The following is an 88,024-nucleotide window of genomic DNA, read 5'->3' on the forward strand; positions in this document are numbered from 1 at the left end:
AAGTTACCGAAACACCTCGCCGACACCTGTTTGCGTCACCTAGAACCCGGCTAGCTGACCGAATCACCTCGCCGTTACCTGTTTGCGTCACCTAGAATCCGGCTAGCTGACCGAATCAGCCCTCATGCTCAAAATAGCGTTACTTAGGTACGGATTTTACCCTGATGGTTTGTCAACGAATTCATCCAATCATGGATTTCATCGAAAAGATTCGTTTTATTATGTTTGACATCATAAAAAAAATCCACAGCAACGGGTTACTATGGAATGACGTAAATTTAATACTCACTTATCTTTCAAAAAACAAGGCGGAAAAATCCGCCTTGTCCTCAGTCTATCAAGCCTTCCTCTTTAAGATACTCTTTGGCAACCTTCTCCGGAGACTGCTTCAAGCTGTCCACTTTATAGTTCAGCTCGCGCATTGTTTCATCGGTCAGTTTGCCGGCGAGTATATTGATGGCTTTTTCAAGCTCTGGATATTCTTTTAATGTCTCTTCTTTTACCAATGGAACCGCATAGTACGGAGGGAAGAAGCCTTTGTCATCTTCCAGCACCTTGAGGTCGAATTCCTCGAGCAAGCCGTCCGTGGAGAAGGCATCAATCACGTCACTCTCTCCACTTTTTATAGCTTTGTACCTCAAACCGCCATCGACGGCCTTCACATCACCGAACTGCATATTATACTTGTCGGCCAGTCCGACCAAACCATCGTCCCTGTTCGTGAACTCCATGGTCGCGCCTACGCTTAGTTCGTTACTTACTGCCGCCAGGTCCGAGAAAGTTTCCAGGCCGTACTGCGCTGCGGTTTCCTGCGTCACAGCCAGTGTATAGGTGTTATTGAACCCGAGCGGCTTCAATGCTTTAATATTGTACCTGTTGGCAAATTCCTTTGCGACAGTGTTATAGACTTGATCGGGATCATTCGAAACTTGTTGTTTTAAAATACTGACAAGCCCTGTGCCGGTATATTCCACATACATATCGATATCGCCGCGCTGGATGGCATTGAAGACGACCTGCGTCCCGCCTAGGTTCAGTTTTCTTTCTACCTGGATATCGGTTTTATCCTCGACCACATCCGCAACCATATTCGCTAAAACCATTGCCTCACTGAAGTTTTTCGACCCGATGACAATTTTATCCTTGGCATTGACGATCGGATAAGCCATAGCCGCACCTAAAATCATCACAGATGCAGTTGCGGGGATCAGGATCTTCTTGGAAGGGAACCGGCGGCCCGCATTCTTATTGGCCGCTGAGGCGCTCGTTTTATTCGTATATGAAATCTTTGATTCAAGCTTGCCGACAACAAAGTCGATCAGCAGGGCCAGAATACAGGCTGGGATCGCCCCGGCAAGAATCATGTTATTATCAACGGTTGAAACTCCTGAGAATACAAGGTAGCCAAGCCCGCCTGCACCAACGAAGGCGGCAATGGTCATCAAACCGACAGCGGTTACCGCAGAAATCCTGATTCCCGCCATGATCACCGGGAATGCCAGTGGAAGCTGGATTTTCCGCATCGTCTGGCTTCTGGTCAACCCGATTCCTTTTGCAGCCTCTAAAATATCCGCATCAATATTCGTCAAGCCAGTATAAGTGTTTTTTATGATCGGAAGTAATGAATAAAGGACAACCATGACAATGGCGGGTGTGCTTCCAATCCCGATGAACGGAATCAGGAAACCAAGCAGCGCCAGGCTGGGTACTGCCTGCAGGACATTGGCGGTGCCAATGACCGGTTTAGAAAGCTGTTCACTTCTTGAAACCAGGATTCCCAAAGGGACACCAATAATAATTGCGGCAAGGACAGAAACGACACTCAGGTAAATATGCTGTCCAAAAAGATTAAAAATCTGGTTATAATTCGCCGTTACGTAATCGAAAAAGGCATTCATTAAAACGCCACCTCCAAGTCAATCAACTGGCTGCTTAATGCGGCCAGTATGCTGCTTCTCGTAATCAGGCCGGTCAATTGCCCGGCACTGTTGACGACTGGCAAATAGCCGATTTTATGCTCATTCATCATTTTCATGACGGAAATCAGGTCTGCATCTTCAGGGACAGAGACGACATTGCTCTCCATCATTTCCCCGATGGATGCATTCCGGTCCTGCATTTTGATATCTTTTAAGGTTACTAGACCTATAAGTTGTTTATTTTGGTCGGTGACCATCAAGCTGTCCACCCTTTTTTCTTTCATAATCTCGATCGCCTGCAGCACATTGCGCTTCGGCGTGACCTTCACAGGGTCGAAAATCATCATGTCATATGCTTTTAAGACCTCGGGGTTATTCCAGACTCGTCTTTTGCCGATAAAGCTTTCAACGAATTCTGACGCCGGATTTTTTAAAATATTTTCCGGTGTATCATACTGCAGGATTTCCCCATCTTTCAGCAGGCAAATTTTATCCGCTATTTTATAGGCTTCGTCCATGTCGTGGGTGACGAAGATGATCGTCTTGTTCAATTCCTTCTGCATATTGAAAAGCTCTTCCTGGAGGGAACTTCGTTTGACGGGATCTAATGCGCTGAAGGGTTCATCCATGAGGATGATATCGGAGTCCGTGGAAAAGGCTCTTGCCACCCCGACCCGCTGCTGCTGTCCACCGCTCAATTCCTTCGGGAACCGGTGCATATATTCCGTTGGATCCAAACCAACGAGTTCAAGCAGCTCTTCTGTTTTCTTTTCAATTGCTTCTGGATCTTCGCCTTTTAATTTTGGAATGAGTTCGAGGTTTTCTTTGATGGTCATATGTGGGAAAAGCCCGGTGTTTTGAATCACATACCCGATATTCCTGCGTAATTCGATTGGGTCAACCGTGGAAATATCCTTGCCATTCACAAAAATTTTCCCGGATGACGGCTGAATCAGCCTGTTGACCATTTTGAGCAAGGTCGTTTTGCCACATCCGCTTGGGCCGATAAAAACGACAAGCTCCCCGGCTTCAATATTCAGGCTGAAATTGTCTATGACTGTTTTTCTATGATACTTTTTAAAGATATTTTCAAACTGAATCATTATATACCCCCATTGTTATTTATTAACCAAGTTAGTTAAAACTGTACCTTTCTATACCCAAAATTTATTTTTCTAATCAAACGAAATTTAACAAACCTACAACTTATTAATTCAACCACAAAAAGTAACAACTTCATTGTAACACAAAAGTTGTTTGTTTGCAGGGATAAATGTCTGCCAAGAAAAAAACTACTGACGCCATCCCCAAATCAGACACGTCCCAATCAATCTTAAAAATAGACAGAGCTCCGATTTCTTCGGATTCATTAAATGCTAAAAGTGTTCTTCGGATTGTCTTACCCTGCTGTGCTCCAATAATTAATCAAACGTTTGATTAAAAAAAAGATAGATTAAGCAAAATCATTTGCCTAACCTATCCTTTGTTGTCCAAACAATTGAAAAAGTGGTTCCTTCATGAGGGGTTTTGTGTGTCAGGTAAATGTCAGAGACGTTCAGGAGTGAGATGAACAGCAATCTCGAGTTCCTATACAAATTTGAATTTGCTTGCATACAGCGGGGATTTTTAACTTGTAAAAACCTTCATGTTTTTAGCCATTCTTTCCGGCAATCTGCTATTCTTACATTGCAAAAAGTAGTAAAATATAACTAATTTATCGTAGGAGATGACATACGAAATGGGTTTGCCTAAAACAATCGCAGAATTGGACCGAATTAAAGCAGAGTGCAGATCAATGGTTACTAAAAGGGCTTCCGCCTCTGGCGCTGCAGCCATTATACCGGCACCTGGAGCTGACATAGCTGCAGACGTAGCAATCATGCTGGAGTTATTGCCAGCAATAAACCGGAAATTCGGCTTGTCGCAGGAACAGATTGATGAGCTTGATCCAGATACAAAGAAAATGATTTTAATTCTGATCACATCCGCTGGAAGTGAATTAATCGGGAAAGTCATTACGAAACAAATAGTAGCTCAATTGTTGAAAAAAGTGGGTGCGCGAGTAGCCGTAAAATCGGTAGTAAAATTTGTTCCTTTTTTAGGACAGGCTGCTGCAGCCGGCATCAGTTTCGGTGCGATGAAATACCTGGGCAATTCGCACATTGATGAATGCTATGCAATCGCCAAGCGCTATATAGAAAATTCCAACTAACATCATGCAGTGATATGTCCAATTCGACTAGGAATTGGACTTTTATTTTTTTGGAGATACAATGTTTTACTGATGTGTCCTATGGGTCAGATGGAAACATTTGTGGCATCAATAATAAACTTATTTTTCCGATATAAAAGATAACTCTATAGGATAAGGGCGTGCATCATGTTATCAAACATCACAATCAGGACAAAATTGATTCTATCTTTTATTGTTGTGTTGCTCGTTCCAAGCGTGACAATTGGATTGACATCATTCAGCAACTCGAAAAATAAGGTTGAAGAACAAATTTCACTTTCTGCTAAAGAATCAGTAGCGTTATTAAATGCGACAATTGACCAATTTATCGAACCCCAAATTAACAATGCAGATTATTTGTCAGACAGCATCACAATGTCGGAATACCAGGATGCAACTAACTTCCGTTCGAACACATTGACTGCTTTTCTTGGAAAACACCCTGAAATTTCAACCATATATATTGGAACGGCTGATGGAACCTTTATCAATGCACCGGACAAGGAAATGCCTGCCGGGTATGATCCACGCCAAAGACCGTGGTATAAAAGCGCCATGAATAAAAAGGGTGAGGTTATTTTAACGAGTCCGTATGTTTCTGCCACTACTGGTGATTTTGTAGTAGCTATAGCAGCGACAGTGAAAGACGGATCAGCTGTTATATCATGGGAACTTAAATTAGATACAATCGAGAAAATTACAAAAGCAGTAACTATTGGTAAACAGGGTTATACATTTATTTTGGATCAAGACAAAAAAATCGTAGCTCACCCTAACGTGAAATCTAACGAGGAACAAACAGCGGATTGGGCAGTGGATATGTTCAGTAGTACTGCCGGGAGCTTTGATTACACTTCTGATAAAGAAGATAAAAAAATGTTTTACGAGACAAATACCTTAACCGGCTGGAAAATCGGGGGCACAATGAACCAGCATGAAGTAGATACTGAAGCACAACCGATTTTAATTGGCACAGTTACAGTTCTGGCTATTGCCACTGTTTTTGGAGCTATCCTGGCGTATTTTATTATCAGGTCAATTGCTCGGCCGCTCAGAAGATTGGTCGCAGTATCCGAGAAGATTGGCGCAGGAGATTTAACTCACAAAGTTGAATTGCAGACAAACGATGAATTGGGCAAATTAGGGGCAAGCTTTGACAAAATGGTGGAATCCTTAAGGTCAATCCTTTCTAGCTTAAGCACTTCAATTGAACAGGTTGCATCATCTTCTGAACAGCTGAAGGCCAGCGCCGACCAAACCACGTCTGCAACGGAGCATGTGGCTTCAGCTATTCAGGAAATCGCCAGCGGCTCTGAAACTTCAAGTGAACTGCTTGAGAAAAACTCCACTTCTATTGATGAAATACTGAAAGGAGTGCTGCGGATTGCGGAGAGTTCGACGATGGTATCGGAATTGTCCAGGGAAACTGCTGCAGATGCTGAGGATGGCGGGGAGTCGGTGGACAATAACTTAGTCCAGATGGAGTCCATCCATACTTCGGTTGGTGAATCGAATAAAGTGATCCAGTCCCTGGCGGAACGTTCACAGGAAATCGGCAAGATCATTGATGTCATCAATGGAATTTCCGAGCAGACCAACCTGCTCGCATTAAATGCGGCTATCGAGGCTGCGCGTGCTGGTGAACATGGGAAGGGATTCGCAGTTGTTGCTGATGAAGTGCGGAAATTGGCTGAGCAATCACAAAGCTCTACTAAACTCATCTCTGAATTAATAGGCACAATACAGAGAGATACCCAGCATTCCGTCAAGATTATGGAAGAAGTAACCGTCAACGCTGAACAAGGGGTAAAGGTCTCTGTAGAAACGTCGCAAAAATTTGCCAAAATCATCGAGAGCACGAAAGCGATAGCACCACAGCTTGAGGAAATTTCAGCAACGGTGCAGCAAATTTCTGCGAGTGTGGAAGAGGTTGCGGCCTCATCAACACATATTACTCAAACAGCAAAAGTAAATTCCTCAAACTCAGAGGAAGTGGCTGCATCTACAGAAGAACAGCTTGCATCAATGGAGGAAATCAACTCTTCGGCACAGTCGCTGGCCTATATGGCAGATGAATTAAAAGATCTGGTTAGTAAGTTTAAAATATAAGCAAGCTTATGTTGTATTGTAAGATTAAAAAAGGCCAAACGCATACAACGACCCGCGCTCACTTTATCTGGTGTATGCGGGTCGTTTTTTACGTTTTTCTCTCAAATGTTGTGGAAGATCGTTCAATCTGCGATGAATTTCCTGATCTCGGACGAGAAGAAGAAATTAAAAGCGTGTGCAGGCGGGGAATGCGGGTGGCTGTTTGTTGATACGAGCAGGAATAAAAGCCGGAGATGGTGTTCAATGGAAGACTGCGGAAATCGGGCTAAAGCGAAAAGACATTACCAAAAAAAGAAGTTGCAATTAAAATAAACACCGGATCCCCTGGATATTAATATAATGTTTAACGCTGATAAAAATCCCAGTCTGCCTGTTCCCACTAACTGACAAGGACAGGCAGCTTAACCGAAATTTCCCCTCCCCTTAGCATTGCAGACCGCAGAAGACTTTCTTTATGTCATATTTATTGAAGGACAAGGGGATCTGCCGTCTCCATAACCATAATTATCGGCATAATCTAAATTAACTTTGTATCTATAAATAAGTGGCCCTTCTCTTGCGAATTGTTTCCTGCGCGCTGAGACCCTGAGAAATTAAATAGAATGAGAAAAGCAACACTAAAAAACACAACAGTGGAAACAGCAGAATCCATTGTGAATGGTAAAGGAATGACCTGAATTGTCCAATCAATCCCGCCCATTCTTTTGTAATTGGAATATACACTTGCGGACCACCCAGTCGCAATATCGTGCCGCCAACAAATAAATTGAATATCCCTAGCTGACCTATTAAATGAAGCACTTGTATGATTTCATTTACGAAAATAATTACCAAATGGTTCCTCAGTGAAGGCAGGATATGTTTTTTGGCAATATGCAGCTTACTTCCCCCAATTGATTGGGACGCTACTACATATAAACTCTTTTTCACTTCCATCGTTTTCCCATAAACCGTGAAAAAGACACTTGGCAGCCCGAAAAGAGTCAGGAGGCTTCCAACAATGAGTGTCAGAGTAATAGGTTTCAGAATGGGGTTTATATTGATTTCGATTAATATAAAATAAATAAAAATGAAAATTGGAAATCCACTGAAGACGTTCATTTTTATTTTTTTAGTTGGAACCTGAATATTTGTCTTGGTTAATGCCATCAGTATTCCTAATAATGCACCTAGCATCACCCTCACCAGGGCAACAATAATCACCGTGAAAATCGTGAATTTAGCACCATGCAACAATAATGTCAATATATCGTAACCCCATTTATCCGTCCCGAACAGATGCTCCTTTGAGGGAGGAAAAGGCGGGGCTCTCATTTCTTCACCATTCTCGGTTTCTATGTATTTTATATCCATTTGTTTATTTACTTCATATGGGGCGACATGAGGACCAATAATAGCAATTACCACAAAGAAAAAAACCAACAGAAGACCAGCTATCAACTTCCAATTCCATTTACGCACGCCAGAAAATCCTCTCCACTGCCAAGATAAATAATTTGATAGATAAAAAAGTAGCCAGGTATAGAACAAAAAACGCAATTAATGTAATTGCAACAAGATTATATTGGTATCCGAATTTAATGGGATATTCGAATAAAATTTCTGTCAGGCCCCGCGTATTATATAGGTACTCGATGATGAAAAGGTTGCTGATCGCTATCCCTACTATTTTATGCAAATCTGCTTTTAAAAAAGGCAGAACATTGCTGGTCACATGGTTAACATAGATATATTTCTTTGACAAACCCTTTGATTTTGCTGTAAGTATATAATCCTGTGTAAGAACCTCATATGTCCGTTCCGCTAATGTTCGGATTAAATAAAACAAAGGCACGATAATTAATGAAACAATCGGCAGAAAAATTGCCGGTTCCTCCATTGAAAGCGACGCTACCTTTACTGTTTTGATTCCTGTCGTTTTGAATATATATGTAACCAGCAACTGAAATAACAGTACTAATATGAAATCAGGAATGAAGCCAACAAAGCCAAGCAATGAATTCAGCCATCTTTCACTCATTTTCCAGAACCAGATTCCCAGAAAAAAAGAGAGAATGACGACAATCAGCAACGAGACAGTTAGATAGGTAAATGATGAAAGAAAAAAACTTGTTAAATCGTTCAATAAAAGGCCTTCGCGGCCTCCCTGCAAATAATAGAATGACTGGCCATTGAACAAACCTGCCACAAATTTTTTCACTTCCTCCAGAATGCCATGTAATTGAACAGCCACCCCAGTGTCAGTGTTCACCAAATATAATGGCAATGCGGCAAGCAGAAGTAGAACAGCTAAACTGATCAATTGATTAACCAAAAATCTTAAATACCACATATGGACGGCTCCTTCCTATGATGTCTGGTTTACGTCAACCTAACAATTTAAATCAGATATACCACCAATCAAAAATATGTACAGAACAATGGACATTTCAATTGTTAACGGTAGAAATCCATTCATCCGGGTAATTGAATAAACTTCTGTTTCTGTTAGATTGTGTGTCGTTTTACTTTGAATGGATTTGTTTATGGAAGGAAGTATATCCCATTGATGACATTACAGGTTGGGTTGACATGAGGGAATCAATGCGAACAAAGATGTTAAGACGGCAATCTTGTCTTGAGGATTTTCCACAGAAGTTGATGATAGCTTGAATCTGTTTTTAGCACTGCGTCAAGCGTTTATCTTGGCACCTGACACTGGTCTGCCGCACCAAAGCAACGATGCGGGCTGTCGTGCACATTAAGTATAAAACTTGTTTTGACGTTAGCATTAGCTGTTCCTGCCTGACATAATACTGTTCTGAATTTTTCGGGATAATTGTCCTAAGATCAATTCAATAAATCGTTATCGCGTTCTTCCAGCGTGAGCAGCTCTTAGGTATAACCACGATATGGACAGGCCAAAAAGGTCTTGTATGATAATACGGTAAAACGTTATCTGTCTCGACTACTTTATTTACTGGAGTATTTCCACTTAACACCTCGCCACAATAATAATCTTCAGTCATTACTAACCCCCTAAATGTTTGAATTTGGTCTGTGGTTCAAGAAAGGCAAACTACAACAAGGGAACCCTTACGATGTGTTTACGCAAAAAATTTTTCATTACAGTATGCACGGGCATATAAAATAAAGTCCCTGCACTCGGCTGCCCTTTTTAACCTGCTACGAAAATGTGATGGACTGTTTGGGTTTTGTCTAATCCGGATTGCCTCCTGTAAAATAAGACGCCGTCTTTCAGGAAAACGTTTCAACAACTTAGATATTGCCTCTTCTTTGGAGAAAATCTTTTTTTCTTCAAGGGCACAGACGATCCTGCTAACTGTAGTTATGGAAAAATCCAGCATATCATCAAATAAAAAAAGAAATTTATTTTTTGATTTTTTATACCAATAATGGTTGATGTTATACTTGATACTTTCAACAATGTTATCCCAGCCTACTTCAAAATCATATGAAGAGATGTCTGGTCCATATAATGTGATTCCATGATGTTTTAATACCCACCACGTAATAGAATTCACATCCCAATAACCCGTTTTAATGACTCCCTTACTGCAGTAGGGGTAAGGTGGCAAGTCACGGTTGTTTTTACCCAGGCTGCTTAACTGAAGGTACATTCCATCCAGTTTTCTGCCCAACTCTTTTTTGTTTAAATGAGAATGTAAATCTTTTAAAGTATTTACCTCTTTTTTATTCAATTCCCTGTTTAATAGGACAACGAAATCAATGTCGCTTTTGTCCAGATTGAATGCATCCAATGCAATAGAGCCATAAATATAAACCCCACAGATCACCTTGTCTGAAAGTGCGTGTGTAAGCTGCCTTACATAATTGTCAACAAATTCATCAATAATCGTAGGTACCATATACACCATCCTAGTAGTCCATCAGTAACTTAGATATATTTCGTCCTGCATAAAGATTAATGTTTTTCCCGTATTCATTTACGCACTCGAACTTTGATGCTTCTGTGTGCTGACGGTCAAGTAGCATGCCCATGAAAATGCTATAGTCATGATGATTCCAGCCACCCAGGAATTGGTTTAAACTGAAGAACTATTGATTAAAAACCCTCCGATAGCTGACCTAAGGCAATGCCTATATGGTTAAAAGAATTATTCAAACCCACCTGTGTACTGGAAGACTCTGGCGCTTTGCTGGCCAGAAGACTCTGTACCGCCGGGCTGATTGACCAACAGCCGATCCCCCATGGAATGATTACAACTAATAGAGCGGACACTGATTGGGTGGCATAAGGTAAAGTGAATAATGACACACAACCAGCAGCAGAGACACTAATATGGTCCTCACACTTCCAAACTTATCGGTTGACCAACCTCCGAGCCACCCGCCGAATACACCTGCTACTCCAAAGAAGATCAATATGATACTATTGAGTCTTTTTGCTAAACCCATTGTTTCATGAAGGAAAGGAATGAGGTAAGTATATAATGTAAACTGTCCAGTATACATCAAGATTGAAATTCCATGTAATGAAATGACAGTTTTACCTCTTAAAGCGGCAAACTGTTTTTGCAATGAAACAGTTCGATCAGTTGGCACTTTGGGCAGAAACTTCATAATCCCTATAATTGAGACAAGGGCCAGCACTGCCACCAACAAAAAAGTCATTCTCCAGCCAAAGTTATTACCAATTAAAGTTCCCAGGGGGACTCCTAATACTATGCCCATGAAAATAATTCCCAAAGCCCTGCCCCTTAGATTATCGGAGACTATATTAGCGGCAGTCGCCAGGGAAACAACGATCACGATAGAGCATGTTGAAGCAAGAATTATCCTCAAACTTTGAGGTTAAGGCACTAAGAAAAATCGCCCCAAACGCAAAAATTAACGAGAAGGCAGACACCAGTTGACCAACTGCTGCCACAGTTATATTAAGATCTGCTGCAATCCTGTCCAATAGCCCCGCAATGATGAATTCGACGGTTCCTGCCACAAAGGTTGCAAGTGCCAACGCAAAAATCCCCTTATTCATTGTTTACTCCTACAAAGATGAATTTATAGAAAAACAATAACTGGCTGCAATACCATTAAACATACCTGCACGCGTTACCAACAGACTGTTAATTTGCCGCTTTTAAACTGGCGATTGTTTCTTCGTTTTTATCCAGATACGGCAAAACCCTGCAGTATAACAGAATTCCAAAAAGTCCGATACTAGTTATAAAAACGGTAGTAGCGAAGCCGGGCATCTCTACACAAGGCCCTTCATTATTAAAAAACATATTACTTTACTATTATGCTGACCTAATAAATTAAAGATTTTTGCAGGTGCACCTCACCGTGCGCTATGTGGGTCACATGATAACCATGTGATTTATACAATTTAATAGGTTTTTCCCACCCCACTGTTGTTTCTATGACAAGCTGTTCAAATCCAAACTCTATTGCTTTCATTTCCAGAAAATCAAGAATTTGTTTTGCCAGTCCTTTTCTACGGTGGGTTTTAGCGACAGACATTCGGCAAATTCGTGCAGTTTTATCTCTCTCTTTGTAAAAGGCACCGGTAGCTACTACTGAATTTCCGATTATCCCAACAACAAATAAGCTTCCTGGTTGTGTATATGTTTGTAATATACCATATAAGTCTGGGTTCATATTTTTGTCTAATTCTGCAAAGTAGTCAAGAAGTCCATTTAATACTAGCTGCCGTGCCTCTGCCACATTATGCACTGTGACAGGTTCGATCTTCATTGTTTCAACAGACATTTGCTAGAGTACCTCCTTATGAAACTTCCAGCTGGAATATAACAATTGCAAACTACTCACAACAGCTCATCAAGGGGAAGCTCTGAAAACATTTTGTACCGGTACGCCTTTTCGTGGAATGTCATGAACTCAGTGACATCATTAGGTACCACCACGCATTTCACTCCCGCTTCAAGTGCGGCAATCGAGCCATTTATAGAATCTTCAATTGCAATCGCTTCATCAGGCTTCACCTTTAGTGCTTCAAGAGCCTTTATGTAAAGAGCTGGATCCGGCTTGACCTTTTCAACATCTTCCTTCGTTTTTATGGATCGGAAATATTTGCGAATACCAAATTTCTCAAGATAGTCTTCCACCCAATCCCGGGCTGAACTTGAGGCAACTCCAAGCAGCAAGCCTCTTTCGCTCATGTCATAAATGAGCTCCTTAATACCCTCCCTTAAAACTAAAATGTCTTTTAACTGGTGGAATTTTTCATGTACTTTTGCCTTTGTTCCCTCGCGATCAACCGGAATGCCTGCATGCCTGTCTATGTAGTCATAAAGAACATCATCCGTCGTCCCGATGCACTTTGCGAATTCCTCAAGCTGCAAGTTGAAGCTATATTCAGTTTCCAGCACTTCTTTAAAAACCTTGAACCATAGGGTTTCTGTATCGACAATGGTTCCATCAAAATCAAAAATTATTGCTTTAATCACCAGTCTCGCCTCCTGTAAACATGCCATGTTAAGCATGGTTTTATTCAAACATAACTTAATCATTGTCACTGAACAGTCCTCAATGGAGGCTCTGCATTCATCATAAATTCTGTTCTGAATTCTCAATTGTATTATTTAACCATTCTGGTAAGATTATTAAAAAAGTAAATCTTTTAAAAAAGGGGCATTATATTCTGGATTATCAGCATTGGGAAACCTTCATGGTTCTATCGGAAACAAATAGTTTCAGCCGCACCGCAGAGCTGCTGAATGTTTCACAAACTACGGTAACTAGCCGAATTAAACAATTAGAAAACCATATAGGCAAAAAATTGTTTATTAGAGATACAAGACACGTGCAGCTATCTGAAGCTGGGACGGTTTTATACCCCTTTGCGAAAAAAGGTGTAAATATGTTAAAGCAAGGGGAATTTACGGCCCGAAGCTATATCAACCATGATGAGAAAATTGAAATTGGCAGCTTAGTATCGTTGTGGCATTATTTTCTTTTGCCATATGTTCATAGTTTCAGGCATCAAAATCCAGACTACATTTGCGGATACACACAGGTACGACAAAAAGTTCATTGAATTCTTTGTTCGATGGAATTATTGATGTTTGTGTGATACCTTTTAAACCCCAGCACCCAGATTTAATATCGATTAAATTGTTTGAAGAGAATTTCCTTTTAATAGGATGTCCGTCCTCATTCACGGAAACAACACAGGCATTAGCACTGGACCAATTTGACAAAAGTTCCTTTCTGCACATACCATGGGAAACGCCATTTATGGAATGGTTCAAAAACGAGATTGGATTCACTTTTTTTCCTTCAATTGAGGTAGATGACACTACAATTTATATGAAACTTTTATTGGAACAAAAAATGATGGGTTTCTTGCCAGAAATCGTGGCACGACCTTACATTGAGACAAACAAACTTCGGTCCATAAAATTTATTTCATCGACTCCCATTCCCAAAAGGTCAGTTTACCTTGTTTACAATAAAAAGATATGTAATTCCCGCTCATTCCAGGCCCTTTCCAGCCTTATTCTCTGATAAGGTGTTTATTGGTGTAAGCAGTTTTTTGTCAAGGGACATCAATACATCCGCCCAATTTTCCAAAACCAACAGCGGTTTCATCAATGGCAGCTAACGCATCTTTGATTTCCCACGGTGGATCTGCGTAAGACATCGTTGGCCCCCTTACTGCTGTTATAGTTAGTTTTGTGCCCGCTTCATCTTTGCTTTTAATCAGGATGCCATCGATCAACGGATGGACAGTCATTTCGTTCCCCCCTCGGCATGCTCTTCCTCAATTCAGATTTCATTATATAGTTAAATATTTTTTTTGAGAAATGAATAAATTACATTGAATCTATTCGTTATTCCAATAAACACATGTTTGGTTTTGCAAGGAATAGGTTCATTTTAAAGGAAATACAAAAAGAGAAAAACCGAAGATTATTTGCTTTGTGATTTCGCCTTTTACCACGGTTTTGGAGTGGATTAAAGTCATTTTCGGCTTGTATCTGTTATATTTAGGTGTCATCACTCTTATTAAAAAGAAAACCACGATTGACACTTTGCAGGGTGGGGTACGGTCAGAAACTGGTTCTGTTTTCCGTTTATTCGCACAGGGTGTGAAATAAAAAGGAGCTGCGGTAACAGCTCCTGCAGTTTCATCTATTATTGCACTTCCATCCGAAGATCCCCAGCTTTAACCCAACCAACAATTTTGATCACCTGATACAGGCTAAGTGTAATCACTATTGGCAGAACCACCCCAACGGCGATATAAATGAGAAAGCTGATGAGGCCCTGATTTGCAAGGATATTTAAAGGGGCGATCAATGAATTAAGCCCCAGGCCTGCAATTTCGTAGGTTGCTGTGAATCCAAACCCCAAAGTAGCGATCGGGGCGCAAATAATTGCGGCCACGAAGGGCGGAATGATTAACAGCGGATTTTTTACCACATTAGGGAATTGTACTTTTGGCGTGACAAAACATTGGGCAAGAAATCCGCCAAGATCGTTCTGGCGCAATGACATTGCCGTAAAACCGGCAAATTGGACTGTGCAGCCAATTAAAGCAGCCGCGCTGGACACCGGGTCCAATTGCAGGGCAATCGCAATTGCTGCAGATGATGCCGGTGACATTAGCAATATGCTCCAGACAAGTGAAATATCAGCGGACTTCCCTGGACGGAGGAAGTGATTTCAGCACTGAGCCATTGCAAAAGTGGCGTAGTGACTGCCGCAAGTCCTACCCCCGCTACTCCGCCGGCCAATACTGCTCCGAAAGGGATTGCCATCATATCGAGCTTTGTCCGGCCCGTGATTCGTTTTCCTACATAGGTTGCGACAATTGCAGCCAGCACCGCGCTGATTGGCTGGCCCGAAACAATGGTAAAGGCGCCCTCAGCAGTCGGGTGGATCGCTGCCCCTCCGACGGCACTGCTGGCCATCGCACTAAAAATGACTAGAGTATTTCCGCCCAGTTGGTACGCGATGCCGGCGCCAATTGCTGGAGCCAAAAGAACCTTTGCTGCCGACCCTATCCCAATAAAAGCTTCCCAGCCGATAAACTTCCCGATCGTCTCAAACAACAAGCCGATTCCTAATGTAACTAAAACTGCGTTTGCAATTCCTGTTGATGCTTTATACATTCTATTAACTACGTACTCTTTCATCCTGCCTGCTCCTTCTTGCTTCATGTTGTCTGTAGTAGTGGCTTACCCGATGGGTGATGTAATATGCTGCAATCTATCAAATCATTCTCAATTTTATTCCTCCAAACAGATTATGGCTGCTCTGATCGCGAGGTTTTTCTCAGAGATATTGCTCCTATTCTGTGGTGTTTTTGTTATCCTATCATAATTTATCTGAATACACAAACTACTTTTTTAATTCTGAATCATTATAAACGCTTACATTTTAATATTATTTAAATTTATCAAAAACTTATTCTGCAAAAATATGAAAGAATGCAGCTTTTTATTTATGTAACTCTGATTAAGAAGGAAATAAAAAACGGGATTGTTCTGCAATAATGCAGTACCAATCCCGCCAGCTTCCTGGATATTTCATTCTGATGCTCACGATTCATATAATTCAATCGGCAATCCATCCGGGTCAGAGAAGAAGGTGAATCGCTTTCCTGTGTATTCATCGGTTCGAACTGGTTCAATGCTTACTCCAAAAGAGGTTACATGGTGGATAGCTTCATCAATATCATCCACCTCGAACGCCAAGTGCCGAAGACCCGCTGCCTCCGGATAGCTGGGCCGTCCAGGTGGATTCGCGAACGAAAACAACTCAATTTGATATTCCCCGTTTACCTGCAGGTCCAGTTTATAAGAATCCCGTTCTTCCCGGTAAATTTCCTGACACGGAGTCAAGCCTAATATACGTACATAAAAATCTTTTGATTTCTCATAGTCTGAGCAAATAATCGCAACGTGATGAATTTTATTTAACTGCATGTGTTCACTCTCCAATAACAAAATGTAATTATTATTATACATTTGCAAGTACGGGTACCCAAGCCTATGAAAAAGACTAAAAAAAATATTGGTTTGTTCATAGTTTGTTAACAATTAGCGTTTAAGATAAACCATATTAGGAAGAATTTTTTCCTCCCCCCCTTTAAATATTTGTTGAATCCGGCATTTTAGCCGGATCTTTTTTTTTATGTATATCGAGGGTTTCCTAATTTAAAGGTGGGTGATGCGAAGAGTATGGGGCAGTTTTTGTGGAATGAGGACAGACGCCGACGATAAAATTCGGCTGCCATCCCCATAGTTGCCCCGCTGCAGATCGATGCATTCCCACTTAAAAATGGAGTTAAAAAAAACATTGAAAAGCCCTTCCCGAGTGGGAAGGGTTTCTTCAATTACCATGACACAACGAGCCAATCATCGTTCATAAAGATTGCGTACCCAGCAGTTTCAGGAGTAACCCCAACTTCAACTTGTTCTCCTGTTTGAGCGACATGCTTAATGCCGTCCGCAATACCGGCAGCATATTCCCCATGGTCAGAAAACAAATCACAGAGCACCTCATGGTTGCCTGGTTTTGCAGCAGCTGCACCTGTACTCATGTGGACAATGGGAACTCCATCTTTTACGATTGCAAAAACATCTGATTCACTTACGGCATAAAGTTTGGCACCATATTTTAATGCTACATGTATTTTATGGGAAAATTTTTCTTCATCCATCAGGCTTTCGTATCTTTGGCCATCCAGAACAACTACATCGGTTAGTGCTTCTTCCGCAGCCTGAGCGGGATGTTCAGTTTGAAGCTGGTCTAATGGATTGGCAATTTTCTCATTTGGAGTTGATTCAGTACTGCCTAGTGATTCTGATGTAATATCCGCAGAAGCAGGTTCGCTTTTCTGTATTTCAGTGCTTAAATTATCGTCACTTCCGTATTCAGGAGTGGTGGTTGCTACAGGATCCATTTCAGCTGTCACAACATTTACCGCGGCTGGCTGAGGAAGGTCTTCTATCGTACTAGCAATCTCTCTATTAACCAGTTTTTTTTCATGGTCAACGACATTTGGAGCTGTATCGCTTTTATGGTTTGCACTGGCGTACGAAAAACCCCCGGCTACAACCACCAAAGCCACGATAATAATTGTTTTAAGCTGTCTTTTCACTTTCCTCACTCCTGTTTGGTTATCTTCACTTATTAGACGTTTGAAAACAAAATAAGTTCCAAAAAAAACTAAAATTATTTCATTAATGTTACAAAAATGTTTCGACATTATTTCACCACAAAAATACAAATCTCAACATATTATGTATTATTTTCGTGCACGGTGTATCTTTCACTTATTCCGTCAATGAAGAAGTTGATTACCCTATTTCATTTTCATTGCGAATGACGGATTGACTCTCCAATCTTCATAAAAGCATCTCAATAATAAAAGCCCTGACCACATGAACTTCAGCGGGTCAGGGCATTACAATTATTAGCAAAGAACATTATTCCACAGAAATGGTCAGGTATGTTTTTAAAGTTTCCCCCGGGCTGACAAAGCTTAATTCTTCCTTCCGATTTAATTCATCCGTCATGGCCATCCAAGGCTCGACGCATACAAAATCCTGGCCTTGCTCAGTCCAAAGATACACGTACTTGAATTCCTCTCCATACTCCAATTTAACCAGCTTTTTCAGTTCTGGCAGGGTAAACGCAATCTGAGGTGTTTCAGCATCCAATAAGACGAGCGATTCCTTCTTGCCGGAAAGGTCGAGGCCTCTGCTGACATCTTGGACATCCATATCGTTATAGTCCAGGTATGTTTTTGCATCTGTTTTATATTCGAGATTATTACTGGCTGTCCTGAAATACGGATGAAACCCGGCATAGATCGGCATCGCAGAAGCTGATTTGTTCGTATATTCCTGCATAATTGTTAAACTATTGTCTTTTAGAACGTATGTAAACCTGACTTCAAAATCAAAAGGATATGCTTTTTTTGTTTCCGCATTGCTTTGCAGGCTCAATGTGATCGATGCTTCACCATCTACATTCGAGCTAATCACTTCCCACGGGTTCGTCCGTGCCACACCATGGTTCCTCATCTTATATACCTTTCCATCCCACTCATATTCCCCATTTTCCAACTGGCCTGAAATCGGGAACAGGATCGGGATGCCGCCCCTTACATTTGCATTTGCATCATAAAAGGTTTCCTTGTTGAGGAACAACAGCTCTTCCCCCTGGATGCCGAACCCAATCACCATGCCGCCTCTTTCGGGTGCTACTTTTACCCACGAATTGGTATCTGGATTCCTCAGCTCATAAATTTTATAATTTTTATCTTCACACTGTTTCACTTCGTGCATCGTTCTTCCATCCTTTCAATTCGCGTCTACTTTGTCCGTCTAAGGGTGTACTTTTTATTAGTCGTTCATTATACAATTGTAAACTTTTACATGCTGATTACAAACAAAAAGCAAAGCCCTTGGACGATTGTCCGGGCTTCGCTCTTACTTTCTTTATTTGTTGCGCAGGGCATCTACAATCCTGTCGTCTGTGACTTCCGGCACAACCCGTATAGATCCTCGTTCCGCTGCGTAACGTACCTCATCTATCAAGCCAAACACAGCCAGTTCCCTGCCAACTATCGATTGCTCTAGAAGATCCTGGTAACTGTCTTCATGTTTTTTGTAAAAATACAATGCGGTTCTCGCCGCATCTGTCATTGTGTACTTTTCCTCACTATTGCCGACCAGACTATTTAGGAAATAACCCGCGCCCAGAAAGTCCTCCAGGCTAAAAGATCCATCCGAGCCCGAACATACAACGACCAGATTTTCTCCCTTATCGATCTTTTTGATGTAGGATGCGACATGCTCTCCATTCAAGAATGAGGAAGTATAGATCTTTTTTGCTTTATGGCATTTATTTATTGCAACCGTCCCATTTGATGTAGACAAAATAAGTGTTTTCCCTGATACATGCTGTTTTAGGGACACAGGCCAGGGTGCCAGAAAACCTTCTATAATTTTACCTTCAAGCTCACCAGCGAGGACAAAGGTTTCAGCAGGCAGTCCTATTTTTCTTTCTGCTGCGTGTGAGCTGTCCCTGACAGGTATGACGGAAGCTGCACCATGTTCGAGGGTGGCTGCAATGGTCGTGGTAGCCAGCAACACGTCTATGATGACAGCAATTTGCCCATCCATGATTTGTTCGTCAATCATTTCTTTTTGCAACACAACATCTACTGCTGGCATCACTGGACTCCCCTTTTTATCTTTTATAGGCTCATTTCAGTTTTTAAACCTCGTTTCCACATCATGTATGGCCTTTTTCAGGATATCCACGGCCAGATCAGCTCCACTGCGCATCAGGTTTATCCTGATGCCTGTTTTGATCAATTCTGGGTTAGCTTCCAGAAATGAACCAGAAACACGGTAGATCATCGGCAGTATTTCAAAGCGGGATTCTGCACCAACAGGATAAACGGCAGCGCCATGCTTTTCACTTTCGGCAATAACCTCTTGGGCAATTGGTTCCTTAAGTGTCACGATAACATTTTTCTCCTGGGCATTGGCGACAATGGCCTGCTCGACCTGCGGTATTCCCCCTGAATTTAATTTGTCAGCCAGCCGTTGAGTCTCTTCATTTTGCACAGCCATCGTTACAGGGGCAATCACGAGAGACCGCAACAGCTCCATGGCCTCGTACCCTTGCACCTGGCCTCCTCCAGAATAATTTCGCTGACGGATTGTGTTGATCGCTTCTTCCTCACCGACGATCATCCCAATCCCTGGAGGTCCCAACAGCTTGAACCCTGAGAAACAGGAGTAGGACGCACCAAGCTCGACACCAATGCGCGGCACCTTGAAAACTGTATAGTTGTCATCCACGACAATCGGAAGTTCAGGTCGCACTTCCTTAACCGATTTGATTAGGCTGGCTAAATCGTAAGTATCATCAGGCATTTGCCTCGAATGCTGTGCATAGAAAACTTTGCAACCTGTATGCTCGGAAAGCACCGATTCCAGTTCGTGCTGATTATTAAAGTCCACAAATACCGGATTTAATCCGAGCATGCGTACCGTTTCTTTTGTTGTCGTATACATGGGACTTTTATGCATAAATAACTTATCGCCAGCATTGAGGAGCGCAGACAGGGTATAACGGATCGATCCTGTACCGGCGCCCCTAATCAAGGCACATGAAGGTACACCAAAAAATTTTGCCAGAACGTTTTCCACTTTCCTCGTATGGCTCGGCCTGCCCAGCCCTGGCACAACCCCCAGGTCCCCCTGGTTGAAAAACTCACTGCCACTGAACTCGTCAGCGATCGACTTTGTCAGCTCAAATTGTTTTTTCATGGCTTCATCAATACTCATTGTTGTCAATAATGCTGGATTCATAGTTTCCACTCCAAAATTCAGTTTTCTGATTATTGAACGATGTACAGGCCTGTCAATGCTAAAATATTCACCAAAATACCAACAATGATTGCCGCAATTGGCCCAGCTGCCAAACGGATGACTGGCTTGCCGGCAATTTCATTCAGGATATAAAGTGCAACCACCATGAACATCCCTGTGCCTGGCCAGATTTGGTTGGCTGCATTAATACCGCCGACTAACAGGGCGATCTCGAGTATTTGCAGCATGGCACTCCTGATATTATCACCAGAAAGTTTCAGCGCAGGGAATTTATTTAAGAATTTCCCGATCCGTCCCATGCTTAATACCTCTGCACCCATTGCACCTGCACCCAGCACCCCTGCCATAACAGGATTTGCAGACACATATCCGAGCCCAATGATCCAGTCACACCATCCATTAGTCGCATACACACCACTCACCAGTGCTGTTGTGATGACTAAAGGCATGAATGCAAGTGCCTGGATGAAGGCTACCAGTGCGGCTGATGTGATTTCCCCGTCTGCAAGCAGAGCTGCGGCGATAGGCTCCCCGGCAATCCAATGATAATTGGCCGCGATTGCAAGAATGGCACCCATCGGCAGCAGGAAGTATATATTTTTTCGAATTCGTTTTACGTTTTCAGCAAATAAGCCGTCACCGATATCTTCTACTCTCGATTTGTCACGGGCCGCATAAGTGATGAGACAAATCATTCCGACAAGCATGGCAATGCCCTGTGTACTTAAAGCCACTTCATTACCAGCAATGTTTACCGGATTAATTCTCTCTGTAATGATCCAGCCAAGTGCTGACAAAAGAAATGTAATAAGGCCTTTTCCTTTGCCGAACTGATACCCGACAGCAATGGCAGGAAACGCAACAAATGCGTAAATAATCGGGTCTCCAACAGATGCCAGTGCATCCAGGAAGTTTACAGGCAAATATTCAAAACCTTTGATGATTGCATCAAGTGTGAGTGGAACGATTGCCCCATAAACTACCCCAATGAAAACGGCAAGTGCTGTATTTTTAACAAACGTCCCGATAATATCTGCGGATAGTAACACAATGTGAATGACTATGATTCCTGTGGCTATTGTAATGGGCATGGCGAAGCCGGTGATAAAACCGATACTGATCGCAAACGTTACACCGCCAAGCTCCCTTCTTGTCATATTCCCATTCAAGAATTCTGGCATGATCGGCCTTAAGCCATCATGATATACTGCTATCGACCGGTTTGTTAAAAAAGTCGCATATCCTCCCATCAAGGAAAAAATCACAATTTTAATAATATCTACCATTTCCACCCCTCTAACCCCCAATATTCGTATTAACTGCCAGTTTTCGCTGAAAATCTATGAAACTTATTTACTCTTTAATAGTTTCAGAAGCATCGGGACAGCAGCACCGGCCTGATCTGCAGTAAATCCGAACGCCTTTGACCCCTTATTTATCGCGTCCAGCACCTGCTGTTCTTTCGGCGCACGCCCTGCCATTGCAATTGTGGCACATTTATCCCTGCCTAGCAGGCCGTAGGCCATCCCTAAAGCACCTCCGGCTCCACTCTGGCATGCGCCAAGGTAATAGTCGTACTCCCCTGTTTTAACTTTTAATGCAGCCTCCATATCAGTGAAAATGTCAGCCGTCATGTCCGGGGCACCTTCTCGTTCCACGAGTTCTTTTATTTCCGTTTTGCTTAATTGCCCGCCGATTGCAAATTTAGTCATGAAAAACCCTCTCCTTTTCGTTTGTTTAGTTAAGATGAATGCGGGGCACTTCTACATCATCCCGTTTCACCCCCTGTATTTACCTGGAATACAAGACTGTAATGAATCATTAAATAGCCCTTTTCCGCATCGGGCAATGCTCTACCCCACTGTTCTTCGATATATGAAACCTCATTGCGTGCCTCATCAGCATAGCCAGCATTGAGTGCTTCTTGCAGTACCTGAGCAGGCGGATTTTCAATGTTTTCGCCTGATGCCAGTCTGCTCAATGCCATAGGAAGATGGGTGAATAGCATTTCTCCTTGTAGGATGTCTTCGCGGCTGAGTGTTGCTGTCAAGTGGCCATAGGCTTTCACGGTTATTTGGGCCGCCTCAGCCGTGATCGTATTAGAAAATTGCAATACTCTTAGTCTCTCATTTAGGTCATCACGATTCATATAGAACCTCCAATATACAGTATTTAGTATTATGGCTCAGAAAAACCCCTCTAAATAGTCAAGGGAACATTGTAATAATGATACCTGCTAATACTGGGGAAATTTCCTGCCGGTCTCGACGAGTCGTTGTGTATTCAGCACAATTTGTGTATCAAGCAGCATAACCTGTTTTTTGACCTCTTCACGGCTGGAGTCGATTACAATCGTTGCTTCTGACGTCTGTTTCGTGAGTTCTTTAGCTTGTTCAGACTGAAAATCCACCGCGTTGAAAGTCTCCATAGATCGAATTTCATCGACATTCCATACTGCCGCATCAATTTTTCTCTCTTGCAGCATTTGAAACAGCAGCATGTAGTTAACATCTACAAAATGAACATCAAGTCCCTCGCATTCCAGTAGGGTAATTTTTGATTGATCCGGTGATGACCTGTCAATTCCCACTTTCATGCCAGATTCAATTTTTGTTTTTCCATGGTCCGACAAAAATATTTTATGCTCGGATACATATGAACCTGCTCCAAATGTTTTAACAATCTCAAGCCCTCTGTGCGGAATGTTCCATTCTTCTGCAGCCAATCTCGACACGATGGCAAAATCATACCGCCTTGCTTTAAGTGCTTCCAATCGGTTGCTGGCACCCCGCATATAAGCCAGGCTTATCCGTTTGTTAAGAGTTTGAAATCCATCCACGATACCTGTGGCCAGTCCCTCATATTTTTTCGAGTAGGGCAGTGGCATTGCACCAACCAAAGGACCTGTTCCAGATACATCTAATAAAACGCTTACATCTTTATTTAATAAAAAAGTGCCTAAATGCCCTCTTGCTTCCAATTCGATGGCGCCGAGCATCTCTAACTGCTTTAGTGCACCTTGCACAGTACCCCTTCCTAGACAGAGCCTGTCACAAAAATCAGACACCGTTGGAATTTTCTGCCCAACTTCCACAGCGAGTAATTCCAGTGCAATATGTTTTGCGGCGATGCCATTTTTCGAAAATAAACTTTCCCACATTTTATTCCTCTGCCTTATAAATATACTATATCCTGTATCTTGAATATATCAGTTCGGCCGGCAGTGGTAAAGAATAATTTATATTAAATTAGGAAAATTGTCATATTTCTAAGCAATTGGTCAGTAGTAAAGATGTATATTCCTAAGCATGCCAAAAAGAAGTCACACCACTACCACGAGGGGACTTCTTTTTGTATAACTCTCCAGCGCCCATTTTGGACTCCGGTATAGATTTACGTCCGGTCTGTCAGCTGACAAGGCCCTTTACTTTTTTTAATTTCGAAACCGCTGCCGAGTCAGCAACGACAATCACATTCGGATGGTTCCGCAGAACTGATGCCGGGCAATCAGTGCTCACGTTGCCCGCAAACATCCTAAAGATTGCTTCAGCCTTGTTTTCTCCTGAGGCGAGAAGCAGGATCTCCTTGCTTTTTAAAATTGTGGAAATCCCCATCGTGATTGCGTAGGCCGGCACTTCTTCCTCATCGCCAAAATAGCGGGCGTTGGCCTTCCGTGTCGACTCTGCCAGTTTGACGATATGGGTTGGTGTATCAAAAGGGGTGCCTGGTTCATTGAAACCGATATGGCCGTTTTCGCCGATGCCCAGCAATTGCAGGTCCACACCGCCAATGCTGTCAATTATTGCCTCATAATTCTTTGCTTCCTGTTCGATGTCATCTGATTGTCCGTTTGGAATATGGACATTTTCCTTCGGGATGTTGATATCGTTAAACAGATGTTTATACATGAAGTAATGGTAGCTGTTTGGGTTTTCGGGAGAAATCCCCACGTACTCATCCAGGTTATAAGTACAGACGTCCACGTATGATGTCTGATTTTTTTTAAAATCATCAACCAATAATTCATATGTCCGCACAGGAGTGCCGCCTGTCGCCAGGCCAAGCGCCGCATCAGGTTTGGACTTTATTTTCGCCAGTATGTGTTTGGCGGCAAAAATGCTCATCTCTTCGTAATTTTTTACTTCAACAAGCCTCATCGTTCCACTCCTCCCTTAAAGGCTGAAATGATTTCACATGATGTCCTTTAGAAAACTTTTTCCATATTCAGGCGGTTCAACACCAGTAAATTCTGCCAATGTTGCCGCGATATCTGCCATTGTCTCCCTCGTGCCAATCGACACCGGCTTCACATTTTTCCCTACCACCAAAATAGGCGTTTGTTCCCTCGTATGGTTGGAATGCCCGATCGTCGGGTCGTTCCCGTGGTCTGCTGTTATAATGAGGACGTCGTCTTCACCTAATTCCGGGATAAATGATGCCAGGAACCGATCTGCGTCCTCCAGCACTTCCTTGTACCAGACACTGTCCTCTTTATGGCCAGCCAGATCCGTCTCCTGGACATTGACAAGGAAGACCGCATTGTCTTCACTATTATGGTAAAACTTCCGGTATGTTTCGAGAACATCCTTTGTATTGACAACTGGATCCTTGAACCCGCGTGCCTGGATCACATCCGCCGTTTTGCCGATCCTATACACAGGGATGTCATTCATTTCTGCAATATGGGCAAATTGTTTTTCAAAATCGACACCGTACCCTAAATGGAGCACCTGGTACCCTTCTCCGTAAACATTGGCTTTTGGGGCATCAACGCCCCATTGCAGCCCGGAATTTTTCTCTTTTACGACAGAAAGGATTGTCTCAATGTCTGATTTTTTATTGCCAAAGACAATGACACGGCTTGTGTCCACATTTTCCCGGACAATTTTCCCTATTTGGGATACTTCCTTAAAGTTGAGCTGTTTCAGGTCCCCCACGACATTGATGATATTGCCGACCTGTGACTCGAGGTTGTCGCCAATGACGACTGCTCCATTCACAAGCAGGACGGTTGCCTCATCAATTGGATAAACCACTTCATACCCATTCGCTTCCAGCGACTTTTTAATCTTTGGCCCCACTTCGCTCATCAACCGTTTTTTGGGCACTCCCGGTTTGCTTCCCATCAATTCCTGGTGCCCCATGAATGTGTCTGCCCCAGGATGGGCGAGGTTACTCTTTCCATAAGCGGCAGTCGGCGTACCTACATCGTCTACTATTTTCCCTAAACCAAGTCCATACAGAGTCGGAATGCTTAGCTGGACGGTTTCCCTGATATGTTTATACGTATGGGCGGTTACGTCTTCAGGCTTTACTTCCCTGCAGTCTGCCATTGCGCCAACACCAAATCCGTCCAAAACGAGCAAGGTTATTTTAGCCATGTTCTACATCCCCCTTCTTTGAAAATGAACGAGCTCAGGCTGGCTGGAATTCACATTTCTAATGAATGCGACATGGGCCCTTGTGACAAAGATTTGCGTCCGGAACGCGTAAATAACTGTATCGCCGGTATTCATCCCGGCTTCACGCCGGAGGCAGCCATAGTAATCGATGTTTTCCGGTGACACACATTCAACACTTGTTCGTTGGTTCACAATATCATTTTCATTGCTTCCAAATAAGGCGCCTTCCATGTTAGAACGGGCATAAAATCCTCCCGCAATCGTATAGGCATGTTTTTCATCCATATGCGAGATTTCAGAAACGTAGACAATGCTCGGAATTTCCGGCAAATCTTCGCGATACGCATGCAAAGGAGTTGTCCCAGTGATAGAGTGTCCTGGCTCGCCATGGGTGACTCCCCATTCCTTCAGCATCGGGATGCTATGGCAGCTTGTGGCGCTAGGAGCGTTCACATGGCTCACCTTAACTCCCTTTCTTTCAAGAATTTCGCGGGCGAGCTTTATCGTTTCGATGTTTGAAGTAAACTTGAAATCATCTTTTTGTTCATTAATCTGCAGTACAGGGAAGCTCGTAATCCCGATGACGCGGATCCCTTTTAGCTTGAGAAGTGTATCAAGGCTTTCTTCAAGCTGTCCGATCAAAAACCCGCCAAATTGCCCCGGGTAGACCATATCATCTGGTTTGATCACACGGAGAATGACGTCTTGCGTCATCCCCAGTTTTTCCGCTGCGGCAGATAATTGCGCTGCCCGCTCAACTGAAAACAGGGTGACAACTTCTGGCTGCAGCTTTGTCAGTACATCTTCCCACTGGGATTTGCCTGGCTGGACTATGTGGCCGATATTCCCGATCTGGCAATTCTCCTTCTTCAGCTCAATTGCTTCGTCAATATCAACGGCGACAGCACGGCCGATGCCGTTTTGCTCGATTATCCGGCCGACGAACCCGCTTCTGCCAATTTGTTTTGTCATATAATACAGGTTAAGTCCATGTTCCTTTGCTGATTCACTAAGTTTCCTGACGTTATGCTCAAGAGAATCGAGATCGATCGCATAAGTATTGGCCGGGATGATTCCCTGTTGATGGAGCTTGGTGGCCGCTCTGATTAATCCTTCATTTCGCTTGAGCGTCATATTTAAAAACACGGCCAGGTCACCTCCTTGAGATTTCTTCCATTACCTGGTGTAATATTCGGATTACAGTGCTTGCAGAAGATTTCATCGGATTCACACGGGCTCCGTGCAGTTTTAAGTCAGGCCTGCTTTCCAAAAAGCTGCCTGAGACCCGATATACCATTGGGACTAATTCGTAGCGGGATTCCGCTCCGACCGGATAGGTCGCTGCCCCGAATTCGGAAGCCAGCTTGATTACTTCTTGTGCAATTGGGTGTTCAAACTCGACTATCACGTTTTTCGATTGTGAGTTTGTGATGTACGCTTCCTTTATGCCCTGGACTTCGCCATTATTCAAACGGTGGCACAGCTCCTGGACCTGCTCGTTTTGGATCGCGATCATGACCGGGGCAAATGCGAGGCTGCGCAGCAGTTCATGTGCTTCAAACCCCTGGACCTGCCCGCCCCCGGAGTAATTCCGCCCGTGCAGCAGTTCGATTGTATCTTTTCGGCCAATGATTACGCCGATTCCCTCCGGGCCTAAAAGCTTAAAGCCGGAGAAGGTTGAAAAATCTGCTCCCATCTGGCTGCCGATTTGTTTCATTTTCATCGCGCAATAATTGTCATCTACAACGACCGGCAAGTCCGGGCGTCTTTCTTTTACTAAAGAAATGATTTCTTTTAAATCGTAAGTATCGTCAGGCTGCTGCCGTGAATGCTGCACGTAGAAGACCTTCGAAACTTTATCATTTTCTAGTGTTTCGACAAGGGCATCATGGTCATTAAAGTCAACATGGTTTTGCTTTAACCCCAGCAGCCGGAACGTTTCCTTTGTTGTTGTATACATTGGCGCAGAATGCACGATACACTGGTCGCCAGCTTCAAGCAGCATGCTTAAAATGTTCCGGATCGCTCCAGTTCCGCTCCCCCGCACCAAGGCACATGCCTCGGCGCCGAATGTCCTTGCCAGCACCTTTTCGACTCGGGCCGTCATTAATGGCCGGTGGTATTCCGGGTGGAGCCCGACGTCACCGATGTGAAAAAACTCGTTATTCTTAAATTCCTTCGTGACCTCATCCAACAACCTGAATTGCAGGTTTTTTGCTTCGTCCAGGGTCATATTTTTTAAAACAGACCGTTCATATTTTAGGCTCATTTCCTGTCCTTCTTTCTAATTTCAGAATAGAGGGCGCGTACGGCCCCCTTTTACTGAACTAAAAGTGAATTGACATTAAAAGGCTAAGAATTTGCGTGGATTGTGAACCAGCATTTTTTCAATGATTTCATCGGTGACGCCATTTTGACTGAGAGCCGGGATGAAATTTTCAAACAGGTGGTTATAACCATATCCCCCGGTCGCCTTTAAATGTGATTTTCTCGTGATGTCACAGGAAAGCATGATCTGGTCTTCATATCCACGCTCAAGCAAGGCAAGCAGGTTATCCACCTTGTCGGAATCTTTCCGGTAGCTGTTCTTGCCGATCGTGTCGAACTGGATATAGGCTCCGCTTTGCAGCAGCTCCAGCTGTTCTTCCATATCTTCATTTAAGTCTTGGTGCCCAAATGATACACGGTTCAGTTTGACATTATATTTCTGGAAAAGTGCCAGCTGCTCTCTGCCCATTGTGCCAATTTCGCAATGGGTGCTGATAGGGGCACCTGTCGTTTTATGGGCCATGATAGATGCTGTGAAAACTTTCTCTTCGGTTTCGGTAATTTCATTCAGGCTGCTGCCGATTTCAGCTATCAGTCCTGCCTTGATTGTTGTGTCATCCATTCCAGTTGTGATATCACGGATCATGATGTCAGCAAGCTCTTCCGCTGATTTTTCAAATACAAACGCCGGATAGACGGACTCCTTATAAAATCCGGTGGAGGCAACAATGACAAGATCATGTTTGTTTGCGATGTCAAGAAGCGCCTGGGCATCTCTTCCCATCCCGATGTTTGAAACCTCGATGATTGTATTGCAGCCGGAATTTTTGAGCTCCTCGATCTCCTTATCCAGTGCAGGAGAGTTCTCCAGTTTTGAGTCCTGGTCCTGTTCCTTCCTGACCCCTGAAAGGTCAAAAACAAGATGCTCATGTATCATCGTTTTCTTAACAGCATTAGGGTCGACAAGGCCAGTTACGGCATGAATCTTCATTATGAAACATCTCCCAAAACGAAAGGCAGGCATAAAACCTACCTTTCAGTGAATTTAGATTAAATGAAGGAAATACAGCAGGTTAAGGACAATACCAGTCAATATGATTGCTACCGGACCTGCGGCCAGCTTCATGATTGGACGTCCCAAGCCTTCATTTGCAGCATATAGCAGGATATAAATCGTTAATGATAACCCGATAGCCTCAGGCGCCATCTTCATGGCCGCAAAAGCACCGCCGATGAACAATGCCAGCTCAATCATGGAATTCATGGATGAGCGGATGTTATCGGATGATTCACGCAATGATGGATAACGCTGCAGGAAGCGTCCAATCCCGCGAAGGGCAACTACTTCAAGGCAAATCCACAATGCACCGACGATACCGGCAACAACTGGGTTTGGCAATAAATATCCAATCGGGAAAACGAACGTTAGACCAACAACTCCGTAAACCCCTGTAGCAAGGGCAGTCGTAACAATCAATGGGATAAAGCTGATACCCCGGATAAAGTCAGCAATCGCGGCACTTTGCAAGAGGTCCCGCTGCTCCTGGCCGGACGCATCCCATGCCTGTTGCAGGATCGGCCCTGAAACCTCTGAACCTGTCATCAGCCCAAGGTTCGCAGCCATCGCCAGAAGGGCGCCAATTCCCGCCAGGATTGGAAGTCCCTTGTAAATCCTTTTCGTACGAGCTTCAAAGATATTTTCTTCCTCTGAATCTACTGAAATATTACCCTTGTTCTTAAGGTCTTTAGCAATCGCAAAGCTTACTAGAAGGATCATCCCGGCAAGCATCAGAACAGCGATCTGCATCGTAAAACCGCCGATGGTCGTGCCCAGGGAAAAATTATTGTTTGCCTGAGCTATTAAATCCTGTACTTGTCCATTCCCCCCGGCTTCTTTCAGCGCATTTATTTTAGCCGCAAAATCAGCGTCTTTTGGAAAGGTCACATCTGTTAATTTTCTTGCTTCTTCGACAGCTGCATTTGCTTTATCTGTGTAAATCCCACCAATAAGAGGGAGCAGCTGGCGTATGACTAAAACGATAAGACCAGAAATAAGTGCTCTCACCCAGCCAAACTGATATAAAATTGCGATAATCGGGAATGCAGTAAAGGCGACAAGAACTGGGGTTGACAGTTCGCCCAGGGCGCCAAGCAAATCTATTGGCAAAGCGGTAAATGCCGCTTGTACTCCAGTCAGGCCAAATAAGGCAACAAGCCCCCACGCACCACCAAGCGCTGCAGCAATCCACCATCGGGCAGCCATAACTCCTAAAATATCAGTCGGAAGGAAAAGCAGCCACGGGTTTAATAGTTCAAAAGATACCGCGAAGGAAATTCCGACAGACACGATAAAACCAATACTTAAACCAAAAGAGATCGAGGCAAGTTCAGTCCTCTTCATCCTGCCTTCAAGGAATTCTGGAAGGATGGGGCGGATTCCATCATGGAATACCGCTTTCCCCCAGTGTGATGCCAATGCAGTAAGCGCTGTCAGCAAAACTACGACAACGATTTCAATTAACGAAGTGTTTTGAAAAATGTCCATATGTTCCTCCTACTGAAGACCGTGTTTTTTTAGCAGGCTGCCGACAATGATTGGCACAGCCTGTTCAATGCTCTCTACAGCCATCCCGAAAGCAATCTTGCCTTCGTTGACCAATTTCTCGATCGCCTCTGCATTTGGTTTTTGGCCATTTTTTGCAACAGTAGAGCAGTTTCCATACCCAAGTATTCCGATTGCAACCGAAAGTGCAGCACCGCCGCCGCTGTTGCAAGCGCCAAGATAATAGTCAGCGTCGCCAGCTTTTACTTTTTTAGCACCTTCAAAATCAGAAGTGACCGTGACCTGGACATGCTCTCCCCCTGCTGCTTTCACAGCTCTTTCAGTTACATCCTTTTTAAGTCCTCCAACAACAATTCGTAACATTATTCATTCCCCTTTCCAGTTAATAAGCAGAAATACAATGTGATAAACGCCGCTTCAGCATCAATATTTGCACCTTTTGGATTGTTAGCCTGCAAAAGATCCTTTGCGTTTTGGTAATACTCCGGGTTTTGCGCGATGACGGTTTCCAGCTCTTCGGAAATCTCTGATACCGGATTGTTTTCGGAAATCCTTTGCAGCGCAACAGATAAATGGCTTGCAAACGAGCCCGCATTTTCCTCGGCAAGTTTTACATCAAGATAAGCCTCGACCTGATCAAACAGGACAGGCAAGCGGCCATAAATTTCGTCACTGATTTGGTTTGTATCATGCAGTAAGTCAAGTCTTTCTTTTAAGCTGGCATCCATGTTGTTACCCCTTTCATTTTTGCACTGATGTATTTTCAGGTAAGCTTAGATTTTGATAGCTATTTGTAATTACACACTTCAAAACTGCTGGTTATATTTAAAGTAACCACCCCCTGAAAGGTTGAAATCAATGTACAGTATTTTGTACTATGACTTAAAAAAATTAATACTTTGGCATAAGGTCGCCATTGACTACCCTTGTCTGTATATCTACTATTTCCCTGCCCGAAAGCAGGCTGATAATATAGGCCATCTTCCTGTTGTCCTTTTTAATGACACATACCGCCTCGTTCATTTGCTTTTCGTACTCGATTGCCAATGGAGACGTCAGCGGCTGGATATTATGGACTTCAAAATCGATTTCGTCCACATTCCAAATCATCGCGTCAATCGTACCGGCTTTCAGATGCTGGAGCAAGTGCATATAGTTAAGCTCCAGATATTCGATGTCCATGCCGTTTGCTTCTGCCTGTGTCAGGATCTTCTGGTCTGTCGAAAAGCTGTCAATCCCGACTTTCATCCCATCCTCAAGCCTTTTCTTTTCTGTATCTGAGAAGATGATCGCATGCTCTGAAACATAGGTTTTCCCGCCGAATTCAAGCGCAATGGTTAAATCGTCATTTTCATTCAATTCTTCCATGGCTGAAAACTTGGACATCAATGCGAAATCGTATCTGCCTTCCTTCACTCCTTCAAGCCGTGGCTTTGAGCCCCGCATAAAAGCTATATTGAGAGACAGCCCGAGAGATTCCCATTGGGATGTAAACCCGGTCGCCAGCCCCTCGTACTTTTTAGAATATGGGAGAGGCATCACTCCTTGGATGCGGTTTGCCCCAGAATATGTTAAAAGGTTGGGCACACTTTTATATCTTAAAAAAGTGCCAAGATGCCCCCTCGGTTCCACCCTGATGCAATTTTCACCTTCCAAAATCTTTAAGGCTGTTTGGATCGTGCCCCGCCCTACTTCAAACTTCTCCGCAAAATCACTGACCTTCGGCAAGCGTTTATTAACCTCTATAAAAAGCAGCTCTTCAGCAAGTTTTTGCAGGACAATGCCTTGTTTGGAATAAAAATTCTCCCACATTTTCAATCACCATTTTATCAATATACAATTTATTGTACTTTACAATTGCAGTTTAACACGAACAGAAACCGTTTACAACAGTTTTATTTTGATTTCTTTTTTGAGCCGGTTTTCCGTCTGCCATGTGCTTGGCAGATATTAAAATGAGGAATGTACAATTTATTGTATTCTAATTGATTATAGTGTAACATTCTAATTAACCGCTTACAATAGTTTTTTATTATTTTAATAATAATGGTAGGTTCCCGTAGTACGTTTCAATGTGCACAATTAGTTTTTCGGCAGCGGAATTTCATCAACCAACTGGACTAATATAGGCGGCATGTACAGAAAATTGTATATTCAGTACTGTTTAAATACTATTTTAGGAACTTAATAGAAAGGGTGATGTTCGATGTATCGAATGGTTTTTCTTGATATCGATGGCACGATTCTAAACACAAGAGAAGAGATGGATGAAAAGCTTATCACCGCCATTGGAGAACTCCAGCAACGAGGGATATTAGTCGGGCTTGCCACTGGACGTTCTTTCGACGCCTCAATTATATACGGCGAGAAATTTGGCTGCTCAATGTATGTCACCTATAATGGTGGTTACGTCATTCACAACAAAAAAGTCATTCACGATGTCAAAATACCTGCGGCGCTGGCATATGAACTTTGCCGCAAAACAGATGAACTGAAAGGGACTTATATACATTTCGCTGATCGCCAGTCAGTTTCCAATCACCCGCCCCGGGGCATCGAGTATCTACTCCCGAACGCAAAAAAAGCAGATATTGATCATACAAACCGGGATGCCCACCGTCTAGTCGTTTATCTCAATGCTGATGACAGGGCGGCTCTTCAAACGGATATTAGCGGGGCTGCCGTCTTTGATGAGGGTGACCGTCTGGAAGTCTTTTCAACGAAGTCAAAATGGTCAGGAATCCTTCCCTTGATCACTGAATTGGGTATCTTACCGGAGGAGGTCGTCACAATCGGCAATGGCACCAATGATATCGGCATGCTGTCATCAGCAGGTCTGGGGATCGCGATGCGGAATTCACCTGACTGTGTAAAGGAAAGCGCCGATTGGGTGACTGAAGATAACGACAATCATGGGGTAGTTTTGGCATTAAATAAGGTATTTAATTTAAACAATGATTTAGTCTCACGATAACGCAGCAGCTGAGATTTCGTAAGAAAAATATGCAAGCGCAACTTCAACAAGTTACGCTTGTTTCGCATAGCAGTGCGATACAACTTCTGGTTTTACCAGTGCAAAGGTAATCAAGATCTATTCGATCAAGCAGTATCGGCGGCAGATGGCGTGCTACACAACATTATTATTTCGGGATCGACATGATTCCCATGGCGACCAGAATATTGGCAATGATGCCGACCGCTATCGCCCCGACAGGCCCGACAGCGATACGGACAATCGGGCGTCCTGCAGCTTCATTCAACAAATACGTACCTGCTATGAAAAAGAACCCGAACCCGGGGGCAATCGCGTTGGCAGCATTGGCACCACCAATCAGAAGTGCCACTTCTAAAAGCTTTGTCATTGCGTTGCGTATATTTTCACCGGAATTGCGCACACCCGGATATTTATCCAGGAACCTCGCAATGGAGCTCAGGAGCATGACTTCGGCAAAAATGATAATGATTCCGCCAATCAAAGCCACCCACACATTGGGCGACAGCAAGCCGACAACGAAAATCAACGTAAAGCCGACCGGGCTGTAGACGCCAGTCGCAATAGCGGTACTGGCAACAAGGGGAATAAAGCCAAGGGCGCGGGCTGCGGCGGCGATGCCGGCATCTGTTCCTTTGTCCTCGGCCAGCAGGTTAAGGGAAATAGGGTCCCCGGCCATGATTGCCAGGTTGGTGGCAGCTGCGATCAGGCCGCCAATGACCATAAAGAAGGCCACATTCTTCTTGATTTTTGTTACTTTGCCACTGAACACTGCTGCTAAATCAATGGATGGGCCATCTTCACGTTTTTCCTTTATGGCGAAAAATAATAAAAAGATCATTCCAGTAATTAGGGCCATGCCTTCCTGGTTCAGGGTAACCGCAGTGTCAGAAAAGGTCAGCGCCTTGCTCTCGTTCAGCCATACAGCCAGTTGGCGGATAAGTGCAGACACGATAAAGGTGAGGATTCCCTTTTTTATACTGAACTGCAGGGCAACAGCCAAGGCCGGAAAAGCCATAAAAGTGACGACGACGGGAGCCCCCACCTGTCCCAAAGCATCCATAAAATTTAACGGAAGCCGTTCAAACAATTTTACAAAACCTTCAAGGCCTACAAGCAACCCGGCTCCATAGGATCCGCCAATCAAGGCTGCCAAAGGTGTGCCCCATTTACTTTTCGGGGTGATCAGCCCAATTATGTCCGTTCCGAGCAGGATACTGTGCACCAGAATGATGCTCGCTGATAAGGTGAAAGGTATCCCGAATCCAATCACGAGCCCGAAGCTCATAGCAAATGCGGTAAACGCCAAGTCCCGCCGGTTCAGCCTGCCCTCTGCATGTTCTGATACAATCGGGCGGAGACCATCATTGAACACCGCGATATTCATATTTGCAAGAACAGCGGCCACAGCCCCAATCAACACAATCAGCGTCATTTCCATCTCTGTTACCCCCTGTTATTTAATGTTTTGATAGCGGTTAAAATCAGCGGGACAGCCACATCTTTATGGTCACCCGTGAATCCGAATGCCTTTTTCCCCTCATTGACAGCGCTTACAATTTTTGATTCAACAGGTTTCTTTCCAGGCATGGACACTGTTTCGCAGTTTTGTTTGCCAAGAATGGCTATGGCCATGGCCAACGCTCCGCCTCCGCCAGTCGAACACGCACCAAAATAATAATCCGCCTGTCCCATTTTAATCGCCATTGCAGCGTCCAAATCTGATTTGATCACCGTGGAAATGCTGCTGTCAAACTGTTTAATTAAGCTTTCAATCTCTTTTTTGTCAACCTGCCCGCCAATCACTATTTTCATATTTTCTTATGTCCTCCTCGATTTTGTTTAAAAACATTTGTGTAATGGATCAGTAAATAACCAATTTCCCCATCCGGCAGTGGATATCCATGCAGACTTTCAATATGTTTAATTTCCTTGAGCACCAGAGGATAATAGTCGGTTTGCGGTATCTCTTTAAGAAGTTCAGGCATTGGCGCTTCGATATCTTCCCCCCTTTCAATCCTGGTGATGGCACATGGCAAATGGGTAAACAGCATTTCCGCGCTTTGGATATCATCGGTTCCCAGTATCAGCTGCATCTGTTGAAAAGCCTTTAACGTAAGGTCAGCCGAGCGGTGTGAAATCACATTTGATTGTGTCAGCAATGATAACCGTTCTCTTAATTCGGTAATGTTCATAAAATCCTCCAGCAGAATACCATATTTAGTATATTAAGAGTGAAGAAAAACTAGAACCTCATTCCTTTTTCCTTCCATGACTAGCTGCGTGGTTCTATTAAGGATGTTTTATGCTATGGCGTGACGCTGCGTCTTGGGATCGCTCAATCACTGCCCGACAATAACATACAAAATTCTTACATTATTAGTTTAACTTTTACAATTTTAGAGTTCAATAGGATGATTGATGTAACTTGATTGTAACTGCGACAGGTATTGTTAGAGGTAATTAATGCATAGGAGGTTGTTTCATGCGGAAGCTGCGCTTTATATTGGCTGTCATGTTTTTGTTTGCGATGCCTGTAAATCTGGTTGCGGCTGAGAACGATGCAGCAGTAAGAGGCTCATTCACAAATGAAGATGGTACACGTCCTTACGAGTTTTTTATCCCGGTGAAAATCAATAAGAAAGCCCCTTTAGTGGTCATGCTGCATGGCTGCACCCAAAATGCACAGGATTTTGCAGCTGGAACAGAGATGAACCAGCTTGCGAAAAAGCATGGCTTTTTTGTACTATACCCGGAACAATCCGCAGATTACAATGCCAACAAGTGCTGGAACTGGTTCGAGGAAATCAGCATGCTGTCGGCCATCAATTCAATTTATCTCGTCTATTCAGCTTTCCTGAATAGTTTTGGGAATGAAAAGAAAGCATGATTACCGCTGCTTTGAGTCAGAAAAGCATTAATCAAAGGTTTGATTAATTGCCGCTTTTAACTGCTGTAACTGGAATTTAAAAAAGCCACCCTCATCTCATGAAATGTAGGGTGGCATTGTTATTTTCTTTTCTAAAATCGAAATATCTTTTGTTATAGCAAGCCGTGTGAGCTTTTAAAAACTGTATTCGAGCAATTGTTTCCTCCTGTTATTCAATTTATCGACAGTTAATTCGTATTCCTCAAGCTGCCGGAGCAGCGTTTGCTTTCTTTCGCCAATCATTCTTTTAACTTCTTTCGGGCTTGGGCCGCCCTGGATGCTCCTGATCTCAACGAAGTATTCTGGTGAGATGATTTTTTTCCATTCTTCTTCTGATAGGGATACCTCGACGAATTCTTTTATCATCGTATTAATCTCGTCTATCTCCCAGTCATATAATTCTTTTTGCTCTTTGATCGTTCTTTTTGAGATGTGGCTGGCAATGGAGTGTGCTTTTCTAAACGAGATTCCATAATCTCTTGACAGGGTATCTGCCAGCTCGGTAATCGTAATACTCGATTTTGCCGCCATTTTCTTTGTGTGCTCATCATTTACATTCAAGGTGGCGATCACAGCATACATAAGCTTCATTACACGGTTTGCATTATTGAAAGCCCGGTATAAATGGGGCTGCAGATCATCCTCCGTATCGACGATGTCACCAAACGGAGTATTGTGAACCATATTCATGGCAGCCAAGGCATCCCCATACGCGCTGCTGGCTATCGAGCGTGAATGTTCGATTGACACCGGATTTCTCTTCTGCGGCATGATGCTGCTGCACTGTACATATGGGTCTGCAACATAAAAAGTTCCGAATTCCCTTGTCACATGCTGCAGGAAATCCTGGATCCATCTTCCTGTATTGACCATACAGGTCATCAGCGCTGTAGAGGTCTCCAGTAAATAATCGGCACCCGCGATAGAGTCATACGAATTCTCAATCAGTTTATCAAAACCCAATAATTCGCATGTCCGGTTGCGGCTGATTGGAAAACCCGTTGTGGTGAGTGCAGCCGCCCCCAGGGATGACTGATTGACAGTTTCATAGGCAGACCATAAGCGCGTGATGTCCCTTTGCAAAACGTCATAAATAGCAAGGAAATAATGCCCCAACGTCGTCGGCTGTGCCGGTTGAGTATGGGTATAACCCGTAATATAGGTTTCCGTGTGCCGCTCTGATTGCATGAGCAACGCTTCGCTTAATTGATATGAACTTTTTAGGAGGCTCAAGAGATGTCCCCTCAGCACCAGCCGGTACATGGCGATGCCCATATCATTCCGGCTGCGGCCGATATGTATTTTCCCAGCCAATTCAGCGCCGATTTCTTCACCAATTTTAGCCTCCATCATGAAAAACAGATCTTCAAATTGAGGCTGATAAGCTAACGAAGCGATTTCCGTTTTCGCAACCTTATTAATGCCCTCCAGCATAACCTTTGCTTCGTCTTCCCGGATGATTTTTTGCTCAGCCAGCATGATCACATGCGCGCGATGGATATCAAACATGACATCGAACAGGTAATCCCGCTGGTCATTAAATACAGGCATTAACAGCTCTTCCACGTAGGTTTTGCCAGGAAAAGCGATTCCTTCATTCTTGATAAAATCCTCTAGCTTGCTCATTTTTTTCAGCTCCGATTTTTCCTTTGATTGGGCGTTGTTCCTGTTCAGACACGCAGTGTGCGGTTAACGATAATTCACCGCATAATTGTTCTATACAGGGACTATTTTTTTGACATTTCGCCATATAATTTCATGGCAAGAACCTTATTTCGATATTTCGGCGCATAATTTCTAGGTAAGTGCATTCTTTTTTTGTGGGAAGTACGATTTATTCCCTGTAAGTGTGAATTTATTCCCGATAAGTGCAATTATAATCCCAGTAAGTGCAATTATAATCCCGGTAAGTCCGATTATATTCCCAGTACGTGTAAAAAATTTCCAACCGGACCCTATCTTTTTTAAAACGAGGGACCAAACCTAACCCAATCGATACGAAACAAAGACCTGGATCCGACCCTGTCCCTTTCCGGTCCTGGCGATACGCAAAACACCTCATTATACTCTAAGATAAAGACTGCTCAGCTTTAACCCCAAAAAACTTATTTGAGATGAACAGGACAACGGCAATCAAGGCGATCTGGATCATCCCGTAGGCAGCTGCCTGGCCCATGTTGAACATCCTGAGCTGGTTCATGATCTCGATCGAAATTGGGCGGTTGGAGATGGTGTACAGTAACACCGAGGTCGGAAATTCCCCGACCGATTCAACGAAAGCAAGCAGTGTTCCCGCTAACACACCAGGCATGATGATTGGCAGGATAACTTTCCTGAACGTATAGAACCATTTGGCCCCCAGGCTTCTCGATGCTTCTTCGATTGAATCATCCAGCTGCTCCAGGACGGCATTTGTCGATCTTACCACTAATGGAATGTGTCGGATAAAGTAAGCCAGGGGCAATATCCAGAATGTCCCGACGAGAATGTTTCCAAAGGAAAAAACGTTAGGCTCATTAAACGCGAAAATAAGGTTCATCCCGATAACTGTGGCAGGCAATGCCCAAGGAATCATGACCAGGATGTCAACGAAATTCTTGCCGATGAATTTCCGTTTCACCAGCACATAAGACGTTAAAACACCGAAAACCAAGTTGCCCGCTGTAGCAATAAAGGACAATAGCAAACTATTTTTTAACGGTTTAAATATATTCGGATCCTCAAACAACAACCGGTAGTTTTCAAAGTTGAAAACGGTCGGATAGGTCTGCCATGTCCATGTCCCGTCCGGCACCAATGACAGCAGCAGTATCGTGAAGTGCGGCAGCAGCAAAATAACTACACCAATGATCCCTGTCAATACCAGTACCCATTTCAAGACAGGGTTTTTCACCTCGCTGCGGTGGGCCCCGATACCTTTTGAAGCCATACGGTAATCCTTCCGGTTTTGATACCAGCGCATAAATAACAGGAATGCGATCGAAACAACCGAAAGGATGACGGATTGCGTCGCGGCAACCTCCATATCCCCATTAATCTTCGAAAAGTAGATTTGCAGGCTTAACACCCGGTACCCGCCGGCGAGCAAAAACGGGGCGCTGAACGAGGCCATCGAGATCATGAACACCAGCAGGGACGCGGCAACAATTGCCGGGGTCAAAAGCGGGAACGTCACTTTCCAGAAGACTTTTGAACGGCTGGCTCCCAAATTGTATGCAGCTTCCTCGAGTGACGGGTCAATTTTGTTAATTGCCGACGACACTGTCATATAAAAATAAACATACATCGTATATGCGTGCACGATCAGGATTCCGGATACCCCGCCAATTTTAAAAGGAACCTTCTCAAGGCCAAATAAATCCTTTATTGCATTTGGTACAAGCCCTGTTTCTCCATATAAAAACATGAACGACATGACTCCGACCAGTGATGGAAGAACAATAGGCATGATCGCCGCTGTTGAAAAAAAGCTTCGTCCCGGAAAATCATACCGGTTAAAAATAAACGCGAGCGGAATGCCGATCAGGGCACTGACGATCACACTTAAAACTGAAATATAAACAGAATTCCATAATGCCTGCAGGTTCGTTTTCGATTCCTGGCTGAAGAAATCCTGATAATTCCCAAAGTTTATCGATCCGTCTTTATGCAGGCTTTCTATAAAGGTCCTCAATGATGGATAAAGCACATAGGCAACCAATACTAAAAGCACAGGTATCAGCAGCAGGATCGTGAATCTGGTGTCACGGTTTTTTATCATGTGATATCACCACTCACTACTGGAATTACACGGATCTGATCTTCAGGCAGCTCGACCCACACCTCGGTTCCTTCTTTCATATTGCTGAACCTGACATTATTTAACAGTCTCACCTGCAGGAGCTGCCCGCTGACAGTAACCGTTACATTGATGACAGAGCCGAAGAATTCGACTTCTTCTATTTTCCCGCTAAAAATGTTTGGCCCTTCCAGAGGCTTTTCCAGAAGCTTGATCGCTTCCGGGCGAATGGAAAGAACAAGGTTGCCTTGATTTTCCGGGTTATAGTTAAACCGGTCATTATGTACAACAATATTTTTTGTTTCAGAGCCAAACTGAGCCGCTGCATGCACGTGATTTTGCTCTGTTTTGCCGATTGTTGCCGGCAATAGGTTAATCTCGCCGATAAAGCCAGCGACAAAGTCGTTGGCCGGTTCATTGTAGATTTCTGAAGGCGTACCGACCTGGTGGCAAACACCGAAATTAAAAACGGCAATTCTGTCACTCATTGACAAAGCTTCTTCTTGGTCATGGGTTACATAAATGGTGGTAATCTTGTATTCCTGCTGGAGCCTTAATATTTCGCTTCTCATCTCATCGCGGAGCTTTGCATCCAGGTTGCTCAACGGTTCATCAAGGAGAAGGATTTCCGGTTCTATTACCAATGCCCTTGCAAGTGCGACACGCTGCTGCTGGCCTCCGCTTAACTGGCTCACCTGACGTTCTGAGTATTTGTCCAGCCTTACCTTGCGAAGCACATCCTGGACCCTGGTTTTCAATTCGCTAGAGGAGATTTTCCTTACCTTTAGTCCGAAGGCTACATTTTCAAATACCGTCATGTGAGGAAAAAGGGCATAGTTTTGAAAAACCATGCCCGTATTTCTTTTTTCCGGAGGTACACGCGTCATATCCTTGTCGCCAAACCGCACAATTCCTTTGGTGGGATAATAAAATCCGGCGATCATCCGGAGGGTTGTGGTCTTGCCGCATCCGCTCGGACCAAGGAAAGTAAAAAATTCTCCATCCTTTATTTCCAGGTCTAAATGATCTACTGCAATTACTTTCCCAAAGGCTTTTTGGACATTTTCAATCTTAATCGACGCCATACCAACTACACTTCCCTATTGTTTAATTTCTTTCTCTCCACTTTTGATGTTCTCGTCCCAATGCTTCATCCAGCCATCGCTTTCCTTCTGGAATACTTTCCAGTCGATGTCCATAGGTTTAATCTCTGTATCTGTAATCCATTTCGGCAGGTCTTTTACATCGGTTCTGGTCGGTATCCGGTAAAATTCTTCGGCTAATTGTTTTGCAGCCTCAGGAGTGTTAACAAATTCATAGAAGGCTTCTGCCGCTTTCGGATGGGGCGCACCCTTCACCACAGCAATACCCTCTGTTAATACTGGTGTACCGCTCTCAGGAATAATAAATTCAAATGGATAGTTTTTATTTTCCTTGAGCATAACAACGTCCGGCATCGCCCAAACAGATAGAATACCTTCCCCTTTGGCAACCTTGTTGTACATCATTTCCGGATTAGCCGAGTATTCTTTTGTGTTGGCATCAAGCTTTTCCAGCCATTCGTATCCCTTGGCCGGATCACCTGAATCTTTGAAATCACGGTAGATCATCGCAGAAAAGATCGTTCTCATCGTTCCAGAAGCAAGCGGATAGCGGATAATGATTTTATCCTTCCATTTTGGATCTAACAGCTCATCCCAGTCTTTAGGTGCATCCTCTTTTTTAAGCTCTTTACTGTTATACATGATGACCTCGGGAGTCTGGCTCGTTCCGGACCAGTTCCAATCCGGATCATGGAAGCCCTCGTCAAGGCTCTTTGAATAGGTTGGTTCATAAGGTTCGAGCAGCCCTTCATCCTTAGCCTGGTCGAAGTTTACGGAAGGTGCTCCCCACCAGACATCTGCCTGAGGATTGTTCTTTTCTGAGCGGATTCGGTCAAGGACTTCCTGCGAACCCATATCGAGCCACTCGACATCAACACCGGGATTTTTCTCTTCAAACTGTGCTTCAAATTTTGACAGGATGTCTTTGCCATGTGGTGAATAAACAACAATTTTCTCTTCAAGTTTTGCTTCTTTCTTTTCTGCCGGTTCCCCTGAAGTTTTAGTAGAGCCTGATCCTTCATCCGAACCGCCGCACGCTGATAGCAGCATGGCAGCGGATAAGGTTAATGCCGTCAGTACTGATACTTTTTTCTTTTTCACAATAAAGCCCCCTCGTTAAGAAAATTTAAAAATACTTTCATGCTCCCTCAAAAACAGTGAAACAGCACCCAGGACCCCTGCGTTTTCTCCTAATTGTGAGATTTTCAATTCTACTGAACTCGGAAGATATTGAGTCACGACTTCTCTCAATTTAGGTAAAATCAGTTCAGAAGACTTTAAAACACCACCTCCCAAAATAATGACCTCCGGATTTAATAAACTGGCTGCATTGATAATTCCGTAAGCTAAATGCTCGATTGCTTCGTCAACCACTTTCAGGGCAATTTTGTCTCCATGTTTCGCGAGCCTGAACGCCATTTCTCCAGGCAGCTCCGAGTCGTGTGCTTGTTTATGATAAGGGTGGTCTGGCTCTTGCTGGATTAATTTTGTCAATTTGCCGCCAATGGCTTTTCCACCGGCGACACTTTCCAAATAACCATATCGGTGAAAGATGGGCTTGAATTCATTTTTGATATCGTTTATGTCTGTAACCATGTACCCCATTTCACCCGCAGCGCTGGAAGATCCTCTGTACAGCTGGTTATGTATGATAATTCCACTGCCAATCCCTGTACCGACCGCAATGAATAAGACATTTTCCTTATTTTTCGCATTGCCCAGCCATTGTTCTCCAAGCGCCGCTACATTGACATCATTATCTACATAGACCGGATAAGGAAAATGCCGTGCTGCCTCAGTAATGAAAGGATAACGGATCCAATTTAAACTTGGCGCTTCCATGACTACTCCGCAAGTTGTGTCTGTAATGCCAGGAACGCCGGCTCCCATCCCAAGGATTTTTCCAGCATCAATCCCAGCCTTTTGCACCATGCAGCCGATTTCTTTTGAGATTTGTTTTAATAAGCCTGATTGTAAATACTGGTTCGTTTTGAAGCTGCTTGAGGCGACAATATTTCCACATAGATCAGATATCACTGTTTTTACTTTAGTACCGCCGATATCAGTGCCTATCAAATAGGCAGCTGTTTCATTAAAATAAAGCTGTATCGGCCTCCGCCCCCCTTGCGACGAGGATTCCCCAATTCCTTTTTCAAAGATCCATTTTTCCGAAATCAGTTCATCAACCAATAACGATACCGTCGGTTTGCTGACACTGATCTTTACAGCAATCTCCGCCCTTGAAATTGGTGAATTTTCCAATACACATTTAAGCACTCTTTTTTTGTTGATTGACTTCATTTGCTTAGCAGTATTTTTAGAATTCATTTCATCACGGCCTTATAGTTTGGTTAGTAAATTTTACTAATTAACTAAACTATAACCCAACAAGTAACCGTTTACAAGAATTATTATTTTAAATTTTATGATAATTTTATAATTGTATTCTCTAGGCTAATAATACCATTTTTAATTTTCTGAATAAATAGATATTTACATTTTTATTTTCTCATGTTATTGATTAGTTGAGAGTTTTTCTGCCGTTAGTTAGGTAGATTAACTAACCTGATGGCAAATGCGGAAAGGAGGGTAAGTACAACGGTTCTTAAACTCAAAAATGAAAGGGGTTACAAATCTTGAAAAAATATTTCAGTGGATTGCTCTCTATTCTATTGATTGTTTCGCTCCTGCCAGTGGCTGGAATGGCCACCGAAGCCCAGGAGCCGGATGTTGATCTTTGGAATGCAGTAAAGCCTCTCGACACCACCGTTACCTTCTTGAATACAGGCGCGCATCCTGATGATGAGCGAAGTGATTTCCTCGCGTATTTATCAAGGGGGCTTGGCGTAAAGACTTCAAGCTTGATCGCCAACCGCGGGGAAGGCGGGCAAAATGAAATTGGGCATGAATTAGATAACGCACTTGGAATCATCCGGTCCAGGGAAATGATTGAGGCTGCCAAGATTACCGGTGTAAAAGCCTATCACTTAAGCGAAACGACCTCAGACCCTATATACGATTTCGGTTTTTCAAAAACCCCTGAAGAAACGTTGCAAAAATGGGGCGAAGATCTGACGTATGAACGGCTGATCCGCTTCATTCGTACTTACCAGCCTGATATTCTGATGCCTTCATTCAGAAATGACCATACCCAGCACGGCCACCACCGCGCAATGGAAATCCTCAGTGAACGGGCATTTAAAGATGCAGGCGACCCGAATGTTTATCCTGAGCAATTGAAACAAGGGCTATCTGTCTGGCAGGTTAAAAAGATATTCCTGCCTGCGGAATCAAAGGATACTGCGACTACCTCTATTGAAATCGGAATGTATGACCCCATCTATAAAATGACCTACCCGCAGCTTGGGGAACAATCCCGTTATATGCACAAAAGCCAGGGAATGGGCGCTGATATCCCTGCCGCCCCAAGACAGGTCCACCTGGAATTGCTGGACAGTGCGGTTGATACAACAGGCAGCTTCGAACTTTTCGCCGGGGTTCCATATGATTTTAACGAGTGGGCCCAAGCACTGCCGAAAAATGAAAATGACTTGAAAAAGCAGTTTAGCAAACTCCAGGCCGATTTAGACTCGATTATTTCATCTTACCCTAACAACGATTCAGTCTTCGAAAAATCCCAGAAGGCATTGAAGGATGTCAGGAACCTGCTGAAGAAAACAAAAAGAGCATCGCTGGATTCTCAATTAAAAGCGGATTTGCTCCATAAGCTTTCCATTAAGGAAGAGCAATTACAAACAGCCAGCACTGAATCTTCAGAACTTGAGGTTTCGGCTGCTATAGCATCTAATATTCTTACAAAAGGTGAAACAACGACAGTTGAAGTACAGCTGAAAAATAATGGGGATGACAGCCTTCGCAACACAGCCGTGGAATTATCCGTTCCGGATGGCTGGAGAGTTGCCACGAAAGATCGTGTAAAAAAACTGGCTCCGGGAGAATCTGCAACTCTGTTATATTTTGTAGAGGTTCCAAAGAATGCTGACTATTACCACGCATACAAAGAACCAGTCATCCAGGCCCAAGTGCAATTTGAATCTCAAGGTGTGAAAACGAGCCTGGTTGAAGAAATTGACGGAACCGTAGCCGTCCTTCCCGATGTTGGCCTGACGTTGTCACCTGAAGACATTGTCGTGAATACGGCAGATGTCCAAAAAGAAATTCCTGTTTCTGTAAAGGTGAAAAACTATCGGAAAGGAAAAACCCAATCGTCCGTTTCGTTAAACATTCCAGATGGATGGGGAGTTTCTCCAGCAAATGCTGTTGTCCAGTTCAACAATCGGCAGGAAGAAAAAGAGGTGTCTTTCACGCTGACGCCGCCTGCCGACATTAAAGCAGGAAACTTTAAAATTGCAGCATTGGCAACAGTGAATGGTAAAACCTATGCCTCAACGATTCAGGAAATCAGTTACCAGCATATCGGAAACTTCTATTATCAGTACCCTGCGGAAGTGAATGGCGTTGCATTTGAACTTCTAAAAGATGAAAACCTGAAGATTGGCTATATTGACAGCGGCTTTGACAAAGTCGCAGATTACCTTGCCAATACAGGCCTGAAAATCACGAAGCTGACTGAAGCCGATTTGGCCACAGGGGATTTGGGCCAATACGATACGATTGTTACAGGGATCCGTGCGTACTTATCCCGTGCAGACTTGTTGAAGCATAACGCCCGCCTCCATCAATATGTTGAAAATGGCGGACATTTGGTCGTCCAGTACCACAAACCGAGTGACGGCTGGAACGCTCAAACAACCGCTCCATACCCGTTGACAATCGGCAATCCGTCCATCCGTTGGAGAGTTACAGACGAAAACGCCAAGGTCACTGTGTTAAAGCCGGAATCCCCTCTGTTCAATTATCCAAATAAAATTACCGATAGCGACTGGGATAACTGGGTGCAGGAAAGAGGGCTGTATTACCCGATGAAGTGGGACAGCAACTATGAAACCTTCGTCAGCATGGCTGACCCGAATGAGGCTCCATTCGATGGGGGCATCCTGATGGCCAAACACGGCAAGGGAACCTACCTCTATACAAACCTTGTATTCTACCGGCAGATTCAAGGACAGGTGCCCGGCGGATACAGGATCTTTACGAACTTAATCAGCTACGGGGCACAGAACTAAACAACCCACAAAAAAACAGGGTCCTCCAAGCACTAGCTTGCCGGGACCCTGTTTTTTGAGAAAAAACTTTAATCTAAACGTTTATTTGTAATCCAAATCGCCAGGCTTTTCGCTGTATTTAATCAAACGTTTGATTAATAATCTCAGGATTTTCGCGGGACAGCTATTCATGAGATTTCTTACCTGCACCCACGAAATGTTCATCACCGTTAAATACTGGCTCACTGCTGTTTGGCAAATACCAAAGTGTGCTGAGTGGTATTCCCTTTTCAGCGAACATTGCTGTCAGTTCTTCAATAAACACGCCGCGGGTGGGATCGCATGATGGACTGCTTTGGATGCCGAGCATCCCTGTAATTTCGAAATTGTGCTTGATATATTCTTCCGCCTGATGCAAAACGGGTTTTAAAATTTCCCTGCAATGGCCGCGGTATTCCGGGGTATTGTATTCTTCGTACGTCATTGGCGGACGGTCCAATCCCAGAAAGGTGAATTCCGGACATGGCAGCTGAAGGATGCCAAAGCCCTGTTTCGTGGCCCAGTCTGTCGCAGACAGCACTGCTCCCTCGGCTCTTGCTTCATTTTCGATAACTGTATTCTGGTTCAAAATGCAATGGGATACGAGGAGGATTCTTTTTTTACGCTGCATGTTTGTGTTCCCTCCGGAATATTTTACCCAGGTTAGGAAGACGGGTAATCAGGAACACCACGAGAAAGCATGTGACAATTTTATCAACAAAATTTCCTGTGATCCTTGAGATGAAGGTTGAGGCAAACACACCTTCCCCGGTGGCTCTTAACCACAGGACGACCAGGTCCATGCCGCTGGCATTTAATCCACCGAAGACTGCGACAGCAATGGGTGTTCCGATTAGCGGGGCGACGATTGACAATATGATTCCAGTTGAAAGGGCAACATACCATTTTGCAAAATTAAACTTTCGGCCCATGAATCCTGCGACCAGCGCAATGGCTATGTTTACGAGCCCGAAGAAAATCGCAGTAGGTCCAGTGGTCGCACCAAGTACAACATTGGTTAGTGCACCTGTCAACGCTCCCCACCAGGGCCCGAATAATACGGCGACTAGCACGGTTCCTATCGTATCAAGAAATAGCAGGGGGATTTTCAAAGAGGAAACAACCGTGCCCAAAATAACATTAAGCGCAATTCCCATCGCCGAATAAGTGAGAATGCTTGTTTTACTCGTTTTCATAAAATTTCTGCCTCCTTTATTATCAAAAGCTAATATGCTTTTAATCCTGTTTTGAAGCCTCTATCAGTTCGGCAAATTCTTTAACGATTGGCCGTTTTTCCGTTCCTTTCAAACTAGTAAAATAAAAGGTTCTCTGAAAAGGCTCAAATTTATCGATGATTTTTATCCGGCCCGCCTTTACTGCGTGATTTGCTGCAAGTTTCGATACACAGCTGATGCCGAGCCCTGCTTCAACAGAAGCAATTAACGCCTCTGTACTCCCGACCGAAGCGACCGTATGTAACTCAGACAAGCGAACCCCGTGCAGGGACAAGTAATCATCCATGACTTTTCTCGTTCCGGAGCCTTCCTCCCGCAATACAAATTCGTATTGTTTTACTTCACTGAAATCAAGGTGGTCCGCATTAGCTAAAGGATGGCCATCTGGTGCAATCAGGACGAGGGAATCTGAAGCAACCGGATAGTGTTTGATTTTCTCTGAATCCGGCTGTAAACCGATAAAGCCAACATCAATCTGGTGATCCAGCAGTTTAGCAAGAATTTCTTTGGAATCACCGATTTCTACTTTTACTTCAACTTTTGGGTAGAGGCGGCGGAATTGCCTCATCCAGTGCGGGACGATGTATGTACCGGGAATGGTGCTGGCGCCGATTGTAAGTGTTCCTGTCAGATTGTCATGGAAACCGTGCAGTTCCTCCGCCAATCTGTTCCATCTTTTGATCATTTCTTTAGCCGCTTGATAAACAGAAATTCCCGCAGGAGTAGGCTGGATTCCCGACAACGATCTATCCAGAAGCTCCAGGCCCAGATCCTCTTCCAGGCTCTTTATCTGCAGGCTTATCGCCGGCTGGGAACATTTTAATTTAGCAGCGGCTTCCGAAAAGCTTTTCTTTTCCACCACGAATATGAAAGCTTCAAGTTTCTTTAGATTCATAGAGCAAGCCTCGCTTGTATTTTATGTATTAAAAAATGTTATAGACCAAATAAGTTTTACTTATAACGTGATCAAAATAAAAATCACGATCCCCATAACCGTGATTATATAGAACAATTATAATTTAACTGGATTATTTTGTAAATGGTTTTTCAAAACAATTTACGGTTCTATATACAATAGGAAACATAAGGTTGTCGGCCGATGTGGAGGTAATTCTTACTAATACTTCCCTCAATATTAAGCTAAAAGGGAGCAATGGTAGCATGGAGTTTTTGGATCATAGGTCAATGTGCTACTATTGTTATCATATTAGAAGAGTAAGGCCACGCTTCGCCATTTTCAGTATAGAACCGAAATGAAAAGCACCTTATTAATTGAAGGTGCTTACGCAATGCTTAATATTCTTGGTGTCCCCCTGAGTATAAGTTATGAGCGAAGTCACTATCCAGTGTCGCAAAATAATCGTATGAATTGCAAAAGGTAGTAGCTAAATGCATAGCATCAAATATTTCTAGTTGAAATAATGCCATATATGATACGGCTACATCTTTAGTAGATTGATTGGTGTCCAAAATGTCTACATTAAAACCGAAATCATCTGTCAATGTGGCGATATAATCATTAAATATTTTTATTGAATGTTGGTACATGGGAGTTAACTGCGCTCTTTCAGCTGGAAATGTCTTTTTGAAATCCTTTACCAGATCTGACACTGGAAGGGAATACCTTTTCCCATTCGCGATTTCCAATACCACTTTGCTCGGTGCAAAACGTAGTAATTTTTTGACAAAACCCTGTTCACCAATTAATTTGTCTTCTTCAGTAAGTGGGTACTTCCTACCTCTTAAAGCATTTAATTGGATTTTCGTTGCAGATACTACTGCCCTTAAAACAAAATTTTTGAACAAGTTATGTACTACTTCACTAACAACTTGAACAGGGATACCTATTCTGCAGATCCCATCTTTATGCCATTTAGCCAAAACATTTCCAACCGCATCGCCACGAGGATCATTACTATCGAGAAAAGCCAAAATAAAACAAGCATCGATGCAAATAGATGCTTGTCCAAAATTAACATCCAAAACGTCATCATATGTGAGGACACTATCCACTTTTTATTTTCCCTCTTTGTAAAGATCAACTAGAGAATTTCCTGGCAATGTGGTTACGGAGAGCTTGTTACGGATAGCGGTCACATTAACTTTCTTGGCATTATCATGTTGAGGTTCAGCAAGTTTGTCTAGGACAGCTTGCAATTGTGACATATCAATCACCCCAATATTTATTTTCCTTTTATTATAATGCCAGTTGTTTAATCTGTCCATATTTTCCCACCTATTTTTTCTACTTTCTACCATCTTTACCCTTATCTTATCCAAGTAAACGGGAAAATGTTCCTGTTATTCCGGTCTAGATAAACTGAATAAGCTCTCCACCACTGAGTATGACAGTCACACACATTGACTCTAAATATGAATTTTTTGTCACAGAATGCACAATAGTTTGACACATAGACATGTGAAATACATCACAAATTAATCTTATACTGAGATTGTCGATGTTATTTTCACAGTATTAGGAGGTCAATGAAAAATGTCAAAACTGTTTACACCGCTTCAGATTGGACCATTAACTATTAAAAACCGCTTTATGATGGCCCCGATGGAAAACGGGCTTGCTGGTGATGGAGGAGTCGTAAATGAAAGAATTATCCTTTTTTTTGAAGAAAGAGCAAAAAATGAGGTTGGCATTATCCTGACTGGTTCTGTTGGTGTTTCACCAGAAGGCCGCGGTTTGCCGACTCAGTTAAGCATATATGATGACAGATTCATTCCGGGCTTAAAACAACTCACGGATGCTGTACACGAAGCAGGTTCTTTAATTGGAGCTCAACTGTACCATGCCGGTAGGCAGGCATCTGAAGCCATTACCGGAATCCAGCCAGTTGCACCGAGTGCAGTTCCATGTGTCATAGTGGGAAATGACCCTCGGGAGATGACAAGAGAAGAAATTGCTGAAATGAAAGAAAAGTTTGTACAGGCAGCAAGAAGATCTGTTGAAGCAGGCTTTGACATGATTGAAGTGCACTTTGCGCATGGGTACTTGCTCCACAGCTTCATGTCTCCACACAGCAACAAGCGAACTGATGAATTCGGAGGCAGCCTTGAAAACAGGATGCGTTTCCCGATAGCGGTTTTAAAAGAGATCGCTGAGGTTTGTGAAGGTAAGGCAGCGGTGACAATCCGAATAAGTGCTGATGAGTACCTGGAGGATGGATTAAAGTTCGAGGAAGTAATTACAATTTGTCAGGAAGCAGTTAAGGCAGGAGCACAGGCAATCAGCCTGTCAGCCGGCAGCTACGATTCCGTACAATACACGATTCAGCCAATGTTCATCAATCAGGGCTTCCTCGTGCCATTCAGCAAAAAACTTAAAGAATTAGTGAATGTTCCTGTCATTGTTGCTGGACGGCTTAACAGTGCTAACCTGATGGAAGGCATCATTGAAAAGGAAGAAGCCGATATGCTTGCGATCGGCCGTGGACTGATATCAGACGAAGAACTGGTTATCAAAATGCGGGAACAGCAATATGATGACATCCGATACTGTGTTGCCTGTAACCAGGGATGCATCGACAACGTATTCCAGGGAAAAGGCATTACATGTCTTGTAAATGCGCGTGCCGGTTTTGAAGCAGAAAGAAATATTGAAGAAGCTGCTGAAAAACAAAATGTCGTAATTATCGGAGCAGGCCCTGCAGGGATGGAAGCCGCCCGCGTTGCCAGCCTGCGTGGCCATAACGTGACCCTCATTGAAAGGGAACAGACAGTTGGCGGGAAATTTGACACTCTTGCTGCACCACCAGAAAAAGATACATTCCTTCTATATAAAGATTACTTAAATGGCCAATTGAACAAATTGGGAGTCAAATTTGTAGTAGAACATATAACAAATGCATCTGATCTTGAAAAATACCAGCCGAACAGTATCATTATTGCGACGGGCGCCCATCAGACGACGCCGCCGATTAAAGGCTCAAACCTTCCTCATGTACTTCTAGCCGAAGATGTTTTAAACGGCAAAGAAACAGGTGATACAGTAGCAATCATTGGCGGCGGACTTGTCGGAACGGAGACGGCAAAATACTTGGCGGATGCAGGCAAAACTGTAACCATCATTGAAATGGCCGATTCAATTGGCCGTGGAGTAGGCCCTACATTTGCAGGACACCTGTTTGAATTCATCGCAGAACGAAATGTAGTCCAGTTTGTTAATGCGAAAATCCTAGAAATAACGGAAGGCAAAATTGTCCTTGAAACTGGCGAAGTTGCAGCAGAACATATTGTCATTGCTGCAGGCTACGCGCCTAACAACTCTTTTATTGACGAGGTAAAGACTGCTTTTAGAAATGTGCAAACTGTCGGAGACGTGAACCAACCACGCCGGATAATTGATGCTACAGAAGAAGGATTCCTCGCTGCAGCAATGATTTAGAACCTGAAGCAAGCCCCCATGTTCACTTGGGGGCTCTTTTTATCTTATAAAGCCAGTATGTACAAAGGGTATTTATTAACATTGCAGGTCAACTTTTCATGGTGCAGGCCAAACCAGTAAGATAAACTTATCGTCTCAACGAAATACGGAAGGTCACAGGTTCCGTCCTTACACGTCTTTCGTACACTCTACAACTAAAAAAAGCCCTTTGTAATATGGTTTCACAGTTTTCACCTGGAAGCCTGCCTCTTTAATTGTCTGAAGCGTATTTCTATTTAGGTGGCAGCCATCGCAGACTTTTTTCCAAAGAGGGGTCAATAGTTCTTGTGTCTTGGCTAAAAAGGGCTGCTCCATTTTGACATGTTCAAAAAATAAGATGCTGGCTTGCGGTTTGCTAACCCGTTTAATTTCTTTTAATGCCTTGACCGGGTCTGGAATCGTGCAAAATACTAGTGTCGAAACCACAGTATCAAATGTTTGATCATCAAAATTTAGCTTTTCCGCTGATCGCACATGGATATGAATCGGAACGGATGCCTGTTTTCTGCGATCTTTTGATTTCTCTATCATTGAAAGATTTGGTTCGACCGCATCAACTTGTTCCACACCCTGATAAAACGGAAAATTAATGCCGGTTCCTGAACCTATTTCTAACACCCTTCCTCTAGCGTATCCAAGGAGTTCTTCTCTGATTTTGTTAAACTTTCTTCCTTCCAAAGGCTTCATTGCAAAATCATAAATCGAAGGAAACAACTTCCCCATTCTTTTCATCTCCGTTTTATCAATTGTTCTATTAATGTGACAATTCAATGGCTAGTGTAATTTTTCATTGGTCTGAATGGTTCATGTTTATTTAATCAAACGTTTGATTAAAAGTATAGGTAGAAGAATGGTTTAACACTTTTCATGATGATATAATAAAAGAAACGATGAAAGGAGGACAAACAAATGGAAAAGCAAATTTTACAAGCTCTTCAGCAGATTAATGAAACTTTGAAGCAACAAGGAGAAACTTTAAAGCAACAAGGCGAAACTTTGAAGGAACATGGGGAAACTTTGAAGGAACATGGTCTTATACTGGGAGCATTAAGATCTGGACAAGAAGCTCTTAAGGCCGAGCTTAGTGAATTCAAGCTTCAAAATGCCAGGGACTTTGGGCAGCTACGGGAACAGATTAGCGGAATTGAACTTAGCGTTGAAATCCTAAAAGAAGAAAGCTGGACCAACAAAAAAGATATCCGCAGGGTTCAAAAAACAATGGGGCTTAAGTAATCTGCAACGATATAAGTTATACTATCAACATGTGCATTATTGGGAATTTAAAACTCAGCCTCATATTCACTCATAGTCCCACCAGCCACTCATTCATTTTATCAGCCCTCACTGCGATTTCTCCATATCATGAATTCTGCTTCCTCCTTGTGTAGCAATAAACTTATTTATCATTCTAGAAGGCAATTAATCAAGTGTTTGATTATTTGCTTCTATTCTGTGACTCGAGTAATTGTGAATGGGATTCATATAGCCACCAGCATCTCAGGAATCTGAAATGTAGTGTGGCTTTTTAAGTGACAATGAGACGCCACGTGATTGTGTCTATTGTGTGAATCAAGTCACTTTTTGCTTAAATCAGCGTTATTTTTGCTTGAATGGAAGTGTTTTTTGCGTAAATCAACGTTTTTTTGCTTAAAACACCAAGGCACCCATCCATTGATGAGTGCCTTTTTGGGCCATTTTAATAGGTTGTCACGAACATTCCTCTATCTTTTCGAAAAAGCCACACTGATCATTTTGAAAATGCCCATTTTCGTTTCTTCTTTGAAAGGCTGTTTGCTTAGTTTGTTTGTATTTAATGGTGTTATGAACGGGTCGTCTGCTTTTTTGACGATTGAAGGATCCTTTACGACGAACTGGCCGGCTTCAATGCCTTTTTCGACTTCAACCCTGCTATGAAGCTGCAATCCTTTTTTGATGGTGCGCTTTTCTACTTTCCCTGTTGGTCCAAGCACGTAAACAAAACTGTTTTTGGCATCTTTCCGGATGGAGGTGTCTTGAACGGTCACCGCTTTTAAGACCTTGTCTGTCACGACTGAAATGTTGACATGGGTGCCCTTGATGATATCAACAGCTTTTTCATCGAGTTCAATTTCGAACGGGAAACGGCTTTCCTTTCCGACAGAAGGATCTTTTTCTGGGTAGGAGGAAATTTTCGTCAGCGTCCCTCCTGCTTTTTCTTTTAACATGTCGGAGGTAATGATCACTACCATCCCTGGCTCTGCTTTTTTGAGGTCAGCTTCAGCAAATGTGCCTTCCACTTTCGGCTTGTCCGAAATGATTGTCATGATCGGATTTTTCAATTCATAGTTGATTGCCTTCACAACACCGGTCACATCACTGTTGATGCCGAGCTGGTCCTCATCGTTTTGCGACTGGATGATTTCATCGTACTTTTCAATCTCGGTGAGAATACGGCTTTTTTCAAGTTCTTTATCATAGATTTCTTTTTCAATGGAGTAAGCGAGAATTTCTCCGGAAGCCCCTGATTCAGTGCCGAAGTCCTCCTCCTCCCCATCCCCTGAAGCCGGGAAACTATCATTTGACGACTGTGAGGATACAGACTGCAGGTATTGCAGCTGCTGGATTTGTTCATCAATCAGCGTTGCTTCCCTTGCAAGCTGGTCTTTTTCCATTTCAAGCTTTTTCCTGTCAGTTTCAACATGATCGGATGAATATTCATAGAGCGGAGTGCCGCTGTCGACCTTGTCTCCTTTTTTCACTAGAAATGCTTTAAAATCACCGGCATTGTCATTGTAATAGACATGATGTTCTTCATTTGGGGTGACCACGCCGAAAGCCTTGAATGTTTTTGTCAAATTTTCTTTTCCAGCCTCAACCCAGCTGCTGATATAAGAGGAACGCTTCACGCCGCTGTCGTCGTGCAACGCGAGGACAAGGTTGGCAGATACGAATAGCACTCCTGCTGCTGTGAGAATCGCTGTTTTCTTTTTCAAAGCGCGCACCTCCCTGTCAGATTATTTTTTCAAACTGGATGATCGAAAAAAGCGCGCCAAGCAGCCATAGGGCGACATTGAGCCCGACTACCATTGCGACAACGACTTTCATGCTTTTCTCGGTTAAATCTTTTAAATATTTGATCTGGATCCAAATGGCCCATGCTTTAAATATGGTGATCGAAGCAAGAAAAGAAACAATAAATCCGTTGGAGGTAAAGGTTTGGGCAAGGACGCCAAGTGAAAATGGCGATGATTCATCCGGCAATCCCAATGCCAGATTAACAGGAATCATAATCAGCTTCTCAGCCAATAAAATGAGTAAAACGAGCAGCTGCACCACAATGAGTTTTTTCAATTCCAGATCGGACAATGTCCAGAAAAAAAGCGCAGGCAAGAAGATGATTGCAGCACCATAAAACAATCCCCACAGGAGCTGGCCGATGACATAAAGTACTTTATGCATTTCGAACTCACTGCCTGATAGTTCCGTGAGCTTTCTCGACAGATATTCCGAGCCAATCCCGAAATAGGCACTAAGCCCAAAAATCAGGCCGCTTGCCAAAATCAAAAGGACCGCCCGCTTCCACACCCCTTCTGCTTCCTCTGCTTTTTTTAACTGGTATGAATATATATCAGGGTGCGAAAGGCCGCGGATCAGATGGCTTCGAAACATCATCGTTTATTTCCTCCAAATATGTATACTTCCCTTCCATTTTAGCTTAAAAGGGGTGGAATAAGAACTAATAACTGGCATGTTCATTGTTTTGCCGCAAATGGAATTTGTGTTCCAAATTACAATTGGTAAAAACAACCTTATGTATATATTCCCTGTCTCCAGATGATTTCCTGCTTAGTTTTTTGAGCTTTATTCCATCCAGCCCCGTTTTTCGATATAATAAAAGAATATGGTTTTTTTGTGGAAAAGGGGCGCCACGCTGACTAATGGATCTTAGAAATCAGATTGCGGCAAGTATATGATCTGTCCCCACACTTTGTGTGGTCAGCCTTCGCTCACACCGCATTATGCTGTTTTGTATAAATACCTAATGATATGTTCATGCATGCTTTGTAATATTAACTCATGTTGTTTTTGTTCGTGACTAAGGAGGGATCCAAGGTGGCATTAATCTATGGGCACCAGAAGGATTTGGTGCTGGCCGCAGCTAACGATATCAAGGATATGCTCCATCCAGAAAACGAGGATCATAAAAGGCTTGTACAAAAGGGCCTGATGCTGTATCGCCAGGGACTTGTCCATCGTCTGAAGGTTATCAGGGAGAAGGTTATGGCCACAGTCCAGGATGTCACGCCGGTTTTGGTTTCGGTCGACCTTAATTCTCCCTGGAACAGCGTATGCTCCTGTCCGTCAGAGGACTTTTGCCGGCATCGGCTCGCTGTCTTTTTTCAGGCCTACAGCCAGGCCGCCAGCGTCTCGGACTGGATTGAGGATTGGCGGGCCCCTATAAAAGAGAAGGACCTTGCCAGCCAATTAGGGTTAATGAAGGCAAAAGACCTTCTGAAAACGAGCACCCGGCTTGACCATGACTATGATAAATGGACGGCGGCATTTACTGGAAGTTTTAATTCCATCGTAAAAGGCAACGGCAGCCCAAGCCCATTCGTGATCCCGGAACTGTTCCGGATTTACTTGCGCCGTATCAGAGCGGATGCACCAGTAGAACAGGAGTGGAAAAACTTATATGATCTTGTCAGTGCGCTTCACTCTTTTTCACTGCTGGCTGGTTTAAGTGAAAGCGAGCGGCATTCAGAAGAAACGGTGAACCGGTATTACCGCTTTTTGTTCCATTCCCTCACCGAAGAGGCAGAAGCGGTGCTGCAAAAATTGGCTATCCTCTCCCTTCCGTTTGCGTTTGATGTCTTCATCAAGCATATAAAAGAAGAAGCAATCAGGCTGCTTGAAGGCAGCGAGCTGTTTGAATATGAACGGATTGGCCTTTACCGGTTGCTTTGGTCAAAATTATTGAGGAATAACGCCTGGCGCGATGCCGAACGGAACCGGCTTGAAAAATTCCGGATCAGGTCATTTGAAGAAGATTTAGCCCTGGCCCATCATTATTTCCTGGCCCGGAAGGATAAAAATGTGATAGATGTGGTTTCCGGCAGGGAAGAAAAAGCCTTTCCTTATACTCTGTACTGGATTGAAGTCTTGTCAGAACATAAGGAATGGAGCCGGATGGCCCCTTATGCTGATTATTTCGCGCATGGCCTTCGTCCTTATTTGTCCAGTCTGGGAAGCTACTATGCACGTTCTGATTTTGCACGCCTTGCCTTAAAAGTGCTGACTCCTTTCTGTACGGATGCTGGCCGGACGGACTTGCTTGAACGCGTAATGGTCCAGGCACTTCCATACAGCTTTGTCAGTTACGAGGAGTTTTTATTCGACAGGAAAATGTACGATAAATGGGCCGAGCTCTATACATTTGCAGGAATTGATTTTCAGGCTGTGTCAACGGCAAGGATTAAAACTGTGCAAAAGGAAGCACCAGTGGTCCTGCTTCCTCTCTACCACCAGGCGGTAGAGTACTTGATCAGCCAGAAAAACAGGGGCAGCTATAAACAGGCCGTCCGCGTGTTAAAAAAGCTCCGGACCATCTACAAAAAATTAAAACGCGTTCCCGAATGGGAGGCTTTTTTCGCGTTGCTGCTCGAACGGACAAAACGGCTGCGCGCCTTCCAGGAAGAATGCAAACGAAGCAAGCTGATTGAAGAGGAAAGTGCGATTGGGGTAAAGGGATAAACGCGTGAACCCCTGCCGACTCCAAAAGGAGGAGTAATCGATCCATGCTCACGACGAGAATGATTAAAATCAACATAAACCCGCTGGCGGATGGGCGTTATTTCCTGACCGGGGTGGATGAAAATGAATCGGAGATGCGCGTATCCAGCTGGAAGCATCTATTGTTTAACCGACACAAGGAAAGCTATTACGGCACAGTTGTGGATGCCGAAAAATCAAACGGGATTGAGGGAGTTGCCGTGGACGCCTGGCAGCTCGTCACGCTGTTTGCGGAGGAGTCTTTCAACCGGATCATTGATTGGGATTGGGATGAAACCGCCCAGCTTTGCCTTGCCTCGGCCCATTCGCTGTATGAGGCGATTTTGGAAAAAGACTGGCATCCCGATTTTTCAGGTCTCGAGGCCGGAGAGTTCCGCTGGGCCCTCCCACACCGGGTAGTAGACGAATTTAACCCGTCCTTTTGGGAGCAGGACATTCAAGAATTTGATGAACCTCTTCCAGTAAAAATGTTCATTTCCGACTTGTTTCATCGTGCATTGGAAGCCTATTTCAGTGACAATAGCGGATTAAAATTTTTGCTTGGCGAGAAGCTTGACGTTCTCCGCAAAAAAAAGATTTCTGCCCGCGAACTAGCCGCTTATTTTGATGAAGAAAGCTGGAAGCAATGGCTTGGATTAACAGAGGATCCAGCTCCGTTTTCAATCGGGCTCCGGCTGGAAGAGCCGTTGGAAGATGGCGACGACTGGAGGCTGGCGTTATTTTTACGCGGGAAAAAACAGCCTGGCATGCTTTTGGATGCGAATGACCCGGCTGCTTTCCCTGCCGGCTGGGATGTTTATCAGGACAAAATTGACCGTGAAGAAGCGCGGCTTGCCCGTTTGTTTCCCTGGTTGGAAGAAGATGGCCGGCTTCGAAGCGGCCTGAATGAGGAAGAAGCGTGGATGCTTTTGACAGAGGTGAGCGAGACGCTCATTTCACTGGGTGTGGAAATCCTGCTGCCATCATGGTGGGAAGCCGTCAAGAATGCGCACTTAAAGGTCAAGGCACGCCTGAAGGGGCAAACCAGCTACCGCCGTTCGTTTGTCGGCTTGAATGCGATGCTTGACTACGATTGGCGTTTCTCGATGAATGGTGTGGATTTGTCGGAAGATGAGTTTCAGCGCCTTGTGAACGAAAAGCGACGCCTCGTGTATTTGCGAGGCAAGTGGGTAAAGCTTGATCCGGGTTTTATCCGGCAAATCCAGGATTTGATGAAAAAGGCAGACAAAGAAGGTCTTCATATCCGGGATTTGCTCCAGCAGGAACTGCCCGATCCCGAGGGGGCTGTAGAGGACGACAACGCTTTTGAAGATCCGAGGGCGTTTGCCCGGATTCAGATTGAATTGAACCGCCACTGGAAGCAAATGATGAAGCAGCTGTCCCATACGAAAGAAATTCCGGAGGCTCCGTTACCTGCGGGCCTGAACGGCGAGCTGCGCCCGTACCAGAAGCTGGGGTTGAACTGGCTGCTGTTTTTGCGCCGGTATGGTTTTGGCGCCTGCCTTGCTGACGATATGGGACTGGGCAAAACAATTCAACTGATATCTTACCTGCTGTCAGTAAAAGAGCAGGAGTCCGGCTCCGGACCGGCCTTGATCATTTGCCCGACGTCTGTGCTGGGCAACTGGCAAAAGGAAATTGAACGCTTTGCACCGGATCTGAATCTGTATCTCCATTATGGATCAAATCGCCTGAAGGATGATGAGTTTCTTGAAAAAGCCAAAGGTTCGGATATTGTCCTGACGTCTTATGGGTTAACACACCTTGACCAGGAAGAACTTAAGAGTTTAAGCTGGAGCACGGTGGCCATTGACGAAGCCCAGAATATAAAAAACGCAGAAACAAAGCAATCCCGTGCTGTCCGGTCATTAAAAGGTCAGCATCACATCGCCTTGACAGGCACTCCGATGGAAAACCGGCTGTCTGAGCTCTGGTCAATTTTCGATTTTACAAATCACGGGTATCTTGGGAGTGCAGGACAATTTCAGAAGCAGTTCATCCTGCCGATTGAAAAAGACGATGAAAAGCAAAAAATCGCCCAGCTCCAGAGCTTGATTCGGCCGTTTTTGTTAAGGCGCACAAAAAAGGATGAGGAAGTGGCCCTGAACCTTCCGGACAAAGTCGAACAGAAGGAATATTGCCCGCTTTCGGCCGAGCAGGCCTCATTATACGAACAGCTCGTGAAGGATACTTTTGTGGAAATAGAGGCGTTATCAGGGTTTGCGCGAAAGGGGCTTATACTGCAGATGCTTGGCAGGTTGAAGCAGCTCTGCAACCATCCCTCCCTTTATTTGAAAGAGGAAAAGCCACAGCAGCTGGTTGAAAGGTCTGCGAAAATGGAGAAGCTGACCGAACTTGTCAGTGCCGTCCTGGACCAGGATGAAAGCTGCCTCATTTTTACCCAGTACATCGGCATGGGGGAAATGATCCAGACCGTGCTGAAGGATAAGTTCGGGATTGACGTGCCATTCCTGAATGGGAGCCTGACAAAGGCACGGCGCGACGAAATGATTCGCCAGTTCCAGGAGCGGGAATTCCCGGTCTTCCTGCTGTCGTTGAAAGCAGGCGGCACAGGGCTTAATCTGACTGCTGCGAACCATGTCATCCATTATGACCGCTGGTGGAACCCGGCCGTCGAGAACCAGGCTACTGACCGGGCCTACCGGATTGGCCAAAGCCGCTTTGTCCATGTCCATAAGCTGATCAGCACCGGTACACTTGAAGAAAAAATTGATGCTATGCTTGAGAAAAAGCAAGCCCTGAATGACCAGATCATCCAAAGCGACAACTGGATCACCGAACTGTCGACGGACGATCTTCAAGATCTTGTCAGATTGTCATAATTTTTGAGGCCGGTATCTTAATTTTTCCCGGCTTGTGTAATAAAATTGTGTTAAAGGACATGTGGGCAGCCCACATGTCCATATTTTTTTATTTCATAGTAAAACGTTTTCTATGAACGGTTTGATATGACATATTCTTCTTTTTCTTGTTTTACTTTTTCATGGTTGCGATGTGTCAAAAACATCGTTCTTTGGTTATCCCTCAATATAAAACATGTTAAATACCGCATAGCCGCTTCAAGAGAAACCTCATTCCTGCAAAGAATACCGATTGCCAGCTGGTGCAATCCGCGATTTAACTGGGTTTGTTTTTCGTTGGTGCCATTATGGCAGGACATGGAGTACTTTCCGTTATGTTGAACTGTAAAGGATTGATAAATTTTAGGATTCTGATTATGTGGTGTTAGAAGGAGAAGGGCATCGGAAAAGTAAGGAAATCTAGTGACTTGAATATTCTGCTCCTGACCCTCACCTCCCAAGAAAATAAATTCAAGCTTTCGACTATCCATATTCAACCTCCAATTTTGCCTAAATGTGCGGATGAAATAAACAGACGGTGTCGCTGCCAGTATCATTTGGCTTAATGTTCAAAATTATTTTACCATAACGTCGTTGGAATTTTCTTCAATTAAGTACATTTTTTTTGGACTTTTCGTCTGTTTTGTGAACAAATTTTAGTGAATTCCGCCGATCAAGTAATTTAAAAAAACCGGCGTGGGCCGCCGGCCAAATTTGAGGATATTGGAGAGGGGGTGTGGTTCTCTCTCTTAAAGATTTTAGAAAGGAAGTAATACGTGGACTTAGATTTGATTAGATACGTTATTTTGAGGGAAATGGTCGACTTTTTCCGGCTCTGCAATAAAGGAATATATCCTTCTTGTTTGCGGCTCCTTTACAGCAGTTTCAAGCTGATGAACCCGTTTCATCAATTCATCTACTTTCTCATTGGTTTTTCCGACCATTTTGATCAGGCTGACGAGGAGTTTTTCCAATCCCTCGGCGTCACCGGCATTTTTACTCAACAGCCACAGCCTCCCTCGGCTCGGACAGATCTATATGGGCGTCTTGCGGCCGGCTGCTGAGGAACCGGACGGTTTCTGCTACCACCTCAGTGACATAAACCCGTTTTCCTTCAGGATTGTCATAATGGCGCGTCTGGATCCGTCCTGTTACACCGATCACTGAACCCTTCCGGCAATAATTGACGGTGTTTTCCGCAGTTTTTCTCCATAGCGTACAATGTACAAAATCCGCGTCAATTTCTCCGCTCGGATTGCGGTATTGGCGGTTCACGGCCAGCGTCACATTTGCGACCGCTTTGCCATCAGCGGTATATTTGAGGTCTGGATCCCTTGTCAGCCGCCCCACGAGAATTACCTGGTTAATCATTTTTCATCTCCTTTCTTTGTGATGGTTCCATCATATGCCTACAATCTTTTCGAGTAAAATCGCCAAAAATCATTAATGATTGACAAAAGTTCTCCTTGAACTCCCATTTATGGCTGAAAAACATATTTTTATATAATGATTAATATTAAAAATGCGATTTCCGTGTTTTTCACCGATATTTTTCGACATGAGGTTAAGTGCGCATTCTGAATGTGGTGTGTTATAATTTGGGAAAACGATGGTTGGAGGTTGACATGAAAACTTTTAAACTGATTTCGATGCAAATCTCCGATGATGATGGGCTGACAGACATTGAACTGGAGGATGGCCTTATCATTAACAAAGAGGATGATGAGAGCAGCTGGCTGATGGAGGCTTTTGTCGAACATAAGTATATCCCCTATTTTGATGATGCATGCAGCAGTGACAAGGAGATAATCGCCCAAGTGGTCATTACAAAAAGGGAAAATGACCCTGCATCCTTTGCGACAAAAGTGTGTTCCGTGAAAAAACTAAAAGACCATGCAAGTGTTTTGCTTAAAGGTAAGCTGAAAAAGACAAAAAATGATTATCCAGAGCAATTGCTTGAGCATTTGTTGGAAAAAGGTTTGAGTGGTACTGAGCTGCTCACCGAGTTCAAAGAAAAAATCATATCCCGCCCGAAGCTCGTCCTTCCAAAAAAAGGGTAATGAACTCCAGTAACTTGTTCTGGAGTTTTTTTGTTTTAACGTACCGTCGGCTGATTTATGCTCTGCCGATGAAAAAGGACGGGTTGGATGCACCCGTCCTTCGTCTTCACTATTGGTCTTCATCATTTCTGTTGTTGTCACCGTTATTATCCAGGTTGTCTGAAAGTCTGTCTTCTCCTGGAGTGTTGTTGTCCCCGCCGTTGTTGCCATTGTTTCCATTGTTTCCGTTGTTTCCGTTCCGGTTATTTTTAATGCCATCATCAACCGGGCCGCCGTTCCGGTTAGTTTTAACACCATCATCGACGCGGCCGTTATTGTTATTACCGCCATTGTTATTGTTTCCGTTGTTATTGTTTCCGTTATCATCAGCCGGATTTTCTACATCAATATCATTTTCAGGCGGGGGATCCTGGTCATCATTATTACAGGCAGCCAGCAGCATAGCAGAAAGCAGGGAACCTCCGATTAACATCAACAGCCTTTTCTTCATGATTCAATGCCCCTTTCATAGTGGAAAATCTATATTTTTGAACCTCATGGCTCGGTCTGCTGTTATATTGCCCATAACGCGGAAAAACCTTGCATGATTACTTGATAAATTTCCAGCTATGTTTAGGTATTGAATGAAATTCTGCGCAAGAGTAATGCCCCGGGCATTAAGAAAACCGGCTGGCATGCCAACCGGTTTCTTCTGCTATTTAGCAAATATCTTTCCGTTTCACTCGCAAGATCACCTGCCAGCTCCCATAGGCCACCCTTCTCCTATTTAAGGCTAAATATAATTCCGTTTCTCATACAAGTCCGCCATTAATTGCAACTGACGGGCCTCCCACAAATTAAGGGCATAGATGATTTCCTTTTCATACATAAGTTCGCCGCCAACTGCCACTGACAGGCCTGACTATTTAAGGGCAAACATGATTTCCGTTTCACACACAAGTTCGCCGTCAACTGTCGCAATCCCTTTTCCCTTGCCCATTGGGCCCCGGAACCTAAGCATTTCCACTTCCAGCCGGAGCTGGTCGCCGGGTTTCACTTGCCTTTTGAACCGGCAGTTATCAATACCTGCAAAAAACGCAAGCTTTCCCCGGTTTTCTTCAGGCATCAGCATGGCTACCGCCCCCACTTGGGCGAGGGCTTCGACAATCAGTACACCCGGCATTACCGGATAATCCGGGAAGTGCCCGTTAAAAAACTCCTCATTTGCTGTGACATTTTTTATGCCAATGGCTTTTTTGCCTTCTTCCACCTCAAGGATTTTGTCGACAAGCAAGAACGGATATCTGTGAGGAATAATTTCTTTAATTTGTGTAATATCAAGCATGTTAGTACCTCCTCTTAATATTAGGTGCTTATTTTTCATTGTACTAAAAACAGTAATCAAAAAGGAAGGGGAAAATCCCCTTCCTGCAAAGTTATTCTTTATTAATTAAATCCTTTATATGGGTCCATGTTGATTTTTCAAAAGTATCTGAGGGTTTTCCGTCCCCGATCACACTGTAGCCAAAAACAGCACCCAGTATGATGCTCAGGGCTAATAAGGCAATGACAATTATAATCCGAAGCCAGATTGGAATGAGGCGCACCCGGATCCTTTTCCTTTTTTCACGCGTTTGGTCTGGCTGTGCTTTCTTTTTTTGTTGCTTTATTTGCTCACGCGTTGCTGCTTCCTGATTATTGCTGTTCAAAGCCATTCTTTTCTTCCCCTCTTAACGAATTCCATTTACTAATCCGAGCATTTGGTCCGATAACGTGATAGATCGTGACTGGAACTGGTAGCCACGCTGGACATTAATAAGATCGGTCATCTCTTTGCTCAGATCGACATTGGACTGTTCAAGCGCTCCCTGCTGAATGGAAATACCGTTTCTCAACTGACCGTCCAGGTTTGTTAAAATATCATTTTCAGCAACTCCGAGCCCAGCGAGATTATCAGGCAGGCCAAAGAGGTTACCGCCTTTTTGCTCGAGAAACTGCGGTTTTTTTATATAAGTGACACCGAGGTTGAATTCCTGTGTGCCTCCATTTGCCATTTCCGCAATAAACCGGCCCTCACTTGTTATAGTAAAACCTTTGGGTGACCCAGCGACCGTAATCGGCTGGTTATTTTCATTCAAGACCGGATAGCCTTCTCCATTCACAAGCATGGATTCATTTTCAGAAACCGGTGTTAAGTATAGGGCACCATCACGTGTATACCGGACGGCTGTCCCATCTTCATTCTGGACGAGAACCCTGTAAAATTGCCCTTCTGCCGTGAAGGCGGTATCGAGTTGGCGATGAGTATGTTTAATACTTCCCTGTTGCATGACCACTTGGGAATGGTTGATTTTTGCGCCCGTTCCCTGCCGGATATTCAGCGGAGTCAGCCGGTTCTGTTCAGTGATATCATTTGGCTGGTTTCGGAATTCCTGGAAGATCAAATCGGTAAATGTTGCCTGACGCCGTTTAAATCCAGTAGTATCGACATTCGCAATATTATGGCTGATCATGTCCATTTGCTTTTGCAGCTGTGACAGTGTATTGGTCGCTGTGATTATTGATCTATTCATCATTATCCCTCATCATGGGCTGGTCCATTACCCAATTCTTCCTATTTCGTTGGCTGCCTTTTCCATGCTCCGGTCATAAGCTTGCAGCACTTTCTGGTTTGCCTCGAACGCGCGGTAGGCAGTGAGCATGTCCGTCATTGTTTTACTAACATCTACGTTGGACTGTTCAAGGTATCCCTGCTGCATTTTAAATTGGATCCCGTTTTCGTTGTATGCATTCGGAAGCGGGTTGCCATCCTCTGTGCGGAACAAGCCATCACCTTCTTTTATTAAGCGGCGCGGATCATTTGCAAATCCGATACCAAGCCTTGCTGTTTCACCATTCTCTCCAGTAACAATTCCATTCTCACTTATAGTAAAACGGTCACTCGACAATTGAATGGGATTTCCACCATCACTGAGGACATAGCGACCGGCGCCTGTCGTCAAAAAGCCCTGCCCGTCCAGAGTGAAGCCGCCATTGCGGGTGTAACGGAGGGTGCCGTCCTCCTGGCGCACCGTAAAGAATACTGAGCCTGTCGTTCCATCCTCAGTTGCGGGGATGTTAATATCAAGAAGGCCGACATCGGTATTGCTTCCTGTTTCACGAAGATCGCCCTGTATGAACTTTGGAATGGCTTCCTGCATATATACACCAGTATTCACTGATCCGACTGTATTGGAAAAAGGCAATGTCAGTCCATTTTCAGTCGGAATTTTTTGTTGTTCAAACCGCTGCAGAAGCAGCTCGGGAAAGGCCCTCATGGCTGACTGGTCTGCCTTGAATCCCGGTGTGTTGTTATTGGACATGTTGTTGGTAAGCATCTCTGTGCGGCGCTGCTGTGCGAGCATTCCAGACGCAACGGTGTAGAAACCTCTAAACATTTTGTCACCTCATGGTTGAAGCATGATTTAAATATATGTTAATGGGGATTTACCACTTATTATCATTATAAAAAAAAATTCGACAAGAAACATTAAAAAATTCAATTTTTTAGGTTTTTTTCTAAACAAAAGGGGTATAGGATAAAAAATCCGGCGTTCAGTCGGAACCCCGGATTTCTGCCTGCACTATTTAGCTTATCCTCCGTTTTGGAAGACGGTCGATGTTGTCGAGCATGATACCCGTGCCGATTGCGACACAATCCATTGGATTTTCAGCCACAATGACCGGGACTTTCAATTCGTCGGCCAAAAGCATATCCATGCCGTGAAGCAACGCCCCGCCTCCGGTCAAAATAACGCCGCGGTCAATAATGTCGGCGGACAATTCCGGCGGTGTACGCTCAAGCACAGTCTTTGCTGCCTGAACGATGACGGATACCGATTCTCTTAATGCTTCTTCAATTTCTTCTGACCGGACAGTGATCGTGCGCGGCAAACCTGAAACCATATCACGGCCGCGGATTTCCATTTCCTCTTTGCGTGAACCAGGGAAAACAGTACCGATCTGGATTTTAATATTTTCAGCTGTACGCTCACCGATGAGCAGCTTATATTCACGTTTAATATAATTTAAAATTTCGGAGTCAAATTTATCTCCAGCCATTTTGATTGATGAAGATGTAACAATATCCCCCATTGAAAGAACTGCCACATCAGTTGTTCCGCCGCCTATATCGACGACCATATTGCCGCTTGGCTGGAAAATATCCATGCCTGCGCCGATTGCAGCCACTTTTGGCTCTTCTTCAAGGTAAATCTTTTTGCCTCCGCTTTTTTCGGCTGCTTCCCTGATCGCTTTCTGTTCGACGCTTGTGATATTTGTCGGGCAGCAAATTAAAATGCGGGGCTTTGATAAAAATCCCTTTACATTCAGCTTATTGATAAAGTGTTTCAGCATCGCTTCAGTTACATCAAAGTCGGCAATCACTCCATCTTTTAACGGGCGGATCGCGATAATATTGCCGGGCGTCCGTCCTACCATCCGCCGCGCTTCTTCTCCGACTGCCAAAACTTTGTTGGTGTTCTTGTCAATTGCCACGACAGACGGCTCATTTAACACTATCCCACGGCCTTTTACATGAATAAGTACGTTGGCTGTACCAAGGTCAATTCCAATATCCCTTGCTAACATGATTTTTTCGTTCCTCCTTGACAAATGGCCGGCTGCGGCTGATCGTAACCCGGTATCCTGATGGAAGTTCTTATCTACCAAAATAGACAATGAAAGTGGAGATTATACAGGCGCGGCCGCATCTGCGAACCATATTCTAACCTAATTGTTTATTTTACCACAGTTATAGGAAATAAGTAACTGAAAAACGAAAAAAATGGTTATTTTTGCAGAATTTTGTCAAAAATGGTGCGAAAAAAGGGGCCATGGAGGGAGAATGTTCAACTTTATTAAACGTGTTGCTACAATTATACTCCCACAAAAAAATTTGCTCAGCTGACTACGAGCACACCGGACGTCAGGGATTTCAGGAATTAAATAAGGGATAAAACAGGGGAGGAAATTACGCTAATTTCTGGCGATAATTACATAAGAGCTTTTTGGAATGACGAGGAGGTTGGCTTTTTTGATTTTCGGAAGATTGAAATTGATGATTGGCACAGCTATTTAGAGTTATTTTCCATGTATATCAGCCGGTTACCGAGGCTGGGGAATGGCACCGAAATGATGAAATGTGCAGTTTCGCAATTCGGAAAGTTTGCGTTGCCCAGTTCGGGAGAAAATCTGGATTTACAAGGAGATATTTATTTACCATGTGAAGGTGCTGCTGATCAATTCCTGCAAAAAAGAAAAAGCATCGTATCATAATTTGTGAACTGCCCGAAAGACACATAGAAAGCCACTCCTCCATTAATTGTTAATGAAACTAATCGAGGAGTGGCTTTTTTATTGACGATTTGAAGGAAGTACTTAAATAGTTTACCAATAGTTCATCGAACCCCTATACTGTAATTCATGAATTTCCCCTTAGGCTGGTACCTTGCTACTGTCAGGCTAATTGGCATGCTGTAATTCCACTAAAATGGCCCCATTGTGCAAGTACTTTAAACACTATGGACTATGTTATTGCACAGGCTCCTCTTCCCTTTCTTCTTTTCGGTATTTCAGTTTTGTGGCTTCTCCTCCACGTAAATGGCGGATTGATTTATGGTAATCTAATATTTCCTTTACTTCGTTGGCAAGCTCCGGGTTAATTTCAGGGAGCCTTTCTGTCAGATCTTTATGGACTGTACTTTTGGATACGCCAAACTCCTTCGCGATTACGCGAACTGTTTTTTTCGTCTCCACGATATACTTTCCAATCTTGATAGTTCTCTCTTTGATGTAATCGTGCACACCACTCGCCCTCCCTAAATTGGATGTGAGAAGTGTGAAATGAGACTCGCTTTGTATCGCCAAATCCTGTTTATCCGCATTGTGAGGCTTGACCTTCAACTCTTTCATCCATGCGGCAGAAGGCCAAGCCTTCTGGTCGTTACGAAGAATAATCATGTTCCCGGCTGAATTCCTGTTCCCTTAAACGATTCCTCACCTCAAACACTCTCTTTGTCAGGTTTGTAACAGTTTATTAGCTTGGTTGAGGATATATGCAAGAAAAACTCAATAGGGACAAGGTAACATCGTTTTTAATTTCTTTTTCCTGGTTTTTTTCTAATTTGTAGTGAGCATTGAAATGTTGCGTATGTTGTGGTTCGAAATTATTTCCTGAGAAATGTGTCGATTTTTGCATCATTTCTCACGCCGATATTTGAAAATAAAATAACTTATCCACACAAGAAAGAATAAAAGCCAGGGGGCATCCCTGGCCTTCAATAATCATTTATTGCAACCTTGCTGCAAAAACTTCCTTCACCCGGGAAACAGCCGCTTTTGAGCCGCCTTTTTCCTGGACATTCTCGATCATCATTGAAATCAGAAGCTCTGGTGACTGTGGATTATAGGCTACAAACCAGCCAAGCTCCTGGCCCTTTTCCCCCTGCTTAAGCTTAAGCTCAGCCGTGCCCGTCTTTCCTGCAAGCGGATAGCCATTGATTTGGGCTGAATAGGCGGTTCCGTTTGGATCGGTGACAACCTTTGTAAGCATACGGTTGATGCTGGCTTTGTTTTCCTCGCTGACCAGCCCTTCCTGAAGGATTTGGTTCTTGGTATCTTCATTTTGCAGTACCGGCTTGATCATGTTGCCTTTGTTAACAAATGGCGTATAAGCTGCGGCCAGATGCAGGACACTCATTTCTACCTGGCCCTGTCCGTAACCGGAGTCAGCCAACATTTTTTCATTGTCCATGCTGCCTGTTTTAGACGGTTCGACTGGATAGAGGTAATCCAGTTCTTTTTCAAAGCCGAATTTCTTCAGTCCGTCGATAAACGAATCTTTGCCAATATCGAGCGCTGCACGGGCAAAATAGATGTTATCAGAGTAAATCAGCGCTTTTTCTAAATCGATCTGGCCTTTTACATCCGTAACCCTTGTAATATGATAAGAGCCCCATGATGAATCTTTTTGCCACCGCTTGTCGTTGATTTCGTAGGCTGTATTCAGGTTGATTTTCCCGCTGGACAAGCCAATCGCTGCTGTAATCGGCTTGATGACCGAACCTGGGGCATAGTTGGCCTTGAAGCGATTCAGCAATGGTTGGAGCGGGTCGTCTTCAAGCGCTTGTAATTTTTGCGGGGATATGCCAAGAGCCATTGCGTTCGGATCAAAGCCCGGGCTGCTGACCAGGGCAAGTGTTTCCCCGGTTACCGGGTTAATGGCTGCGGATGCACCTGTTTCCCCTTTTAACTGATCATAAATTTGCTGTTGAAGGACCACATCAATGGTCAGCTGGATGTTTTGCCCGTGCTCGACCGGCTTTTCTGCCAAGAGTTTTTCGCTGCCGTCCTTTTTGAGGATCGAAATTTTAATTCCATTTTTCCCTTTTAGCTTCTCTTCCAGCACCTGTTCAAAGCCGCGTTTGCCAATCACATCATTAGCCGTATAGCCCTTGCCTTCCAATTTGGCAAGGTCATCGGCAGTGACTGGCCCGACATATCCTAGCAGGTGGGAAACTGATTCCCCATATGGATATTCGCGCGCCTCAGCCTTTTGATTTGTGACCCCATCCATTGCAAAAAGCTGTTCACGGAGCGCAATGTCGTTTTTGGAAATTTTCTTGAGTGGGACAAACAAGTCTGGCTTGACCCAATCAGCGTTTAGCGACTTATTGATTTCCTCGGGACTCATGTCAAGCAAGGCTGAAAGCTGTGAAATGGTTGCATCTTTCTGGGCTCCCAGCTGGCCTGGCACTACACCGATTTGAAGCGCAGATCCGTTGATGGCGAGTCCATTTCCATTTATGTCGGAAATCTCGCCGCGCTTTGCCGGAGTATTTTTAAAACTGATCCTGTCGCTGCTTTCGAGTTCTGGGAATATATAGGTTGTGTTCCAGTCAACATACCAGTTTTCCTTGTCGCCGCGTTTCTCTTTGACAAGTTTTGCAGTATGGTCGAAACTGATGGGTCCGGCCACACTTTGCATTTTTGCCCTGTAAGAGTAGCTGGCTTTATCCTCCGGTTTTTCTTCGTCCTCAGGTTTTTTGAAATCTACATCCAGCTTTTCAATCTCTAAATCTTTGTATATTTTAGAATAGCGATTCACGAAGTCTTCTTTTGATACAGATTCCTTTGCCTTGTTCGATAAAAATCCGTACATTTCTTCGAATTTCTGGTCGTTCCACAGCTTTATATATTGCGCGAAACGTTCCTCTGGGCTCGGCTCCTTGCTGCAGCCCACAATACCAGCCGCCAAAATAATAGTGAGAAATGTAAATATTAATTTTTTCATGTCAGGTCCCTCCCGTCTTGTATGATTTTACCATAGTTTTATTCATTACGAAGACTGAAGGGCTTTTTTTTAATGATTTGACAGCAAAAAACCCGCCTGCTGTGAGACGGGTTTCCTTATGATTAGGAATTGCTGCTTTTGGTAGAATCAGTTTCTTCAGTAGAATCCTTCGACTCGCTGGCATCCTTTTCGATATCTTGTTTGTCAGTGCCTGTACCTTCGTCATTGCCTGTATCAGTGCCTGAACCAGATCCTTGCTTGTCTGTACCTTTGTCAGTGCCAGTGCCTTCTTTATCGCCAGTTTCTTCCTTTTCTGAAGAGCTGCCTTCTTCTGGAGATGTGCCTTCTTCGGATTGTTCGCCTTTTTCAGCAGCATCTTCTTCTGAAGCTTTCTGGCTGTCATCCTCTAGCTTCGCATCTTGTAAAGCACTCAGCGGTTTATTAAAATAAGCAAGTGGGTTGACAGGAATATTGTCTTTCCGAATCTCAAAGTGTACATGGACACCTGCTTTTTCATTGATCAAGCTTTGTCCGGCTTTGCCAAGAACTTGTGCTTGTTCTACCTGGTCGCCAACTTTGACTTCGAAATCCTTAACGGATTGATACTGTGTTACAATACCTTTGTCGTGCTCGATTTCAATTACATTGCCAAGGAACGCATCTTCTTCTACTTTAGTAACGGTACCGCCCATTGCAGCAAGGACGTTGAATTCTTTACCGTCTTTTACGGCGATGTCGAGCCCTGTGCTTGGGTGGTAAGTGTTATTGTAGAAAACAAGAGCTGCTTCCTGTTTCTGTTTGTCACTGTCATTGTCGTAGAATTCCATTTTGATTTCTGCTGCATCCGGATCTGTGACCGGCATTACAAAGTTCTCCATGGCCCGGTTGACTTCGACGGCAGGCTCGTCATTGTATTTTTTGCCTGGAACGTCTGTTGCTTTATAATCCAGTTGGTCCGCTTTATCACCGCTGTTTTGGTACCAGAGAACTCCGGTTAAAATAAGTGCCGCACTGGCGATATAAACGGCTGGATATATCCAACGCTTTTTGAAATAACGCTTAAACCTTGAATCTTGAGAAGATCGTTTAGTTTCTTCCTCTCTCATTTTCATCACCTCAGCAACCAGTCTGAACAGATCAGAAACAATATATACATAGAGTAACAAAATTTTTTTCTGCTTATTTTTCGACAAACATATTTGTTTTATGCAAAAAACTTTTAAGTGAGGGGTTTTTATGAAATTTTTAAAATGGACAATAAGGGTTTTGCCTTTTTTATACATGGCTGCAATCTGGATTATGTCGAGTCTGCCGGATAACGCGGTGATTGAATTGCCGGACCGCGGCGTTGACCGGTTTCTAAAGGAGTCGCTGCATTTAGTGGAGTTTGCGATACTGTATCTGCTGCTCGTACTGGCCGCCTTGACGACAGGACGGTTCACCCGGGGGCTGAACTTTGCATTGATGGGTGTAGCGGCGATGTACGGGCTGCTGGATGAAGTGCATCAGTCATTTGTTCCATACCGGTCAGCGACGGTAATTGATTTTGTGAAAGATGTCTTTGGGATCCTGGTCGCCGCGCACTTCGTCAACTATGGGTACTTCGGCAAGCAGTTTCCACGGATTGGCCGGCTGCTCAGGAGAGTGGAGCAAGCTTTCCAGTGATGTGAGGGGCAGATTTCTACCGGGATAAATTTTGTTCTAGTACAAATCTGCCTTTTTTGTAAGAAAATTGAACCTACTGGGAATATAATTGAACTTACCGGGATTATATTTTACTTACCGGGAATAAAAATCCACGTACCGGGATTATCTCGTGAGTTACCGGGATAAAAGTGATTACATGCAAGGGAACCTTCATTTTTAGAAACAATATGTAGCATTCTTGAGCTATATGGCAGGAACTCAAACATAAATTGTCGAAGTTACACATATGAAAATACATGAAGGAGAGATGCATTTGATTGTAAAACAGCGTTCAATTCCTATTAAAATTTTCATGGAAGAAGCATTATTAAGCAGACTTCCAAAAACGCATCCAAAATGGCAGAATGTTTATAATGACAGAAGGAGAAGAATTAATGGTCTGAAGGGTGAAAACAGCTTAGATTATGAATTTAGTTTTCTTCCTGACAAGGGCCTTCTTATTTTCCACGGCTTGCGCCTCCCTCACAACGAATACTACTTTCAAATTGATACTCTCATTTTATCCACACGATTTGCATTCATCGTGGAAATAAAAAATTACTCGGGTACCCTCGTTTTTGATAAAGCATCCAACCAGATGACAAGAATAATGAATGAAAAAGAAGACGGCTTTGCCAATCCAATTTTGCAGGTTAAACGGCAGAAGAAGCAATTTAACAATTGGCTCGACGATCATAACCTGCCTTCAATTCCTACCGAATATCTTGTTGAGATCAGTAATCCGGCAACTATCATTAAGTCTGGTGATAAAGAAGTTTTCCTGAAAGTGTGCAAATCAGTAGAACTCGAGGACCGGTTTAACTCCATTTCCCGTTCATATGAAAAAGAAGTCCTTAATGAAAAGGGAATGAGAAAATTAAAAAAACTGATGCTTAAAGAGCATACTCCTCATATTCCGGACATCCTCGAGGTTTTTGGCATCCAGAAAAATGATTTAGTAACCGGTGTGCAGTGCCCATCCTGTTTAGCTTTTTCGATGAAGCGCCAATTAAAAAACTGGAATTGCCCCCGTTGCCTTTTCCACTCGAAAGATGCCCACATACAGGCAATCATGGACTATTTCCTGATTTTCGGATCAAACCTGACCAACCGCATGTTAAGGGAATTCCTCCATATTTCTTTAATAAAGACTGCCTCGAATATGCTGACTTCAATGAAATTTCCATATACAGGGAAGAAAAAAGGACGAGTATATCACCCGCCCCCTGACTTTGACTCCCTGCTTGACAGCAGGGTGAATCCGGCGATAACGAAAAACAACCGGGGCATTAACACCTCGGCTGGAACATAATACTTAATGTTTACAAAATTCCCCAAACTTGTGTTGTCCGTTTTCCAGATCCGTCGAACCATTCAGAAACATTATTTCTGTGCAGTAACCTTTGTGAGCAGGCTGTCTGCCTGGGAGATTTCTACTCCACTATAGTAATGTTTGACGATCTCCTGGTAGGTTTTTCCTTCAGTGGCCATTCCGTTCGCTCCATACTGGCTCAAGCCTACTCCGTGCCCGAATCCTTTTGTGGTGATCACGATATTGTCCCCTTTTAATGACCAGGTGAAGTCGCTCGATTTTAGGCTCAGTTTTTCCCTGATTTCTTTTCCGGTCAATACCTTGCCGTTTATTTCAACTTTGCCAACCCTTTTACCGGCTGTGCGGGATACCACTTTGCCAATATTGGACAGGTCGGTAAGTTTGACTCCGAGCTTTGATTCAAACTCCTTTATAGATACAATTTTTTGGTCATTAAATTTGGGTGATTTTAAATCCCACGGGCTTTCAACACTTCGCAGGTATGGAAACGAATTCGGCCAGTATTCCTCTGAGTTTTCAGTGAACCCGTTGCTCGTCGAGAAGAAGGTCGCGGTGATCGGCGCTCCTTCAAAGGTTAGGATTTGTCCGTCTGTGGCAGCTACTGCTTCAGAAATCTTTTCGATTTTCCACTTATAGTTCGCTCCCCAAATCTTTTTCAGCTCGTCTGTGCTTTTATACACCTGAAAAGCTTCTGTATCCGTTACTTGCGCGCCCTCAGGCAGTTTGGCTTTCTCCTTGCCGAGCATTTGCTGGACAAAATACGTCCTCGCCGCCAATGCCTGTGCCTTTAAGGCCTCTGTTTCAAATTCTGCAGGCATTTCTGCCGCGACCACACCAATTAAATATTCATTAAGCTGAAGCTTTTCCAGTTTTGATTTTGCCATCCTGTACACTGCTACCTCTACAGCGGCATCTGCAGAAGATTTTGCTGTTGGCTGTTCCGCGGGTTTTAGGTCTTCACCCAGTTTTCCGGACGCCTCTTCAGTAAATGGGAGTACAAGAATGGTTGGTACCAGGAGGGTGAGTGCCACAAGAAGTACCACTGCTACGACGAAAGGTTTGATTTTTAACATGTAAAAAGCCTCCATATGATAGATTTAAACGGGTTAACCCGCCTCAATCCAATCATATGGAGGAGGACAAGCATTTATGACTGCGCATTTCCAAATGCCCTGAAATCATTTTTTATGCCAAACCCAAATCTTCTAAATGATCCCAATATCAAAACTTGTCGAATAACAGACCGCATGCTTTGCTACTGTCGACAGCCTTAAAAAATAATAAAAACCGCAGAATCATACGGTCCACTACAGGACAGTATAATTCTACGGTTTTTAGCCGAATTATGCGTTCAAATCGCTAACGATTGTTTCTACGACGGTAATTTCCTCTTCTTCCTTCACGCGCTCGATGTCTGCTCCAAGTAACGCAAGCTTCTCATGGAAGTTCACATAACCACGGTCGAGATGCTTTAGCTCGGTTACGCGTGTTACTCCGTCAGCCACCAATCCTGTCAGGATTAACGCAGCTGCGGCACGCAGGTCGGTTGCAGCAACTTCAGCTCCCTGCAGGTTGGAAGGACCGTTCATGATGACAGACCTGCCGTCGATTTTGATTTCTGCGTTCATGCGCCGGAATTCTTCCACATGCATAAACCGGTTTTCGAACACAGTTTCAGTAATCATGCTGGTACCCTGGGCACGCAGAAGCAATGCCATCATTTGAGATTGCATATCTGTCGGGAATCCTGGATGCGGCATCGTCTTGATATCGACTGCTTTCAGCTTTTCAGGGCCGGTCACGCGAACGCCGTCTTCTTCTTCCTTAATGATGACACCCATTTCTCCCATTTTTGCAATTAGCGAAGTTAAATGCTCAGGAACTGCACCACGTACAAGGACATCTCCACCTGTTATCGCGGCTGCGACCATGAATGTCCCAGCTTCAATCCGGTCAGGAATGATATTGTGATCCGCTCCGTAAAGGCGGTCTACACCATCGATGCGGATTGTTCCTGTGCCTGCGCCCCTGACTTTTGCTCCCATTTTGTTAAGGAAGTTTGCGAGGTCGACAATTTCAGGTTCCTTGGCCACGTTTTCGATTACGGTTGTACCTTTTGCAAGCACAGCTGCCATCATGATGTTCTCAGTTGCACCCACACTTGGGAAATCTAAATAAATTTTGGCCCCGCGCAATCCGCCCATCGCTTCGGCTTCGATGAAACCGTTGCCTACTTTTACACTGGCGCCCATTGCTTCAAACCCTTTTAAATGTTGGTCAATCGGACGGGAACCGATTGCACAGCCTCCAGGCAACGCGACACGGGCGCGGCCGTTTCTTGCGAGTAATGATCCCATTACGAGTACTGAAGCGCGCATCTTACGCACATATTCAAAAGGCGCTTCAATTTTCAACTCTCCTGATGCATCTACAACAATCGTGTTATTTACAAACTCCACATTGGCGTTTAAAGAGCGTAAAACTTCATTGATGGTGTACACATCGGAGAGAGTTGGCACATCATGAATTACGCTTTTCCCATCACTTGCTAATAATGTTGCAGCGATGACAGGCAACACGGCATTTTTTGCTCCTTCAACCTTAACCGTACCACTCAGCCTTTGTCCGCCGCGGACGATGATTTTTTCCAAATGTATTCCCCTCCGCGTCCAATTTCTATATATTAATATTCAATCGTTATGATAGGTGTGCCAACTACGATGGTAGTCTTAGCGCCCAATCGTTCATTTGTCCTTAATCCAAGCTGCAAGTTCATTTTTTGTCCATTGGCTAACGATGCTGCAATACGCGGCGAAAATGCCGACACGGAAATAAATGAGTCTTCTTTTAAAGCTTCTATTTCCTTGGCGTTGAAATCATTTAATAATTTTTTAACATAAAAAGGTAAAGCCTTTTCCATCTTATCACTGAATTCGCCTTTTATACAAGAATAAATTGTTGTATTTTCTCGAAAAATGTCAAATAATCTGCCTGATAACACGTTATTTATAAATGCATCTGAATCACTATTCCAGGATTGACCTCTGACTTCATACATTAGATATGCATGGAGCTGATCATTTGTGCCGGCAGTCATGATCGTAACCGTTTCCTGGTGACCTGCTTTAGCAGATTTCGCCGTCGCTGTAAGATGTTCTGTATGGTCTGAAAGAGTCCAATTCCAACTAGGGAATTCGCCTTTCAGCTCTTTTATCAAGTCCATGATGTCCTGGCGGGTTTTGACTGTTTCCAAATTTTCTCTTGCATGCAAAGACCATTCATTGATGATAATATTTTCGTCCTGTAAAACTGAGGCCAATATGGGTAAATCATGTTCCGCATCAGCTACAGTCGTTTTATTCCCAGCCTGAAGCACTATAAAACCAATTATGCCAAAAATTGATAAAATGTACGTAATTTTCTTCATCTATGACTCCTCCCCTTATTACCATTGTTTCCAGGGATACGAAGAGCATACTATGGAAAACTCGTCACTTTTTGACAATATGTATTGCTACGCAACTGATCCGGGTGTTCATTTTTTATCGTGCGTTCAATTAATCACAAATCGAAAAATAGCAACAAAGAGAATTGTACTCAAAAACGGCGGATTTGAAAACATGTACGAAGACCTAAATTTTTACCAATTCTATTTAATTACCTGGAGGATTAGCGGGAGTTGCTGGGACCATAGAAGATAATCCAGAAAGAAATTACTGGCGATAGAACCTAATGCGATCGATAATAATATATACAGGACTCTTGCCTGCAGCACACGATTTGCCCTTAGAAAACGGTCGAAATTCAATGCTTGCAATGCCCACCACGCCAACGCTATGAAAACCAGATGGCACACAATACTGACCAATGCCTGGGAACCAAAATCAGAAATCATCCGACCCCTCTCCTTTCTATCAACTCCTATTGTACCAAACTTCACAAATGCCTTCCCGTATATTTGACGTGTAAACCGGGATGAAGTTTCACCTTTTTTCCGTTACACGTATATTTTTCTATTAAATGATAAATAAAAAGCAAGGGCTGGCCTTGAAATCAAAGCCAGCCTTTTGCCCTCATATTAAAATAACCCCTTTGCTTATAGCCCCCAAACCTTGAATTGCCCTATCTTAAAAAGTCCATGAACTGATCGAAATTTTCATGGAGAAAATCAAATGCCAGGTTTGGCATGATTCCAAACAAGACTGTGGCTGCCGTACAAATGATGATGACCGTTCCGATTCCAGGCGGAACTCCGATTTTCGAATCATCAGCCGCCGGCCGGAAGAACATTTGCACCATGATGCCAAAATAGTAGAAATAAGAAATCACTGTCCCGGCAATCATCAGCGAAGCAAGTACATAATGGGCCGGGCTTGTCATCAGGGCACCCATAAAGATATTCAGTTTCCCGATAAAACCGGCGGTGCCCGGAATCCCGGCAAGCGACAGGATCAAGATTCCCATAGCAACTGCAAGCACCGGGGCCCTTCGGTAGAGTCCAGCGAATTGGCTGATATCCTCTGTTTCTGACTTCATCGTGATCAACTGGATCACCGCGAATGCACCAAGGTTCATAAACAAGTATGCTGCAAGGTAAAACCATATTGCATCAAACATGACGTATGACATTGTCGCAATTGCGACCAGGATATAGCCGGCATGGGCAATGCTCGAATATGCGAAAAGGCGTTTAATATTGCGCTGCCTTAAGGCGATCAAGTTTCCGATCATAAGTGTCGCGCCTGCAAGGAAGGCAATGTAATCCTGGACTGCAAACAGGAGCGGAATCGATTCTGGTGAAGCCCCGTCAGTCGGCACGCTTGCAAAGACCGCAAGCAGGATGCGTATGACAATGACAAACCCGGCTGTTTTAGAAACAACACTCAGGAAAGCAGTGACTGGTGTCGGCGCCCCCTGATATACATCAGGCGCCCACATATGAAAAGGTGCTGAAGCCAGCTTGAACGACAGCCCGACAAAGATGATGAAAAAGGCCAGCCCCAGGATATAAACATGCTGCGGATTATCGACTGTCTGAAGGACAGCCGATATTTCCTTTAGATTGGTCGACCCGGTCAGTCCATAGACATAGCTCATGCCGAACAGGGTTATCGCGGTCGATATCCCGCCATTGATGACATATTTCATCGCAGATTCATTTGACTGCAAGTTTTTCTTCCGCATCCCTGCCAATATGTAAGACGAAATGGATAGTAGTTCAAGGCCGACGAATAATGTGATCAAGTCTCCGCTGGATGACATCATCATTCCACCAAGGAGGGCGGCGAGGAAGAGGTAGAAGAACTCACCTCTGGTTTCCTTGATTCCTTCTTTTGGCTCGTAATCAATCGCGAGCAGCATCACAAGCGCCGCACCAACCAGCAGTAACAGCTTAAACGCTTTTGCAAATGAATCGAGACGGAATGTGTCGTACAGAATGGATGCGGTGTCATGCCCGTTCAAGCTGACGACAGAAACGATCGAGGCAACAATGCCGGCGAACCCAATCCATCCGAGAATCTTGCGGTCGATTTGTTTAGGCATGAACAGGTCTATAAGGGAAAGCGCCGTTGCGACACCCAGAATGATGAATTCAGGCGCCATGATCCCCCACTCAAAACTTAGTAATTGGTCAAGATCCATCCTTCATCACCCTCCAGTCCCATGCATGATTGTGTCCAAAGTTGTTTGCAGCGGCCCACTCAATATTGCCGGGTAGACGCCAATCAACACGATTAAACCGACGAGCACCAAAACCGGAGCCCACTCATAGGAACGTATATCGGTTATGCCGATAAACTCCCGGTCTGCCCGGCCGTACGTGATGGCAAGCACCGCACGCAACAGGTACACTGCGGTCATGATGATGCCAAGCGCCCCAATTGCGGCAAGTACCGGCATCTCTTTGAACAGGCCGAGAAATGCCATAAATTCACTGACAAACCCGGACATGCCCGGCAATCCCAAAGAAGCCATTGCAGCAGCAAGCAAGAATCCGGCTGTAAGCGGCATTCCTTTAGCCAGTCCGCCAAGATTGGCAATATGGGATGTATGCACTCTCTCATATAACACACCAACAAGGAAGAACAGCAGCGCCGAAATCAAACCGTGCGACACGACCTGGAATATCGCTCCTTGAATTCCCGGTTCGTTATTGGCCCCGAGGCCGATTAAGACAATCCCCATGTGGGAAATAGACGAATATGCAAGCACCATTTTGAAATCCGTCTGGATAAAAGCAAGGAATGCCCCGTAAAGCAGGTTGACCACACCAAGAACGGCGAGCAAAACAGCAAGTTCCTTGAATTGTTCAGGGAAGATTCCCCTCCCGAACCGGATCAAACCGAATGCACCTATTTTCAGCAGGATTCCTGAGTGCAGCATGACAATTGAAGGCGGCGCTTCAACGTGGACGCGGAGCATCCAGCTGTGCAGCGGGAAGATTGGCAGCTTGACCCCAAATGCCACGAGAAGGGCAATCAAAAGTCCCATCTTTAACGGGTCAGTCAATGGCGCCTGTTTCGTATTCATTAAATATGTCAATGCTTCAATATTGGATGTTCCTGTACGGGAAAACAGCACCATGATCACAATCAGGAGCACGGCAGAACCAAGACCGTTATAAATCAGGAAACTGTATGCCGCTTTTTCTTTCTCGAAATTGCCCCATTTTCCAATCAGGAAAAACATTGGGATCAAGGTCATTTCGAAGAAAATAAAGAACAGGATCAGGTTCTGGGCGGTAAATACGCCAAGCATCCCGATTTCAAGAAGCAGGAACAGCATATAATAGCCTTTCCATTCTTTTTTAATATGGAAAGAAGCAATCGCAGCGAGTGTCGACAGAATGGCAGTCAAGATCACCATGATCAGGGCAAACCCGTCAATGCCAAGCTCGTAAAAGACAGAGAACACATTCTCACCGACTACGTTGGGGTCGGCAAATTGTATCCAGCTGACCCGTTCCGCGAATTCGGCCAAGTCGGTCCCCGACCGGTGTTTAAAATAAGCCATAAGTGACAGGAACAGTGCCGGAAGTGTCGCAAGCAAGCCCAGCCACTTGATACCCTGTTCGTTCTTTTTTGGCAGAAACGCAAGAACAATAATGCCCAGTAAAGGGGAGAATACGAGCAGTGAAAGAAAATAACTGATAGTCATTATAAGTACCCCCCTGTAAACGCAAAGATGACCATCAGCACAGCAAGCCCGACAAAGGCGATCGTTCCGTACGTTTGTACCTGTCCGCTCTGGAGCTTCGACCCTGCCTTGCCAAGCGCCTGGACAAACCCGGTAATAACCTTGATGATTCCTTCAACAAAGAACACCTCGATGAAGCGCAGGAACAGGCTGACAGCCCTGGCACCATATACGAACGTCATTTGGTAAAATTCATCAATATAGTATTTGTTATATAAAACGTTATAGGCAAGCGGTACCTTCCCGGAAATCCAGCTGCGGGACAGCGAACGTTTTCCATACATCAGCCATGCCAGGAAGATTCCAAGCAGGGAGACTGCTGTCGCGACAACCATAATCCACACCGGGCCTTCCGTATGCCCGTGTCCAAGTGCTTCATTACCTTCGACGAGCCAGTCGCCAAGGAACGTGCCAAACCAGGGTGTATTCACGTAACCGGCGACAATTGCCAAAATTCCGAGGAGGATCATCGGCGCCGTCATAACAGCAGGTGATTCGTGAACGTCTTTCATTTTGCTCCTGGCCTCTCCGGCAAAAACCATGAAAAACAGCCTGAACATGTAAAACGCCGTGAAAAATGCAGCGATGACAGCGAGCAGGAATAGAACGGTATTTCCATGTGACCAGGCCGAAATCAAAATTTCGTCCTTACTGAAGAACCCTGAAAATAACGGCACCCCGCTGATTGCGAGCGTTCCAACCAGGAACAGCGGTCCGGTGAGCCGCAACTTTTTCCATAAACCGCCCATTTTCTCAATATCCTGAGTATGAACAGCATGAATGACACTACCTGCCGCAAGGAATAACAATGCTTTGAAAAATGCGTGTGTCATCAGGTGGAAAACACCGGCAACATAGCCAGCCGACCCAAGGGCCAGCATCATGTAGCCAAGCTGGCTGACCGTTGAATAAGCGAGAACCCTTTTAATGTCGGTTTGGACCAGGCCGATGCTCGCGGCAAAAATAGCTGTGAAGGCACCTATAATCGCCACTGTCATCAGAGCCGTTTCACTTGCAGTGAACAGCGGGAACAGCGCAGCGACCAGGTAAACCCCTGCAGCGACCATCGTTGCGGCATGGATTAAAGCCGAAACCGGAGTCGGTCCTTCCATTGCGTCAGGAAGCCATGTATGAAGCGGGAACTGGCCTGATTTACCAACTGCACCGATGAAAATTAATATGGCGGTCAAAGTAATCATTGTTGCTGACACGGCTCCCTCTTCTACCGCAGCAAATATCTCGTCATATTCAAAACTGCCAGTTTGCCAGAATAAGAGAATCATGCCGATCAATAGCCCGACATCGCCAATCCTCGTCATGATAAATGCTTTTTTCGCAGCCTGCTTGGCGCTTTCTTTGTAAAAATAAAACCCGATCAGCAGGAAGGAACCAAGACCGACAAGCTCCCAAAAAATATAGGTCTGCAGCAGGTTTGGCGAAAGGACAAGGCCAAGCATGGCAAATGTAAACAAACCAAGGTATGCATAGAAAACTGGAATCCGCTCATCACCGTGCATGTATCCTTTTGAGTAGGTATGTACGAGAAAACTGACTAGCGAAACAATGACCAGCATCAATGCATTTAACTGATTTACTTCAAAACCCGCTGTTAGCTGTAAATCCCCGATCGTGAGCCAGGTACCTTCTGCTTTATAGGTGGGCTCAACGAAACGCTCGAAAAGGACGATTACTGAAAATACAAATGAGATCAATGACAGTAATATCCCCAAATATGCACTTCGTTCTTTCAGCTGTTTGCCGAACAGAAGCAGGATTATAAAAGATAAAAGCGGGAAAAGCGGAATGAGCCAAGCATTCTCCATCAATATCACAATCCCCTTTTTTGGCTAACAGGAAAGTATAAATTTTTGCAAATTTATACTTTCCCGTCGCGCATAAGTGCAACTACGCCTCTGTCTTCGCCCTTAGGGGCTCCGCCAATCGGCGAGTTTTCTATAAACGCACCTGTCTTTGTTTCTTCAGGGCGCGTCAGATTGAGGCCCGCGAGCCGCGGGTCATGCAGGAAATCTATTTTTTAGTGCTTCAACTGGTCCATATCATCAATATTGACAGTTTTGCGGTTGCGGTACAGGGCAATCAATATTGCCAGGCCGACTGCCGCTTCCGCAGCCGCTACGGTCATTCCGAACAGGGCAAAAACCTGTCCGGTGATGGACGGGGCCAAACCATATTTACTGAAGGTTACAAGGTTTATATTGACGGCGTTGAGCATCAATTCTATCGAAATAAGGACAATGACAGTGTTTCTCTTTGTCAGGGCTCCGTACAAGCCAATGCAAAACAAAATAAGCGCAAGGGCCAGGTAGGCTGAAACTGGAACAGGACTCATTCCTTATCCGCCTCCTTCTCATCATCTTTCTTGGCAAGTACAATGGCACCGACCAGGGCGACGAGCAATACAACCGAGGTCAATTCAAACGGGATCACAAATTTGGAGTACAAGGCAACCCCGATCTGCTCTGTATTGTTTTCGTGAAGACTGCTTGGAGCTGCGGCAAAATCGAGATTGTAAATGCCGATATAAACAGCTGCTCCAAAGCCCAGCACGCCAAGGAACAATAGCAGCTTCCGCCATCCCCCGGTTCCAGATTCACTTTCATCGTCATGCTTGGTAAGCATGATCCCGAACAGCATGATGATTGTTATTGCGCCAGAATAAATCAATATTTGGACTGCTGCCAGAAATTCTGCGGACAGCAACACATAAATACCTGCAATGCTGACGAATGTAAATACGAGCGCAACGACCATATGGACGACTTTCGTAAGGAACAACAGGAGCACGCCGCCGATTACCGCCACCAATGCAAGTGACATAAACGCAAAAAATTCACCTGATAACGTCATGCCTTATTCACCTTCCGCACATTTTCATCGTTCTCGTCCAACCATTCAAGGTTTTTGAACAGCTCGTCACGGCTATATTCGGCGAGTTCAAAATTATTGGTCATGACAATCGCTTCGGTCGGGCAAACCTCGGTGCATAAATCACAGAGAATACAAATTTCAAAATTGATGTCGTACGTATCGATGATCTTTCCCTTTTTCGCAGGATCAGGGTGTTTTTTTCCGGTCAACTGGATGCAGTCTGTCGGGCAGATATTGGCGCACTGGTTGCAGACGATGCATTTTTCCGGATAAAACTTTTGGATTCCGCGGAACCGGTCCGGAAGCGGAAGCGGTTCGTTAGGGTAGTCGTAAGTCACCTTTTGGCGGGTCAGGTTTTTAAGGGTATATGATAATCCTTTAGCCAAGCCTAGCACGTTTTTTCACCCCTATTAATTAGTGATTAAAACAGGTTGATCAATTCTTTTATCATGGCTGTCAGGAATATATTAGCCAGCGCTACCGGCAGCAGGACCTTCCAGCCAAACTCCATCAGCTGGTCGGCCCGGAGACGGGGGAACGCCACCCGGATCCAGATGAGGATGAAGATAACCAGGCTGAATTTCAATGCGAACCATACCGCTCCAGGTATAAAGCCCAAAAACGGAAGCGGGAGCCAGCCACCCAGGAACAGGACAGTAGTCAACGCTGCCATTGCGAACATATATACATATTCCGCAAGCATAAAGAATGCCCAGCGGAAGCCGGAGTATTCGACGTGGTAACCTGCTACCAGTTCAGATTCGGCTTCAGGCAGGTCGAAAGGTGTCCGGTTCAGCTCTGCGACAGACGCGATTAAAAAGACGATAAACGCAATTGGCTGCCAAATGATGAACCAGCCGTTTTTCTGTGCGTCGACAATTTCATTCAGGTTTAAGCTGCCGGACAGGAGAATGACTCCCAATACGGACATGACGAGCGGAATTTCATAGGATATCATCTGGGCGGCAGCCCGCATTCCCCCAAGAAGGGCATACTTATTGTTGGAAGCCCATGACCCGGTCACGACGCCGAGGGTGGTGAGGCCGGAAATGGCAATATAATAAAGCAGGCCCACACCAATGTCGGCAAACTGGAATTTGTCAGTGAATGGAATCGTTGCAAGTACCATGAAGGCAGGTGCAAACGCGATGACCGGCGCAATGATGAACAATGGCCTGTCAGCCAGCTTTGGAATGGTGTCTTCTTTTATAAGGAGCTTCAAAACGTCTGCGACTGTCTGGAGCAATCCCCAGCGGCCGCCTACCTGGTTCGGTCCGTGGCGCAGCTGCATGAAACCCATTACCTTCCGCTCAGCCAGGATCGCAAAGGTTACGAAGCCTAAAACGACCAGCAAGAAAACAGTTCCAAGCAGAAAGAAAATGCCAAAGTTGGCCAAGCCGGGGCTTGATGTAAGCATGTCATTGACCATCATCCGTCGACCTCCCCTAGCACGATGTCAATCGCACCTAAAATAGCGATCATGTTCGCCATGTTTTCACCTTTTAACAGTTTAGGGAGGATCTGCAGATTGTAGAATGACGGTCTTCTAAACTTCAGCCGGTACGGCTCTTTTTTACCGTCACTGGCGATGTAGCATCCGATTTCCCCCCGTGGGGATTCAATCCTGACGAAGGCCTCGCCCTTGGGAGCTTTGATGATTTTAGGAACCTTGGCCATGATTTCCCCGTCTTTAGGGAACTGTTCAACAGCCTGTTCCAGTATTCTTAGCGATTCTTCAATTTCAGCAAGCCTGCATTCATAGCGGGCCCAGGCATCCCCGCCTTCCCTGACAGGGACGTCAAAGTCAAAACGGTCGTAAATGGAATACGGCTCATCTTTGCGAAGATCCCATTTGACACCGGTGCATCTCAGGTTAGGGCCGCTCAGGGAGTAATTAATCGCGTCTTCCTTCGTGTATCTTCCCACACCTTTTACACGGGTCATGAAAATCTCATTTCCGGTAACAAGCTGGTGATACCCTTTCAGCTGCTCACGCATGTATGGAACAAACTCGGCAACTTTTTCAATCCAGCCTTCCGGAGCATCCCATTTTACGCCCCCAACCCTCATATAATTGAAGGTGAGGCGGGCCCCTGATAATTCATTCAGCAGGTTAATGATCATTTCGCGCTCACGGAATGCATAAAGGAATGGGCTGACCGCACCAATATCAAGTAAATATGTACCCCACCAGACAAGGTGGCTGGCGACACGGTTCAGCTCCATCGCAATCACGCGCAGGAATTCCGCGCGTTCCGGAACCTTGATGCCCATCATCGTTTCTACCGCATGGCAGATCACATAGTTATTGGTCATTGATGATATATAATCCATCCGGTCTGTGTAAGGTATGATTTGTGTGTACTGAAGATTTTCTGCCAGTTTTTCTGTTCCCCGGTGCAAATAGCCAATTACCGGTGTGGCTTCTTTAATGATTTCACCATCAATTTTTATTACCAGCCGGAAAACACCGTGTGTGCTTGGATGCTGAGGGCCCACGTTCAAGGTCATTTCTTCTGTCCGAATCACTGGTTACACCTCCACATCGTACGGTTCATAGTCTTTTCTCATTGGGTGCCCTACCCATTCCTCACCGAGCAGGATGCGGTGGAGATTAGGATGGCCGGTAAACTGGATTCCGAGTAGATCGTATGCTTCACATTCAGGCCAGTTGGCTCCTTGCCAGAGTGGCTGGAGCGAGTCTGCCACCGGCTGCTCGCGGTCGATTTTAGTCTTCAGGGCAACCGGCTGGCGGTTCTTGTATGAGTATAAGTGAACATACAGTTCCATATGAGTCTCAAAATCAGTGCCATGCAGCTCCGATAAGTACTCAAAGCTTAAGCGCTCATTATACTTCAGGAATTCGGCTACTTTGTAATAGGCATCTTTTCTCACTACAAGGGTCGGTACGTCTTTTGAAAGATTATTAATATAGAAATCTTCCAATACCTCTTCACCTAAGTGGTCCGTTATAACCTTCACATATTTATCAAGTAAAGGCTGATTGATGGAAGGCTGCTCCGCTCCGGTTGTACCACCGGCCTGTTTTCCTCCGGCTTTCGCTGCTGCAGCTGCCTTCGCTTTTGCGGCTGCAGCTGCTTTAGCCTTGGCTGCAGCAATTGCTTTTGCTTTTTCATCATTTCCGGCACCACCTGCTGAATCTTCAGCTCCAAGTGCTGCTGCCTTTGCTTTTGCAGCTGCGGCTGCTTTTGCTTTCGCCGCTGCGGCTGCTTTTTTCTTTGCCAGGTCACCATCGTCTGCTGGGCGGCCGCCTCCTTCAGCCTGCTCGTTCGCTTTCATTTTTGCAAGTGCTGCTGCCTTTGCTTTCGCGGCTGCGGCTGCTTTTTTCTTTGCCAGGTCAGCATCGTCACTGCCTGGTGGCGTGGTTCCTTCAGCCTGCTCGTTCGCCTTCATTTTTGCGAGTGCTACTGCTTTT

Annotated in this window: 84 protein-coding genes and 2 pseudogenes; 15 read left to right on the forward strand and 71 right to left on the reverse strand. The window is 44.3% G+C overall.

Annotated features, from left to right (window positions below; genetic code table 11):
• Positions 1-329 precede the first annotated feature (329 nt).
• Together CVD19_RS17160 and CVD19_RS17165 are read right to left on the reverse strand one after the other, a co-directional pair.
• A complete protein-coding gene (locus tag CVD19_RS17160; protein WP_101583715.1) occupies positions 330-1,898 on the reverse strand; it encodes an ABC transporter permease/substrate-binding protein in 1,569 nt (522 codons plus the stop codon).
• Positions 1,898-3,022 carry an ABC transporter ATP-binding protein gene (locus CVD19_RS17165; RefSeq protein ID WP_101583718.1) on the reverse strand — a complete coding sequence of 375 codons (1,125 nt, stop codon included), beginning with the start codon at positions 3,020-3,022 and terminating at the stop codon, positions 1,898-1,900. Before CVD19_RS17165 ends, CVD19_RS17160 begins: the two co-directional genes overlap by 1 nt.
• A gap of 635 nt (positions 3,023-3,657) precedes the next feature.
• On the opposite strand from CVD19_RS17165, the gene CVD19_RS17170 reads away from it, so the two are divergent.
• From CVD19_RS17170 to CVD19_RS17180, 3 genes are all read left to right on the forward strand, one after another.
• Entirely contained in the window at positions 3,658-4,131 is a 474-nt protein-coding gene (locus tag CVD19_RS17170) for a hypothetical protein (RefSeq protein WP_101583720.1), read from the forward strand.
• 168 nt (positions 4,132-4,299) lie between these two features.
• On the forward strand, positions 4,300-6,261 hold the full coding sequence (locus tag CVD19_RS17175) for a methyl-accepting chemotaxis protein (RefSeq protein WP_101583722.1): 1,962 nt from the start codon (positions 4,300-4,302) through the stop codon (positions 6,259-6,261).
• A gap of 132 nt (positions 6,262-6,393) precedes the next feature.
• A complete protein-coding gene (locus tag CVD19_RS17180; RefSeq protein ID WP_257985183.1) occupies positions 6,394-6,573 on the forward strand; it encodes a CGNR zinc finger domain-containing protein in 180 nt (59 codons plus the stop codon).
• Positions 6,574-6,795: 222 nt separating this feature from the next.
• Here the strand turns inward: CVD19_RS17180 and CVD19_RS17185 are convergent, their stop codons facing one another.
• From CVD19_RS17185 to CVD19_RS17215, 8 genes and pseudogenes are all read right to left on the reverse strand, one after another.
• Positions 6,796-7,722, reverse strand: coding sequence for an ABC transporter permease (locus tag CVD19_RS17185; protein ID WP_101583726.1), 927 nt, complete (start codon positions 7,720-7,722; stop codon positions 6,796-6,798).
• Positions 7,715-8,593: an ABC transporter permease subunit gene (locus CVD19_RS17190; RefSeq protein ID WP_101583728.1), complete on the reverse strand. Its 879-nt coding sequence runs from the start codon at positions 8,591-8,593 to the stop codon at positions 7,715-7,717. The genes CVD19_RS17185 and CVD19_RS17190 overlap by 8 nt, the downstream gene beginning before the upstream one ends.
• A 503-nt stretch (positions 8,594-9,096) precedes the next feature.
• Positions 9,097-9,269, reverse strand: a pseudogene (locus CVD19_RS25565) (HIT family hydrolase); the annotation flags it as partial.
• 78 nt (positions 9,270-9,347) lie between these two features.
• Positions 9,348-10,130, reverse strand: coding sequence for a nucleotidyltransferase domain-containing protein (locus CVD19_RS17200; protein ID WP_180953682.1), 783 nt, complete (start codon positions 10,128-10,130; stop codon positions 9,348-9,350).
• Positions 10,131-10,488: 358 nt separating this feature from the next.
• Positions 10,489-11,034, reverse strand: a complete 546-nt coding sequence (locus tag CVD19_RS17205; protein ID WP_180953683.1) for an MFS transporter — start codon at positions 11,032-11,034, stop codon at positions 10,489-10,491.
• Positions 11,003-11,260, reverse strand: coding sequence for an MFS transporter (locus CVD19_RS24910; protein ID WP_180953684.1), 258 nt, complete (start codon positions 11,258-11,260; stop codon positions 11,003-11,005). The genes CVD19_RS17205 and CVD19_RS24910 overlap by 32 nt, the downstream gene beginning before the upstream one ends.
• Positions 11,261-11,532: 272 nt before the next feature.
• Entirely contained in the window at positions 11,533-11,994 is a 462-nt protein-coding gene (locus CVD19_RS17210) for a GNAT family N-acetyltransferase (protein ID WP_101583735.1), read from the reverse strand.
• Between the two features lie 56 nt (positions 11,995-12,050).
• The gene (locus CVD19_RS17215; RefSeq protein ID WP_374702903.1) at positions 12,051-12,689 is read right to left on the reverse strand and encodes an HAD family hydrolase; all 639 of its coding nucleotides are present in this window, start codon (positions 12,687-12,689) and stop codon (positions 12,051-12,053) included.
• Between the two features lie 65 nt (positions 12,690-12,754).
• On the opposite strand from CVD19_RS17215, the gene CVD19_RS17220 reads away from it, so the two are divergent.
• Positions 12,755-13,282 carry a LysR family transcriptional regulator gene (locus CVD19_RS17220; protein WP_257985180.1) on the forward strand — a complete coding sequence of 176 codons (528 nt, stop codon included), beginning with the start codon at positions 12,755-12,757 and terminating at the stop codon, positions 13,280-13,282.
• A complete protein-coding gene (locus CVD19_RS25955) occupies positions 13,279-13,752 on the forward strand; it encodes a LysR substrate-binding domain-containing protein (RefSeq protein ID WP_374702902.1) in 474 nt (157 codons plus the stop codon). Before CVD19_RS17220 ends, CVD19_RS25955 begins: the two co-directional genes overlap by 4 nt.
• 31 nt (positions 13,753-13,783) lie before the next feature.
• On the opposite strand, the gene CVD19_RS17230 is transcribed toward CVD19_RS25955, so the two are convergent.
• The 20 genes and pseudogenes from CVD19_RS17230 to yhfZ (CVD19_RS17325) all read right to left on the reverse strand — a co-directional run bounded on the left by CVD19_RS17230 (position 13,784) and on the right by yhfZ (CVD19_RS17325) (position 32,654).
• Positions 13,784-13,981 (reverse strand): hypothetical protein, encoded by a 198-nt coding sequence (locus CVD19_RS17230; protein WP_101583745.1) that lies wholly within the window; start codon positions 13,979-13,981, stop codon positions 13,784-13,786.
• A gap of 401 nt (positions 13,982-14,382) precedes the next feature.
• Positions 14,383-15,386: pseudogene (locus CVD19_RS17235) on the reverse strand (PTS transporter subunit IIC).
• A gap of 405 nt (positions 15,387-15,791) precedes the next feature.
• Positions 15,792-16,178: an SMU1112c/YaeR family gloxylase I-like metalloprotein gene (gloA2, locus tag CVD19_RS17240; protein ID WP_101583748.1), complete on the reverse strand. Its 387-nt coding sequence runs from the start codon at positions 16,176-16,178 to the stop codon at positions 15,792-15,794.
• A gap of 410 nt (positions 16,179-16,588) precedes the next feature.
• Entirely contained in the window at positions 16,589-17,356 is a 768-nt protein-coding gene (locus tag CVD19_RS17245) for a hypothetical protein (protein ID WP_101583750.1), read from the reverse strand.
• A 328-nt stretch (positions 17,357-17,684) separates the two neighbouring features.
• Complete coding sequence (locus tag CVD19_RS17250) at positions 17,685-18,548, reverse strand: aldose epimerase family protein (protein ID WP_101583752.1); 864 nt, start codon at positions 18,546-18,548, stop codon at positions 17,685-17,687.
• A 153-nt stretch (positions 18,549-18,701) separates the two neighbouring features.
• Positions 18,702-19,439, reverse strand: a complete 738-nt coding sequence (locus CVD19_RS17255) for a 2-phosphosulfolactate phosphatase (RefSeq protein ID WP_101583754.1) — start codon at positions 19,437-19,439, stop codon at positions 18,702-18,704.
• A 36-nt stretch (positions 19,440-19,475) separates the two neighbouring features.
• Positions 19,476-20,588, reverse strand: coding sequence for an aminotransferase class V-fold PLP-dependent enzyme (locus CVD19_RS17260; protein ID WP_101583756.1), 1,113 nt, complete (start codon positions 20,586-20,588; stop codon positions 19,476-19,478).
• Positions 20,589-20,617: 29 nt separating this feature from the next.
• Positions 20,618-21,895 carry a YhfT family protein gene (locus CVD19_RS17265; RefSeq protein ID WP_257985184.1) on the reverse strand — a complete coding sequence of 426 codons (1,278 nt, stop codon included), beginning with the start codon at positions 21,893-21,895 and terminating at the stop codon, positions 20,618-20,620.
• A gap of 63 nt (positions 21,896-21,958) precedes the next feature.
• The gene (locus CVD19_RS17270; protein ID WP_101583760.1) at positions 21,959-22,321 is read right to left on the reverse strand and encodes a DUF2620 domain-containing protein; all 363 of its coding nucleotides are present in this window, start codon (positions 22,319-22,321) and stop codon (positions 21,959-21,961) included.
• A 56-nt stretch (positions 22,322-22,377) separates the two neighbouring features.
• Positions 22,378-22,758 (reverse strand): PRD domain-containing protein, encoded by a 381-nt coding sequence (locus tag CVD19_RS17275; RefSeq protein WP_101583762.1) that lies wholly within the window; start codon positions 22,756-22,758, stop codon positions 22,378-22,380.
• 87 nt (positions 22,759-22,845) lie between these two features.
• A complete protein-coding gene (gene yhfZ / locus CVD19_RS17280; RefSeq protein ID WP_101583765.1) occupies positions 22,846-23,769 on the reverse strand; it encodes a GntR family transcriptional regulator YhfZ in 924 nt (307 codons plus the stop codon).
• Positions 23,770-24,016: 247 nt separating this feature from the next.
• On the reverse strand, positions 24,017-24,766 hold the full coding sequence (gene nagB / locus CVD19_RS17285) for a glucosamine-6-phosphate deaminase (protein WP_101583767.1): 750 nt from the start codon (positions 24,764-24,766) through the stop codon (positions 24,017-24,019).
• A gap of 33 nt (positions 24,767-24,799) precedes the next feature.
• The gene (locus CVD19_RS17290; protein ID WP_101583769.1) at positions 24,800-25,990 is read right to left on the reverse strand and encodes a phosphopentomutase; all 1,191 of its coding nucleotides are present in this window, start codon (positions 25,988-25,990) and stop codon (positions 24,800-24,802) included.
• A gap of 3 nt (positions 25,991-25,993) precedes the next feature.
• Complete coding sequence (locus tag CVD19_RS17295) at positions 25,994-27,157, reverse strand: YhfX family PLP-dependent enzyme (protein WP_101583771.1); 1,164 nt, start codon at positions 27,155-27,157, stop codon at positions 25,994-25,996.
• A gap of 7 nt (positions 27,158-27,164) precedes the next feature.
• Positions 27,165-28,280 (reverse strand): aminotransferase class V-fold PLP-dependent enzyme, encoded by a 1,116-nt coding sequence (locus CVD19_RS17300; protein WP_101583773.1) that lies wholly within the window; start codon positions 28,278-28,280, stop codon positions 27,165-27,167.
• Positions 28,281-28,355: 75 nt separating this feature from the next.
• On the reverse strand, positions 28,356-29,270 hold the full coding sequence (locus CVD19_RS17305; RefSeq protein WP_101583775.1) for a phosphotriesterase family protein: 915 nt from the start codon (positions 29,268-29,270) through the stop codon (positions 28,356-28,358).
• A 54-nt stretch (positions 29,271-29,324) separates the two neighbouring features.
• Positions 29,325-30,824 carry a YhfT family protein gene (locus CVD19_RS17310; protein ID WP_101583777.1) on the reverse strand — a complete coding sequence of 500 codons (1,500 nt, stop codon included), beginning with the start codon at positions 30,822-30,824 and terminating at the stop codon, positions 29,325-29,327.
• A 9-nt stretch (positions 30,825-30,833) separates the two neighbouring features.
• The gene (locus tag CVD19_RS17315; RefSeq protein WP_101583779.1) at positions 30,834-31,205 is read right to left on the reverse strand and encodes a DUF2620 domain-containing protein; all 372 of its coding nucleotides are present in this window, start codon (positions 31,203-31,205) and stop codon (positions 30,834-30,836) included.
• Positions 31,205-31,570 (reverse strand): PRD domain-containing protein, encoded by a 366-nt coding sequence (locus CVD19_RS17320; RefSeq protein ID WP_101583781.1) that lies wholly within the window; start codon positions 31,568-31,570, stop codon positions 31,205-31,207. Before CVD19_RS17320 ends, CVD19_RS17315 begins: the two co-directional genes overlap by 1 nt.
• A 163-nt stretch (positions 31,571-31,733) precedes the next feature.
• Complete coding sequence (yhfZ, locus tag CVD19_RS17325) at positions 31,734-32,654, reverse strand: GntR family transcriptional regulator YhfZ (protein WP_101583783.1); 921 nt, start codon at positions 32,652-32,654, stop codon at positions 31,734-31,736.
• Positions 32,655-33,048: 394 nt separating this feature from the next.
• Here yhfZ (CVD19_RS17325) and CVD19_RS17330 point away from each other — a divergent pair, with 394 nt between their 5' ends.
• Complete coding sequence (locus CVD19_RS17330; RefSeq protein WP_101583786.1) at positions 33,049-33,816, forward strand: HAD family hydrolase; 768 nt, start codon at positions 33,049-33,051, stop codon at positions 33,814-33,816.
• Positions 33,817-33,982: 166 nt separating this feature from the next.
• Here CVD19_RS17330 and CVD19_RS17335 read toward each other — a convergent pair whose 3' ends face one another.
• From CVD19_RS17335 to CVD19_RS17345, 3 genes are read right to left on the reverse strand one after another with little or no spacing between them, the layout of a single operon-like run.
• Complete coding sequence (locus CVD19_RS17335; protein ID WP_101583788.1) at positions 33,983-35,275, reverse strand: YhfT family protein; 1,293 nt, start codon at positions 35,273-35,275, stop codon at positions 33,983-33,985.
• 5 nt (positions 35,276-35,280) lie between these two features.
• A complete protein-coding gene (locus tag CVD19_RS17340; protein ID WP_101583790.1) occupies positions 35,281-35,649 on the reverse strand; it encodes a DUF2620 domain-containing protein in 369 nt (122 codons plus the stop codon).
• Positions 35,646-36,029 (reverse strand): PRD domain-containing protein, encoded by a 384-nt coding sequence (locus CVD19_RS17345; protein WP_101583794.1) that lies wholly within the window; start codon positions 36,027-36,029, stop codon positions 35,646-35,648. Before CVD19_RS17345 ends, CVD19_RS17340 begins: the two co-directional genes overlap by 4 nt.
• 290 nt (positions 36,030-36,319) lie before the next feature.
• Between CVD19_RS17345 and CVD19_RS17350 the strand changes: the two genes are divergently transcribed.
• Positions 36,320-36,724: an alpha/beta hydrolase family esterase gene (locus CVD19_RS17350; RefSeq protein ID WP_101583798.1), complete on the forward strand. Its 405-nt coding sequence runs from the start codon at positions 36,320-36,322 to the stop codon at positions 36,722-36,724.
• A gap of 174 nt (positions 36,725-36,898) precedes the next feature.
• Here CVD19_RS17350 and argH read toward each other — a convergent pair whose 3' ends face one another.
• The 5 genes from argH to CVD19_RS17375 form a co-directional block, all read right to left on the reverse strand.
• Positions 36,899-38,389, reverse strand: coding sequence for an argininosuccinate lyase (argH, locus tag CVD19_RS17355; RefSeq protein ID WP_101583800.1), 1,491 nt, complete (start codon positions 38,387-38,389; stop codon positions 36,899-36,901).
• A gap of 442 nt (positions 38,390-38,831) precedes the next feature.
• A complete protein-coding gene (locus CVD19_RS17360; protein WP_101583802.1) occupies positions 38,832-40,523 on the reverse strand; it encodes an ABC transporter permease in 1,692 nt (563 codons plus the stop codon).
• Positions 40,520-41,626: an ABC transporter ATP-binding protein gene (locus tag CVD19_RS17365; RefSeq protein ID WP_101583805.1), complete on the reverse strand. Its 1,107-nt coding sequence runs from the start codon at positions 41,624-41,626 to the stop codon at positions 40,520-40,522. The genes CVD19_RS17360 and CVD19_RS17365 overlap by 4 nt, the downstream gene beginning before the upstream one ends.
• A 15-nt stretch (positions 41,627-41,641) precedes the next feature.
• Positions 41,642-42,694 carry an extracellular solute-binding protein gene (locus CVD19_RS17370; RefSeq protein ID WP_374702904.1) on the reverse strand — a complete coding sequence of 351 codons (1,053 nt, stop codon included), beginning with the start codon at positions 42,692-42,694 and terminating at the stop codon, positions 41,642-41,644.
• A 66-nt stretch (positions 42,695-42,760) separates the two neighbouring features.
• Positions 42,761-43,972 (reverse strand): ROK family transcriptional regulator, encoded by a 1,212-nt coding sequence (locus tag CVD19_RS17375; RefSeq protein ID WP_101583809.1) that lies wholly within the window; start codon positions 43,970-43,972, stop codon positions 42,761-42,763.
• 308 nt (positions 43,973-44,280) lie between these two features.
• Here CVD19_RS17375 and CVD19_RS17380 point away from each other — a divergent pair, with 308 nt between their 5' ends.
• Positions 44,281-46,791 carry an NEW3 domain-containing protein gene (locus tag CVD19_RS17380; RefSeq protein WP_257985181.1) on the forward strand — a complete coding sequence of 837 codons (2,511 nt, stop codon included), beginning with the start codon at positions 44,281-44,283 and terminating at the stop codon, positions 46,789-46,791.
• A gap of 163 nt (positions 46,792-46,954) precedes the next feature.
• Here the strand turns inward: CVD19_RS17380 and CVD19_RS17385 are convergent, their stop codons facing one another.
• The 5 genes from CVD19_RS17385 to CVD19_RS17405 all read right to left on the reverse strand — a co-directional run bounded on the left by CVD19_RS17385 (position 46,955) and on the right by CVD19_RS17405 (position 50,270).
• Complete coding sequence (locus tag CVD19_RS17385) at positions 46,955-47,440, reverse strand: CD3072 family TudS-related putative desulfidase (protein WP_101583811.1); 486 nt, start codon at positions 47,438-47,440, stop codon at positions 46,955-46,957.
• On the reverse strand, positions 47,430-48,005 hold the full coding sequence (locus tag CVD19_RS17390) for a CD3073 family putative ECF transporter S component (RefSeq protein ID WP_101583813.1): 576 nt from the start codon (positions 48,003-48,005) through the stop codon (positions 47,430-47,432). The genes CVD19_RS17385 and CVD19_RS17390 overlap by 11 nt, the downstream gene beginning before the upstream one ends.
• Before the next feature lie 40 nt (positions 48,006-48,045).
• On the reverse strand, positions 48,046-48,939 hold the full coding sequence (locus CVD19_RS17395; RefSeq protein WP_101583815.1) for a selenium metabolism-associated LysR family transcriptional regulator: 894 nt from the start codon (positions 48,937-48,939) through the stop codon (positions 48,046-48,048).
• Positions 48,940-49,337: 398 nt separating this feature from the next.
• Entirely contained in the window at positions 49,338-50,057 is a 720-nt protein-coding gene (locus tag CVD19_RS25570) for a hypothetical protein (RefSeq protein ID WP_257985182.1), read from the reverse strand.
• 3 nt (positions 50,058-50,060) lie between these two features.
• Complete coding sequence (locus CVD19_RS17405; RefSeq protein WP_101583817.1) at positions 50,061-50,270, reverse strand: hypothetical protein; 210 nt, start codon at positions 50,268-50,270, stop codon at positions 50,061-50,063.
• Between the two features lie 268 nt (positions 50,271-50,538).
• On the opposite strand from CVD19_RS17405, the gene CVD19_RS17410 reads away from it, so the two are divergent.
• Positions 50,539-52,440 carry an NAD(P)/FAD-dependent oxidoreductase gene (locus CVD19_RS17410; RefSeq protein ID WP_101583819.1) on the forward strand — a complete coding sequence of 634 codons (1,902 nt, stop codon included), beginning with the start codon at positions 50,539-50,541 and terminating at the stop codon, positions 52,438-52,440.
• A 168-nt stretch (positions 52,441-52,608) separates the two neighbouring features.
• Here the strand turns inward: CVD19_RS17410 and CVD19_RS17415 are convergent, their stop codons facing one another.
• Positions 52,609-53,202 (reverse strand): class I SAM-dependent methyltransferase, encoded by a 594-nt coding sequence (locus CVD19_RS17415; RefSeq protein WP_101583821.1) that lies wholly within the window; start codon positions 53,200-53,202, stop codon positions 52,609-52,611.
• A 186-nt stretch (positions 53,203-53,388) separates the two neighbouring features.
• Between CVD19_RS17415 and CVD19_RS17420 the strand changes: the two genes are divergently transcribed.
• On the forward strand, positions 53,389-53,712 hold the full coding sequence (locus tag CVD19_RS17420; protein ID WP_101583823.1) for a hypothetical protein: 324 nt from the start codon (positions 53,389-53,391) through the stop codon (positions 53,710-53,712).
• 488 nt (positions 53,713-54,200) lie between these two features.
• On the opposite strand, the gene CVD19_RS17425 is transcribed toward CVD19_RS17420, so the two are convergent.
• Together CVD19_RS17425 and CVD19_RS17430 are read right to left on the reverse strand one after the other, a co-directional pair.
• Positions 54,201-55,451, reverse strand: coding sequence for an efflux RND transporter periplasmic adaptor subunit (locus CVD19_RS17425; RefSeq protein ID WP_101583825.1), 1,251 nt, complete (start codon positions 55,449-55,451; stop codon positions 54,201-54,203).
• Positions 55,452-55,467: 16 nt separating this feature from the next.
• Positions 55,468-56,130, reverse strand: a complete 663-nt coding sequence (locus tag CVD19_RS17430) for a hypothetical protein (protein ID WP_101583827.1) — start codon at positions 56,128-56,130, stop codon at positions 55,468-55,470.
• 441 nt (positions 56,131-56,571) lie between these two features.
• On the opposite strand from CVD19_RS17430, the gene CVD19_RS17435 reads away from it, so the two are divergent.
• Positions 56,572-58,212: an SWIM zinc finger family protein gene (locus CVD19_RS17435; RefSeq protein ID WP_101583829.1), complete on the forward strand. Its 1,641-nt coding sequence runs from the start codon at positions 56,572-56,574 to the stop codon at positions 58,210-58,212.
• 44 nt (positions 58,213-58,256) lie between these two features.
• Complete coding sequence (locus tag CVD19_RS17440; protein ID WP_101583832.1) at positions 58,257-61,094, forward strand: DEAD/DEAH box helicase; 2,838 nt, start codon at positions 58,257-58,259, stop codon at positions 61,092-61,094.
• A 110-nt stretch (positions 61,095-61,204) separates the two neighbouring features.
• Here CVD19_RS17440 and CVD19_RS17445 read toward each other — a convergent pair whose 3' ends face one another.
• From CVD19_RS17445 to ssb, 3 genes are all read right to left on the reverse strand, one after another.
• On the reverse strand, positions 61,205-61,603 hold the full coding sequence (locus CVD19_RS17445; protein ID WP_101583833.1) for a hypothetical protein: 399 nt from the start codon (positions 61,601-61,603) through the stop codon (positions 61,205-61,207).
• A 291-nt stretch (positions 61,604-61,894) separates the two neighbouring features.
• Complete coding sequence (locus CVD19_RS17450) at positions 61,895-62,116, reverse strand: hypothetical protein (RefSeq protein WP_101583835.1); 222 nt, start codon at positions 62,114-62,116, stop codon at positions 61,895-61,897.
• The gene (gene ssb / locus CVD19_RS17455) at positions 62,109-62,483 is read right to left on the reverse strand and encodes a single-stranded DNA-binding protein (protein ID WP_101583837.1); all 375 of its coding nucleotides are present in this window, start codon (positions 62,481-62,483) and stop codon (positions 62,109-62,111) included. Before ssb ends, CVD19_RS17450 begins: the two co-directional genes overlap by 8 nt.
• Positions 62,484-62,737: 254 nt before the next feature.
• On the opposite strand from ssb, the gene CVD19_RS17460 reads away from it, so the two are divergent.
• Positions 62,738-63,172 carry a YwpF family protein gene (locus CVD19_RS17460; protein WP_101583840.1) on the forward strand — a complete coding sequence of 145 codons (435 nt, stop codon included), beginning with the start codon at positions 62,738-62,740 and terminating at the stop codon, positions 63,170-63,172.
• Positions 63,173-63,281: 109 nt separating this feature from the next.
• Here CVD19_RS17460 and CVD19_RS17465 read toward each other — a convergent pair whose 3' ends face one another.
• From CVD19_RS17465 to CVD19_RS17510, 9 genes are all read right to left on the reverse strand, one after another.
• On the reverse strand, positions 63,282-63,662 hold the full coding sequence (locus CVD19_RS17465; RefSeq protein ID WP_101583843.1) for a hypothetical protein: 381 nt from the start codon (positions 63,660-63,662) through the stop codon (positions 63,282-63,284).
• 411 nt (positions 63,663-64,073) lie between these two features.
• Complete coding sequence (fabZ, locus tag CVD19_RS17470; RefSeq protein WP_101583845.1) at positions 64,074-64,496, reverse strand: 3-hydroxyacyl-ACP dehydratase FabZ; 423 nt, start codon at positions 64,494-64,496, stop codon at positions 64,074-64,076.
• 91 nt (positions 64,497-64,587) lie between these two features.
• Entirely contained in the window at positions 64,588-64,866 is a 279-nt protein-coding gene (locus CVD19_RS17475; RefSeq protein WP_101583847.1) for a DNA-directed RNA polymerase subunit beta, read from the reverse strand.
• Positions 64,867-64,881: 15 nt separating this feature from the next.
• Positions 64,882-65,724, reverse strand: coding sequence for a flagellar hook-basal body protein (locus CVD19_RS17480; RefSeq protein WP_101583849.1), 843 nt, complete (start codon positions 65,722-65,724; stop codon positions 64,882-64,884).
• A gap of 27 nt (positions 65,725-65,751) precedes the next feature.
• Positions 65,752-66,588, reverse strand: coding sequence for a flagellar hook-basal body protein (locus CVD19_RS17485; protein WP_101583851.1), 837 nt, complete (start codon positions 66,586-66,588; stop codon positions 65,752-65,754).
• Between the two features lie 190 nt (positions 66,589-66,778).
• Positions 66,779-67,780, reverse strand: a complete 1,002-nt coding sequence (locus tag CVD19_RS17490) for a rod shape-determining protein (protein WP_101583854.1) — start codon at positions 67,778-67,780, stop codon at positions 66,779-66,781.
• Between the two features lie 942 nt (positions 67,781-68,722).
• Positions 68,723-68,995, reverse strand: coding sequence for a sporulation transcriptional regulator SpoIIID (gene spoIIID / locus CVD19_RS17500; protein ID WP_101583897.1), 273 nt, complete (start codon positions 68,993-68,995; stop codon positions 68,723-68,725).
• A 484-nt stretch (positions 68,996-69,479) separates the two neighbouring features.
• Complete coding sequence (locus CVD19_RS17505) at positions 69,480-71,483, reverse strand: penicillin-binding transpeptidase domain-containing protein (RefSeq protein ID WP_101583858.1); 2,004 nt, start codon at positions 71,481-71,483, stop codon at positions 69,480-69,482.
• Between the two features lie 122 nt (positions 71,484-71,605).
• The gene (locus CVD19_RS17510) at positions 71,606-72,589 is read right to left on the reverse strand and encodes a M23 family metallopeptidase (RefSeq protein ID WP_101583899.1); all 984 of its coding nucleotides are present in this window, start codon (positions 72,587-72,589) and stop codon (positions 71,606-71,608) included.
• Between the two features lie 130 nt (positions 72,590-72,719).
• On the opposite strand from CVD19_RS17510, the gene CVD19_RS17515 reads away from it, so the two are divergent.
• Positions 72,720-73,148 (forward strand): VanZ family protein, encoded by a 429-nt coding sequence (locus CVD19_RS17515; protein WP_101583860.1) that lies wholly within the window; start codon positions 72,720-72,722, stop codon positions 73,146-73,148.
• Between the two features lie 295 nt (positions 73,149-73,443).
• Positions 73,444-74,481, forward strand: coding sequence for a nuclease-related domain-containing protein (locus tag CVD19_RS17520; RefSeq protein WP_180953685.1), 1,038 nt, complete (start codon positions 73,444-73,446; stop codon positions 74,479-74,481).
• Between the two features lie 71 nt (positions 74,482-74,552).
• Here CVD19_RS17520 and spoIID read toward each other — a convergent pair whose 3' ends face one another.
• The 13 genes from spoIID to CVD19_RS17585 form a co-directional block, all read right to left on the reverse strand.
• Complete coding sequence (gene spoIID, locus CVD19_RS17525) at positions 74,553-75,575, reverse strand: stage II sporulation protein D (protein ID WP_101583866.1); 1,023 nt, start codon at positions 75,573-75,575, stop codon at positions 74,553-74,555.
• A 270-nt stretch (positions 75,576-75,845) separates the two neighbouring features.
• Complete coding sequence (gene murA / locus CVD19_RS17530) at positions 75,846-77,153, reverse strand: UDP-N-acetylglucosamine 1-carboxyvinyltransferase (RefSeq protein WP_101583869.1); 1,308 nt, start codon at positions 77,151-77,153, stop codon at positions 75,846-75,848.
• 32 nt (positions 77,154-77,185) lie between these two features.
• Positions 77,186-77,929: a YwmB family TATA-box binding protein gene (locus tag CVD19_RS17535; protein ID WP_101583871.1), complete on the reverse strand. Its 744-nt coding sequence runs from the start codon at positions 77,927-77,929 to the stop codon at positions 77,186-77,188.
• Positions 77,930-78,151: 222 nt separating this feature from the next.
• Positions 78,152-78,397: a DUF1146 family protein gene (locus CVD19_RS17540; protein ID WP_101583873.1), complete on the reverse strand. Its 246-nt coding sequence runs from the start codon at positions 78,395-78,397 to the stop codon at positions 78,152-78,154.
• A 227-nt stretch (positions 78,398-78,624) separates the two neighbouring features.
• Entirely contained in the window at positions 78,625-80,145 is a 1,521-nt protein-coding gene (gene nuoN / locus CVD19_RS17545) for an NADH-quinone oxidoreductase subunit NuoN (protein WP_101583875.1), read from the reverse strand.
• Positions 80,146-80,151: 6 nt separating this feature from the next.
• A complete protein-coding gene (locus CVD19_RS17550) occupies positions 80,152-81,660 on the reverse strand; it encodes an NADH-quinone oxidoreductase subunit M (protein WP_101583877.1) in 1,509 nt (502 codons plus the stop codon).
• On the reverse strand, positions 81,660-83,525 hold the full coding sequence (gene nuoL / locus CVD19_RS17555; protein WP_101583880.1) for an NADH-quinone oxidoreductase subunit L: 1,866 nt from the start codon (positions 83,523-83,525) through the stop codon (positions 81,660-81,662). The genes CVD19_RS17550 and nuoL overlap by 1 nt, the downstream gene beginning before the upstream one ends.
• A gap of 209 nt (positions 83,526-83,734) precedes the next feature.
• The gene (nuoK, locus tag CVD19_RS17560) at positions 83,735-84,049 is read right to left on the reverse strand and encodes an NADH-quinone oxidoreductase subunit NuoK (protein WP_101583883.1); all 315 of its coding nucleotides are present in this window, start codon (positions 84,047-84,049) and stop codon (positions 83,735-83,737) included.
• A complete protein-coding gene (locus CVD19_RS17565) occupies positions 84,046-84,567 on the reverse strand; it encodes an NADH-quinone oxidoreductase subunit J (protein WP_101583885.1) in 522 nt (173 codons plus the stop codon). Before CVD19_RS17565 ends, nuoK begins: the two co-directional genes overlap by 4 nt.
• Positions 84,564-84,983, reverse strand: a complete 420-nt coding sequence (gene nuoI / locus CVD19_RS17570; RefSeq protein WP_101583886.1) for an NADH-quinone oxidoreductase subunit NuoI — start codon at positions 84,981-84,983, stop codon at positions 84,564-84,566. Before nuoI ends, CVD19_RS17565 begins: the two co-directional genes overlap by 4 nt.
• A 26-nt stretch (positions 84,984-85,009) precedes the next feature.
• Positions 85,010-86,017: an NADH-quinone oxidoreductase subunit NuoH gene (gene nuoH / locus CVD19_RS17575; protein WP_101583901.1), complete on the reverse strand. Its 1,008-nt coding sequence runs from the start codon at positions 86,015-86,017 to the stop codon at positions 85,010-85,012.
• On the reverse strand, positions 86,017-87,117 hold the full coding sequence (locus CVD19_RS17580) for an NADH-quinone oxidoreductase subunit D (protein ID WP_101583890.1): 1,101 nt from the start codon (positions 87,115-87,117) through the stop codon (positions 86,017-86,019). Before CVD19_RS17580 ends, nuoH begins: the two co-directional genes overlap by 1 nt.
• Positions 87,118-87,120: 3 nt before the next feature.
• Positions 87,121-88,024: NADH-quinone oxidoreductase subunit C (locus tag CVD19_RS17585; RefSeq protein WP_101583903.1), on the reverse strand; the 904-nt coding region annotated here is incomplete at its 5' end.

This window comes from Bacillus sp. T33-2 (genome assembly GCF_002860205.1).
GTDB lineage: Bacteria > Bacillota > Bacilli > Bacillales > Cytobacillaceae > T33-2.

Excerpts from the sequence above, each read along its gene's own strand:
- CVD19_RS17345 (WP_101583794.1), bottom strand. The coding sequence starts at position 36,029 with ATGAACATTACCGAATTAAGAGAACGGTTATCATTGCTGACACAATCA.
- CVD19_RS17430 (WP_101583827.1), bottom strand. The coding sequence starts at position 56,130 with ATGATGTTTCGAAGCCATCTGATCCGCGGCCTTTCGCACCCTGATATA.
- CVD19_RS17490 (WP_101583854.1), bottom strand. The coding sequence starts at position 67,780 with ATGTTAGCAAGGGATATTGGAATTGACCTTGGTACAGCCAACGTACTT.
- nagB (WP_101583767.1), bottom strand. The coding sequence starts at position 24,766 with ATGAGGCTTGTTGAAGTAAAAAATTACGAAGAGATGAGCATTTTTGCC.
- CVD19_RS17270 (WP_101583760.1), bottom strand. The coding sequence starts at position 22,321 with ATGACTAAATTTGCAATCGGCGGGCAATTAAGCAAAACGGAAATAAAA.
- fabZ (WP_101583845.1), bottom strand. The coding sequence starts at position 64,496 with ATGCTTGATATTACACAAATTAAAGAAATTATTCCTCACAGATATCCG.
- CVD19_RS17290 (WP_101583769.1), bottom strand. The coding sequence starts at position 25,990 with ATGGCTAAAATAACCTTGCTCGTTTTGGACGGATTTGGTGTTGGCGCA.
- CVD19_RS17305 (WP_101583775.1), bottom strand. The coding sequence starts at position 29,270 with ATGAAGATTCATGCCGTAACTGGCCTTGTCGACCCTAATGCTGTTAAG.
- argH (WP_101583800.1), bottom strand. The coding sequence starts at position 38,389 with ATGAGCAAGCTAGAGGATTTTATCAAGAATGAAGGAATCGCTTTTCCT.
- CVD19_RS17510 (WP_101583899.1), bottom strand. The coding sequence starts at position 72,589 with ATGAGAGAGGAAGAAACTAAACGATCTTCTCAAGATTCAAGGTTTAAG.
- CVD19_RS17445 (WP_101583833.1), bottom strand. The coding sequence starts at position 61,603 with ATGGATAGTCGAAAGCTTGAATTTATTTTCTTGGGAGGTGAGGGTCAG.
- gloA2 (WP_101583748.1), bottom strand. The coding sequence starts at position 16,178 with ATGCAGTTAAATAAAATTCATCACGTTGCGATTATTTGCTCAGACTAT.
- CVD19_RS17515 (WP_101583860.1), top strand. The coding sequence starts at position 72,720 with ATGAAATTTTTAAAATGGACAATAAGGGTTTTGCCTTTTTTATACATG.
- CVD19_RS17475 (WP_101583847.1), bottom strand. The coding sequence starts at position 64,866 with ATGGCTTTGAACAGCAATAATCAGGAAGCAGCAACGCGTGAGCAAATA.
- CVD19_RS17340 (WP_101583790.1), bottom strand. The coding sequence starts at position 35,649 with ATGAAAATAGTGATTGGCGGGCAGGTTGACAAAAAAGAGATTGAAAGC.
- CVD19_RS17335 (WP_101583788.1), bottom strand. The coding sequence starts at position 35,275 with ATGGAAATGACGCTGATTGTGTTGATTGGGGCTGTGGCCGCTGTTCTT.
- yhfZ (WP_101583783.1), bottom strand. The coding sequence starts at position 32,654 with ATGTGGGAGAATTTTTATTCCAAACAAGGCATTGTCCTGCAAAAACTT.
- CVD19_RS17365 (WP_101583805.1), bottom strand. The coding sequence starts at position 41,626 with ATGGCGTCGATTAAGATTGAAAATGTCCAAAAAGCCTTTGGGAAAGTA.
- CVD19_RS17370 (WP_374702904.1), bottom strand. The coding sequence starts at position 42,694 with ATGCTGCTATCAGCGTGCGGCGGTTCGGATGAAGGATCAGGCTCTACT.
- CVD19_RS17250 (WP_101583752.1), bottom strand. The coding sequence starts at position 18,548 with ATGCACGAAGTGAAACAGTGTGAAGATAAAAATTATAAAATTTATGAG.
- CVD19_RS17265 (WP_257985184.1), bottom strand. The coding sequence starts at position 21,895 with ATGGTAGATATTATTAAAATTGTGATTTTTTCCTTGATGGGAGGATAT.
- CVD19_RS17300 (WP_101583773.1), bottom strand. The coding sequence starts at position 28,280 with ATGAGCCTAAAATATGAACGGTCTGTTTTAAAAAATATGACCCTGGAC.
- CVD19_RS17260 (WP_101583756.1), bottom strand. The coding sequence starts at position 20,588 with ATGAATCCAGCATTATTGACAACAATGAGTATTGATGAAGCCATGAAA.
- CVD19_RS17275 (WP_101583762.1), bottom strand. The coding sequence starts at position 22,758 with ATGAATCGTGATGACCTAAATGAGAGACTAAGAGTATTGCAATTTTCT.
- CVD19_RS17200 (WP_180953682.1), bottom strand. The coding sequence starts at position 10,130 with ATGGTACCTACGATTATTGATGAATTTGTTGACAATTATGTAAGGCAG.
- CVD19_RS17565 (WP_101583885.1), bottom strand. The coding sequence starts at position 84,567 with ATGACGTTATCAGGTGAATTTTTTGCGTTTATGTCACTTGCATTGGTG.
- CVD19_RS17440 (WP_101583832.1), top strand. The coding sequence starts at position 58,257 with ATGCTCACGACGAGAATGATTAAAATCAACATAAACCCGCTGGCGGAT.
- CVD19_RS17390 (WP_101583813.1), bottom strand. The coding sequence starts at position 48,005 with ATGAAAACGAGTAAAACAAGCATTCTCACTTATTCGGCGATGGGAATT.
- CVD19_RS17330 (WP_101583786.1), top strand. The coding sequence starts at position 33,049 with ATGTATCGAATGGTTTTTCTTGATATCGATGGCACGATTCTAAACACA.
- CVD19_RS17480 (WP_101583849.1), bottom strand. The coding sequence starts at position 65,724 with ATGAATAGATCAATAATCACAGCGACCAATACACTGTCACAGCTGCAA.
- CVD19_RS17175 (WP_101583722.1), top strand. The coding sequence starts at position 4,300 with ATGTTATCAAACATCACAATCAGGACAAAATTGATTCTATCTTTTATT.
- CVD19_RS17460 (WP_101583840.1), top strand. The coding sequence starts at position 62,738 with ATGAAAACTTTTAAACTGATTTCGATGCAAATCTCCGATGATGATGGG.
- CVD19_RS17395 (WP_101583815.1), bottom strand. The coding sequence starts at position 48,939 with ATGAATCTAAAGAAACTTGAAGCTTTCATATTCGTGGTGGAAAAGAAA.
- CVD19_RS17540 (WP_101583873.1), bottom strand. The coding sequence starts at position 78,397 with ATGATTTCTGATTTTGGTTCCCAGGCATTGGTCAGTATTGTGTGCCAT.
- CVD19_RS17255 (WP_101583754.1), bottom strand. The coding sequence starts at position 19,439 with ATGCCAGCAGTAGATGTTGTGTTGCAAAAAGAAATGATTGACGAACAA.
- CVD19_RS17405 (WP_101583817.1), bottom strand. The coding sequence starts at position 50,270 with ATGGACAGATTAAACAACTGGCATTATAATAAAAGGAAAATAAATATT.
- CVD19_RS17505 (WP_101583858.1), bottom strand. The coding sequence starts at position 71,483 with ATGAAAAAATTAATATTTACATTTCTCACTATTATTTTGGCGGCTGGT.
- nuoN (WP_101583875.1), bottom strand. The coding sequence starts at position 80,145 with ATGGATCTTGACCAATTACTAAGTTTTGAGTGGGGGATCATGGCGCCT.
- CVD19_RS17415 (WP_101583821.1), bottom strand. The coding sequence starts at position 53,202 with ATGGGGAAGTTGTTTCCTTCGATTTATGATTTTGCAATGAAGCCTTTG.
- CVD19_RS17180 (WP_257985183.1), top strand. The coding sequence starts at position 6,394 with ATGAATTTCCTGATCTCGGACGAGAAGAAGAAATTAAAAGCGTGTGCA.
- CVD19_RS17315 (WP_101583779.1), bottom strand. The coding sequence starts at position 31,205 with ATGTTACGAATTGTTGTTGGAGGACTTAAAAAGGATGTAACTGAAAGA.
- CVD19_RS17350 (WP_101583798.1), top strand. The coding sequence starts at position 36,320 with ATGCGGAAGCTGCGCTTTATATTGGCTGTCATGTTTTTGTTTGCGATG.
- CVD19_RS17210 (WP_101583735.1), bottom strand. The coding sequence starts at position 11,994 with ATGTCTGTTGAAACAATGAAGATCGAACCTGTCACAGTGCATAATGTG.
- CVD19_RS17360 (WP_101583802.1), bottom strand. The coding sequence starts at position 40,523 with ATGATAAAAAACCGTGACACCAGATTCACGATCCTGCTGCTGATACCT.
- spoIID (WP_101583866.1), bottom strand. The coding sequence starts at position 75,575 with ATGTTAAAAATCAAACCTTTCGTCGTAGCAGTGGTACTTCTTGTGGCA.
- CVD19_RS17485 (WP_101583851.1), bottom strand. The coding sequence starts at position 66,588 with ATGTTTAGAGGTTTCTACACCGTTGCGTCTGGAATGCTCGCACAGCAG.
- CVD19_RS17320 (WP_101583781.1), bottom strand. The coding sequence starts at position 31,570 with ATGGATGCCAGCTTAAAAGAAAGACTTGACTTACTGCATGATACAAAC.
- CVD19_RS17420 (WP_101583823.1), top strand. The coding sequence starts at position 53,389 with ATGGAAAAGCAAATTTTACAAGCTCTTCAGCAGATTAATGAAACTTTG.
- CVD19_RS17410 (WP_101583819.1), top strand. The coding sequence starts at position 50,539 with ATGTCAAAACTGTTTACACCGCTTCAGATTGGACCATTAACTATTAAA.
- ssb (WP_101583837.1), bottom strand. The coding sequence starts at position 62,483 with ATGATTAACCAGGTAATTCTCGTGGGGCGGCTGACAAGGGATCCAGAC.
- CVD19_RS17535 (WP_101583871.1), bottom strand. The coding sequence starts at position 77,929 with ATGAAGAAAATTACGTACATTTTATCAATTTTTGGCATAATTGGTTTT.
- CVD19_RS17385 (WP_101583811.1), bottom strand. The coding sequence starts at position 47,440 with ATGCAGCGTAAAAAAAGAATCCTCCTCGTATCCCATTGCATTTTGAAC.
- nuoH (WP_101583901.1), bottom strand. The coding sequence starts at position 86,017 with ATGGTCAATGACATGCTTACATCAAGCCCCGGCTTGGCCAACTTTGGC.
- yhfZ (WP_101583765.1), bottom strand. The coding sequence starts at position 23,769 with ATGTGGGAAAGTTTATTTTCGAAAAATGGCATCGCCGCAAAACATATT.
- CVD19_RS17160 (WP_101583715.1), bottom strand. The coding sequence starts at position 1,898 with ATGAATGCCTTTTTCGATTACGTAACGGCGAATTATAACCAGATTTTT.
- nuoK (WP_101583883.1), bottom strand. The coding sequence starts at position 84,049 with ATGAGTCCTGTTCCAGTTTCAGCCTACCTGGCCCTTGCGCTTATTTTG.
- CVD19_RS17190 (WP_101583728.1), bottom strand. The coding sequence starts at position 8,593 with ATGTGGTATTTAAGATTTTTGGTTAATCAATTGATCAGTTTAGCTGTT.
- CVD19_RS17165 (WP_101583718.1), bottom strand. The coding sequence starts at position 3,022 with ATGATTCAGTTTGAAAATATCTTTAAAAAGTATCATAGAAAAACAGTC.
- CVD19_RS17375 (WP_101583809.1), bottom strand. The coding sequence starts at position 43,972 with ATGAATTCTAAAAATACTGCTAAGCAAATGAAGTCAATCAACAAAAAA.
- CVD19_RS17465 (WP_101583843.1), bottom strand. The coding sequence starts at position 63,662 with ATGAAGAAAAGGCTGTTGATGTTAATCGGAGGTTCCCTGCTTTCTGCT.
- CVD19_RS17170 (WP_101583720.1), top strand. The coding sequence starts at position 3,658 with ATGGGTTTGCCTAAAACAATCGCAGAATTGGACCGAATTAAAGCAGAG.
- CVD19_RS17310 (WP_101583777.1), bottom strand. The coding sequence starts at position 30,824 with ATGGACATTTTTCAAAACACTTCGTTAATTGAAATCGTTGTCGTAGTT.
- CVD19_RS17550 (WP_101583877.1), bottom strand. The coding sequence starts at position 81,660 with ATGACTATCAGTTATTTTCTTTCACTGCTCGTATTCTCCCCTTTACTG.
- CVD19_RS24910 (WP_180953684.1), bottom strand. The coding sequence starts at position 11,260 with ATGAATAAGGGGATTTTTGCGTTGGCACTTGCAACCTTTGTGGCAGGA.
- CVD19_RS17230 (WP_101583745.1), bottom strand. The coding sequence starts at position 13,981 with ATGACTGTCCATCCGTTGATCGATGGCATCCTGATTAAAAGCAAAGAT.